The organism is Saccharibacillus qingshengii (assembly GCF_013185195.1).
Taxonomy (GTDB): domain Bacteria; phylum Bacillota; class Bacilli; order Paenibacillales; family Paenibacillaceae; genus Saccharibacillus; species Saccharibacillus qingshengii.
On record NZ_JAAZWC010000005.1, the window covers coordinates 1 to 115,343 of the forward strand.

A 115,343-nucleotide genomic window follows, 5' to 3' on the forward strand; every position below is an offset into this window, starting at 1 on the left:
AGTGGAGAATGAATTTCTAAAAAAGCTCGAATGGCTCGAAAGGCAGGCGAAGAAACCCAAATCCAAGTAAGTACAAGACAGAAGTTCAAATGGATTCAGCAGATCACGAATGGCCCCAAGTTCAAACGTAAGGTACGGTGGCTGTGTCACCTCGCCGGGGTCTCTCGTTCGGGTTATTATGCGTACCTGAGCGAGAAAGCTGTTTTCAACAGGCAGAAGCAGCAGGAACAAGACGAACAAGCCTACCAGATCCTGCTGAGCGCCTATCGGTACAAGCGTATAAAGAAAGGCGCTCGTCAGATTCACATGACGCTGCAGCTCCACTTCGGCCTCACTTACAACCTCAAACGAATTCGTCGACTCATGAAAAAATTCGAACTCGTATGCCCCATAAGACGGGCAAATCCCATGCGCCGAATGGCCAAAGCGACGCAGGAACACCGTACATGTCCAAATACGTTACAACGGAAATTCAAGCCTGGAGTAGCTGGCCAAATCCTCCTGACGGACATCACTTATTTACGGTATGGAGCCACTCGACGGGCGTATTTGTCGACGATTAAAGATGCCCAAACTCACGAAATTCTCGCCTACCAGGTCTCCGATTCGCTGGGATTGGATCTGGCGCTAGACACGTTAAAGCAATTGAAGAAACATGCTCATCTCACGCCGAAAGCGTTCATTCATTCGGACCAAGGATTCCATTACACACACCCGAAGTTCCAAAAGCTCGTGAAGCAGATGAAGCTCGGACAATCCATGTCGCGAAGAGGAAACTGCTGGGACAATGCACCGCAAGAATCCTTCTTTGGTCATTTGAAAGACGAAATTGATTTAAAAGCTTGCCAAACGCTCCAGCAAGTGAAGCAAGAGGTCAAGCGTTATATGACCTATTACAATCTCGAACGTGGGCAGTGGAACTTAAAGAAGCTGCCGCCTGCAACATACAGGCAGCAGCTTCTTCACGTGTCCTAACCTTTTTTTCAATGTGTCCTTTACAAGGGGTACAGTTTAATTTCCGCTCTCTCTTTTTCATGTCTTTTTTTGCGAAAAACTCTTTATTCCGGCTTAATTCGCCCAGTACTGCTGCAGGGTGCTTTTTACTTTGGAAGACAGGATGTTCTGGGCACGGAAGAAAATGTTGCCGTCCACGTTGCTGCGTCCAATCGTATAAGCCAAATGGTCGGTCAGTTCCGAAGCGCTGCTCCAGCCGGCTTCGGACGTCCCTACTTTATAAGCGGCTTCTCCGATATACAGGTCGACATCGGTTCCTTCTACCGTATCGGCCCACCAGTCTACAAGCGTCTTGTAATTGGCGGCCGTGTTCGCGCTGCTCCAGTAGATTTGCGGTACCACGTAATCGATCCATTCGTTCTTGATCCAGGTCCGGGCATCCGCATACGTCGAATCGTAAGCCGTTACGCCGGCGCGTGTCGAAGATCCGAGCGAATCGCTTGAACCGTTGCGCCATACGCCGAACGGACTGACTCCGTAACGAACATCCGGTTTGACGGAATGAATCGAACTGCCCAGCGTCTGCACGAAACTGTTGATGTTCGCGCGGCGCCAGTCGCCTTTGTTTGGGTAAGCGGCAGTGTTGTACAGGCTGTAAGTACCGTCATCGCCGAATTTTTTCGAAGCTGATTCTCCGTACGGATAGAAGTAATCGTCCAGATGCACGCCATCGATATCATAGTTGTTCACGACTTCCATCACATTGTCGATCACGGACTGACGGGCGGCCGGAATCCCCGGATTGATATACAGTTTGCCGTCGAAGTTCACCATCCAGTCGGGATGGGCTTTGGCGACATGGCCGGAAACCAGATTCGCCGTCGAGCTGCCCGTGCTGGCACGGAACGGATTGAACCAGGCATGGAATTCCATACCGCGCTTATGGGCTTCTTCGATCATAAAAGCAAGCGGGTCGTAACCGGGGTCTTTGCCCTGCGTTCCGGTCAGCACGTTCGACCACGGGACAAGCGACGATTTGTACAGCGCATCCGCGCTTGGACGCACCTGCACGAATACGGCGTTGACGCCGGTTTCCTGGAGCTGGTCCAGCATGGTGGAGAACTGGGCCTGCTGCGTCGAAGCGCTTTTGGAGGCCGGCCAGTCGAGACTCGATACGGTCGCAATCCATACGCCGCGAAGTGCAGTCAGTTTCCCTTCGTTATCCGGCACACCCGGAACGGGAACCCCGATCGAACCGTCCGGCGTAGTCAGCGTAATCGTCTGCGTCGCTTGATTCCAATTGACGCTCAATCCCAACCCTTGTCCCACAAAACGCAGCGGAACCATGATCCGGCCGTTCAGACTGGTAACCGGCGCTTCCAGGTCTACGGAGTTTCCATTGACAAAAGCGGTTTTCGAACCCAGAGGGATAGACAGCAGTGTACCGCCCTGATTGATCTTGACCACCTTTTCGCTCTGGGACCATTGGATCTGCGCGCCGAGATTTTCGCTGACGAGCCGCATAGGCACAAGCGTCGTGTTGGACACGATATAAGGATCGACGTCTCCTTGAATCCGTTGTCCGTCGAGAACGATCGAGATCACGGAAGCCGCATTTGCCCGGGCTCCTGCAAGTCCGCTCCACGCGGGGAGCAGCAGCATTACTGCCAGCAGTACCATTAATCCTTGACGCCATTTCATGTTTACGTGTTCCCTCATTTCCCGTTTGATTTCATCCGGCTGCGCCGATCGCGAACCGGATTTTGCGTTGCTCCTTTTTGACGGGCAAACCGCCGATTTTGTTACACACCTCCCGCCTTCTAACAGTTATACGCTTCCCGGGGTGCAATTGTAGCGCTGGATCGGCAAACAAAAAGGCATCTGTGCCCCGGGGCCACAGACGCCTTTCCTAAAATTCGCTTATTCCTTCGTCCTGGACGATTTTGAGTTCTTCCAGACGTTTCGGATCGCGGCCGAAGTATTCGACGAGCGACTCGATCCGCGTAATCGAATCCCAGCTCAGATGATGCTCGATGCCTTCTACATCCTGATAAATAAGGCTTTCTTCCACACCGATCAACCGCAAAAATTCTTCAAGAAGCTGATGGCGGTCCACCAAACGCTTGCCGATTTTTTTGCCTTTGCTGGTAAGGATCAGACCCCGATATTTTTCGTAAACCAAATATTCGTCCTTATCGAGCTTTTGGATCATTTTGGTTACGGAAGAAGGATGAACTTCAAGCCCTTCGGCGATATCCGATACCCGGGCATAGCCTTTTTCATCGATCAACTGGTAGATGCGCTCCAAATAATCTTCCATACTGGGCGTTGGCATCCGCTTTTCCCTCTTTTCCTTGACTTAGAAAAACCGTACCGTCGGTTCTTCTCGTGAATGGCGCCGATGAACGGGCATCCCGCCTGCCGACGAAAGCCCGATTATGTATAGGCCCGTCAAAAAACAGCTCTTACTATGATACCTTTATTCGTCGTCTATTGGCAAGTTTGCGACGCAAAAAAGAGGATATCCGTTAAACGGTATATCCTCTGCGCGCAACCAATGTCAACAGCAGCATCAGAATAAGCAGCAGCACGATCGTGGCTCCAGGCGCGAAGTTCCAGATCCCTGCAACGACCAACCCGGCGATCACGGCAATCTCCGCTACGGCAACCGACAGCAGAATGGACATGCGGAAACTTTTGGCCAAGAACAGGCTGCAGGCGACCGGTATGGTCAGCAGCGCCGATACGAGCAGTGCGCCGACAATCTTGATTGCCGTACTGATGACGAGTGCCGCCAGAACGGTAATCAGCATATTGAGCATCTTGACCGGAAGTCCGCTGACCGCTGCCGCATCTTCTTCAAAAGTAAGCAGGAACAGCTCTTTGTAGAAAAGGATGACCACAGCCACGACCACAACCGTCACTCCGCCAACCAGATACAGATCGGTACGGCCGAGGGTATAGATACTGCCGAACAAATAGCTGGTCACATCGGTATTGTAGCCCTGTCCAAGCGTGAACAAGAAGGAGGCCATGGCTACCCCGCCCGACATGATCACCGCTATCGACAACTCGGCGTAGCCTTTGTACGCTCTGCGCAGCTTCTCGATCCCGAACGATGACACGACGGCAAAAATAAGCCCGACCACAAGCGGATAGACATTGATCAGAAAACCGAGTGCCACGCCCGCGATCGTCACATGCGCCAGGGTATCGCCGATCATGGACAGCCGCCGCAGTACGAGGAAGATGCCGATCAGCGGTGCCGTTAATCCGATCAGAAGTCCGCCAAGCAGTGCGCGCTGAAAAAAGTCACTGAATAAAATTTCCAAGTTACCGTCTCCTTACGTTCATTCCGCCGAATGGACAAGCGGCATCGAATGCTGCAGGTCCGTTTCCACGCAGTTCAAATCGTCATGCGAATGGCGCACGAAAAATTTGATCTTGCCGTTCTGCTGCCGCGGTTCTTTGCCCAGATAGTCTTCCAGACGATCGATATCATGCGAGACCATCAGGAAAGTGATATTGTGGTGCCGATGCATATGACGGATCAATTCGAAGAACCCGTCCTGCGTCTCCGCATCGATTCCGACTGTCGGCTCGTCGAGCACCAGCAGATCCGGACGGTTGATCATGGCACGCGCCAGAAATACACGCTGCTGCTGACCGCCCGACAATCGGCCGATCCGTTTGTCGGCGATATCTTCGATCCGCATCACCTGCAGCGCATCGTCCAGTTTGGCTTTGGCTTCCCGGTTTAACCGACGGAACAGATTCTTGTTCGTAAACAGTCCCGATGTGACCACTTCGCGCACCGTCGCCGGAAACAGCATGTTCAGCGCATTTTTTTGCGGGACGTATCCGATACGCTCCCAGTCGCGGAAACGGCGGATCGGCTCTCCGAACATCCGGATCTCTCCGCTTGTCGGCGGCATCAATCCTACCAGCATTTTGAGCAGCGTCGTTTTGCCGGCACCGTTGGAACCGACAATCCCGACGAAATCCCGCTCCTTCACGCTAAAGTTCAACTCTTTCAGCACATGCTGATCTTTGTAGGAAAAAGAAACATCCTTCAATTCGATCATCGGCTGGTGGCAGTCTACGGTTGGGATAGCAGACATGGCGATCCCTCCTTTTTTGATAAGCGGTTCGTTTCTCTTCTTATTGTAAGGCGAGCAGCAGATTTTGCAAATTCTTTTGCATCAAACTGAAATAATCGTCGCCTTTTTCCGCCTGTTCTTTCGTTAATCCTTCGACCGGGTTCAGGACCAGCGTCTCCACGCCGGCTTCGCCCGCCAATGTTTTGGCCAGCTTGTCGGATACCAGTTCTTCGAAGAAAATGTAGCGAATGTTTTCTTCTTTGACCAGTTTGGCAAGATTCAGCATATCCTGGGCACGGGGTTCCGCATCCGGGGACAGTCCCATGATCGCATGCTGGTCCAACCCGTAGTCGCGGGCCAGATAGCCGAACGCTTGGTGCGAGACGACGATTTCCTTGTTCGGCACGGCCGACAATTTCGCGGTGAAGTCTTCATCGAGCTGCTTCAGTTTGCCGATCAGCGCCTCATAACGTTCTTCGTAACCCGCTTTGTGTGCCGGATCGGCTTCGATCAGACTGTCGCGAATATTGCCCGCCATGATCAGAGCCGATTTCGGACTGACCCACGTGTGCGGATCGATATGTTTGGCGTCCGCCGCTTCTTCGGCATGTTCTTCTTCCGCGTGTTCTTCGCCTTCATGGCTATGCTCGTCTTCCGCGGCGCCTCCGTGATCGTGTCCGTCATCTTCGGCCGTGGTAATCAAATCGACGCCTTTGCTGATCTCGACCGCTTTGACTTTCGTCTCCGAATCGAGGCCTTTGAGGAAATCCGGTACCCAGCCTTCCAGACCCGCACCGTTATAGAAAAAAAGCTGGGCTTTTGACGTATTCACGATATCCTGGCCGCGAGGCGTCCAGTCATGCGGTTCTACGCCGGTCGGAAGAAGATTGATGACATTCGCATCTTCCCCGCCGATCTCGGACGTAAATTCGTAAATCGGATAAAAAGTCGTGACAACATTCACTTTATCTTCGACAATTGTGCCTGTCGTACTGCGCCCGCAGGCGGACAGAACGAGCATTGCACCCAAAGCCAGTACGAACATCAGTCGTCCGGCGTATTTGTTGGGACTTCGCATAGGGATCCACTCCGTTTCCTATTAAAAATATCGGCTTCTCAAATCGTAACCTTACCGATTATAGGAGTCCGCCTGCATATTGTCAACCTTTTTCGGCACATTTACGATTAAAGACACACAGACCAAAAACGGGATTCCCGAAGGAATCCCGCTGCGGTTTGAACCCTTGCCGGGAAGACGGCAAGACATGATGGATTACTTGACGAGCGCGCCGTTTGGCATGGAATCCGGCACGGTCGCAAGCGTAAGCTGATCGCCGTGCGAAGCGGCCAGGATCATTCCGCGCGACTCTTCGCCGCGCAGCTTAACCGGCTTCAGATTGGTTACGCAGATCACTTTGCGTCCGATCAGTTCTTCCGGCGTATAGAACTTGGCAATACCCGAGACGACCTGCCGCTGCTCGAAGCCCAGATCCAGCTGAAGTTTCAGCAGCTTGTCGGCTTTCTTGACCGGTTCGCAGGCAATAACCTGGGCAACGCGAAGTTCGACTTTGCCGAAGTCTTCAATTCCGATTTCTTCTTTGGCTTCGGGAGCTTCAACCGGTTCGGAAGCGGGCTTGGCTTGTTCCGCCGCTGCCGCCGCCGGCGTACCGCCGCTCATTGCTTCGACGATATTTGCCACTTCGACCTCCGGATCGAGGCGCGGGAAGATCGGATCGCCTTTTTGCAGCTTGGTTCCGGCTGCGATCACGCCGAACGTCCGGAGCGAATCCCAGGTTCTCCACTCGGCCGCTTCGTCTCCGGTAATCCCCAGCTGCGTCCAGATAAGCTTGGGTGCCCGGGTCAGGAACGGCTGGAGCAGAAGCGAAGCGATCCGCAGGCTTTCGATCAGGTGCAGCATCACCGATTCCAGTTCGTTTTTGCGGCTCTCGTCTTTGGCGATCACCCATGGCTGCGTCTCGTCGATATATTTGTTGGTCCGGCTGACGAATTGGCTGATCGCGGTCAGCGCTACGGAGAATTCCATACCGTCCATCGCTTTCTCTACCTTGTCCACGGCTGCAGCAGCCGCTTCTTGCAGCGTCGCGTCAAACGGTGTGACTTGGCCGCGATAAGCGGGAACTTCGCCGCCGACATATTTGTCGACCATGGCAACAGTCCGGTTGAGCAGATTGCCCAGATCGTTCGCAAGATCCGAATTGATCCGTTCGACAAAGCTTTCCGGCGTGAATTGTCCGTCCGAACCGAACGGCACTTCGCGCAGCACGTAATAACGCAGCGCGTCCAGGCCGTAGCGGTCGATCAGTTTTACCGGATCGATCACGTTGCCTTTGGACTTGGACATTTTGCCTTCGCGGGTCAGGAACCAGCCGTGGCCGAATACTTTTTTGGGCAGCGGCAGATCGAGCGCCATCAGCATGATCGGCCAGTAGATCGTATGGAAGCGCAGAATGTCTTTACCGACCAGATGCACATCAGCCGGCCAGAATTTCTCGAACAGCGCCGGATCTTTCGAACCGTAGCCGAGAGCCGTAATATAGTTCGACAGTGCATCGATCCAAACATAAACGACATGCTTCGGATCGCTTTTGACCGGAACTCCCCATTTGAATGTGGTCCGCGATACGGCGAGGTCTTCAAGCCCTGGCTTGATGAAGTTGTTGACCATTTCGTTCTTGCGGGATTCCGGCTGGATAAACTCCGGATTCGCTTCGTAATAGCTCAGCAGCCGATCGGCGTATTTGCTCATTTTGAAGAAATAACATTCTTCTTTGACCAATTCGACCGGGTGACCGCTTTCCGGACTTTTGCCGCCGATCACTTTATTCTGGTCATCGCGCACGACGTCGGCCAACTGCGACTCCGTATAATACGTCTCGTCCGGAATGCTGTACCAACCTTCGTATTCGCCTTTGTAGATATCGCCCTGTTTCAGCAGACGCTCAAAAATCTCCTGAACGACGTCAATATGACGTCGTTCCGTCGTACGAATAAAATCGTCATACGAAATATCGAGCTTGTCCCACAAACTGCGGATGCCTTCAACGATTCCGTCGATAAATTGAATCGGCGTCTGCCCGGCTTCCGCCGCTTTCTGCTCGATTTTCTGACCGTGCTCATCCGTTCCTGTCAGAAAACGCACGTCGTACCCGCGAAGCCGCTTATAGCGGGACATCGCGTCGGCCGCCACCGTCGTATACGTATGTCCGATATGCAGCTTGCCGCTCGGATAATAAATCGGCGTCGTGATGTAGAACGTTTTTTTCTCTGTCATGTGCTCTTCTCTCCTTATAAAAAAATACTGCCGCAGCTTGCCGCATACGGCGCAGCGGAGCGGAAGACAACAAAAAGACCCCCGCCCCATCAATGGGACGAGAGCCGGAAGCTCGCGCGGTACCACCCACATTCCCTTCGTTCTCACGAATCGAAGGCTCTGCCGGTCCTATTCGACCGTCCATTAACGCTGGAACACGCTCTGCACTCACCCATCCACGATCCGGCATCTTCCGATCATCCGCGCACCCTGGGGTACCCCTCGTATCGGACCGGCCGCGCTGCGGCTTGCACAAAGTTCCTCCCGGACCATCTTCGAAGGGGTCTCCAGACCGGTTTGCAGCGTCTTACCCGGTTCTCTGCTGCTGGTTCTTCCTTCTACTCATCCGTTCCTCGGATTTTCATTTGAATCGTGCATCAAACCATCAATCGATTGATACACCAAAATATACCGAAAAAAAGCCCGCAGTGTCAAGCCTCAGGCCTGCGTGCTGCGGACTTCTTCTTGTTCTTGGCTGTCTATTTCCGCGGTTTGACGGCCTCGCTGCAGACGCGGAGGAACGGGATCGTAACCTCCCGCATGCAGCGGATGGCATTTGGCGATCCTTTTGGCGGCCAGCCAGCTGCCTTTGGCCGCTCCGTGCACCTCGATCGCTTCCAAAGCGTAAGCCGAACAGGTCGGTACGAATCGGCAGCTTGGAGGCGTCAGCGGAGAAATGAATTTGCGGTAAAAGCGGATCGGTCCCTGAACCGTCCGCCGGGCTATTTTCATCGCGCCTCACGCTTTCCCGCCGCTGCTTTGACCGGTTCCTGCGCGGCTTCTTCCTGACAGTTTTTGCAGTAGCCGAACACTTCGAATTTATGCTTGACGACCTGGAAATCGTCCGGCGATTCCGTCAACTGCATCGGACAAAACGTAATCGGATACGTTTTCTCGCACTGCAGGCAGATCATATGATGGTGATGATGATTCTCGCTGCAGTGCAGCTTGAACTTGACGCCTTCTTCGAACACGATTTGCTCCAGCACGCCCAGTTCCTGCATGACGCGCAGATTGCGATAAACGGTATCGAAGCTGAGTCCTTTGTATTTTTGTCCCATATAGTCATAAACGTCTTTGGCGGACAGATAGCCCGGCGCTTCGGCGAACAATTTCGCCAGCGTCTTGCGCTGATCCGTGATTCGAAGTCCCTGCTCCGCCATAATCTCGATAATGCGTTCCATAGAAAGCATCGGCAACCCTCGCCTCCTGCCGTTCCCGGCTTATTCCTTGCGGTTATTCGTAATGCCCTTCATTAATAATGCCCCAAAACGGACACGGAGTCAATGAAGCGAACCTGCGGTTCAACGGCAGAAAGCCCGATCCCCTTTTGGAGGAATCGGGCTTTCTTGGTTACTTTTCAGCCGCTAGGCCGATCCGTTTACTGCTTAAGTTCCGGCATCTGCGTAAAGATCAGGTTGACGGACAAGTTGCTGCCCGGAGCCGGTGTGAATTCAAGATCCACACTTTCCGACGAACTGCCGGTCCGGTATACGACGCCCGCTTCGCTGGACGTGTTCAGCGCGGAACCGACAAGACCCATACTTTGTGCGGACAATTCGACCAACTGTCCGTTCACGAGGATCCAGCCGGCATACTTGCCGCCGCGTCCGTTGAACGTAATCAGCGTATTCGGCGCTACCTTGTCCAGATGGATTTTGTACAGAACGCCGAAGTTGCCTGCGTTCGATTCCACTTTGTTGTTTGGCGTATCCATACCGGTGAGGTTCGGATCATCGTTGTTGTCGCCAATAATCAGTTTGCTTGGCGTAGGACCGCCGACCGGTTCAAACACGTCGACGATTTTGGTCGCCAGCGGATAAGTTCCCCGGTTGTGCACGCCATCGCGCGGAGCGGAGGTCAGAGTCTTCGTTTCTTGAAGCGGATCCAGACCCGGATCGATCATCAGCGTGCTGTAAGTGATCGGTTGGGAAGACTCAACATCCGCGATCAGGGAAATAACCGACTTGTTCGGCATCGGAATCGCGTTCAGTTCCGTCAGAATCACTTTGCTCTCGCCCGGCTGCAGAATCACGTCCGCTCTCTTGGTTCCGTCGATCACGGATTGGTGGTAACGCTGTACGGACACTTTACCTGCCGCAGTTGCAAACGGGCTTGGTCCTCCAAAGCCGCTGTCCAGCGTCTTGATTGTCGTCGGCGTCGCATTGTTGTTCGTAGCCACCACATACATCGTTACTTTTTTACCGGTATAGTTGGCATGATGGACCATGAAACGAACTTTGCCCGACAGCGTGTCTTCGTACATTTTGCCTGTACTGAACACCGATTCGGGACTGTTGCTGCGGTAAAGCGTAACGTCTTCGGACGTATTGAAACGTTCGACTTTTCGCATCGAAGGCACGCTGCCCCCGTCAAACAGGAACTTGCTTCCGATCGGTACGAACAAAGCGTTATACTCGTCCTGCGTGTACAGCACTTCGTCCGTAACGGTAATCGTTTTGGTAAACGTATTGGTTGCGCCATCTTCATCCGTTACGGTCAATGTGATCGTTTGTGGTCCCGGTGTGAAGTACGCTCCTTTTTGATTTTCCCATACCCGGCTGTTGGCTTCCGGCAGTGTGCCGTCCGGATCATAACTCTGATCGGTGTAAACGACCGGCTCACCCATACGGTAAGTCTCTTTTTCGGTCGTGAACTGTGCAACAGGAGCTACGTTCGGTGCTTCGACCGTAATGGTCTGGCTGAATGGATCGCTCCATTGTCCCGTAGAATCCTGGACGGAATACGTGATGGTATACGTGCCCGGATCCGTAAAGATATCCTGGCGTCCTTCCCAACGCTCATCCACGATCTGGTAGCCGCTTGGCGATTCCGACTTGGTCGTATACACGACATTCGTCTCGCCCGCCACGATTTCTTTCGGTTCGATCGTAAACGAAGCCGTCGGTTTCGAAGAAATGTTCAGCGTAATCGTTTTGGCTTTATAGTCGATTTTGTAAGGAATCCCGAGCGCCTGCGTGATCGAAGTCAGCGGCACCATGAAGGTGTTCTTTTGCTGGAACGAAGTTCCCTTCATTTTGGTCGGAACGCCATTGACCGTATACACGTCTTTATCCAGCTTGAAGCGCAGTTCGTCGGCTCCTTTGGTAATCACGGTCTCTTTCGTTTTCGCATCGTATGTAACTTTCAGTCCTACACGATTGACGAACGAACGCACCGCAATATACGAGACGCCGTTCTTGGCGGTCATCGGCTGCGCGGCCGTATAGGCCTGGCCGTTCTGATACATCTGATTTCCATTGATTACAAGAATCAGTTTGTCCGTTCCCAGCGTGGAAGCGGGATCGATGCTCACTACGGGTGTAGTCGGCGCAGTTGGCTTGGTTGGCGTAACCGGCTTGGGCGGCACCGGAGTGGTACTCGGACTCACCGAAGGTGTCACATTGCCCGGCTCGACCGTTCCTTCTGCAGGCACTTCTTCGTCGGTCGGCACTTCGTCGGTCGGAGGCGTCGTTGTCGGAACGCCGTTCTCCTCACCTTCCAGAAGGGTTGGATCTGCCGGCTGATTGGCTGCAGGTTGGATAGGTACAGGCTGCGCGTTCGGCGTCGGTACCGAATTGGCAGGATTTACGGTTTCGGCCTGGGCTGCTGCATTTTGCGTTGGAGCGGCAAGCTTCTTCGTATATTCTTTCGCCGCGCCTTCTTGCTGCATGACTTCACCTTGCACAACGATCGGCGTTTCGCTTGGCGATCCCGTTTGTGCCGATGCTGTAGGCAGTACGGCTGCCGTCTGCATGACAACAAGCAAAGCGATGATCGTAATTTTCTTCAGATTCATTCTACGACTCCCTTTATAACTGAATTTGGTCCTTCTCTCACTAAGCACATAGTATTAGACGCAAACACTCCTTAAAAGTTTCTGTAACTTATTAAAAAAGCGGCCTTCCTAATATAAGGAAGCACCGCTTTGTTTACAATATGATAACATTTACATCGTCTTCATTTTAAATTAAGGCATTCGTAATTTGATGCATTTGATCCGAAAAAAAGTCAAATCGTCTGCATACTGCGACCTTCTTCAATCAGCTTATAGGCCCGCTGAACTTGTTCGTCGGTCGGTGAAGGCACGCCTTCGAGTGGGTACTCTCTGCCGAGTTCTTTCCATTTATAAATACCCATTTGATGGTAAGGAAGGATTTCGAATTTCTCGACACCTTGCAGGGTACCGATAAAGCTTCCCAGATCGCGCAGATTATTCTCGTCTTCATGGATGCCCGGTACGAACACGTGCCGAATCCACATTTTCTTGCCGTGCTCCGACAGCCACTGGGCCGTACGCAGCGTTTGCTCGTTGCTCACTCCGGTCAGCACTTTATGTTTGTCGTTATCGATATGTTTGATATCAAGCAGAACGAGATCGGTCACATCCATCAAGTATTGAATTTTCTCAGGATTATTGAAACCGTTGCTGTCGAGTGTCGTGTGCAGTCCCCAGCGTTCTTTGACCGCCCGGAAGATTTCGGCTACAAAAGCAGCCTGCAGCGTCGGTTCTCCACCGGAAATAGTCAATCCTCCGCCCGAAGAACGATAGTAATTCAGGTAAGGCTCGATTTCGCTCAGCACTTCTTCAACGGTCATTTCTTTGCCGCCGTCGAAATTCCAGGTATCCGGATTATGACAATATTGGCATTTCATAAGACATCCTTGCAAAAATAATACAAAGCGAATTCCCGGGCCGTCTACCGTCCCGAATGTTTCCAGTGAGTGTATGCGTCCTTTGTGACTCATTCGTTTTCACCCTTTCAATAATAACGGCGCTCACGTTCTGCGAGCGCCGCATGTTTGATTATGAATGAACAGGTATCCGGTCCGAAGAACCGCTAGGTGCTTCGGTCTTGCTTGTTTACATGTTCGAGTGGAACGTCCGGTTGATTACGTCCATTTGTTGTTCGCGAGTCAATTTGATGAAGTTAACCGCATAACCCGATACGCGGATTGTCAGCTGCGGATAGTTCTCCGGATGTTCCATGGCGTCCATCAGCTGTTCGCGATCGAATACGTTCACGTTCAGGTGATGGGCATTGCTGCCGAAATATCCGTCCAGCATAGCAACCAGGTTGGATTTGCGTGTTTCTTCTTCTTTGCCAAGGGCTTTCGGCACGATGGAGAAAGTGTTCGAGATTCCGTCCAGACTTTCTTCATATGGAAGTTTGGCAACAGAACTCAGCGAAGCCAAAGCACCTTTTTTGTCGCGTCCGTGCATAGGGTTTGCACCCGGTGCGAATGGTTCGCCCGCTTTGCGTCCATCCGGAGTCGTACCGGTTTTCTTGCCGTATACCACGTTCGAAGTGATCGTCAATACCGATTGGGTCGGCATCGAATCGCGGTACGTTTTGTGTTTGCGGATCATACCCATGAATTTCTCGACGAGCTGTACAGCAATTTGGTCGACACGATCGTCGTTGTTGCCGTAGCAAGGATATTCGCCTTCGATTTCGAAATCAATCGCGATACCTTGTTCGTTGCGGATCGGTTTAACTTTGGCATATTTGATTGCGCTCAGGGAGTCGGCTGTTACCGACAGACCGGCGATGCCGCAGGCCATCGTACGCAGAATGTCGCGGTCGTGCAGCGCCATCTCGATCCGTTCGTAGCTGTATTTGTCATGCATGTAGTGAATGATGTTCAGGGCGTTCAGGTATACTTTGGACAGCCATTCCATCATCGGCGTGTAGCGTTTCATCACTTCGTCGTAATCGAGATATTCGGAAGTGATCGCCGGATATTCAGGTCCGATCTGTTCGCCGGATTTTTCGTCTTTACCGCCGTTGATTGCATACAGCAGTGTTTTGGCGAGGTTGGCACGAGCGCCGAAGAACTGCATTTGTTTGCCGATACGCATAGCGGATACGCAGCATGCGATACCGTAGTCGTCGCCGTAAATCGGACGCATCAGGTCATCGTTCTCGTACTGGATAGAGCTGCTTTCGATCGAAACTTTGGCACAATATTTTTTGAAAGCTTCTGGAAGCTGTTCGGACCACAGAACGGTGAGGTTCGGTTCCGGTGCAGGTCCCAGATTGTACAGGGTATGCAGGAAACGGAAACTGCTCTTGGTTACTCGGGTTGTTCCGTCTACCGACATCCCGCCGATCGATTCGGTTACCCAGGTAGGGTCGCCGCTGAACAGTTCATTGTAATCCGGGGTCCGCAGGAATTTCACGATGCGAAGCTTCATGACAAAGTGATCGACCAGTTCTTGTGCCGTTTGTTCGGTCAATGTGCCTTCTGCCAGATCGCGCTGCACATAAATGTCCAGGAACGAAGATACGCGTCCGAGCGACATCGCGGCGCCGTTTTGTTCTTTGACTGCTGCCAGATAACCGAAGTACAGCCATTGGAAAGCTTCTTTGGCGTTAGCTGCCGGTTTGGAAATATCCATGCCGTGCATTTTCGCCATTTCTTTCAGCTCTCCGAGAGCACGATACTGTTCGGAGATTTCTTCCCGCAGACGAATCGTATTCTCATCCATGCCGTCCCCGACTGTTTCATTGTGTTCCCGTTGTTTTTGCTTCATCAGGAAGTCTACGCCGTACAGAGCGACGCGGCGATAATCGCCGATGATGCGTCCGCGGCCGTAAGCATCCGGCAGACCGGTTACGATACCCGATTTGCGCGCTGCGCGAATTTCCGGTGTGTAAGCGTCAAACACGCCTTGGTTATGCGTTTTGCGAACATTGGTGAATGTATCTACAATCGCATCCGGCACTTCGAAGCCGTAAGCTTTACAAGCATCGATGACCATCCGGATCCCGCCGTAAGGTTGGATCGCACGTTTGAAAGGAGCATCCGTCTGTACGCCGACGATTTGTTCTTTTGCTTTATCGAGATAACCTGCGCCGTGGGAAGTGATCGATCCCGGGGTGTTGACGTCTACGTCCCACACTCCGCCTCTTTCTCTTTCTTCTTTCGACAGCTGGGATACAATCTTCCAGAGATCAGTCGTATTTTGTGTAGGTCCTTCCAGGAATTCTTCACTGCCTGTATAAGGCGTGATGTTCTCATCAATGAAGTTCTTGGTGTCCACATGATTCGTCCATTTACCCGCTTTAAAACCTCTCCATGCTTCCGAGTTTGCGCCTGTGATTTCTTTTTCGATAACCGACATGTGATTACCTCCATTTTTGTATGTGTTTGACGGAGAATACGGTGGAAAGAGGCGTCCGCATCTCACTGCAAGATCCCTGGATGCCGGCAGCCGTGCCGACAAGGTGAAAAATATCACATTCACCGAAAAAGTAGAGGATTGCCATCTTCGGATTAGCCTCTCGATGTCTTGGGGATCTTCATGTCCTTATTATGCGCCTATCCTCCGCTAGTTACTGTGACATATATCACTCAAACCCACTTTTTTATGATGTTTATCACTTTTAAGCCCGCTTTCTGAATAACACATCATTTTATGACTGTTTTTCAAACCTTGCAACCAAGCATCTTTTCTTGATTTAGCTGACTGTCTATAAAAAAACGGCGCCTCCACCAAGTGGAAACGCCGTTCAAATCAAGCAGGAGAATCACATTCGATCTTGCGGGCGACTCTTCGATCCGATTCTTATTCTTCGAATCTGCCGTAGAACGCGTCGCGGTAAACATCAGCCAGTTCGGTAACCAGCGGCAGCTTAGGGTTAGCCGTTGTACATTGGTCTTCGAATGCGCGGTCGGCCAGGTAGTCGACACGGCTTTCGAACTGTTTGGCATCGAAACCGAGTTCTTGGAACGTTTCCGGAACGCCCAGTTTGCGGTTCAAGTCGCGGATAGCATTGATCAGGCTCTTCACGCCTTCTTCCGTTGTTCTGGCAGGCATTCCCAGGATGCGAGCGATTTCGGCATACCGTTCGTCAGCGATAAAGTGCGAATATTTAGGGAACGAAGCGAACTTCGTCGGTTTTTTCGCATTGTAGCGGATGACGTGCGGCATCAGGATTGCATTGGTACGACCGTGAGCGGTGTGGTATTCTCCGCCCCACTTGTGCGCCAAGCTGTGGTTGATGCCCAGGAAAGCATTTGCGAAAGCCATACCGGCAAGCGTAGAAGCGTTATGCATTTTTTCGCGGGCCAATTTGTCCCCGGTCAAAGCCGATTTTTCCAGGTTTGCGAATACGAGTTGGATCGCTTTGATGGCCAGGCCATCGGTATAGTCGCTTGCCATAACCGAAACATAAGCTTCGATAGCGTGAGTCAGAACGTCCATACCCGTATCGGCTACGGCCACTTTTGGCAGCGAGTATACGAATACCGGATCGACGATCGCGACGTCAGGAGTCAGCTCGTAATCGGCCAGCGGATATTTGGTGTTGCCGTTTTCCTTGTCGGTAATAACTGCGAACGAAGTAACTTCCGAACCTGTACCCGAAGTGGTTGGGATCGCAACGAATTTCGCTTTTTTGCCCAGACGTGGGTATTTGTAGATCCGTTTGCGGATATCCATGAATTTTTGCTTCAAGTTGTTGAAGTCGGTATCCGGATATTCGTAGAACAACCACATGCCTTTCGCGGCATCCATCGGCGAACCGCCGCCCAGAGCAATGATGCAGTCAGGTTGGAAGCGTTCCATCATGGCGCGGCCGCGTTCAACGGTCGTTGTCGAAGGATCCGGCTCCACTTCGGAGAAGACTTCGATAGCAACCGGCGTTTGACGCTGACGCAGGTAATGCTGAACTCTTTCCACGTAGCCGAGCTGTACCATCATCGGATCGGTAATGATTGCGACACGAGTGATATCCGGCATTTTTGTCAGATACTGCGTGGAGTTTTTCTCGAAATAGATCTTGTCCGGCACTTTAAACCACTGCATATTCACGGTACGACGCGCCACCCTTTTCACGTTGATCAGGTTTACTGCGGTTACGTTCGAAGAAGTCGAGTTGCGGCCGTAAGATCCGCAGCCCAGTGTCAGCGAAGGCAGGTTCGTATTGTAGATATCGCCGATTGCGCCGTGCGTCGACGGGGAGTTTACAATGATACGGCCGGTTTGCAGACGGTTTGCAAAGCGTTGGATGACGGCATCATCGTTGGAGTGGATCGCCGACGAGTGACCCATGCCGCCGAATTCGACGATCTCTGCAGCGCGTGCAATACCTTCGTCCGCGGTTTTGACTTTGTAGCAGGCCAGAACCGGGCTGAGCTTTTCGGCCGACAGCGGGAACTTCGGACCGACGCCTTCGATTTCGGCAACCAGAATTTTGGTCGCTGCCGGAACGGCAATACCGGCCATTTCCGCAATTTTGAAAGCCGACTGTCCGACGATTGCCGGGTTGACCGCGCATTTTTCGACGTTCATTGCGCTTGGAGTCAGCTTGGCGATTTCATCTTTGTTCAGGAAGTAACAGCCGTTTGCAATCATTTTCTTTTTGACGCGGTCGAAGATCGGTTCTTCAATAATAACCGCCTGCTCGGATGCGCAGATCATGCCGTTATCGAACGATTTCGACAAAATCAGGTCGGTTACGGCTTGATCGATGTCGGCTGTTTTCTCGATAAAGGCCGGTACGTTACCCGGGCCTACGCCGAGAGCCGGTTTGCCGCAGCTGTAAGCTGCGCGAACCATTGCGCCGCCGCCTGTTGCAAGAATCAGGGCAACGTCAGGGTGGTTCATCAGGATGTTCGTCTTATCCATCGAAGGCTTGTCGATCCATTGGATACAGCCTTCCGGGGCACCGGCTTTAACCGCTGCTTCCTGCAGGATTCTTGCGGCTTCGGAACTGCAGTACTGCGCAGAAGGGTGGAAACCGAATATAATAGGGTTACGTGTCTTAATCGAAATCAGCGCTTTGAACATGGTTGTGGAGGTCGGGTTCGTTACAGGCGTGATCCCCATTACGATGCCGACAGGCTCAGCAATCTTTTGGAAGCTATCATACTCATTGTCTTCAATAACGCCTACCGTTTTATCATTCTTGATGCTGTGATAAATGTACTCCGTAGCGAAGAGGTTTTTCGTGATCTTGTCTTCGTATACGCCGCGTTTGGTTTCTTCAATCGCGATCTTTGCGAGATACATGTGCTTGTCCAGGCCGGCCAGGGCCATCGCTTGCACGACGGTATCGATTTGTTGTTGATCCATTTGCATGAAAGCTTCCTGCGCTTTTTTCGCGTTGTCAATCAGCTTTTGAATGTCCTGCTCAGCGGTTGGTTCAACAGTACGGGCGGCTTCATTTTTCACTGCCATTTCCCTCATCCTCCTCAAGATGTTTGCGTTGTTTTCTCTACGTGAATGATCATAGCATACACTTTTCATTTTGGGAAGTGAAAACTTTCATAAAATAATTCCCTCCTTTTCCCTTTCGTTTTCGAGCGCTTTTCCTTCATTAATGGCACATCCTCGACTTCCCAAAAAACTTTTGCTTTTCTCCGGCCCGGCTGGATTCTCTTTCCTCAAGCACTTCTCTTTTGCTTACCCTACCTTGTTTCATCAGGTTTCACCGAAGCCCCTCTGCCTAAATTAAGCTAAAAATTTATACAAAAATTTTCGTAATAAGAATTGACAAAGTTCTCGGTTTCCTTCATGATAAAGAAGTAAAGTGAAAAAAGTCACAAAGTTCAAGCTTTCGCCACCTTTTTCTTTTACACAAGCTCCAATAACTTGAAATTTCGGTTATAATTAATTTAAAATTTGCTTAACTCAAATACGCTGATTCTGATTCACCCAAGAAAGAAGCGAAACGCACCTTGGCCGCAGCTCTCTGCGAAAAGGGAGCCTCGCAAAACGAGTATCTATTCGAAGTGTGCGCTTGCGCAAAGGAGATGTTAATGATGAGTGTATACCACCATGCCACCAATCATCGAGGCAATACGGGTTGTTTCTCGGACCAAAACATGAAGCGTCTGGAAGTCGTCATGAAAGACCGTCATATTCCCGAAGGCTCTCACCTGTTCTGGGAAGGGGATCTCGCCGACAAGCTCTATTATATCAAACGGGGCCGGGTCAAACTGACCAAATCGACCGATGAAGGCAAGGAACTCATCCTTTACATGTACCAATCCGACGACATGGTTGGACAAGCGGATCCTTTTTTCAGCACCAAACACAGTTTTACCGCAGAAGTGATCGAAGATACGGAAGTCGGGGTTATCGAACATAAGGATCTCGAGGTTCTGATCTGCCAGCACTGCGATTTCGCGATCGATTTCATGAAATGGATGGGGATTCATCACCGTCTGACGCAGACCAAATTCCGCGACCTGATGATGTACGGCAAACCCGGCGCTCTCTGCTCGACCCTGATTCGTCTGGGCAACACCTACGGCGAGAAACACGGGGAAAATACGCTCATCAACAAAAAGATTACGCATACCGACTTGTCGAACATGATCGGAGCCACGCGCGAAAGTGTCAACCGCATGTTGAGCGATCTGCGTAAAAAAGGCGCGGTCGAATACGAAAACGGCATGATCGTGATTACCAATCTCTCCATGCTGCAGGAAATTTGCCACTGCGAACTTTGTCCAAATGAAATATGCCGGATCTAAGGATCCGGCCTTTTTGTCGTTCTTTTGTTCTTCCGGGGCTGCGACTTCCGCGTTAGGCCTTCTCCAACGTCAGTTCCACGTAATCGCCCGGCTGCAGCTGCATATCGAATCCCCGATCATTGAGTTCTTTTCCGTTCACTTTCAATACCCAGCGTTCGCTCGGTTTCGTCATGTACCCTTCCTGGCTATCGGGACTTGCCTGAACGAAACGAATTGTCCGGCCGTTCTCCGACAGGGTGACGAGTCCGCTGGCTTTGAGAACATCCCGGACCATAGTCCCTTCCTTGTAGGGGTGCGCATAAGAGCCGCCCAGAGACGAATTCACTTCGCCGCCGCTGATCAGAAGCGTATTGACCGGCCTGCCGTCGTTACCGGGCGCTTCTATATACAGCATGATTTCGTCTCCCGGCTGGATCCGTGTCACAAACCCGCTTTCGGGGATCTCTTTGCCATTTTGCTTCACCGCCCAGTTCAGCTCCGAATGAAGCTCCGTGTCGTCGACCGAAGCAATCCGTCCTTCATTGTCGAAACGAACGATACTGCTGCGTTCCAGCGCGTCACGGATAGTGTCTTCTTTCCGGTACGTACTGACAAGCGAACGATTCTCGTTCGGCATGTAGATGCCCCCATCCACCACCAATTTGAAATTTTCGCTGCCAACCTCTTCCGCCGCCGTATCTGCCGAAGGCGAGCGCAGCAGAACAGCCATCGCAGCTACCGCGGTAATGAGCAGGATGGCAAGCACAAACAGCAAAACACGCTGATCGGGAAGTTTGATTTTTGTCCGCATGGGCTTCCGTTCCCTTCATTGAGCGTAATCACTCTTATTATACCAAAACGGGGAAGCCTTTCTCAAATCGCCGAGGCGTTCGGAAAATAAAAAAAGAACCCCTCTGCCGGCAAAGGGGTTCTCGGCGGATCACCGGTCAATCGACCCAGCATTCCGCCCACATTTGAATTTGCTGCATCACCGGCTGAAGTGCCAGGCCCTTCTCGGTCAGTTCGTATTCGATACGCACCGGGGTTTCCGGATAAACATGACGTACCAAGATGCCTTCGCTTTCCAGATCCTTCATCCGCTCCGACAACATCTTGTCGCTCATCATCGGGATCTGGTTGGAAATATCTTTGAACCGCTTGGCGCCGCTCATCAATGTCTGAATGATCAGGCCGTTCCAGCGCTTGCCCAAAAACGAAAAAGCACTTTCGAATCGGGGACAAAGCTGCATGGGAATTTCATTTTTTTGCTCTATCATAGATGATCACCTCTTAGAAGATTCCCTCTGAAGAGAAACTTACGATTTGTTAGCTTATTTCATATTAACACATTTCCCAGAAAAAGAAAATGCTTTTACGAATTATTTTTTGCCGCCAAAAAATGTTTGAGCGCCTGTAAATCCCGCTCGATCACCTCTTGGAGCGAACGGTTATAGATGACGGCGGCCGGATGGTACAAAGGAAAAATCGAATAGGAACGCTCTCCGAAAATGTAGCGGGACTGGGGATCTTCGGGGTCCTCCAAACGCTGAATCGGACCTTCGATCGCTCTGCCGTGCAGGGAAGAGATCGTCTCGTGACTGCCGATCAACCGATGAAGACCGATATTGCCCATAGGGACGATGACCTCGGGCTGGACGTATTCGATCTCCGCATCCAAGATGGCGGCATGGGCGAGCACCTCGTTCTTGGTAGGCGTCCGGTTGGAACGGCTGATTCGCGGGATTGCCCCGACTGCTGCGCCTGCGACGACTTTGTCTTTGAAAGGACGGCTGCGAACGGCACTCGAGATATAAATGTCCTGCCGCGTCAACCCCAGCTTTTCCAGATACTCTTCCAATACTTTGCCCGCCTGTCCCGTAAACGGCCTCCCCTCCACAATTTCCGTGGCACCGGGAGCTTCGCCGACAAACATGATTCGGGCCGGGATGGCACCCTGCCCCAGCAAAAATCCTTCCAGATCGTACCCTTCGGATCTGTGCAGACATTCCTTGATGACTTCTTCCGCCACCGGTGCGCTGCCGAACTCCACTTTCATCGCCATCCCCCTTTCTTGAAACCCTGCCTTGGATAAGGGTTAACGGGTATTTCTATTATTTTACCCCAAAATCGATAGTCCGCCAACCATTCAGAAGGCCGTTTCCGTATTTTGTGAACGCTTTCTTCATTATATAAAGAAAAACCGCTTTTTCGCATAAAGCGAAAAGCGGCTTTTCGAAAGCGGTCTATCCGACGGCTTCCATCAACGTTCCCGAATTCGTGTGAACTTTGCAGAGATAACTTGGACTTATACCAATTCGCGGGCATGCAGCGAACGAATCGGCTGTGCATTGCCGTATACCGGTTTGGCTGCTGCGGCCGGATAAGCCCACCGAATAGAATTGGAGATGACACGGATAATATCCGGGTTGTAGTAAGTTGGATAAGTCTCGTGCCCCGGACGGAAGTAGAAGATCTTGCCGGATCCGCGGCGGAACGTGCAGCCGCTGCGGAACACTTCGCCGCCCGAGAAGTTGCTGATGAAGACGATCTCGTCGGGAGTCGGAATATCGAAGAACTCCCCGTACATTTCTTCGTGTTCGAGAACGATGTTCTCGCCTATGCCTTCCGCAATCGGGTGCGAAGGATTTACGGCCCACAGAATTTCCTGCTCGCCGGCTTCGCGCCATTTCAGATCGCAGCCCGTTCCCATCAGATTCTTGAACGGTTTGGAGAAGTGACCCGAATGCAGCACGATCAGGCCCATGCCTTCGCGTACACGCTGCGCAACCGCTTCGGCGATCGAATCGTCGACAAGCTCGTGCGCCATATGGCCCCACCAGATCATGACATCCGTCGAATCCAATACTTCTCTTGTCAAACCATGGTCGTCTTCTTCGAGCGTGCAGGTGCGAATAGCAAATCCTTCAGGCGTCAATGCGCGCTCCAACTGCTTGTGAATACCGTCCGGGTAAACGGCTTTTACATCTTCATCTCTGCGTTCATGTACGAATTCGTTCCAGATGGTTACGTTGATCATCGTCGGCATCCCCTTAGTTGTTCCTGTATTGTTTTATGCGATACGCTCGCTTATTTTAAACCCACCACATCTCTCCTGCAGGCTCTTCGATAAGGATCTGCTGAAGATTGCGAACGGCTTTTCCGAATCCTTCATCGACGGACATCAGACCGTCTTCATGTTCGATACTGACGACGTAGTCGTAGTTCTGCAGGCGAAGTTCGCTGATCATATCGGACCAGATCTTCAGCTCGTGACCGTAGCCTACGCTGCGGAAGTTCCAGGCCCGTTCCTGCATAAGCGTGTAGGACTGCATGTCGGTCAAACCGTGCATATTGACATTGCTTTGGTCGATCGTGATGTCTTTGGCATGGAAATGGTGAATGGCTCCGGCGCGTCCGAGAATACGGACGGCCTGGATCGGATCGATACCCTGCCACCACATGTGGCTGGGATCCAGATTGGCTCCGACGGCTTCGCAGGTTGCTTCGCGCAGACGCAGCAGAGTGGCCGGCGTGTGGACCGAGAATCCGCCGTGCAGTTCGATCCCGACTTTGACGCCGTGATCTTCCGCGAATTTACCGGCTTCTTTCCAGTAAGGAATGACTTTCTCTTCCCACTGCCATTTCAGAATCTCCTGATAATCGTTCGGCCACGGAGCTACCGGCCAGTTCGGATATTTGGCATCCTCGTGGTCGCCCGGGCAGCCGGAGAAGGTATTGACAACCGGAATCCCCAACCGCTGCGCCAGTTCTACGCTTTGCAAAAATACGTCGTGATCGGCTTTTGCGAGCGCTTTTTGCGGATGGAGCGGATTGCCGTGACAGCTCAGCGCACTGATCGTCAAACCGCGAGAGTCTACCGCTTTTCGGAAAGCTTCCAGTTTCGACTTGTCGGCCAACAGCTCTTCCGGGTTGCAGTACTCGTTACCCGGATACCCTCCTGTACCGATCTCTACCGCCTTAAGCCCTTTTTCCACCACGTAATCGAGAGATTCCTCGAATCCCCGTCCATTGAACAGGACCATGAATACTCCAAGCTTCACTGAATCGAACCTCCTCGATATATCTATTATATCCGTATTTTTAGCTTGATCTGAATAGGAAAGAGGTGCGAAAAAACCTTATTTTTCGACTTTTCCGACAACCGGAGAATGGTACCACTTTCCGGCTGCCGGCTTCTTTCGGCTGTTTTTCGTTAGTCGAAGTACACCGCTTTGCCCGTTTTCGCGGATTCGTAGATCGCTTCGAGAATCTGCGTCACGACAAGAGCCTGCTCCGGTTTTACGATCGGCTCTTTGTCTTCGAGAATGGCTTCAAGCCATTGACGCGCTTCGCGGTCTTCCGCGTTCTCCGATCCGCCGTCGTAGAACGCTACGCCGCCCGAACCGAAATCGACTTTGGTTTCCGTCAAGCGGCTGCGGTTCTCGCCGTTGATATGCAGCCCGTCGGCCATATCCGCACCGCCTTCGGTTCCGCAGAGCAGCGTCTGCGCTTCGCCGAATTTGCGGACGTTAAGCGCCCAGCTGGATTCGAGTACGATCGTGGCTCCGTTCTGCATCTTGATGAAACCGAATGCGGAATCTTCGACCTTGAATTGTTCCGGATCCCAAGGACCGAACGCGTTGGCCGCATTTTCACGGCTTCCCAGCTTGTGGAAAGTCGAACCCATAACGCTTTGCGGTTTATAATTATCCATCAGCCAGAGAGTCAGGTCAAGCGCGTGCGTACCGATATCGATCAGAGGGCCTCCGCCCTGCTTTTCTTCATCCAGGAAAACGCCCCAGGTTGGCACGGCGCGGCGGCGCAGTGCAATCGCTTTGCCGTAATAGAGATCGCCGAGTTCGCCTTTTTCGCACATATCTTTCAGGTGCAGACTGTCGTCGCGGAAACGGTTCTGGTACGCGATCGACAGTTTTTTGCCTGTACGCTCCGCCGCTTCGATCATGCTGCGCGCTTCCTCGGTCGTTTTGGCCATCGGTTTCTCGCACAGGACATGCTTGCCCGCTTCGAGCGCCGCAATCGTGATTTCCGCATGGGAATCGTTCGGGGTACACACGTGAATGACTTCGATACTCGGGTCTTTGAGCAGTTCGGTATAATCCGTATAAACCTTCGCGCCTTCGGCGCCGTATTGGGAAGCCGCTTCCTCGGCACGGGATTCAACCAGGTCGCAGAAAGCGACGAGTACGGCTTTGTCTTGTTTGGAGAGCGCGGGAAGATGTTTGCCGTTGGCAATGCCTCCGCATCCGATTACGGCAACGTTCAGTGTCTTAGACATTCAGTTTGGCTCCTTCAGCTGCATATTTTTTGACCCATTCCATGCTTGTGGCGATACTTTCGAGCGGCTTGCCGCCCGCGCAGTAATCCTGCTCGACGACAATCCATTCCACGCCGGCTTCGATCGCGGCGTCCGCAATCGCTTTGAGGTTCACTTCGCCCACGCCAAGCTCCGCCGTAATGGCTTTGCCGTCCGCGTCGCGCGTCATGTCTTTGAGGTGGATAATCGGCAGACGCCCTTGGTAACGGCCGATGTATTCCACCGGATCGTAGCCGCCGTAGTGTACCCAGCAGGTATCCATCTCGACCTGGAGGTCTTCGGCGGAAACCGCTTCGTACATGGCGTCGAATACCGGCTTGCCGTTCACTTCTTCCGTCATCTCGAAATCGTGGTTGTGGTAAGCGAGTACCGCTCCCTGTTCGCGCGCCCGGCTGCCGAGCTTGGCAAGATTCGCGAAGACTTCGTTCCAGACCCGGTCTTCTTCCTGCAGATAAGGCACGATCAGCGTGTCGTTCCCGATTTGTTTGTTGTATGCGATCTCGCTGTCGAGATGCTCCAGCAGTTGGGCATAAGAAGTATGTGTCCCGAGCGCTTCAAGGCCAAGTTCGTCGAGAATCGACTTGACTTCTTCCGCACTGCGGCCGAAAAACGTATGGAATTCCACGCCTTTATAACCGAGTGCCGCCACTTTTTCGAGCGTACCGCGGAAATCCTGTTCCATTTCTTCACGTACGGTGTACAACTGCAGTCCTACTTGGGTCATTTTCGTTCCACCTTTTTATCAAATTATAATTTGAGCGAATCTCTTCTTGCGGCAGGAACTTTGTACGAACTTTCCAAGGTGATATGCCGGCTTTCGGCCGATGAGCGCATGAAGGCATGCATCGTTTCGAGCACATGATAAGCCAGATCGCCGCTGGCCCGGTGACGCCGTTCTTCCCGGATCGATTTGATCATGTCGTCCACGCCGATCCCGCGCTCGTTGCGCTCCGTTTCGAATACCGGCTTGAGCGTCTCCCAATTATCCGAACCGGCGCGCCGCAGACGTACGTCTCCGCCGAAGAAATTGGGATCCGGCAGGGACAGGGTACCCGATGTGCCGTAAATCTCCATTCTCGGAAGTTCGGTGGCTCCGCGAACGTCGAAGCTCATGATCATGGTCACGATCGTTCCGCCCGCAAAATCGAGCGTCCCGGCCAGATGGGTCGGAGTCTGGACGGAAATCGGGGTGCCCGCTTTGGGTCCCGATCCGATTACCCGGTCGGGAATCTGAATGCCTGTCGAAGAGCTGACCCGCTGAATGGGACCCAGCAGATTCACAAGCGCCGACAGGTAATACGGTCCCATGTCGAACATCGGCCCGCCGCCGTAGGCGTAGAAAAATTCCGGATCGGTGTGCCAGTCTTCGGGGCCTCCCCCCAGCATGAACGCCGTGCCGGCGACCGGCCGGCCGATGAGTCCGTCTTCGATGGCGCGGCGGGCGGTGCTGACGCCCGCTCCCAAAAAGGTATCCGGGGCACAACCGACGCTTACACTGCGTTTCTTGGCTTCTTCCAGAACAAGGCGGCCGTCTTCGAGAGAAACCGCAAGCGGTTTTTCTCCGTACACATGCTTGCCGGCTCGGACGGCGGCCAGATTGATCGAGGCGTGGCTGGCGGGAATCGTCAGGTTGATGACAAGTTCGATCAACTCGTCGGCCAGCAGCTCCTCGACGGTGCAAGCGGTTGCAATGCCGAATTCGGCAGCCCGCTCCTGCGCCTTCTCGGGTATGCGATCGGCGACCGCGACCACTTCGGCCCATTCGCTGGTCCCCAAGTTCTGCAAATAGATAGCGCTGATGTTGCCGCAGCCTATAATTCCGATCTTCATGCGTTTCAAGGAACACCACTCCTTACCGTTAAGTTGTCGTTCTTCGATTTTAGTTCGATTTCTTTTTCGGTTCCGGTTGTGTGGTTGGTTCGAGTTCATGGTATTGCAAATCGATTTGTATTAAAATGAAGAATATAATCGAAACATGAACAATCTGGTCATTATTTTATTTTCTTTCTCAAGGAGCAGCCATTATGCAGACGACCGACCTCTCCTGCCAGGTTTTTACCGCAGGATTTTCCTTCCATCGAACACCGTTCCATGTCCACCGTACCGAAGGGTTGGGCAGCTATCTGCTCCGACTCCAGACGGACGGCAATTCCGAAGCGCTGATTGACGGCAAAATGCAGCTGATCGAAGCCGGGGATTTGCTGCTGTACGGCCCGAACGACACGTATGAGCTGAAAATATTCCCGCCCGACGCTTCGGACAGCTCCGAACGTCCTATGGAAAGCGGCGATTACCATATTTTTTTCGGCGGCGACTGGATCGACCACTGGTGGAACCAGCGCAGGCGTCCGACCCGAATCCGGATTCCGCTCAGCGAAGGACTTCTCGGCCTGTTTCGCCAGATCGTGATCGAACAGCGCCGGATCTCCAACCCGGACCCCCGCATTTCCGATTACTATCTGCGGATTCTGTGTCTGGAGACCGACCGCCTGCTGAGCGAGCAGCCGATTTCCTCGGGCAAGTCTTTTCTCGCTCACCGGATCAAACAGTACATCGAAGAAAATGCGTCCTCCCTGTTCAAACTCGAAGACGTGGCCGCTTACGTCGATACCAGCGTCTCCCGCTGCGTCCATCTGTTCAAAGAGACGTTCGATATGAGCATCATGCAGTATGCGCTTGAAGTGCGTCTGGATATGGCCAAAGAACGGATCGTATTCAGCCCCATGCCGCTCGAACAGGTGGCCGAGACATCGGGCTTCGCCAACTATACGTATTTCCATCGGGTATTCCGCAGCAAGTTCGGGATGTCTCCCAAAGCTTTCCGGCATACGCGTCAGGAAAAAATGTAAGAACCGCAAGCCGCCAAACCGAAAATCCCGCAGACGCTTCAAAGCGTCCTGCGGGATTTTCGGTTTTTTTTGCAAACGTCCGTCATTGCTTTACGCAGGCAAGTTCCGGATCAGCCTTTCCTGCCGCGCTTCTTCTCTTCGATCACTTCCGATACCACCATGCCCAGATCCGCGTTGCCGAACATCGACAGGACGCCGAGCAGCGTCTCGTCCGTGACATCGCCGGCTTCCTCTTTGGTCACGGTCAGCTTCAGCACGCGTTCCAAGCGTTCATTGGCCAGCTGCTCCGGATAAGCCTTGGCATACAGCTCAACCGGATCGAGATCGTTGTTGATACACCACTGCGCATAGACGAGAATCATCATGTCCTCTTCCTGACGGTAGGTTTCCACGATCTTCTCCTGCGTTTTCTTCTCCCACTCCCGCCGTCCTTCGGCACTCTCGTAACGTTCGTAATCGTCGTCTCCGTAATCGCTCATCTTTTTGTCTCCTTCCTTTCGCGTCGGTTACAACAGACCTGCGGCGCGCTCCGCCAGTTCATGCGAGCCCAGCACGAGGTCCGCGCGGATCCGGCATTCCCCGGGCGTATGCAGCGTATCGAGGAAATGCTGCACGACATCTTCGAAGCCGCGGCGCTTCAGCACCGTGTCCCAACTTCCGAAACCTTGCTCCTGCGGACTGCCGCCCGCTTCGGTAAAGACCGCCCGCTCGAGATCTTCCACGACCGCCGTGCGCCCGTTTCCGTGCAGTTCCAGACGCTCGAGATCGCGGCCGGCGGAACGAACCATACCGTAGCTGCCGATACCTTTGCCCAGACGCATCGAACCGAAAGCCTGCAGCATCCGCCCTTGCGTATCCGTATCCAGACTGCCGGACAAGCTGCCGCTTTCTGCGCCGCCCAACCAGAGCAGCAGATCGAGCATATGAATCAGATCGTCATATACCGTTTCGCGGGCGGATCGGTTCTGCAGCGAAGTCCGGTGTTTGGCCGCATGAACCTGGGCGAATCCTCCGGATGCCTCGATCCACGCTCGCGCCTGCGTATACAGCGGCGCATAGCGGCGGTTGAATCCCACGCCGAGCAGAATGCCCTGCTGTTCCGCTTTGGCGGCCATGGCCCGGCACTCGGCCGGATCGGTCGAAAGCGGCTTGTCGACATAGACCGGCAGGCCCGCCTCCAGACACTTCATCACGATTGCATAATGCGAGTCGGTAGAGGTGTGCACAAACACCGCGTCGGGCTGCCAGCGCAGCAGATCGTCGAGATCGGTCGAAGCCTGCTCGATCCGATACCGCAAAGAAGCTTCGCGCACACGCTCCTCTGTCCGGCTGACCAGACCGACGACTTCCGCTTCCGGGTGCCCGGCCAGCAGAGGAAGGTACACCTTTTCCGCAATGCCTCCGATTCCTACCAGCGCAATGCGTGTTCTCCGCTTCGCTTTTTTGGCTGCTGCCGGATGGGCGGTATTCTTCATTTCGGATTCCCCACTTTCTTCAAGTGCCGCTTGCGGCCACATCCTCTGCGGGACGTATCGCTTCCTTTTCGAGTATACCCTCACGGCCGAAGCTTGGCAAAAAAGAACGTCCGTCTCCAGAAGACTTCTTCGCCCTCTCTCCTGATTCGCGGACTGACGGAACGTTTACTAGCTTTAGTAGGACGCAAAGTACCGGAAGCTGCGTGCAAAGAAAGGCTCGGACTTGGCGAACTTGGCGAAATCGTTTATAATTTAAAATATAGTTCCATTTAATTGCCCGTCAGATAATCGTTTAAAATAAAAATTGCGGAGGGATTAACCATGGCCGATTATTCATCTTCCATGATCGAAAAGGCAACATTTGCGGGAGGCTGCTTCTGGTGTATGGTTACGCCGTTCGAAGACCTGCCCGGCATTGTCAAAGTCCGCTCGGGATATACAGGCGGACATACCGAAAACCCGACTTACAAAGAAGTGTGTTCCGAAACGACCGGACACGTCGAAGCTGTTCAGATCACGTTTAACCCGGACATTTTCCCTTATGAGAAACTGCTCGAACTGTTCTGGCAGCAGATCGATCCGACAGACGGCGGCGGACAATTCCACGACCGCGGTTCTTCTTACGGCACCGCGATCTTCTACCATACGGAGGAACAGCGGATCAAAGCCGAAGCTTCCAAAAAAGCACTGGGCGAAAGCGGCCGCTTCGACAAACCGATCGTCACGCCAATCCGTCCGGCCGAAACGTTCTATGAAGCCGAAGATTACCATCAAGAGTACCACAAAAAAAATCCGGCCCATTACAACCGCTACAAAAAAGCGTCCGGACGCGAAGCTTTTATCGAAGATCATTGGAAAAAAACAATCGACAAAAGCGATCTGAAACAAAAGCTGACCGATATCCAATACAATGTCACCCAGAAAAACGGAACGGAACCCGCTTTCCGCAACGAATTCTGGGATCATCACGGCGAAGGCATCTATGTCGACATCGTCTCGGGCGAGCCGCTGTTCAGTTCCCTCGACAAATACGATTCCGGCTGCGGCTGGCCGAGCTTCACCCGACCGATCCGCGATTACCACGTGAAGGAAAAAGTCGACCTGACCCACTTCATGATCCGGACCGAAGTCCGCAGCAAAGAAGCCGATTCCCATCTGGGCCACGTATTCGACGACGGTCCGGGCCCGGACGGCCTGCGCTACTGTATCAACTCCGCGGCTCTGCGTTTCGTACCGGCGGATAAACTCGAAGCAGAAGGCTACGGCGAGTACCGCGCAATGTTTGCCCAATCGTAAATTGCAAAAACCCCCGGATACCGCTGCAGCGGCGTTCGGGGGTTTTCTATTAAACCTTCTAGGCTCTGGGAACCCTCGGCAGCAAGCAGCGAAGGATTTTTCCGAAAGTCTTAAACGTACATCCGGCGGATCAGATGAACGAAGGTATCGACCGCTTTGCGGATCCGCAGTTCGGTTGCCGAATCGGCCGGATCGCCGTTTTCGTCGAATTTGCGCTGGTCGCTGCCGATCGAGATCCATTCCGGGCAGTTCAGGCCGTGCAGATTGCGAACGATGCCTTGAAGAGTGCCCAGCGAAGAGACGCCTACGATTCCGCCCGCCGAACTTGCCGACAGCACGGGTTTGCCTTCGAAATATTCGCTGTTCAGGAAATCAAGCGCATTTTTGAGTGCGCCCGAGATTGAAGAATGATATTCCGGCGTAGCCAAGACAACGGCCTGCGCCGACTTGACAGCCTGGGACAATTGGAGCACTTCTTCATGTCCGTAGGCTTCTCCGGGGCCGTACAGCGGCAGTTGGTGTTCGTACAAACTGAATACTTCCGCTTCGAATCCTTGTTCTTCCAACAATTTCGCGATATAGAAGGTCAACTGCGTGCTGCTGGCCTGCTCCCGGTTGCTTCCTGCAATCAAAGTCACTTTCATGGTCAAACCCCTTCCATCCCTGTCAAATTTCCTGTTTTTTTGGAACCCGTTTTTTATCATAACAGGAAGTTTTAATTTTGAACATTTTTTGTCCGCCTGCCGTCATTCTTCTGTGATTAATCTCTTTTCACTCCGGGTAGGTAATAAACAGAGCTTCATGGTATTCATTTTATCCGAAAAGGAGGAACCGGTATGCCTTGGAACAAAAAGGATTACCCGCAGTCGATGAAAAACCTGGACGAACGCGTGCGCGACAAAGCGATCGAAATCGCCAATGCGCTGCTTGATGAAGGGTACGAAGAAGGACGCGCGATCGCAATCGCTACGGCAAAAGCGGAAGAATGGGACGAAAATCATCCGCAGCACGGAAGTTCGAAATCGTCGGATTAACAGCTGTACAGACAGCGCATAAAAAAACCGTTTCGGCTTTCTCCAACACGGAGAAAATCGGAACGGTTTTTTATGGACGGGGAAGTTGGCGGCTCCGGGCCTTCCCCTTGGGCCCTGTATCTTACACTCTATTCAAACCTTTGACTTCCGGTGCGACATGTCCATGACGTTTCGAAGGTATCAGGATACGCGTGATCGATACCAGACCGTGGCGCAGAATCTGTGGTTCCACCATCCAGGTAATCACTTTGCCTCCGATACATACGGCAGCTACGGTGTACAGCGTCTCAGCCAGCGGCAGATAAAACAGCGATACCAGCAGGACGGAAGCATCCATCAAAATAAAGACGGTTCCGATCTTGAGGCCGGTCTTCTCATGCAGCCAGATAGCGGCACAGTCGTCTCCGCCCGTCGCTCCGCCGCAGCGCAGTACCAGTCCTCCGCCGATTCCCGTCAGAATTCCCGACAGCAGAGCGGCCAGCCAGAGCTGTCCGTGCAGATCGAAATTCAGGGTCGAGAAATGCTCGATGCCGGCGTAGAAAACCGTGAACGATCCCGCCGCAAGAACGGCAGGTCCCATGTTCTTCCACCCTTTTTTGAGGGCGAACAGCAGCATGAACGGAATGTCGAGAAGCAGAATGGTCAGCGCAGGCGAAAGCCCGAACGCATACTCGCCGAGCAGCGAAATGCCGACAAAACCGCCTTCCGAAAGATGGTTTTGAAAATTAATGTGATAAAACGCGAATGCCATAACGAACGTGCCTGTTAAGATCGCGGCCGCCTGCGCGGACCGCTTCATCCTTTTCCCTTTTGCCTTCATACGATGATCTCCTCATTTTCGCAGTATTTGTCTCAAATCGACAAAATGCTGCGGCTAAGAGGGGAAAACCGCGAGGCCTTCGTCCTTCGCATGGGTGTTCCCTTCCTTTCGCAGCGTTTGTCAATAACGGTCGTCCGACAAACTATCTACGAAAGGCGCTAAGTATAGGAGAGATCGTAACGTTTCCAGATTGTCCTTTGGGGAATACTCCTTCGGGGACTCATGGTATCCTGATCCTTTCTGTAATTGGATGGTGAAGTCTGAGGATTACTTACCCAGCGCAGTCACCTTTTTAAACTATTTTACCACAAAATTGCCGCCGAAGCGACAAAATGATGGTGTTTTTTGTTATTTTCATGTAAAATATATGTTTTTTTTCGTAAAAAAGTTACTTGGCCGCACGCAGCAGACGATTGACGGTTTCCCGACGCAGTCCAATCAGTTGGCCGATTTCTTCCTGGGTCAGCAGATCGGTAAGCGGCTGCCCGTATGTATAGGTTCCCATCCAATGCTGCAGCAGGCTCAATCTCTCCGCCGGCGTTCCGGCCGTCAGATGATCGATCCGCTGCTGCATAAATCGGACTTTCTCCTGCAGCAGCAGAGCGATCTCGAGGGCTTTCTTCGGATCTTCCGCCAGGCTCTTATACCAGTCGGCCGCCAGAATCGGTTCCACTTCGCTGCGAACCATCGCCGTCGCGGTTCCGTGCGTTTCTTTGGGACTGATAAGCGAATGATGGGGAACGACTTCCCCGGCATAAAACACGTTGAACAAAATGATGTTTCCGTTCTCGTGCAGCCGCGTGACTTTGAAGAGCCCGCTGTGTACCCGATACAAATATTTCCCGTCGTCGCCCTGCCGGAACAATATTTCTCCTTTGTGCAAAATCATGCTTGTCCCCTCTTTTCCGTTGTCGTATCGCTGCCGGGCGGTTCGACCGGCAGCGGCCGGTACAGCTCCGTAATACGCTTCGCCTCCGCCGCCACCCGCTCCGCCAGCTCCCGGGGTTCAAGAACCCTCACCGCCGTTCCCAAACCGAGTACAAAGCGCAGAGCGAAATCCGCAGTGGCCAGATCCGCTTGAACCGCGTACCCGCCGTCTTCCAAAAGTTCCGTATGCCGCACCCGTACGTAACGCTCGGAGCGAAAGGCTTCCAGAGCTTCCGCCTCGACGCGAAGTCCCGCTTCGTAGCGGGGAAGCGTGTCCGGAAAAGTCCGCAGCGATTCCTGCCAGTAATCGGCCAGATCGAACGTGCCCGGATAATCGAACGTCCGCTCCAGACATTGGGCCTCCGTGATCTTGGAGACGCGGAACGTCTTGACCGCCGTCCCCTCCCGGGCTACCAGGTACCACACGCTTCGCTTGACCGCCAAACCCAGCGGATCCACGATCCGGCCGACAGAAGGTGCGGCCGGTTCTTCTGCCGATTTGACATAAACAAAACGCAGCTGCCGTTGTTCCAGAACCGCTTCCTGGCAGACAGGCAGGGATTCGGGAACGCCGGCTGCGCGAGCGTGCCAACCCGATTCGTCGATCAGCAGGCGCCGGCTTAGAAAGTCCGCGCTTTGGGGACGGGGCTCGGGATAAACGGCTCTCAATTTATGCAGCGCCCGTTCATAAGGTTCTTCCAAACCCAAATCCTGCAGCGGCCCCGAAGAAGCGCGCAGCAGCAGGGCCGCCGTCTCGTCCGGGGTCATGCCGGTCAGACCGCTGCGGTAGCCTTCCATCAGACTCCAGCCGCCGAAACGCCCGCGATAGGCGACAATGGGAATACCCGACTGTCCCAACGCCTCCAGATCGCGGCTTACGGTTCTCGGCGTCACTTCCAGCTCTTCCGCAAGCTCGCGTGTCGACATGCGGTTTCGGCTCTGGAGCAGCAGCACAATCTTGAGCAGTCGATCCCCTCTCATGCGTCAAGCTCCCTTTTTCCGTATTTTTTTAATCTTTTGATATAAGACAAAGGTTGTCATCTATTATGGCTTATATTCAAGAAGCGGGCAAGGGTGCGATCTTCACGGTCGGCCCTATCCGACACGGCACACACGGAAAGAGGGGCTGGCATGTCTATGAACACTAAGCCGCTGAGCGGCAAAACGGCACTGGTCGCAGGAGCAACCCGGGGAGCCGGGCGCGGAATCGCCCGCGAGCTGGGCGCTCTGGGAGCGCATGTGTATGTAACCGGACGCACCACAAGAGCGGATCAGTCCGATATGCGCCGGAGCGAAACGATCGAAGAAACGGCCGAGATGATACAGGCTGCCGGGGGCACGGCTTCGGCGGTCCGGGTCGACCATTCCGAACCGCGGCAGGTAGAACGACTGGCCGAGCGGATCTTGGCCGAAGCGGGCGGGTTGGATATCCTCGTCAACGATATCTGGGGCGGAGACGGACTGACACGCTGGGACCAGAAACTGTGGGAGCATTCTCTCGAGGACGGTCTGCTCATCCAGCGCCGCTCGGTGCATACGCATCTGATCACCTCCCGGTACATGCTTCCGCTGATGCTGAATCGTCCCGGCGGCGTTGTCATGGAGATCACGGACGGTACGGACTATCGTTTCCGCGGCAACGTTTACTACAGCCTGGCCAAAGTATCGGGCATCCATCTGGCCGCGGCCATGGCCGAAGAACTGCGGCCGCACGGAATTGCCGCCGTCGCGCTGACGCCGGGATTCCTCCGATCCGAAGCGATGCTGGACCATTTTGGCGTAAGTGAAACCCATTGGCGCGAAGCGACGAAACAGGAACCGCATTTTATAGCGTCGGAAACTCCCGCTTATGTCGGACAGGCCGCAGCCAGGCTCGCCGCCGATCCCGAGCTGATGACCTTCACGGGCCGGGCACTGAGTTCCTGGGAACTTTCGGACCGGTACGGCTTCGTCGACGCGGACGGAACCCGTCCGCATTGGGGACGTTATGCCGCCGAGAACGGACTGGGCTGAGTCCAACGGGATGCAGACTGCGGAAAAGAGGTATTCGGGCAGGTCCGCTTCCTTCTACAGCCGGAATTTTCGATACAACAAAAGCCGCCGGGCTTGCAGCCGGCGGCTTTTGTTTTTGGTTTTTATCGGACTTGCGGATTCTGCCGACTTATTCCGCGAACGCCAGCTTTCGGATTGCGGCGGTCATGGCGTTGGTATCGAGACCGCCGTGGTTGCCGAGGAGCACGACAAGGGTGCCGTCGCCGAGGCCGCGCCGAATCCCGGTCGTATAGCCGCTTCCGCCGCCGCTGTGGAACACCTCTTTGTTTTCGCCTTCCCCTTCGGTCATCCAGCCGTACCCGTAGTTCTTGTAGGCAGTCGGCGTGTACATGGCTTCCATCGTGGGTTCGGAGAGCACGTTGCCCGCGCTCAGCGAATCCGCCCAGATCTGCAGATCGTCAAGGGTCGAATACAAGCTGCCGGTGCCGGAAGGCGAAAAGTAATACTCGTCGACGCTTTTCCAGACCCGGTGCGACTTGTCGTATTCGTATCCGGTAGGAATCCGAATGTCGCGCGACGCGGTCCCGCTGTCGTTCATGCCAAGCGGCTCGAAGAACTGAGACTGCACGAAGTCCGCATAACTCATGCCGGATACCTGCTCAATGATAAAAGCCAGCAGCACATAACCGCTGTTGCTGTACATATAATCGGTACCCGGCGCGAATTTCAGCGAACTGCCTTTGATCTCTTCGACGGTCTGGAGCAGCGGCGTGCCTTCTTTGCGGGCAAAATTGAGCGCGATACCCGATGTATGCGAGAGCAGCATGGACAGCGTGATCTCGTCGCCGCGCGGATAATCGGGAATATACGAAGACAGCGTGTCTTCGACGTTCAGCCTGCCTTCTTCCTGGAGTTTCATAATGGAGGCCGCCGTGAATGTTTTGGTCAGCGAACCGAGCCTCATCTTGTCGGTCGGACGAACTCGCGTTCCCGCGGAAGCCAGCCCGTAAGCTTTGCGCATCTGCACTTCGCCGTTCCGGGCCACCAGGACGCTGCCCGAGAAGCCTTGACGCTTCAAATACTCGTCAACGGCTGCAAGACCCGGATCGATCTTCGTCTGCGTATCTGTCGTCAGCGACAAATTCAGACTGCCCGGATTCGTCGACGGCCGGATTCCCGCTTGAAGCGGTTCGGTCAGGCCGCGAAGAGGCACGGTCAGAATGCCGTTCACATACCGGGTCGTTCCCGGCATATGCAGTTCGAAGCCGTTGACGGACACGTAGTCGGAACCCGGGCGGTACAGAAGTTCATCCCCGCTGTAAGTGACGATCGCGGCCCGGCGCGTCTTGTCCCACTTGACCTGCGCACCAAGCGATACCGCGCCTTCGCGGACCGGAACATAGGTCAGCGAATGATACAGATAGGCTTGATTGCCCCACGGTGCGGGCTGCCCGTCGATTTCGGCCGAAATGGCGACCGCCGCCGCGGTCCCGCTTGGCTGCACGGCTGCGACTGCGGCCTCGGCCGGATCGGCCGCGTAGGCGGAAGCCGTTCCCGCAGCAAGTGCCAGTGCTAGCGCCGCTCCCCATACTCTTTTGATGCCGACGGAACTTTTTTTGAACCTGAATCCCATGTGTGTACATCCCCCTGTTATCGCCTTCGATGCTGTATCTGTTGTATTATACCGGTTCGCAGGACAATAGTTGTGTCTGACTTCAAAAGGGATATTCGAAACCGCGCTCTTTGTCTGCCGCCTGGAACTTGGGCAAAGGGAGCTGTAGGACTCGTTTTTAACTTTATAAAGTATAGCAGGTTATTTTTTGACGTTTATTTACGAATTTGATATAATAAACTGGACAAACGAATGGTTCCGGCGAAGCCGAAAACCGGATGACCCTATCGGTGATCCCCTATTCGGAAGCCCGTACATTCGTTTCGACCGTGCTTCACCTATTTACGATTCAGGTTCCGCGCATCTTCGAAGATCGCGCGTTGAAAGGGGAAACTCCTATGCTTAAGCTCGGCATTCTCGATCAATCCACCATTACCGAAGGCTCCGGCCCCGTCGAAGCGCTGCAGGCCACGACAAACCTTGCTATCGAAGCCGACAAACTCGGTTTCAGCCGCTTCTGGGTCTCGGAACACCATAGTTCCAAAGCTCTTGCCCACTCCAGCCCGGAGGTCCTGATCGCCCATCTGGCCGCGAATACTTCGCGGATCCGGCTCGGTTCCGGCGGAATCATGCTCCCGCATTACAGCGCTTATAAAGTGGCGGAGAACTTCCGCCTGCTCGAAGCGCTTTATCCGGGACGGATCGATCTCGGCGTAGGCCGCGCACCGGGCGGCCGCCCGCTGTCCACCCGCGCCCTGCAGGAAGGCCAGTACCATAGCGCCGATCCTTATCCGCAGCAGATTGTCGATCTGATCGCCTATCTGAATGACGCCGTGCCGGCCGACCACCGGTTTGCCGGACTGAGCGTGTCGCCGTCGGTTGCGACCAAACCCGAATTGTGGCTGCTCGGCTCAAGCGGAGGCACCGCGCGCCTGGCCGCTCAGACCGGAGCCTCTTATGCGTTTGCGCAGTTCTTCGGTACACCGGGCGGCCGCGAAGCGACCGAATTCTATCGGGACAACTTCGAACCGTCGCTGATGTCGCCTACGCCGAAATCGATGGCGGCCATTACGGCTGTCTGCGCCGACACGCAGGAAGAAGCCGAACGGCTTGCTTCGAGTTCCGATCTGTTCTTCCTCGCGATGTACAAAGGGATGGAACTTCCTTATCTGCCGTCCGCGCAGACCGCGGCGGATTATCCCTACACGCCGTACGAACGCGAGCAGATTGCCGCAACCCGCGCTTACCGCGTTGTCGGTACCCCGGATAAAGTCAAAGCCCGGCTGCTGGAACTGGCCGAAGAATACCAGACCGACGAATTGATGATCGTCGCGTCGATCCACGATTTCGAAGCCCGCTTGAAATCGGTTCGTCTGGTCGCCGAAGCTTTCGCGCTCGGCAGCGGCATCCAAGCCGCCACAAGCGAAGTTCGCTCCTAAGCGTCTTCGCTTCGAGAGCGGATGCCGATGCGCTCCGCTTTTTGTGCTCCTACCCCAAGCATGACTTCAAGCCGTATGCGCCCGCATACGGCTTTTTGTTCTGCAGGAAGCGTTCGGCTTCCGCACCGGTTCCGCGCCAAAAAAGCCGTCCACGAAATCCCCGAAAGGCTCTCGAAAACGGCCGTATGGCATAGAGCGAGGCCGCGTGCCGCATATCTGCCTGCGAAGCCTACTCGCGGGTCAGCTGCGACGAACCGGCGATGCCGGGCTTGGTCATCTCGAACGGATTCAAGATGATGTCCAGTTCCTCTTCGCTGAGTACATTGTGCATCAGGCACAAATCACGTACGGAACGTCCGGTCGTCATCGCCTCGCGGGCGATCCGGGCGCAAATTTCGTAGCCGAGATAAGGACTGAGCGCCGTGATGACGCCGACGCTGCGTTCGACGTATTCCGCACAGTTCGCTTCGTTGGCTTCGATCCCGTCGATGCAGTGCGTACGGAAAACGGTCAGTGCCTGATTCATGATACTGATCGACTGCAGCAGATTGAATACCAGCACCGGTTCCATGACGTTCAGCTCCAGCTGCCCGGCTTCGGACGCGAGCGAAATCGTATGGTCGTTGCCGATGACCTGGAAAGCCGTCTGATTGACCACTTCGCACATCACCGGATTGACTTTGCCCGGCATGATCGAAGAACCCGGCTGACGCTCCGGCAGTTTGAGTTCGGCCAATCCGGCGCGAGGACCGGAAGCCAGCAGGCGGATATCGTTGGCGATCTTCGACAAGTTGATCATGCAGATCTTGAGCGCGCCGGACAATTCCGTGTAGGCGTCCGTGTTCTGCGTCGCGTCGACCAGATCTTCGGCGTGGCGCAGCGGCATGCCGCTGATCTCCGCCAGCTTGACGACGACCGTCTCCATATAGGTGACATCGGCGTTCAAACCGGTACCGATAGCCGTCGCGCCCATATTCACCTCGTGCAGCAGTTCTTTGGAACGGCGCACCCGGTGCAGATCGCGGCCGAGTACGCGCGCATACGCGGCGAATTCCTGGCCGAGCCGGATCGGTACGGCATCCTGCAGATGCGTGCGTCCCATTTTGATCACGTGATCGAATTCGCGCGCTTTGTTCTCGAACGAACGCTGAAGACGCTCCATCGTGTCTTCCAGGTTCTCGACAAGCGACAGCGCGGCAATATGGATAGCAGTCGGAAACACGTCGTTGGTGGACTGCGCCATATTGACATGCACATTCGGATTCAGATGGAAATAATCGCCTTTGGGTTTGCCCATCAGTTCAAGCGCACGGTTCGCGATCACTTCGTTGGCATTCATATTGATCGATGTTCCCGCGCCGCCCTGAATCGGATCGACGATAAATTGGCCGTTCCATGCTCCGTCCATCACTTCGCCCGCCGCTTCGACGATCGAAGCGCCCAGAGGTCCTTTCAAGCGTCCCACTTCCATATTGGCGAGTGCGGCCGCTTTTTTGACGATGCCCAGTGCGCGAATCATCGATTCATGAATCCGGTAGCCCGTGATCGGGAAATTCTCGATCGCTCTCATCGTCTGAACGCCGTAATAGGCGTCGGCGGGAACCTGCTTTTCTCCCAGGAAGTCTTTTTCGATCCGAAACTGCGGTTGCATGATTGTATGTCCTCCCGAAGCCGTCTGTATGAATCTGTCGGCGTGAATTGACTTTCTATGCGAATATATCGGATAGTTCAAACGTAAGGATTAGCTGGCGAAGGCGCGCAAAAAAGAACCAGAAAGACCGCCGCGTCCTTGACGGTCTTTCCCGCCTTTCCACATCCACTGTTCCTTGGCCTGCAAAAGTTTAATGCGTTCTCTGCGCAAAAGTCACCGTCGGTTCCGCCGATACCTCGACATTGCCTTCGAGCGCCCGCGTGATCATGCACGAACTTTCGGCTTTGTACGCCAAGCGTTCGGCCTGGGCCAGCACTTCTTCCTTCTGGCTGCCGGCGAGCACGAGCAGCGGACGGTGCGTAATCGATTTGTAGGTAAACACATTATTCGTAACGTCCACGATGCCTTCCGAATCCAGCGTCAGGCTCTCGACCTCGATCGAGGCGCGTTCCAGCATGGCCGCAAGCGTGATGATATAACAGGTTGAAGCGGCTCCAAGCAGCATTTCGTCCGGATTGGTGCCGACTCCCGGTCCATCCATCGGTTCGGGAATCGAGATTTCGGTCTTCAGCTGTCCGCTTTCGATACGTCCGGTACCGCCCCGTCCTCCGTTCCAGTCCGCTTTGAGCCGGAAAATATGATTCATGCGAGACTCTCTCCCTTTTCGCTTAGAATGGCTTCTACTTCAGTATACGCCAAACCGTGCGCTTCCGCGACCGCGCGGTAGGTGACGCAGCCCTCGCAGGTATTGATGCCTTTGGCGATGGCCGGGTTGTCTATTGCCGCCTGCCGGAAGCCTTTGCGGGCAATCTGCAGACCGTAGGGCGTCGTAACCATCGTCAAAGCAAACGTCGACGTACGGGCCACCGCCCCCGGCATATTCGCAACCGCATAATGCAGAACGCCGTGTTTTTCGTAAACGGGATCGTCGTGGGTCGTGATCCGGTCGATGGTTCCGATCGAACCGCCCTGATCGATTGCCACATCCACGATGACCGAGCCCGCATCCATCTTCCGCACCATCTCTTCGGTGACCAGCTTCGGCGCTCTGGCACCCGGAATCAGCACCGCGCCCACCAGCAGATCGGCGCGTTCCACGGCCGTCTCGAGGTTGTGCGGATCGGACATCAGCGTCTTGAGACGTCCGCCGAACTGATCGTCCAGCTGGCGAAGCCGGTCGGCATTGATATCGAGAATGGTGACCTCCGCGCCGAGCCCGATCGCCATCTTGGCCGCGTTTACGCCTACGGTGCCTCCGCCCACGATCGTTACCCTGCCGGGCTCGACACCCGGCACGCCTCCGAGCAGCACGCCTTTGCCGCCAAACGGCTTCTCCAGGAAATGGGCGCCGATCTGGACAGACATCCGGCCGGCCACTTCGCTCATCGGTGTCAGCAGCGGCAGGCTTCCACTCTGCAGTTGGATCGTTTCGTAAGCGATACCCGTTACGCCCTGGTCCTTCAGAGCCAAGGTCAGTTCGGATTCGGCCGCAAGATGCAGATACGTATAGAGGATAAGCCCGCTGCGGAAATATCCGTATTCGGCCGCAAGCGGCTCCTTGATCTTGACTACCATGTCGGCCGCCCAGGCTTCCCCGGCATTCGGTACGACCGACGCGCCCACTGCCGTATAATCTTCATCCGCAAATCCGATTCCGCAGCCCGCTCCGCTCTCGATCCGGACTTCGTGCCCTTCGGCGATATAGGCTTTGGCGGAAGCCGGCGTCATCCCGACCCGGTATTCGTTGTTCTTGATTTCTTTGGGCACTCCGATAATCATGCTCGTTCCCCCCGAATGATAGGTTGGATAACCGGTAAGAGAGGCGACTTCAACCGTTTGAACAGGTGGTTAAAGTTCCCAATTCCATTTTAACATGCCGGGGAATAAAAGAAATCCGATTTTTGAAAGCGTTTTTTTGACCGAAAAATCTATCACGTCTTGCTATGTATACGCTAACCGGATTAGAATGTGTAGAAATACGCTTTTTAATCCTGCTTCGGAATAACGCGGCGAAGCGGGAAAACAGCGCAAAGGAGACTATGCAGACATGAATGAAACATTGGAACAGCTGCGGGCCAGCGTCGACGGAATCGATTCACAGCTTCTGGACCTGCTCAGCAAACGCGCCGAATTGGTACATCAGATCGGACAAGTCAAAGAAACCCAGGGTGTGCCGAAGTTCGAACCGGAACGCGAAAAAGAAATCCTGGATCGCGTCACCGGCCTGAACAAAGGACCGTTCTCGGACAGTACGCTGAAGCATCTGTTCAAAGAAATCTTCAAAGCCTCGCTGAACATTCAGCAGGAAGAACATAAGCGCCAACTGCTTGTCAGCCGCAAAAAACGTCCGGAAGATACGATCGTCAAGTTCAAAGGCGTCGAGGTCGGCGGTCCGAGCCCGATTCTCGTAGCCGGTCCCTGCTCGATCGAATCGCGCGAACAGCTGCGTACGGTTGCCAAGGCGCTCAAAGAATCCGGCGTTACGGTTATGCGCGGTGGTGCATTCAAGCCGAGAACCTCGCCTTACGATTTCCAGGGTCTGGGCCTCGACGGTCTGAAACTGCTGAAAGAAGTCGCGGACGAGTTCGGTCTGGCTACCATCAGCGAAATCGTACACCCGTCGCATATCGAAATCGCAGCCGATTACATCGACGTTATCCAAATCGGCGCCCGCAACATGCACAACTTCGAACTGCTCAAAGAATTGGGCGGCGCCAAAATCCCGGTTCTGCTCAAACGCGGCCTTTCCGCGACACTGGACGAGTTCATCCATGCGGCCGAGTACATCATGGTCAGCGGCAACGAGCAGATCATGCTGATCGAACGCGGGATCCGCACCTACGAGACGGCGACGCGCAATACGCTCGACATCTCGGCGGTTCCGCTGCTCAAGCAAGAAACGCATCTTCCGGTTATGGTCGATGTCACGCATTCCACGGGACGTAAAGACATCATGCTTCCATGTGCCAAGGCGGCTCTCGCCGCAGGCGCGGACGGCATCATGATCGAAGTTCACCCCGACCCGCAAACGGCGCTGTCGGATGCCGGGCAGCAGCTCGATATTCCTCAGTTCGGCGTGTTCTGGGACGGCTTGAAAAACTCCGGTCTGTTCGGTCCACGCTCTTAATATCCGATCCGGCAGACGCTGCAGTCTCTACCGATGCTGCTTTGCTTCTAATCAGCTCTTTAACGAAACAGCCCTGCGGGTTAACCCGCAGGGCTGTTTGGTTCTTCGCTGTCAATCCTTCAACGGATCTCCCACTTCGCCCATGAAGACGATCAGGCCGGTGGTCTTATCGGTAATCGCGAAAAAGAACGGACGGTTCAGCTTCAAGTCGAACGGGACGCTCGGAGGCGGAGCGGACGTAGTCTCGGCCCCGATCACCGTGACGGCAGCCGCTTCCGTCCCTTCCTCGTTCACCTCGACAAAGCTGTCCTGCGTTACGAAGCTGACGTAAAGTTCGCCGGGACCCGCGCCTGAAGCGGCCAGTCCGCCAAACTCGGCTTGGTTCGGGTCAAAAGCGGCCGGCATCCCGAGCTCGGACAGCACGTTGTTGAGCCGCAGTTTGTCTTTGAGCTTGAACCGCGGCAGCTCAATGCTTCCTTCATTTTGGGACAAATCCTGACTCCATTGTTCGAACTTGGGCAGCTCCTGCCGTTTGAATTCGCTAAGCGACCGATCCTCGTCCGGCAGCGCCAGTACCATGCCGAAGTTCTCCGACTCCCCGTACGGCAGACGGACCGCCTGGAAACCTTCGCCGTCCAGATACGCATATTTGCCGCTTTGGCGCATCGTTGGGACGTCTACAGATTTCCCGCCCGCTGTGCGGAACGGAAGATCTTCCGTCTGCGATTTCTCGAACGGTTCGGTCCAATCGCCTTTGAAATACATGGCGTTCATGAGCAGCAGGACCAGATCGCCGCTGAGCGGCGGTTCAAGCACTTTCGGAATTTTGCCGGCTGTGTTGTCGGACGCCCATTGGTTCATGATGTCGACAGATTTTGGAGAAGAGAAATCAAGCGCCTGAATTTGCGCGGCATAATTGTTCTCCATCTGCGAGACATACTCCGGATTCAGCGCAAACCCCTCCCGGCTCCACAACGAATTAGCGATAGCCATCTGCACCGACGGATCGGATCCTCTCAGCAGATCCCGCAGCACTTTCTGCCCTTCCGCCAAGACTTCCGCAGACATGCCGTTCAGCCGCAGCGCCTTGTCCATCTGCTGCTCCGTTTTCCCTTCCGCGCCGGCTTTGAGCATCGACAGAGCAATCGACAGCCCCGCCGGCGAGACCATCCGGTTTGGCCCGACTTCGTCTTCGCCCGGATGCTTTTCCAGCATAGCGTAGAAATCCAGGGCGAACGCGTTCATCGATGCCGCGAGCTTGGGATCGGCGTCTTCCGCTTTGTAGACCGATTTGTACGCCAGCGGCTCGGCCTGGTTCGAGCCGAGGCTTCCCTGCGAACAGCCGGCGACCGCAGCCAGCAGAGCGGCGGCGGCCAGCTTCCTCCCTGTGCGGCGAAACGGTTTGTTTGTATTCCCGATGATTTCCCCCTCCTTGTATTCGCGCAGCCGGAACCCGGCCGGCTTCGAATCGCTTCTTCCTCTATCAACGAAACCGAAGAATGAAATGTTGCTTAAAATGGAAAATTAAAGGCAAAAATTCATAAAAAAAGCCCGGCTCCGATCCGAAGATCGGGCAGGGCGCTGATCGAAAAAAATCCAATTCGCTTATTCGGTTTCGCGGGGCTTCATGCCGGGAGACCGGCGCAGCCGCATGCGGGCCTGATTCAATACGCGTTCGACTTCGCCCGCAGAGACGGGCTTACCGATAAAATCGTCCATTCCGCCTTGAAGACAGCGGTCGATCTCTTCTTGGCGTACAAAAGAACTGACCCCGACAATCAGCGGATGATGCCCCGGAAGAAGATGGGTCCGGATCTGGCTGACCGCTTCGATCCCGTCCATACCGGGCAGCTGCACATCCATAAAGATCAGATCGTAATCCTCGGCGAGCGCCTGACGGACCGCGCTTTCGCCGTCTTCGGCCAGATCGGCGCGGCAGCCGAAGCGGGACAGCATCGCTTCGAGCACCTTAAGATTCATCGGGTGATCTTCGACCGCCAGAATACGCAGTTCGCGCTCCTCGTCGTCTTTGCAGGCAGTGAAATCGGGCTGCTCCCCCGCAGCTTCGGAGACGGTTCCGTTCGCTCCGCCGCCCGTGAGGAACAGCCGGCCTTCTTCTTCCGGAAGCAGGAACCGCAGCAGGAAACGGAAGGTCGCGCCTTCGCCTTCTGCGCTGTCTACGGAAATCGTGCCGTCCATCAGCTCGACCAGTTTGCGGCTGATCGACAATCCGAGCCCGGTGCCGCCGTATTTGCGGTTCAGGATCGGATGCAGCTGGGAGAACGGCTGGAACAAACGGTGCTGTTTCTCTCCCGCAATCCCGATCCCCGTGTCTTGCACCGAAAATTCAATCCAGATTTCGTTCGGAGCGCGGAATGCCTTGGGCGCAGCGCAGAGGATCACGCTGCCGCTGTCGGTAAACTTGATCGCGTTGCCCACCAGATTGATCAGAACCTGGCGAAGCCGCTCGCTGTCGGCCAGAACGACCGAAGGAAGCCGGTGCATGCTTTCGTCCGTCACGAATTCGAGCGCAAGCTTCTTCTCCGAGGCACGAGGCATAAACAGCTGGACCACATTGCCCAGCACTTCGCGCAGTTCGATCGGCTGGGGTTCGATTTCCATCCGGCCCGATTCGATCTTGCTGATATCCAGAATTTCATTCAGAATCTTCAGCAGCGCATAGCTGCTCTCGTGAATAATCTCGACATACTGCCGCTGCTCGCCCTGCAGCTCGCTCTCGCGCAGCAGATCGGCCATGCCGATAATGCCGTTCATCGGAGTCCGCAGTTCGTGGCTGACAATCGACAGAAATTCCGACTTGGCCTGATCGGCCCGTTCCGCGGATTCTTTCGCCCGAATAATCTCTTTCTCCCCCGTTTTGTCCCGGAAGACGAGTACGGCTCCTTTGTTTTCTCCGCGGTCCAGAATCGGCGTCACCTGATAAGAAGCAAGGAAACTTCCTCCGTCTTTGCGCCAAAAAATAGCCTCCGGCTGCGCATGAGCCACACCGGAATCCAGCGCATCCAGCAGCGCCGTAATGCCCGATTGATAGGCGCTCTCCTGGGTCTTGGCCTGACGCAGCATCTCAGCGTAGGAACGTCCGATCGCTTCCCCGCCTTCGTAGCCGAGCATGGCTGCCGCCGCCGGATTGGTGAACATGATCCGGCCGGCCGGATCGAAGCCGACGATGCCTTCGGATACCGTATTGAGCAGCAGCGAATGCTGATAGCTTAACGCTTCGATCTGCGCCGTATACTGCTTGCGCTCCGTAATATCGGTAATAATCGCATAAATACCGCTTTGGTCTTTTTTGGAACCAATCGGGACGTAAGCTACGCTGATCTGGCGCAGTCCGCCGTCACGCCGGTGAAACGAAGTCTCGAATACGCGCGATTCCCCGTTTTTGGCCGCCCGGAAATGATCCTTCGACGTTCCGGCGTATTCTTTGGGCTGAAGCACGCCGATACGCAGACGGGTGATCTGCTCGCGCGTATAGCCGCTCATCGCTTCCATGGCCGGATTGACGGAGAGGATGCGTCCTTTCATATCCATGGAAATGATGCCCGAATTGTGATTGAGGAACAAGGAGCGGTAGCGGCTCTCGCTGCTTCGCAGCTTCTCTTCGATCCGAACGCGTTCGGTCACGTCCTGCACGATGCCGATAATCTGAAGAGGTTCTCCCGTCATACTGTCTTTGGACACTTCCCAGACTCCGTAAATCGTTTTTTCCCTGCCGCCCGGCAGTACGATTCGGTAAGTAAGTTCCCCGTCGCGTCCGCCGCTCAGCGCCGATCCGATCCGGTCCGCCGCTTGCTCGCGGTCCTGCGTATGAATAGCGGCCAAGAACGAGTTGGCGTTCTTCTCGACCGGCTGAATCGAATAATCGAAAATCTCCCGCATTTCGCGCGAAAAGAACAGTTTACCCTGCTGAATATCCCAATGCCAGGAACCGATATTTGCCAGCTGCTGGGCCTTTGCCAAAATGGTATCGTTCATTTTCCGTTCGGTGATGTCTCTCGCGATTACGAGCACCCGGCTGACCTCGCCTTTGGAACTGCGAATCAGACGAAAAGACGTATCGACCCAGCGGACGCTTCCGTTTTTGTGGAGTACACGGCGCTCGAAATTCCGATTTTCAGCAAAAAGGGTTCCTTCCAGCTTCATCTTGGTTGCGTCTCCGGAATGGTAAAAAGCTGTCCGGTTGCGTCCGAGCATTTCTTCCATCGTATAGCCCAGCGTATGTTCCACGGAAGGCGAGACGTACAGGAGCGTTCCGTCCGGTTTGCTAAAAGAGATCATATCCGGCGTATTTTGCGTAATCAGCTTGTACATCTCTCTTGTCCGGTCTTCCGCTTCGTCCACGAGATTCGAAATGTCGTCCAGATACACAAGAATCAACGGGTCGTCGCCTTCTTCCGGCAGTTCGCATTCCACCTTGATCCAGGCGGTTTCGCCGCTGCGGCGGACGAGCCGGATCTCGATCGGTCCAAAAGCCCGGGGCGCATGCAGCCATTCCGCCAGCGACTCCAGCAGATCGGCTTCCGTATCGGGATCGGCGCGCAGAACGGTACTGTAGCCTTTTCCCAGCAGTTCGGCCGTGTTCCAACCGAAAATCCGGCTCATGGCCGGGTTTGCACCGACGCAGCCGCCCGAAAGGTCCAGGATCAGCACGCCGGTTGTCATTTTGTTATACATACGTGAATAAACGGATAGGTTTGGATGATAAGGCGAAGTCAAGGTCATTCTCCTTTGATAAAAAAGCTCATTCTGTCGCTGCTTGCACGTTCCTAATGGTTTACCCATAATCGGCCGCTTTCTAATCGAAGACGATCCGGATCGGGCAAATTCGCCGACCAAAAGTCGAATCCGGTCGGCCGCTTGGCATCGGTTTCGATTATAGCATAGAATCTTATTCCATTTTATTCATAGGACTCGTCATTTTTTTCTGTTTTTTTGTAGAATAATGTCGTGAATTTTGATTATTTCTCTGTAAAGCGTGTGCAAAGTCCGCTATATTAAAAAGAATAGAAATCTACGGTGAGCGTAAATCCCCAGCGGGAACCGCCGTCCATCCACAAGGAGGAGCCCATGAAACGAATCAAACCTTCCCTGTCAGCCAAGTCCACGAAGGCGCCTCCGCCCGCAGCAGACAGCGCCCCAAACACCCGGGAACCCGGCGAAGAGCAAATCTCCCTTCTACCGCTCCAATTTGTGCTGCCGCTTCTGCGGGAAATGGACGAAGCGGCGAAGCGAAAGATGGCGAACGCCCTCGAATTCCCTTTTGCCAAAAGGAATACACGCAAATGGCCGGACGCGCTGTTCGCCAAGTCAATGCTCGATCTGACCGCCCAGGCCCGGAACAGCCGCGAACTGCGCGCCCAACTGGCCGCCGCGCTGCTGGCCGAGCTTCGACCGCTGCTTCAAGCGGAAGAACCGGACTTAACGCCGGAACATTTCGACGAAGATCCGAACAGCCGGATCGCCAAGTACGGCAAATGGCACAGCTATTGGGCTTTGTATTTCCAGACCGGCGCAGAAAGTGAAAGCGTCGATCGGCAGAGGCTCGAACGATTGGCCGCGAGCGATGCCGGAAGCTCTCCCGCCCCTATAGGCAGCGCGCACGAAGCGAAGACAAATTCGGCGGCAGCCGCAAGCGAAACCTCGGAGCAGCGCCGGATCGAGAAGCTTAACCGGCGGATCGAAATGCTGGAGCAGCGCTGCCGCGCAGAAGAAGAGCATGCGCGCCGCGCCGACAAGGAAGCGCTGGATTCCCGGCGCGACGCAAACAGACTCCGGGAGCAGACCGAAAGTCTGATGCGGGAACTCGAAGCCGAGAAACGCCAGAACCGCCGGCTGGCCGAAGAACGCGAAGAAACCGCCGGACGGCTCACGGAGCTGAAACGGAACTACAAGCAGGAGCGCAGCCGGACCGAAGAAGAGCTGGCCGATCTGCGCAGAAAGACGCAGGAAGCCGAACATGCCCTGCAGGTCCGGACATCCCGCAGAGAATCGGAAGAAGAATTCCCGGATCGTCCGGCTTACGGACACGAAGAATCATCCGTCCGTACCTCGCCGCAGTCCGCTTCTTCGAATACGGCCGCAGAGGCAGGTTCGGACGAAGCGGAAGAACTGTTCAGCCGCTTCGGCGCGCTGCTGCGTCAGGATCTGCGCTTCGCTTCCGCCGGTATGCCCGGCGGAAGCGAAGCGGGCGACCTGGAAGCGCGGACGCTGCTGCGCCGTGCGCTCGATCTGCTCGACGCCGTCGACGCGTATGCCGCAGGCCGGCGTCTGATGGGCGGTATTCCGGCGGCTCTGCCGGAAGCCGGAGCCGGCATTTTCCCGCACGGGGTCGAAACGCCGCAGCCTCAGCCTCAGCCGGGCCCGAACGCGGAAACTTCTTCCTCCGAGGAAGAATCCCGCCGTGAAACCTTTTCCATGGAAGAAGCGCTGGAACAGGTCGGTTCCGAAGCCGCTCCGGGACTCGGCGGAACGTTCCATCGGCGGGATCACGGCGGATATATCGTGCTGGAGACCGGAGAAACATTTAATATTACCGAGTCGATGGTGTACAAGCACCGGCTTCAGCACGAAGCCGAAGTCTGGTGCACCCCGCGCGAGGACGGCCATGGAGGGACGCAGTACGAAATCGAGCTGCTGTTCCAAGGGGACGATGCGTATTCCCCCGTACGCCAATACAACGGGTATGTGGAACTGGGCGAGCACGAAGTGTGGTATGCGGTCGATATGAACGATGCCGACCGCCGTTATCCGATCCATGCCAAAGACCTGGATATCCAGCGCCCCGCAGACGGGGCTCCGTGTATCTTCAATGTCGGCGAAGAAGAAACGGTGGCCCGCCTGGCAAGGGTCTACCGCGATTTCTCCGATCCGGAAGCCGTACCCCGCCGGGATCCGGCCGCTGCGCGGCAGAGCGTCCCGTCTTCGTCCAAGCCGAAAAAGGAAGGCCGCAAAAGCAGACCCGAGCCGTTCCTCGAAGGATGCACGATCGTCGTATTGGGCGGCCAGCGCAAATGGTTCGAAGATGTGGTAGTCGAGAGCGGTGCAACTTATGTCCACGAGAACGGAGAACGTCCCGATCTCGTCGCGTCCGATCTGCGGCGTGCGCAGGCCTTGTTCCTGCTGATTACATCGACCTCGCACCGTGCTTCGTGGGAAGGCGTCGAACTGGCCAAAACCTCCGGCGTCCCTTACTTTATTATTCAGGGTTCCAAATCCAATCTGCGCAGTATGCTCTGGGAGAACCGCGAAGAGATTCGCCAGGCCAACCGCGCAGACGAGAAGAATCCCGAATAACCAGGCACGGGGGCATCCCGAATCGAAAAAGCTCCGCCCGGCGCGTATCGACGAATCGATGCCGCGCAGGGCGGAGCTTTTTTTGTCATCAGGCTTGGGATTGCATCCGGACTTCGGTAGGGGTCGGCGCGTACTCTTCATACGATAAAGAGACATGTGCGGCGTGCAGCGGCTGTCGATCGATAATGGCTTTGCGCTTGGCCTTCAGCACGATCTGCTCGATATCCGCAAAGCTGCAGCCGCCGAGCAGCCGGCAGGCTTCGGCTTCCGCTCCGTTTTGGCAGCCGAATTCCCCGATCAGCAGCCGGATATAATGCCGCCGGTCCTGCTCGTTCGGCAGCTGATAGGTCATCCGCGTATCGAATCTACGCCAGATGGCGGGATCAAGCTCGGTTTCCAAATTGGTCGCCGCCATAAAAATACTGACATCGCCGAATTCGTCCAGACACTGCAGCAGCGTATTGACGGCCCGCGCCATTTCTTTGACCTCGTCGCCGCTCTCGCGGGTACGGGCCACGGCATCGAATTCGTCGAGGAACAGTACACAGGGCACCGCGCGCGCATAATCGAATATTTTGCGGATATTGCTGCCGGTCTCCCCCAGATGACTGTGAATCAGCGCATCCAGGCGAACCAAAATCAGAGGCAGTCCCAGAGACGCCGCCACGTGAAAAGCGGTCAGCGTCTTGCCTGTTCCCGGAGGTCCGTACATGACGACTTTATTCGGAATCGGCACATCATGCTGCTCGAATTCTTCTCTCATCTCCAGAATCTGCATGAATTCCTGGACGATGCGCTGGTTGCGCTCCGGCAGAACCAGATGCTTCACTTTGCGCGTACAATCTCTGGCTTCGTAAACGGTCGCCATCTCGGTCCCTTTGGACTTCGGCAGCCGTGCGGTCATTGCGGATTTCCCCACTGCGGACAAGCTCCTCTCGCTGCACTGCTATGGATGCGCCCTGCAGGCGTTTTATTAATAGTAATAATTACTATTTAACTACGGATCGGGCTTGGTGTCAACGCACGGCGCAAAAAGACGCTTTCCCGCTGCACCGGTTCCGGGGTGCGGGGAAGCGTCTTTGTTTTTGGACAGGAAAAAAAGGAGGGCGCCGGCCGCAGACAATCTTACCCTTCCCGAATCAAGCCCGGTAAGCGACTTTGCCGTTCACGACGGTCATAAGCGTCCTGGCTTCGGTAAGCGCTTGTTCGCCTGCGGCAATATCGCGGTCCAGCACGGTAAAATCGGCGGCGAAGCCGACTTGAATCCGTCCGCGTTCGCCGGCTTCGGCCGCCGCAAGCGCACTGCCTTCCGTAAACAGCCACAGCGCCTGCTGCAGACTAAGCCGCTCCTGCGGCAGATAGCCTTCCGCCGGTTCGGCACGGTCGGGACGGCGCCGGGCAACCGCCGCGTGCAGCCCGAGCAGCGGATTCAGCGGCTCGATCGGCGCGTCGCTGCCTCCGGCGCAGACGATACCCGCGTCGATCATCTTTTTCCACGCGTACAGATAATCGGTCCGCTCCGGCCCGACCCGATCCAGTACCCACGGAAAATCGCTGACGACGAAGCGCGGCTGGATATCGGCAATCAGCTGCAGCTTCGTCATGCGTTCCAGCAGCGCCGCATCCAATACCTGCGCGTGGATGAAACGGTCCGGCAGCGCCGTAATGCCCGCAAGCGGATAAGCTTCCATCGCGCCTAGCGTCAAATCCGCCGCGCCGTCGCCGATCGCATGCACGGCAATCGGGAATCCGAGCGACCGAGCGCGGGCCGTGATCGCGTGCAGCCGCTCCCGGGCATGGATCGCCATTCCGCTCGTGGTCGGCGCATCGTGGTAAGGCGCGTTAAGAAGCGCCGTCCGGCCTCCGATCGCTCCGTCGGAGAAAATCTTCACCGCGCCGATCCGCAGCCATTCGTCGCCGTCGCCCGCTGTCAGCCCAAGCGCTTCCGCTTCGTCCAGGTAATCGTGGAAGATAAGGTGATGCGAGCGAAAGTGCAGTCCTTCTTCCCGCAGCTCGCGGTGAATACGCCGCATCACGTCGATTCCGCCGAGATAGCGCAGATCTTCCGTATGCGCCGCGGTCAGACCCAGGCTGAGCGCATATTCGCAGGCGCGGCGGATCGCCGCTTTTTTGTCTGCGTAATCCGGCTTCGGCTGCACGGCTGTCAGCAGCTTGGACGCTTCTTCGTAGATCCAGCCGTTCAGTTCTCCGGACTCGCCCCGTCCCAGCGCGCCGGAAAGCGGATCGGGCGTGTCTGCGGTAACGCCCGCACGGCGGAACGCTTCGCGGTTGGCGAGAAAAGCATGGAAGCAGGTGCGCGTCAAATACAGCGGGCGGCTGCCGGCCGCTTCGTCCAATTCGTCAATCGTCGGGGCTTCGGCCGGCGTGAAGGCGTTCTCGTTCCAGTTCAGCCCGAAGATCCATTCGCCTTCCGGCGTCTTCGCCGCACGTTCGCGAATCTGCCACAGCATCTGCTCTTTGGACGCCGTCTCCGAAAAATCCAGAGCCGCAAGCTTCACGCCCTGCATCGACAAATGCATATGCGAGTCGGTTAAGCCGGGCAGTACGTTTGCCCCTGCCCAATCGACGACTTCGTAAGATCGGCCCGACAATTGAAGCTCAAGGTCGGCCGAGGTCCCGATCGCCCGGATCCTGCCGTTCTCCGTATAAATGGCGTCCGGACTTCCTTCCGAAGCTCCGAGGCCGATCCGGCCGTTTTTGAACAAGGTTCCCTGCGTTTGCTGCTGTGTCATATCCTTCTTCCTTTCTGCATGCGTTTTGCGTTCGGCATACCCGATGTCCGATTCGCTTCCCGTCCAAGTTTATCATATGCGGATCAACCCAGCACCGGCGCGGATAGACGTTTACAAAAAGCGGCTTTGTTTTTGACACCCGGCATACACTGTCTCTTTACAATGGCAGAAGCCTGCCGGCTTTTTGGCCGGTATTCGCGTAACTTTTTACATAGGAAGCCCGGAACCCAAATCGATCGATCCGGCACCCACAAAGGAGAATTTACATGAATACGAATCGCCGCAAACAAACCCTGTCCGGAAAAATCCGCCGCATCCTGCTGGGAGTCGGCACGCTTACGCTCGCTTCGGGCGTACTGACGCTGAACACGCCTCCCCTGCACGCCGCTTCGAACGAAGTGCAGCTGCGCACCGCCGTTCAGAACATGCTGGGCAAAGCCACATGGAATTCGGCGGCGGGCAGCGTGGAAGTCCGGGCCGAGGGAATCACCGCCATGTTCAAGCTCGGCGGTTCCTCCATGACGCTGAACGGCAAAACCATTAAGCTCGATAAAGCCCCTTACGCCGATAAAGGCCGGGTGTATATCCCGCAGTCGGCGCTCGACGCTCTGCTGGGTGCGGCGGCGTCCGCGCAGAACCGGACAGGCTTCGCCCTGACTGCTTCGTTCGCTATGCCTTCCGGCAAAGCCGAGATCGCTTCGTCCACGCCTGACGGACAACGCTTGATCGTGACGGAAGCCGACAAAGGCAGTATCGGCGTGCTGGACATCTCCGATGCCGCCCGGACCTCGCTGCTGAAAACGGTCAGCTTCAAGTCGCTGTCCGAAGCGGCGGAAGTGACAAGCGTCGCGGTCATGCCGGACGGCAAGTACGCGCTCGCCGCCGTCCGCGGCGGCGACACGATGCAGCTGGCCAACCCCGGATTTCTGGCCGTCGTCGATCTGGAGACCTACAAAATCGCCAAAACCTACAAGCTGGGTATCGGGCCGGATTCGATCGCGATTTCGCCGGACGGCAAATACGCCGTGATCGCGATCGAGGACGAAGAACTCGATCCGAAGACGCAGGAATTCGATTATCCGAACGCCAAGCGTCCGGGCAGTATCGCCGTGATGGAGTTTGCCGGCAGCGACGCGCTAAGCGGCACGCTGACCGATCTTCCGGTCGATCTGAGTACCGTAAAAGGCGCCGTTTATCCCCACGAGCCGCAGCCGGAGTATGTCGCGATCAATAAAGACGGAACGATGGCGGCCGTTACGCTGCAGGAGAACAACGCGATCGCTCTCGTCGACCTCGCTTCCAAAAAAGTGACGAAGGTATTCGCTCTCGGCACGACCAAGCATGACGCCGACCTCAAAGACGACGGCGTCATCTCGTTCTCCGACACGATGACCGGACGTTTCGAGCCCGACGGGATCGCTTTCTCGCCGGACGGTCGGCATCTGATCACCGCAAACGAAGGCGATCTCGGCGGCAACGAGTTCAAAGACGGCGTCAGCGCCGGCGGACGGGGCATCGCCGTATGGAGTCTGGACGGCAAACTCGTCTACGACAGCATGAGTCTGATCGACGAAGCCACGGCCAACGCCGGTCTGTATCCGGACGATCGCAGCAGCAAAAAAGGCAGCGAGGTCGAAAACCTGACAACGTCCACCGTGAATGGACGTTCCCTGCTGGCCGTTGCGGCCGAACGCGCGGATGCCATCTTGTTCTTCGATATCGAAGACGCCGCGAATCCCAAGTATCTGGGATTGATCAAGACGGCCGGCGAATCGCCGGAAGGCATTCACCGGGTCAACGGACGCGATCTGTTTATCAGTGCGGACGAAAGTACGGGCACGATCAGCTTCTACGCGCCCGTCGCCCAATAAACGGAGCGCTCGGAACGAATCTATGTTTCCGAACGGCCGCTTGAACAGCCGAATAGTACCTTGTCAACACTAAAGGTAAGGTTACGCTCCCCTGAAACGCACCTAAGGCGTGTGCGTTTCAGGAAAACGTAAACCTCGGATTAAGAGTTGAAAGGGTACTAGTACCTTGACCGGATTAAATCCAAGGTTTGCGTTCATCGGAAACACGCATGGTTCAAGCGGGTTTTCGAGGGGCGTAACCTAACATCTTTATCGGTCAAGGTACTAGGCCATAAGCCGAATCCATACCAAAAAGCCGGAGTCCCGTTTATGGGACCCCGGCTTTTTGGCGCTCTGCCGGAATTACAGATCCATCAGCCCGTAGACCTGTTTCTCCAGCTTTTTCTTGCTTTGTTCCAGCGCCTTGCGTGCCTGTTCGGAGCGGCGCAGCTCTTCGCGATATTCGGTCTGGAGCTTCTCGAGCCGATCGATTTCCGCTTCGAGGAAACCGATCCGTTCTTGCTCCGCCGCCACGACGTAACGCTCGCCCTGCCCCCATTCCCCGTCGGTACGCAGCGCTTCTTCGGCCATTTGACCCAGCAAACGATCCTGCTTGCGCTTCAGATCGATCAAGCTGACGCTCGATGCCGCATAATTCAGCGTGTATTTGATCAGCGCCGAGAAACCCTGACCGCGTTCCCGTCGGGAACTTTCCGCTTCTTCGATCCGGTGCCGGTTATCGGCATACTCTTTCAGCAGGTGATCGAACGATTCGGAAATCGGCGGAAGCTGCATGCTGCTCACGCGCAGCTTGCTCACAAGCGATTCCCGGATATCCGTAATCCGCTTCTTGGAAGCCGCGCGCTCGGTACGCGCCGCTTCCAGCTGCTCCGCGCAGCTGGCCGATTCGCGCTTATAATATTCGATGCGCGAATCTTCTTCCGCCAGCTCGCTCTTGAATGCGCCGTGCTGCTCCGCGCGGGAGCGCCACAAAGCCAGCAGCGAACCGTAATCCGCTTCGGTCTCATCTTCGGAGACCAGCTCCGGCAGAAACAGCTGTACGAGCAGCAGGGGCAGCCGGCGGCGCTGCGGATTCAGACTGCGATAAATCGCTTTGGGCGCGTTCTTCGCTCCGCCTCCGGGCAGCACATTCAAGAAAGCGGGACTCGCCGATACGACCCGGAAACTGAGCCTGCGTCCGTACAATTCCGGCATCTCGCCGATCCCGAACAGCCCTTCCGCCGAAGCAAGCAGCGACATGACGGCTTCATAATGCGCGCAGCCTCTCTGATGCTCCAGCGCGGCAAGCAGCAGCTTGACGCCGCTCGGCCGCAGCGGAGCAGCCGGCTCCGACGCCGCTTCGGGTTCTTCGAAGTCCTGCTCGGAACCCAGCAAAGATTCGTATTCGGCATCCGTCAATCCGGCACTTCCGAACGGTTCTTCGGCGGCTTCTTCGGTCTTGTTGAGGCGTACCGGCGCTGCGGCCGGCTCCGAACCGGCGATCTGACTGTCTTCCCGGATGACATGTTCTTCTTCCACCGCTTCGTTTTGCGCAGCGGCGGCCGCCGGCGATTCGGCAATGCCCGGCAGATCCAGTATCGGGTCCGTCTGTTCGCTGCCTCCGTACTCTTCCGCAGATCCGGTATCGCTTCGCGAGTAATCGAAGTCCGATCCGGCCGTATCCGAGACATAGGAAGCTTCCGGCAGATCGGTCAGGTCTTCCGGAAGGAACGGTTCGATCCGCCGGATATACGCCTCCCATTCGGACTGAGGAGCCGCGTCCAGCAGACGTCCGAGCCCCTGGATCAGCTGTTCGTTCTGATAATCGATCAGCGCTTCCAGAGCGCTCGCTTCGGGATGTTCTTCCCGGTAAACGAAATACGCCCGGTCTTCTTCGGCTGCCCCGAGCTCGATATGTTCCACGATTCCTCCGGCAAATTCCTCCAGCTCGGCCGCCGTTGTCAGCGGCGCTCCGTGCAGACGCGAACGTTTGGCAAGTTCCAGCAGAATCGCAAGCCGCAGTTCGTCGTCGTTCCATTCCCGGTAGGCAAGCGCCTTCTCCTGCAGCTGAGCGGCGAACCGCTGGGGTTCGCGTTTGATCCAACCCCGAATCTTGGAAACGAGCAGTTCCTGAACCGCCGTGTCGCAGCACAGCACATAGACCAATCGAAGTTCGTCGCCGCCCAACTTGCACAATGCCTGGGCAAAAGTATGTCCGTACATGACCCGCCCTCCTTTTATCCGTATCTGTTGTATACCTCCATCATAACCGCTGACAGGGGGTTCGTTCAAACTGCCGCGTCGCTTTCTTCTTTTTTCCCTTGACCTTTGCCGAACGGACGCCTATAATTCAGAATCAACGAAACATTCGGCTTTGACCGGAGTCAATATTCCCCGTGCGCACCGTCCAGAGAGAGAAGCGATTGCTGTGAGCTTCTTCGGTAAGCGGCCCGGAATTACCTCTCCGCAGCCGCGGAAGCGAACGCCGCGCCCGATGCCCGTCCTGAGTGGATGCGCACGGCGGCCGGTAGCCTCCGCCGACCGATCCCCGTTAACGGATCCCAAGTAAGGGTCACGGCTGTTTGCCCGGGAGCGTAAGCTTCCGGAGCCGGGATCGAATGAGGGTGGAACCACGAGCCGAGCGCACTCGTCCCTTTCCGGGGAGAGTGCGTTTTTGCGTTCTCCGGAAGATCGTCTGCGCTCGCCATCCCACTATACTTGGAGGAATGCAGCATGTCCGAACAATTCCCATCCCTATCCGTGTCCCAAGATCCATCCGCCTCGTCCTTGGTCGAAATCACATTTCCGAACGGCGATATCCGCCGGGTAGAAGCCGGTACATCCGTGCTCGAAATCGCCCGCTCCGCCGGCACTTCGCTCGGCAAGAATGCGATCGCCGCCCGGCTGAACGGCATCCTCGTCGATCTGGGCGAAAAGGTGCGCGAATCTTCTGCGCTCGAGATTCTGCTTCCCGGCGACGAAGACAGTCTGCCGATCTACCGGCTCAGCGCCGCTCATCTGCTGGCCCAGGCGGTCAAACGGCGGTATGGCGATTCGGCGGTCAAGCTTGGCATCGGCCTGCCGACCAAAGACGGTTTTTATTACGACTTCGAACTGCCTGCCGCTTTGTCCGCCGACGATCTGCCTGCGATCGAACGCGAGATGCGGAAGATCGCCGAAGAAAATCTGCCTATCCGCCGGCGGGCCGTCGAACGCGAAGAAGCTCTGGCCTTTTTCCGGGAGCGCGGCGAATCGTTCAAGCTCGAAATGATCGAAGATGCGCCGGAAGACGAGAGGTTCTCGCTGTATGAGCAGGGCGAATTCACGGATCTGGACCGCGGTCCGCATCTTCCGTCGACAGGGCGGCTCAAAGCGTTCAAACTGCTTGGCGTCGCCGGCGCCTACTGGCGCGGCGACTCGGACCGTCCGGTGCTGCAGCGGATTTACGGAGCCTCTTTCCCCCGCAAAGAACAGCTCGACGACCATCTGCGCCTGCTGGAAGAAGCGAAGAAGCGCGATCACCGCAAGCTCGGGCGCGAACTGAAGCTGTTCATGTTCTCCGACGAAGCGCCGGGCATGCCTTTCTATCTGCCGAACGGGATGCTGCTGCGGACCGAACTCGAAAACTTCTCGCGAGGCATGCAGCTTCGCAGCGGCTACGACGAAGTGCGCTCGCCGTTCATGATGAACCGCCGCCTGTGGGAAGAATCCGGGCACTGGGACCATTACAAAGACAATATGTATTTTTCCGAAGTCGACGACGAAGCGTTCGCGCTCAAACCGATGAACTGCCCGGGCCATATGCTGATGTACAAAAACGAGCTGCGCTCCTACCGCGATCTGCCGATCCGGATGATGGAGTTCGGCCAGGTGCACCGCCACGAATATTCGGGTGCGCTCAGCGGCCTCATGCGGGTGCGGACATTCTGCCAAGACGACGCGCATTTGTTTGTCCGGCCGAACCAGATCGAAGAAGAAATCGGCAAAGTGATGGATCTGATCGACGGCATGTACCGCGTATTCGGCTTCGATTACCGGATCGAATTGTCGACGCGTCCCGACGATTCCATGGGTTCGCAGGAGCTGTGGGACGAAGCGGAGAACGCACTGCGCCATGTGCTGGATGACCGCGGGGCCGAGTATCGGCTGAACGAAGGCGACGGCGCTTTCTACGGACCGAAGATCGATTACCATGTGCTCGATGCGCTTGGCCGGAGCTGGCAGTGCGGCACGATCCAGCTCGATTTCCAGATGCCGGAGAAATTCGATCTGTCGTATATCGGCGAAGACGGTTCAAAACACCGGCCGGTCGTGATCCATCGGGCCATCTACGGTTCGATCGACCGCTTTATCGGCATTCTGATCGAGCATTATGCCGGTGCGTTCCCGCTGTGGCTGTCGCCGGTTCAGGTGCGGGTGCTGCCGGTATCGGCCCATTACGACGACTACGCGTTCGAAGTTCGCAAGATGCTGCGGGATGCGGATCTTCGGGCCGAAGCCGATGTCGGCAGCAGCAAGCTCGGTTACAAGATGCGTTCGGCCCAGCAGGATAAGGTGCCGTACATTTTCGTAGTCGGGGAAAAAGAACGGGAATCCGGCAGCGTCAACGTACGGCGCTACGACAACGACGCGCAGATCCTGATGCCGTTTGGCGAGATCGCCGCGCAGCTGTCGGAAGAAATCCGGACTCGGCAGTAGGATGCCTGCTTTTCTGCCTGCGGCAGGGTCCGCCGAAACCACGAAGGAAGCGGCTGTCCGCCGGCTTTATCGATGAAACTGCATCACGGACAACGAAAACGGCAAAACCGATCCGAAGCTTCCTCCTTTAAAACGCCAAAAAGCTCTCCCGCCTAAACATGCGGGAGAGCTTTTTCAATTATTGGTAAAGTGCCTGGACTTAAGAATTCCGGCTGTTCTTGAACTCCGTTACCGCCGCGGCAAGCTTCGTACGCGCTTCCTTGAGCGGTTCGATCGTTTTCGATGTCTTGAGCGAACGTTCCGCTTTGCCGATCGCGCGTTTGAGCGTGCCGATCTTCGACGCGCCGTACTGCCCTTTTTCTTTGCCTGCGGGAGAATCGAGCAGCGGCCGCGCCTGAACGATTTCTTCCGCCAGCGTCAGTCCTTCGTTCAGGGCATCGTAAGTGACTTTTACACTTGCCTGAGCGGCATCGAGTGCATTTTTGCCGGAAGAACGTTCCAGCGCCGAGGCCAACGACTTCGCGGATACGTCATATGCTTTCTTCAGCTTGTCCGCCGCTTTGGCATAAGAGCCGGCCGCTTCCGTACGCGCTTTGATGTTCGCTTCGTACTGCTTCAGCACGGTGCTGTAATCCGCCGGATTAAACGATTGGATATCGTTCGCTTCGGCAGAACGCAGCAGGAAATATTTATAGGCCGACAAAGCGCCCGCTTCCGTAGAATTGGCGTTCAGGCGAGCTTGGGCTTCTCTCAGTCCTTGCAGCGCCAGCTTGCCGGATGCGTCCAGGTCGCTCTCGCTGCGTCCGTTTAGAATTTGGGTCTGGGCTTTGGCCAGTGCGCTCGCAATCGTGTTGGCTCCGCCAAGCGCTTCGTCGTTGTAACGGTCGATCGCTTCTTCGAGCTTACGCGAAGACGAGAAGACCCGGTCCGCCGGTGCATTCGGATCGGAGAAGACTTCGGTCGCCCGGTTGCGCGCTTCGATCAGTTTGATCGACTGCTTCTCGGCCGCGCCGAAAGCGAGGTATTGTTCGGTTTTGAGACTCATGATCTGCAGCTGGAGCAGTGCGCTGCGCGAAGCGGATGCCGATGCCTTCTTCGGATCAACCGAGATGATCGGCAGAACCACTTCGGCGTTACCTGCTGTCGAGCCGGAAGACGTACGGATTTGGGTCGGCTGAAGGTTCGGCGATACGGAAGACGTGTTCGTTAAAGACGTATTTACGGCTGCCGAAGACGGCTGCACCTTCTGCGCCGTATAGGCGGAAGACGTTTGCGTCTGCGCCGATTCCGTACGGGAACCGGCTGATTCGTCGGCGAATACCTGCGGCAGAGCGTACACGCCTCCTGCCGCTACGACCGTTGCCAATACGGCAAACGGCCACTTTTTCGCTTTTCCGGGCTGCTTGTTGTCCATCTTGATGCCTCCCTTATGTACAACTTCTGTACAGTAGTATGGTTCTACCTCCTTTAAACCAATAAAGTGGCCGCGAACCGAAAAAAGCCCCTTCTTTTCAGAAAAGGTTTGAAAAATTTCTTCAATAAAGTAACGTAGGACAGCCGGGTAGTCGAATCTGCAACCTTAAAGGAGGCGCCAACGTCAGAAAAATAACCGTAAAGGAGCTGATATTCGTATGAGAAGATCGCGTGCCCTCGTAGGCCTGTCTATGCTGATCGGGCTGGCCGTTTCCGGCCTGTCGGGATGCACGGAAGACAAGCTGCCCGTTGTACAGCCGCAGGTAACGCAGGAATCTGCCCAGCAGATCCCGGAGCAAACGGACGAGATGAAGATGCGCCAAATCGCTTGGAACGGTATCCATGAGAACTCCAAGGATACGCTGACGATCGATTGGCGGGAAGCGGAAGTGTCCGTTATCGACGGGACCGACGTTCCGTATCCTCTGATGAGATCCACCCTGAAGCAGGAGAACATCCCGTCCCGCGTGGTACAGGTGATTTTCCCGACAACGCAGGATGCGGTACTCGGGAAGATCATCGTGTATATCGATCCGTCCACCCAAGACACCATCGGGCTGGCGCCGCGCAAGTAATGGCTGGCAAAAACCCATGCGCGAGCGTCACTGCGACGGTCTGCATGGGCCTTTTTTTGGGGAAAATCAGTTGTGCGATCTGCCGGAATCCGAATCGGAAGCGTGATCGTCGGCATGCGTCTCGGCCTGGGACAGCACCGAACCCGCCAGCGATTTGGCCTTTTTCTCGGACGTTTTGTCGTGAAGCACTTTGGCCGCCAATGCGGACATCTTCTTCGAAGAATGCTTGCCGTCATGGTTGTTGGACATCCGTATCACCTCCCTATGCTAAGCAATAACCGGATTGGGTTGAGGGAAAACATGGAAGAGGGATTCTGGGATCGGAATTTTCCTTAAAATAATTCCATCTGTTTGGGTTTGCCTAAATAGGCCATCGATTCCGGTTCCAGATCTCGAAAATAAGCCTGATTCATACTCTGGTGCGCATCTACAATCTGTTTGCCTGAATCCCCTGCCACGTTTCTCAGCCTGCAGCTGTATAGAACTGGAAAGTAATCACGTAAGAATTTGCCTTCTGCATGCGCGGTCAGGGCAATCATCTGAAACCCTAATTGCTCGGCGATATAGAAAACAGGACTCAGTACGTGTTCGCTGGAAGCTTTGCCGAACGGATTGTCGAGGATCACGGATCGATGCCTTGCCATCTTGCTCTGAATCGGCTGCCGCTTTTCGGCTACGTAATTGAGCAAACCCAGGAAAAGCGCCATATTCTTGCTCCAGCGTTCGCCTCCGGACCAGGAGTTCGACGTTTCCCAGCTGTATGCGGCAGACGTTACCCGATTGTCATTGCTCACTTTGCGGCATTGAATACGGATCGCATTGTCGCCCAGTACTTTGAGCAGCAGCTGCCTCGAATCAAGCCACTTTTCAAGTTCCTTACGCACAAGTGCATCTTGAGGCTCCCCGTGCTCATCTACATATTTTGATCCTTCCAATTGTCGGCTGATCCACTCGATATGATCCTGGATTTTCTCACGGGCAATTTTCTCTTCCCACTGCGGAATTCGGAACGAATAAATTTCTTTGGTTCCTTCGCTTGTTTTGACTCTCGTCTTTTTCGGAATTTCGCCAAGCTCTTGGGCAAGCTGCTTTAAATGATCATGAATGTGAGTGATATAATGCTGCAGCTTTTTATCTTCGGCCTGCTTCTCAATTTCGGCAATCTGGCTGGCTCGCAGCAAGTTTCGCTTGAGAGATTGTTCGAATTCCTGCAGCTCAGTGTATTCTTGTTTATCGGCGACTCCGTTTTTGGCCATCTGACTTTGCTTGAGATCCGCAACCTGTTTGTCGCAAAAATCGATAAACCGCTTTTTGCTTGCTTCGGCTCTGCGCTTTTCTTCGTCGACTTTGCGCTTTTGTTCTTCAAGCCCATTTACAGCAGCTTTGCTGCGTTCAAACATATCGTACAACCAGTCGTTTTGTTCGGACAAAGACAGTTCGGCAGACTCCGTTTTTAGTGCCGGGTTTTCGATGTCATGCACCCGAAGCTGCGGCAGCCATACTTCGCGGGCTTTGGAAATACCGGCATGCTGTTTTCGGGCTGCTGCCATGAGCTCGTTCAGACGATCTTCCTCTCGCTCCAAATGCCGCTTTTCCTCGACTGTCCGTTCTTCCACGCGGCTTAACGGTTCTAGGAAACCCATCGGCTCTTGGCCGTCGAACTGCTCTTTATATCGTTGTTGCTCCGATTTCAAAATTCCGGACTGCTGTTGATAATCCTCGTTTCTCCGTTCTTTTTCCGATAAGAGTAAGGCTCGTTTTTCTGTGCTGATTTGAAGCTTGTTCGACAATTCTTCAAGATACTCCTCCGCGTACAAAGGAAGTTCAAGAGCCCGATCCAGATAAGGATATTTCTGAAGATTGCGCTTCATCGCTTTGTTCGCTTGCTCCTCCTCTATACGATAGCGCTCAATCTCCCGTTCTTGGTTAACTCGATCGGTCGCAACTTTGTCGCGCCGCCGCTCCAAACTCCGTCGGACTTCTTGAAGTACAGGCAAAGTAAATTCGTTTTCCAACGGAAATTCTGCTGCGACCGCTGTATAAAGCTCTTGCTGCCGCCAATATTTAAGCTCTACAGACAATTCTTTCAGATGCCCTTCCTTCTTTTTTTGCTCTTCTATACGTTCAGATACGATATTCTGCGCATCCTGCAAAACCTGTTCCTGCTGCTTGAGCTTGACGAATAAGTCTCGGCGGTTTCGCTCCAATTCGGCTGTTTTTCGTTCAAGTGTGAGGTAGCGATTTCCCTGATCCATCTTCCTTTCAAGAGCCATAACCTGCTGTCTGGCAATCTCCTGTTTTTGCTGAAGCTCTTTCTGCTCCTGTTCAGTGCGAATTTCGTCCGCCGCTTGAGCATCAAGACGTTTTTGCAGAGCATTTTCTCGGGCTGCACATTCGTTTCGACGCAGCTCTGACGCATGGCGCTCTTCGTTCGGGTAACGTTTCAGCAGCTCGGCAAGCCGACGCTCTCCGTCTCTCCACTCCTGAAGTTCCCTTTCTTTGGCTGTTCTCGCACGTTCTGCATGTCCCGCACGTTCTGCTGCCCCGCTTTTCCAAGCTTCGAATGAAGTCGGATTCTCAACCGAACGCCACAACAAGGGTTCGATCCAGTTTCCATCATCCGCATTAGAAGTTCCGCTTCGAATACCTCTGGCTTCGTCCACGCTGAGCACTCGAACAGGAAACTGAAGACGATCCGCGACCTCAAAGATTTTGTTCTTCAGCTTCTCCGTTTCATGAGTCGTCGTAATCAAGGTTAGCGCCCAGAGTTCCCCAACATCAGGTTCTTTGTGCTGCTGGGCATATTCGACCCCGGACTGCAGCAGCGAAAACTGACCGCTCCATCTGTGCAGCAGTTCGGAGGCATAAGGATCGGCGAAAAAAGATTCCTGCTCGCCGTAATCGTCCACATGACGCCGAGCCAACCGTTCCTGACGATACAAATCGTCTTTTTGCGCCGTTTTGGATTCAATCTCTCGCATCATCCGCTGACGAATCGATTCCTCTTTTTCCGGAATCGAGGTCAATCTGGCCCATTCGGGACGAAGTGAAGCCAGTACGTTCCGCACTTCTTCGTGATCTTCGGCGTAACGACGATACTCAGCTTTCAGCCGGCTCAGTTCCTGCTGAATCCCGCTTAACTCAGCCCGACCATCAGCCAGCATTACGCGAAGCCGTTCCCTCTTTTGTTCAAGTTCGCTCTGCTTGGCATGACCGGACAATAACTCCTGTTCCAAACAATTGTATGCTTCATTCCAAATCGGCAGTTGATGTTGGACCGATTCGGTCAGCGGATCATCCAGTATATCTTGGGCCAGCTCTTGAAGTTTCTGACGATCCTTTTTGATCTCTGCTTCGGCTTGTGTATTTTCGCTTCTCAACCGGTGCAAAATCCGGCTCTTTTCAGCGGCGTCTTTATTGAGTTCAAGAAGCTGCCGGTTGATTTGTTCCAATTGAAGTTGTTCTTGCAGCTCCTGCTCCAACAACTTTTGTTCATGCTTCGCGAATATCGCTTTCAACTGACGGGCGTTTTCCCGCCAGGCATTTTCGAGCTCCGCTTCGTCTTCCGAGATCTCCATCTGCGCCAAGCGGTACTCGGCATAACGCAAATTCTGTGCCGCTTCTCGCCTTTTCTCTCTTTCCTGCGCATATTCGATCGAGGCACACTCGCGCTCCAAATCTGCCAAGCGTTCGTTTTCCTGCTCCAACTCTTCTGCGGCTTCATACAGAAGGGTTTGAAGACTTTCTTCCTTTTCTTGCGCTTTGGCAATTCGAAGAGACATCCGTTTTTGTTCCAAGACTTCCCTGTCTTCTGTAAGCTTGGCCATATGACGATCCAGTTCATTTATACGCTCCTGCTGCCGAGCTTCCGACTGCTTGACATAATTCCATGTGTAAAAAGCGGACCGCCGCAGCTTTAGATACTCTTTTTGCTGTTCATCGTAAAAGGCGTATCCTTGTACATACCGCTCCAATTGCTCAATAATCCGCTGGTTGGTTTCAATCTTCAGCTTCAGCTCTCGATACTGCTTGAAGCCGTCACGCTGTGCTTGAAACAAATTTGCAAAGCTTTTCTGATCGTAGCCCTGCATCGAATTTTCGATGGTCGGAATAAGCAGTCGGTCGACCAGATTAGACGTCGTTTTACACTCTTCGAAAAAAGCTTCCACGCCGCCTTCGTTCGAATTGATCTTGACGACCGCTTCCCATTCCGTCGCCACGATCTGCAGTTCGTTTTCCAGATGATTCCGGTATTCGCCGATTTTATCGAACTGTCGTGCCTGAAGTCTGAACCGCTGAACCATCGAGTGATAATAGTCCTGCATTTCTCCTTTGTCGCTCGCCCGGGTTCCGCTGTCGCTTTTCCGGGTAAAAGGCAGATTCGTAATCCCGTGCTCGTCCTGATCGCCGTATTCATAGACATAACGATAAGAGTCCAGACTTCCCGAATTCATAAAAAGAGTCACGCAGGTGACGGCATAACGGCGGCGGGGCTTATCGGCCAGCAGCCATTCGACCGCGATATGCGCCGGCCCGTTTTCGAGCTGCAGCGTTTCGCGCATCCTACGCCCGGCCAGATCGGTATGCGGAATCACCGCCTGCAGCGCCGCCTGAATAAAGACCGTTTTGCCGCCTCCGTTCTCCAACACGATCGCGCTGTTGTGTCCGTCGAAGAAAAAGGTGGAGTCGTTATAACGCTTGGCTCCCGCCTCGTAAACCACATTGGTAAAACGAATTTTAGAAATCGCCGGCATGGCTCTGCTCCTCCTCTTCAGCCCGATCGGCATATCCGTATAAGAACTCGAGGATGCCCCGGTTATATTCCGTTTCCATGAAGTAACGCTGAACCACGATTTTCGTTTTTTCGTTCAGCCCCAGCTCGTTCACTCCGACTTCAAGCGCCAGCTCCTGGTGCAGCAAAAAGCGGCGAACGCTGTCCAGAAAGCTTAAACGGCTGTTCGTCTGTCCGCTCTGCCGCTTGGCGCCTTCCCTGATATCGTCGATGGCATCCCAGCGCTTGACGATCTCGCTCCAGCGATAGCCGTAATCTATACTGTCCTGCTCCAGCTGTTCCTCGCCGCGCTCCTTGATTCCTTCCATTTTGTCGCGCATCAGGTTCAGCCATTCATCTACGCTAAGAAAACTTCGTATCGGCTCGGCCGTCTGGTAGCTGTCGTAAAACGCTCCGATCCAGACGATCACCGCCACGTACAGCAGATAAAGATCGGCGTTGAGCGCACCGGCTTTCAAATAATTTCTCTTCAACGTGTCGTTGTTCATATGAAAAGGCGAAAGTCTAGCCAGAGGGATCAGCATGAGCTGTTCGCCCGCCGCAATGACCGCGCAGTCCGATTCCTCTGCGAAACGATCCACCAATCCTCGAATCCGGTCGTCATTTTCATACAGCTTAGTTTGTTCGGCTTCCGCACGCCCGGACTTGGCCAGTTCCACATAAATGCGGAACGCCTTCATAATCTCCTGCTCGTCAAATTGCATGATTCCCCTCCGTTCGCTCGATGATCATATCCTGAATCTCGTATCGCTGTGTCACGCGCAGTACTTCGCCACTTTCCGTGACATTTAAGGTCTTTCCCTGCAGTTCTTCGCCGATATCTTCCTGCAGTCCGCTGCTCCCTCTGGCCTCGCCGCCCGAGTCCGTCCATCCTCTATCCGAGATCGGGCTGCGCTGATGCAGGATCAGCCAGCAGTCGTAGAAACCGCGGCTGCTTAGCAGCTCTTCTTCTCCCTGTTCGCGCAGCCATTCGATAAATTGATTCAAATAAACGATTTCGCGATTTTTTTCGTCGAAAAAGGCCATTAGTAACCGAACGATTCGAACGATGCCGATCCTGCGCTGCTCCGCAAATGCATCTTCTTCCGCCTCGTCCATCTCCATAAAAGCGGCTTGTCCGCCGGATTCTTCGCCGCGTCCGGCCAACTGCTGCTGGGCAAACACGGTCAGCGGCGACCACAGCTCTGCCCGCTCCAACCCGATGAAAGGCGCAATCACTCCCTGCATGCTCTCGGGCGAAAGCAGCTTGCCGAAAATAAACGCGCCGACCTCCTGCTCGAAACTGAACGCGTTCATTCCGGTATAATACATCGACTCTTTGGCCGCCCGCAGCGCCTGATTGCTCAATTCGTAGCTCTTCTGCAGCAGGCGGGTATGCTCGTTATGGACGCCTTCCAGCTCTGTCCCGATCCGCAGAATCAGTTCGTAAGCTTTCTGATTACGCGGCAGTTCGCGGTCGGCGTAGATCCGCTCACGCGTTTCCCGCACGAATTCCAGCAGCTCCTTGAACTCCTCGCTTTCCCGGTTCAGACGAAGGTCGATATCTTCCAGCAGATTTTTGTAGCGTTGAAACGTATCTTCGGACACGATGCTTCGCTTGATCTCGCTCTCGATACGGGAAATGCGCTCACGCAGCGTCTCCACGTCGATATGCATCTCGTCGATCTGACGCAGTGCCCCCTGGAATTCGCCTTTCTCCAGCTGCTTGCGCAGCAGAAGCTGGTGGATCGAAAGCTGAAATTCCAGATAGAATTCCTTGGTCGCAAACACAAGCTCCAGCCCGTCTTCGTCCAGCGTGTAATACTGGGTAACCGTCTGGGAGTCGTGGCCGTCCGCTTTGAGGATCGAAGTTCGCGCCGTGCGTTCTTTCCCGGTGTTCAAATCGAAAAAAGTGAATTGGTGCCCCAAACCGTCCGCCGGGCGAAATACGCGGATGATGCGGCTGACGATGTCTTTGATATCGCCAGCCTCCAGCCGGTACAGCCCTTGAGTGGCTTCCGTCAGAAACTCTTCATGTTCTCTGGCGCTCGTCTTGCGGCTGCGAAGCAGCTTCTTCTCGAAAAAGAACAGCAGCGTCAGCATGCCGAGTTCCATCATGGCGATCGGCTTGCCGTCGAGATCGTTTTTTCGTTGACGGCCCAGCTCGAACAGCGGGTCGAATAACGCCAGCTTGTCCATACGCGAGGGGAAGTCCGCAAGAACCGCGTTCACATCGACGTCTGCCGCTATTCGTTCGCGCCGCGAATTCTGTTCCTGTTCTAGGTTTTGTTCCATACCGACATCCTTCCTATACGGTGCAGTTCTTCCGCGGACAACACTTCCTGCGGGATATAACGCCCTTCATTCAGCAGCTCGGTCAGCCGCTGGGCTGACTCGTCAGGCAGATGCTGCGAAAATGCGCTCAGTGCAGCGTGATCTCGTCGCTGATTAGACTTGCCGGGCACTGCCTCATGCTGCAGCGCCGCTATGTAAAACGGTGCAGCCAGCCGGATATGATCGTACCGCCGATTCAGACTGTGCCAGATCCGGATGCCTTCCCAGTCGAGATCGCCGAAATAATAAAAGGCATGATGAACATGCGGCAGCGGCACTTGCTTGGCAAACATCTGCAGGTTACCGACAATCTTGTTGCCCGAACCGTAGATCACGGTGGCAAAAGGAAGATCGTTCAACTTGCCGAGCAGTGCATGGAAGGTCGCTTTATTTTCTACAATGAGATGGGAAGCACTCGAGCCCGAAGTTGGAACGCTGCTGAATAGTTTCGGGTGGATCGCCAACATTAGAGGGTCGCTTGCCGGAAGAATGCGCATAGATGCCCATAATCCAATTTTCTCAAGCAGCTCTCGGCCGCCCTGTTCGTCAATCCACTTCTCGTCTCCGGTCAGCGCGAAGCTGCGTTCCGGAGCGGTGATCTCGTTTTCCGGCAGTCCGTACTGCGCCAGGTATTGATGAATTTGCCGGATGTGAGGCAGGTCGGTCTCCCATTCTTCGGATGTTCGTCTGTAGTAAGTGTCCAATTTGATCGCCGGGTGAAGCTGCTGCGCAGCCGTCTGGATGATCGACACCTGATCACGACGCAGCTTCTGCCGATGAATTCTATAGCGGTAGGCCAGCGAAGGAGTTCGTCCATTCCGGCCGTGCGATTTGACAGGAATAAGCAGCCCATCCTGTTCCAATTGGAGTAGGGCTTCGGCAAAGGCCGGATAGTCGACGGCTTGACCTGCCAAAGCGGATTGCAGTTCGGTAAGATCGATATTAGATTTCCGGTAGGATTCAATGAAGGAGAGCATGAATGTGACAATATCGGTTTGTGGCATGAGACCTCCCAAAATAAATTGGAGCGTATGTTCGTAATCTTACTGCTATCTAACTAAAGATATTATATAATAAATCCAGTTAAGGAAATGTCGGGAGGAGGGAATTTTTGTGGAGAAACCGCGATTGTTTATCGGTTCGGCGCGTGAATCGATGAACTATGTAACAGCGATGCAGGAACAGCTCAGTTATGACTTTGAAGTAACGCCTTGGACAGCCGGTGCTTTCGGAGCAATGGAGTATACGATGGAATCTCTTCAGCGACAATTGGACGAGCATGATTACGGGGCTTTCGTCTTTTCGCCAGACGATCTTGTCCAGCATCGCGGCCAGTTAGTGTTGGCAGCTCGGGATAATACGTTGTTCGAACTCGGTTTATTTTGGGGGAAGCTGGGGAGAGAACGCGTTTTTTGTTTAATTCCTGATTCTGTTCCTCAGCAGATCGAAGGACGGGAAATAGACGGCTTTCACTTGCCTTCGGATATGGAAGGACTCAATGTTCTTCGTTACGAAGTCCGACCGGATCGAAGAAACGATCAGGCTACAGTAAACGTGGCATGCGGAAAAATCACAGCCATCGGAAAAGAGCTAGGAAAAGTTCAACGTGTCGAGCAGCAGTTGGAAGAAGTCGTAGCACTCAGCGAAGTCAAAGACCAACTCATCTCCTTTTTGACCGATCTGATGGGTCCTGAGATTCTGCATAATCGTTATGAATCTCTTTACCTAGCGATCCGCAATGCTTATAGGCTCGATGTGCTGCCGGGATTTTCAATCTCTCAAGGCGCGATCTGGAAAGTAAAAGACAATGAGATTTTTCAGGTGGCGGGAGATGCAAGCAAGGGAAGAACTTATTCGCTTCAATATAACGAGGGTAAAGATGAGCAAGAATGGGCGCGTGTGGTAGAATGTCACCATACAAAAGCTGTTCAGTTTAATTATCATGCACGAATCGCGTTGAAAAACGTCTATCTTCTATGTTACCCTGTATCTAACAGGATGGTCATTTCCTTGCATCTACGCGGCCGGGAAGACGTATCTCAAGCTGATTTCGCGCGTCTCACAGAACTGAACGAGGAGCTAATGGGTACCGTCGATTATTTATATGGAGGGGATGAAGCATGAGACAAAAATCGAATAATCATAACCTCACTAGATCGGGCAGTTGGTCTCCCACAAAAGCGAGAAAGGTTCATGTACATGCGCGTTTGGGAAAAGTGAAATTCTCGCAGCCGGTCCAGCATAAATCCAAGTTGCTGTATCAGCAGCCGGCGGAGTATAAGGTGCCTGGGTTTTTGAAGGATTTACTGGAAGCCAAGTAAATGGTATGTATAAAAGCGTCTAATCAGCTGATTGAGCTGTTAGACGCTTTTTTACTCAATAACTTGTACCCTTTTAGAATACTTTTTCAATTTCTTCAAAGTACTTTGAGGAAAGTAAGGGGTTACTTGATCAAGTTGCTTTTTGTAATAATTTCTTGGAGCGATTTTTCTTAATCTAGCCAGATATCGATTATAAGAACAAACACCAAGACGTTTGCCGCACCCACAAGGACAAAGCATTTTATTTGCTTCTCTTTTATGAGATTTCATTGCGTTCAGAACCATCCATACTTGCTCAGGAGATTGCAATCCCCATAGCTGCTTATAATCGTCGAGTATTCCTTTAGGGCCGTGAGCGAGTTCACCAAAAAGGAACTTCCCACCATTTTTCAATTTATGCGACACACAGTATAAATAAGGAATCAAGCAGCTTTCTGCAAATTGAAGGAGATCAGGTTTTGCAGAAAGCTTTCCCAATAAATTTATAGGTGACTCTAAACATAAAGTGCCATCGGGATTCACATGATAGTCTCCATTATTAGGAATTTTTTATCTATTTCTTTTACTTCTGGTAGAACATATGGAAAGCCGCGAGACACCACAATACTCAACATGTATTCGTCATGAATTTGAGGCCCTCCAACTGCTTCAGATAAGGGCGGCCGTTGGTGGCAAACAGAAACGGAACGAAGTAATCGCCCCAAGGCTCCATAACCTGCTCGTCTCCATGCCGAACGACAAGCCTGGCATACTGCTTTGCCTGCTCGATATCCGACGGAATATCTTTGCTCATCTTTTTCGCTTCGACTAATCCGACCAGTTTCAGCCCTATAAACAAGGCATAATCGGCATAACCCTTTTTCAGCGGCCACTCGGCAATCGCGCGGTTTTTCCCTTTTTCCGGTCTGGCTCCATACGCATAACGCAGCTGCTCCGTATCCGCTTCCCATCCGGCGTCCCGAAGCTGCTCATCAATGAGCACGCGGGTTTCCCGTTCGGTCAGCTGCAGGTTGCTGCCGGTTCGCTGACCGACACGGCGGCGACGGTCTTTATCCGTGCTGCTGATTTCGACCTGTGCCGCACGAACAATTTCCAATTCACGTTCCATCTGCGAAAGCTTGTCTTCGTAACTTTGCGTGATTTGTTCTAGTTCGGTTTCGGTAATTACGGTGTCTTGTGCCGGTTCCGTATAGGTCGGGGCTTTGAAGCTGTAGTCTCCGTAAACCTCCATGAACCATACCGCAATCCGGAAAGACATCTGCAGCAGTGTCAGCGCTTCTCTTTCGGTCCCGTAATCCGGATTATGTGCAGCACTATTGCCTTTGGATCTTATGGTATGAAACAGATTGATCATCTCGAAAGGGACAATCTGTTCGTTTTTCAATTTTCTAAGCCGCTCGTTTTGATTGACAACACCGACTTCTTGGATTTGTTCAAAAGCCGTGATGTACTTGGCGATCGTTTCAGCAAAGGTTCGTATTTTCATAATTGCTGTATTCGGATCTTGATAGACGTTGCGTTCCGCCGCTTCGGCGACTTTATCGAGCACTTCCCATTTTTCCGCAAGAAAATTAAAGTTCTGAGACGCCATTTTGCATCCGCTCCTATTTTGGGTGAGTTCTGCCAATCGTCCAGATTTAGTGTATCAATGCTCGTAAAATAATGTCCAGCTTCTATGAAGATTGAAAGAATAAAAATAGGCCGCAACAGGCGGCCATACTTATTTCTATACTTAAATTTTCAAGTCAATCGAGAAGACATCACTACGAATCGATCCAATATCGCTCTCCATCGAACTCACATTGGAGTCAATCGTGCTTACATTTGAGTCGATTGTACTTACATTAGAATCGATTGTGCCTATGTCCAGCTTTATCGAATGCAAGGCTAAGTCAATTGAAGATACATCAGTGCTCATACCTGACAATTCCATTTCCACATTAGATACTCTTGCGTTCAGTTCGCGAAGTTCCGACAGAATTTCCGATAGCAGACTTACCATTTCATCTATACCGCTCACCTCCCTCCATCACGATAGCTCTATCTCAAATCCCCAAATAAATCTCCCGCTTCGTCTCTTCCTCCAAATACAACTTCAATCGCTCCACCTCATGCCGCCGGTTCTTGAACCACTCCTGCGACCAGATCCGGTAGATCTTCCAGCCCAGCCCTTCGAGTACCTGCTGCCGCAGCCGATCCCGGTCTCTTGCAACCTTGGAGCTATGATAATTGGCCCCGTCGCATTCGATGCCAATCAGATATTTGGTCTTATCGTCCGGATCAACGATTCCCAGATCGATCCGATAACCCGAGCAGCCGACCTGCGTATCGACGGTATATCCCATATCGGTGAGTACCCGATACACGTCTTCTTCGAACGGAGAATCGAATTTGGGAATCCCGCCTTCTCCTCGAATCATCGGCTGATAACCGTACATCACGTTCTGCATGTACTGCTTCAGGTGTTTCAAGCCCGAGTTGGCCTCCACCTTGGCTTCCGGCAGATCGTCCGGCGTGATGGAACTGACCAGCTTCATATGGTACTTCGCCCGGGTTACGGCTACGTTGAGTCTGCGCTCGCCTTTGGCTTTGGACAGCGGTCCGAAGTTGTAGTAGATCGATCCGTCCGCGGCCCGGCCGTATCCGACGCTTAAGAAGATGACATCGCGTTCGTCGCCCTGTACATTCTCCAGACTTTTCACGAAGAACTCCTCGCGCGACCCTTCCTGGAAGTACTGCTCGAATTCCGGCTGCTGACGGCGCATGATCTGCAGTTCTTCTTCGATTGCCGCGGCCTGCTTCTGGCTGAACGCGATAACGCCCAGCGATTGATGGCCATGATCCCGATAATGTTCGAACACCAGCTCGGCAACTCTGCGCGCTTCTGGCCGGTTAGTGCTGCTGCTTCCGCGGTCGTAGATGCCGTCTTGGACATGCACAAAGTCGGTACCCAGGTAGCTCCCGTTATCCGCGCTGGGGAAGGTGATCAGATTGTTATAGTAGAAAGCTTCGTTCGAGAATGTGATCAGCGACTCGTGCTTGCTCCGATAATGCCAGCGCAGATCCAGCGGAGGCAGGATGTTCGCGCATTCGTCGAGAATGCTCTCGTAATTCACTTCCTCTTCCTGCTCTTCGTCCGTATCGTAATCTTCTTCGATCCCGCTGCTCTGGAAAAAGTTTGTCGGCGGCAGCTGCTTGGTATCCCCGACGATAATGACCTGCTTGCCCCGAATCATCGCTCCGATCGCGTCTTCCGAGAAAATCTGGGAAGCTTCGTCGAAAATGACCAGATCGAATTTGATTTTGTGCGCATCGATATATTGGCTGACCGACAGCGGACTCATCAGGAAGCAGGGCTTGAGAGACTGAACGAAATCCGCCGCTCCCTGCATCAATTGGCGAATCGGAATATGCCGCTTTTTCTTGCCGATCTCGTGCAGCACCAGCTGCTTTTCTCGCAGGAACGCGGGAGCCGACAGCGCATGTTCCCTCTCGCTCTCCAGCTTCTCTTTGATTCGAATCACGTTCAGGTTCTGGCTGCCGCTGTCCAGCTTGCGGAACTGCTTCAGATCTTCGCCCGCTTGATGCGCGTCGAACTCCGCCAACAGGTCTTCCTGCTCGTACACGCGATCGAGCCACTGTTTGAACAGCCTTTTCTGGAACAGATCTTTCAACGAATATTCGCCGCTCTCGCTCATGGCCTGATCGACGAAATCTCCCAGCCCGCTCTCATACGCCTGCTTCTGCAGGTTCCGGTAGCGAATCCAGCTCTCCATTCGGTCCAAATGTGGCAGTCTGGAGTTCGCATAGCCATTTAGCATTTCCCAGGTGAGTTCAGCTTCGGACCGACCGGCGAAAGCAGCGGACAGGTCGAACTGTACGCTGAAACGGCTCGTCATATCCGTTAAAGCCATCTTCGATTGTTGAGCATTTTCGATCAGCCCTTGCAGAAGCGGTTTATTTTCTGTCCCTTCTGCGCAGACAAGCTGAAGCAGTGGATTCAAGGCAGCGTCTTCGCCCAGCAGCCCTTTCCATTCTTCCGTCCATGCAAGCGCATCGAAGATCAACGGCCAGTCCGTCGAAAAACCCTGAATGCGCGAACCGAACATCTGCTGCAAACGCTCCATTTGATGTTCCAGCGCCGATTCCCGTTGTTGAGCCTGCGAAGCCAGTTCCAGCTTAGCCCGCAGCTCGGCAAAGTCGGCAAAAGGCCGCTTGGCCGTCGATCGGATCGACAAGTACGCGGTGCGCCAACGCTGCATGCCGCCTACAAATTCGTTTAGATGTTCGCTTATCCACGTCAGCGATCGATCGTTTGCGTGGATTCCTTCTTCGTCCTGAATGACGGTCGGAATCTCGGCATCCAGCGTTTGAATAGAACGTTCCAGAGTATGAACATGCTGTTCAAGAGACTTTTGTCGATCGCGATAATCGTCGGTATTATCAATGGCAAACTGCGCGATTTGGGTCGGAATCGTGATGTTCTCCGCATGAAGGCGTCCGATTTCTTCCAGCGCCTCCTGCAGATCTTCCCAAGGCGTATCTTCTCCCTGAAATGCTTTGCCGAACGTATGGCGATAGTACGCTTCTTTGTCCTTCAGCGAATTTTGCAGTTCCCGCAAAGACTGCAGTCTGAACAGATCTTCCATCAGTTCGCGATATCGAGGCTCCCCATAACCGATACGGAAATCGACAATTGGCTTTATTCGCGAAACCAAAGATTGAATTTTGCCGCTGTCTTCCAACAAACGCGAGATCATCTGATCCAGGTTCCAGCTCTCCAATTCCGGAGCGAGCGAAGCATTCCAAATCTGCGGAAAAGCCGTTTTCAAACCCAACAGGCAGCGAATCAACGCTTCCGAGTTTCGTTTAAGCTGCCGATGGCGGCTTAACAGTTCTTCCGTTCTTCCCGAAGGTGCCACGAGAAGCTCCTGTAGAGCCGAGGATACCGGTTTGCCCTGATGCCAATCCACGATTTTTTCGGTCGTCGCGATCGAATCTTCGATGGCGCTCCAATCCGAGCGAAGTCCCAGATAATGACGTCCCATCAAGGCAGCCCAATGCGATTCCTGTTTTTTTAACTCCGAACGGTAATTCAATGTCCGCCTAATGGCGCGAATGTCTTTTAAGAAAGCCTGAAAATCCACTTTCCCCGCTTCTTTACGCTGCGCGGAGAGCCAACGCACATCTTTGCGATATCCTCCGCCCAACGCTCGTTTGACCGGCGATTGATATTCGTTCAGACAGCGGTTGTGCACCTGCTCGATCCGTTCTTCGAGACCCGGCTCGTCCAACAATTCATCCACATAGACAACCTGCAGCTTCTTCCGATCCTTTTCGAACTTCCCGAGCAGCTCTTTGGCGTTCTCCAGTTCCTGGCGTACTTTACGGCTGTGCGAAGAATCGAACCATCCGCGTTCCGGCTGCGGATTCACGGCTACAAGCTCCATGATTCGGCTTAATCGTTGGACGTCGGACGTCTGCGTCAGTTCAAGCTGGAACAATTCTTCGAACTCGATCTTAATCTCGCCCCACTGCTTGTACCATCCGAATAACTCTTCCAATGCCGTCAGAATTTGAGTCGAGTTATCGTACAGCGTTTCTTGAAGCAGGGAGTGGTCCGGGCTTGCAAAAATTTGAACGCCTGTGGTACTCTCGTTAATCTGCTTGATGAGCGTTCCCGCGTCTTGCCCGATAAAAGAAGTTTCGTACGCCGCGAGCAGCTGCTGCCGCATCTCCGACATCCGCTCATGATCGCTTTTCGCCAAATGTGCCTGTTGGATTGCGGTCTTCCAACTGCTTCTGACAAACCACGCGAATGACGGCTGTACTTTTAGATTAAAAAGCTTCATATAACGCGACAACCGACGGTAATCGTTTAAGCTCGATACCTGCTGCCCGGTCGCTTTGACCGTCTCGTCAAACAGTCGAAGCTGCTCCCTTACGCGCCCGAAGTCTTCCGCCGCCTGTTGAATCTTTTCGCCCTGATCGTCCAGAACCTTTAAACGTTCCTTTTCCGGAACCTGATCGAGGAAGTCCGAATCGCCGAATAGGGTCTCTTGCAGGTCCTGTACGGGAAGCTCCAGAATCTGTTCGTCGAAGCTTTGAAGCAGTTCGCCGCGCCGCGCAAAAAATTCTCCGACTTGTTCTTGATGCTCCCGCGCTTCACGGATAAGTTCTGAAACGTCCAGCGAAGTCAGCCATGCTTGCGGAGGACGAGGCGACACGGCCGCCAATTCCAGAACGGAAACAATCCGATCCAATTCCTCCGTGCGAGAAACTTGAAGTTCCGTCTCCGCAGAAAGGGTTTCCGCAAGAGCAAGAGCGTTTCGGGTGACATCGGCCGTATGCTGAAGCAGTTTTTGAACGTTGGCCTGCAGCTCGAACGAGAATCGGCCTGCCGACAAAGCTTCCCAAGGTTGCGAGTCTGCCTGTGAAGTTTGATTCCGGTAACGATCCAGGTCGGCCAGCAGGCGATAAATTTCTTCTAGGTTTTGATCCGCGGAAAGATGGACGGCCGACAAAATTTCAGGAATATCTTTTAATGGGTTAAGCAACCCTTGCACTTCGTAGACGCTTTTTCCGTAAGGTTGACGTACCTCGTGCAATTTTTCCGAATACGTATTCAGACGGTCGCGCAAATAATTCATCTGCTGGTAGATTTCTTCCGGAACCTTTTTGGCTGCAGCCGGCTTATTAATCGTATCCGCAAGCGAATCCAGCACCTGACGTTTGCCGGCTTTATGACTGTGCATTTCCAGACAGAATTCGCTTAATCCCCGTTCTTCGAGGCGGTCTTTAACGACGTTTAAAGCCGCCATTTTTTCGCTGACGAACAGAACTTTTTTACCTGCCGCCAGGCATTCCGCCACAATGTTCGTGATCGTCTGACTTTTTCCCGTTCCCGGCGGCCCTTGCAGAACGAAGCTCATCCCCTTCTTGGCTGCGATGATCGCGCGCTGCTGGCTCGAATCGGCATCGACCACATTGAAATTTTGTTCGGCCGGAACTTCTTTGTCCATGCGGCTTTCAGAAGGAATCAACCCTGCATCGAAATTCTGTCTGATCGTGTCTTCTCCGGCGGTACCGACAATTTCGCGGATCAGAGGATGGCTCTCGAGCAGATCCCGATATTGTTCAAGGTCTTTATACATGACCAACTTGTTGAAAGAAAATAACGACAAATAACAGTCTTCCTCAACGGTCCAGTCTTGAAGATTTTCGATTTTGTCATACACTTGCTCAAAAATATCCGTGAAATCCGGATTATCCGCTTCGAATGTCAGATCGCTCAATGTCAATCCAAACTGTTCTTCCAGCACATGGTTAATAAACGGATTCACAATGATTTCCTGCTCGTAAATATTTAGGGTAAAAGGAGAGTTAGCGGAGGTTTTCTTGATCATTACCGGAAGCAGGAGCAGAGGTGCACTGCTGGTTTGAGTAGAGTTGGTCCCTGTGCCGGGTTTCCATTTCAACAGGCCGAAGGTAAGGTAGGCGATGTTGATGCCCTGCTCGTTCATTGCGGTACGCGCACTGTTGCGGAGTTTGGTCAAAGCTTTCTTCAATTCGTTATGTTGTTCATTGATCCGCCCCTGGATGTTTCTCTCCCAATCTTCCTGGTGCTTTCTTCTTTGGGCAGGGTTCATCTTATCGCTTTCAGCCGAAGTGATCTCGTAAGACTTGCTTTGCAGCCGCCGAACCTCTTCAAGAAAAGGCGTTTCCAATTCTTCGAGATTCAAATACTGCTCGTCAAGAAGCTGCTCGGCCAGCCATGAAAGATTTTCCGACAATCTTAGGCTGTTTGTTTTTTTCGGTTTAAAATTGAGCAAAGGATTTCTTCCGCTGATATCGATTAAATCCGATTTCCATTTCTCGATTTTCTTATCCATTTTCTGTTTGCCTTCTGCTGTATTCATCTGCACAACACCTTCCATTAGACCCTGATAATTGCCATTATACCCCTCCTTTAGTCATTGGTCACTTGGTATTTTAGAACCTGTTATTTCTCCATATCTTCCCGGCTTACCACATACAAATTCCCCGTCAAGCGTTCACCCCGGTACTTCTTCCCAAGATCCAGATCCTTCTCCCGCACAAGCAGAACCACTTCCCGCCGCAGCTCTTTGTCTTCTTTTTCCGCTTCCGTACTGTGCTCCGAGATCGTTCCCTTGAATACCTGGAATCCCGACACGAAGAACAGCGGACAGGTCGCGATCGTATCGGTCTTCACAAATACGGCAATAATGAAGACAATCATCAGCAGCGATACGGCAAAATGGGTGATCGACGAATAATCGAGGGCCAGTCTCGGCAGCAGCAGCGTCATCAGGAAAAAGGTATAGTCGCTCGCCGGAAGCTTCTCGAAGCGGCGAATCGCATATCTCCGTCCGCCGCGGTTCGCACGCACTCTTTGGGCGGGTTTGCCCAGCAGCCAGACGATGACCAGACGATAGAGCAGCAGCGAACCGCCCAGAACCGCCAGCAGAAACAGCGCCTCCGCCATCCAGATCTGTCCGCCCAGCCGTTTCGACCATTCTTCCTCGCTCAACCCTTGCGGCAGCAGGCCGTTCCGGTACAGAAATCCGCCGATCATCAATGCAATCAGCGGCGCATAAGCAGTCGTCCAGAGGATGATCGGTTCTTTTTTGCTCCACATGATCCGGCTCCTTCCTCTAGGCGTGATCGCTTTCTTGTTCTTGCGTGTGATCGATAGAGTCGGTCAGTCCGAACTCTTTGGTCAGGAACGACTGTACAATCTTGTCCGCGAAAAAATGCAGCAGAACGGTAGGCCGCCGCCCTTCCGGATACACGACCCGCTCCCGCTCCAGATCGAGAAAATCGTACAATTCCCACAGCGGCGCATACATACGGCGGTATTCCTCCGCCCGTTCGGGATGCGTCGGCACACGTTTGCGGATCATCCTGAGTTCGCCGCAGCGTTCGCCGAAGCTTCGCTCGATCGCTTCCAGCTGCTTGCTTCCCATCTGTGCGAGGGTCCTTGTATAGAAAAAAGCGCCGCAGTCCCGTTTGAACCGGTCTTTGTCCGCTTTTTCCATCTCGAAAAAAGGCAGCGACGTAATCGCCTCCAGATTGTGTTCTTTGGCTTTGAGCACATGATCGCGGTAATCGAACACATTCTCGAACGTATCGAGTCTCGAAATATATAATTCGTTGTCCCACAATATGAATTCGATATTCCCGCCCAACTCGACCAGTTCTTCTTTGGCAAAGTCCAGTTCGCCGGAACGGCCGAAAGCGAGTCTTTTGCGGGATGCGCTCTGTTTGGGTTTGCGGTAAAAAAAGAAATGCAGCCGTTTCCCGTCAAGTTCCGTCTGCACGATCTGAAACTCGGTCTTGGCCGGATCGAGCAGCGGATCGGGGTTCGCCAGCGCGCGCAGCAGAGCCGTCTTGCGCTCGTACGGCAGTCCGATTTCCTTCTCCAGCTTCAGCCTGGCCAGCCGGTCGCGCTTTTTCACTTCCAGATGGTATTCGCCGATCTCGAAACGCCGCGAACCGTCTTCTTCCTTGATTTGCAGACGCCGTACTTCCTGCACGATCTGTCTTTTGAGCCATTCGCCCACTTCTTCCGACAGCGCAAATTCTTTGGCCCGGTAATAGCGATCCGACTCTTTCTGCTTGCGCAGCAGGAAGAATGCCAGATCGATGCCGCGCAGTTCTTCCGAGGCGGACAGGCAGCTGAGCCGGGTCAGCGGATGGTTGCGGTCATTGATCCCAAGATTCATGGACAGCCTCCTTTGCGATTTTTCCAACTTACCGTCAGGCTCCTGCTTCTACGCTCAAATCCGTTTCCCGTAATACCCCCACAGCGAGAAAAATACAATTAACATAAACAGCAGAGTACTCAGCAGGGTGATAAACGCCGTGGTATCGAGGAAACCTGCGATGACCGTAGCGACGGCGATGCCTACAAAAGCGATCGACGTGCCAAGCGCTGCGGCGCTGCGGATAATCGCGCCTTCCCGCTCGTCGTTTTCTTTAATATACATCTTTTTGAGCGCTTCCTCACTTTTGGAGCTTCGGATGTACTGCACCAAGAAACCGATAATAATCAGCTCCAGACCGAAGAAAATCCCTTGGTGAAACCCTTTTGTAAAACTGTTCAAGACGGGCAGCTCGAACCGATAAAACATAAATCCCGCGTAGATCAGAGCGATGCCTGCGGCCAGCACCCACAAGACGCGAATCCGAATTCGTACTTTCTTCTTGAATGTCTCCATGTTCTATTCCTCCACTTCGCTAAAATCAAACACTTCTTCGATCGTCAATCCGAAATAACGGGCGATTTTGTAAGCGAGGACCAGGGAAGCCGTGTACTTGCCCACTTCGAGCGACGTAATGGTCTGGCGGGTTACGCCGACGGCCATGCCCAGTTCCTCCTGGGAAAGCTTGCGCTGCTTGCGCAGTTCGGGAATTCGGGTTTTCAATAGGCGCCTCCTTACGAATTGCAATGTTGGCTTTGCACGTTAAGCATAGTATACTTTGCAAATAATGTACAGTTAACTTTGCAAAAATTCAAAAAAGAACTGCCGGAATGAGATCCGCAGCTCTTTTTGGGTTTGGGTTTGGGTTTTGTGGATTTAGGATCTTTTGAGGATCTAGGGTCTTTTCCCGAATTCATATCACAGCCCGGCTCAACACCGCTCCGATCCCCATAAAAACAACCCCGATGCCTATCGGAACGATCGCCAGCATCACATTCGCGATCGTCTTCAGTTTGAAACCCTGCGGTTCGTCCCGCAGATAATAGACGTTCACCTGCCTGCCGATCTGCCCTGTTCTCCAGGATGCACCGACTTTGCAGCGGCGCTCCAGCAGACCTTCCGATGTAGCGAAACGCACGATCGGATAATAGACGGTGGATCCGTCCGAGCCTCCGCTGTGTTCTTCCGCATATCCCGTAATCTCGCCCTGCGTCACTTCGGCGCGCCGCATAAATCCCAGATGGCGCAGCAGCACCCACACGCCGAGACCGGCCGCAAGAACTCCGACAGTCAGAAACAGCGGTCCAATCCATGAAATCACGCAAATTCCTCCTTATTTTTCGATTCTGACCCTGAACTGGGCCGAAGATCATCCGCCGCTACAGCTGGATCAACCCGTTCACCAGCAGCACCAAGCCAAACAGCGCGCACAGTACGCCGCCGAACGTTTTTACTCCGCTGCGGTGCCGGTCGTATTTCTTCGGCCAGATCACATAAATGCCGAAAGCGAGCAGCAGAATGCCCATACCGAGACTGAAAAAGTGCAGCGTTCCGGCCAAAGCTTCCGCTCCCTGCCGAACCGCTTCGTCACGTGGAGACGATTCCATGTGTAGGTCCTCCTTGGTCTTGGTTTTCTTTGTAATCGCTTGGGCTGCAGCCCGTATACTCCTTGAACACTTTGGAAAAATAATGCGGATCGCCGAATCCCAGCGCTTCGGCTACGTGCTTCACTTTCACTTCCGGGCCCGAGACAAGCAGGCGGCGCGCTTCGTCGATCTTCAGCTCCATATAGCGGTGGACAAAAGTACTGCCGGTATACCGTTTAACAAGGCGGCTGATGTACGAAGGACTGACATGAAACTGCTGCGCCGCTTCCGTGATCGACAGCTGCGCATACAGATTCTGCCGCAGATAGCGGTCGAGCTGCCCGAACAGCTCTTCCCCGCCGCGTCTGCTCGGCTCCTGCAGCTGATCGAAACGGCGTGCGCACCAAGCCTGCAGCGCCTCGGCAAAAGCTTCGCGGGTGCCTGCCGCAAACAACCCCCGGATCTCTTCGTCCCCGCATCCGGCTTCTCCCGGTTCTGCATCCGTACGGCCCGCTTCTGCGAACCCGTCCGCCAGCAGGCGCACGAACCGCTCAAGCCCGGCAAGCCGGGAAGAATCGCTTGTCCAGGAAGGCAGACTTTGGCGGAGCAGCAGCAGGAAGCGCTCTTTGCTGCGCTGCGCGATCAGTTCTGCCAGCTGCGCCTGCACCGCAAGTCTGGAAGCTTCGCCGCCCGGCGGGAGATCGCTGTCCGGATCGCCCGTTCCCGGCGTTACCAGCTGCCCGCTCAGCGTCAGCCGTTCGCGAAGCATGCGATTCAGGCTGCCGTACACGGCCGAGAGCGTCCGCAGTCCCACCGGCTCGAAAGCCTCCAGCACCGCGGCCGGAAGCCCGGCCGCTTGCAGCGCCTCCCGGACACGTTCCGCCAACAGTTCTTCCGGAACTTTCGCAGATCCCGGCACTTCCGGCTGTTCGGATTCAAGTTCCCGCTCCGGCCGGATCATATCCGCCAGCACCAGAAATTGTCCTTCGCGAAGCGCTGGAAGTACGATCGTCCGCTTCGCACCGCTCAATCCGAGCAGCGCTTCGGCGGCTCCTTCCACGCTCCATCGGTGTGTGAAGCCTCCCGCAAACGGTCTGCGCTGCACCAGCAGCAGTTGGTGTTCGCCGGCGATCCTGCCGGCATCCGGAGGCATATCCGCCAAAAATTCCGGCGATACCGCTCCTTCGAGCAGTTTGCGGTCGCTGCGCCGCTGCTCTTCGAGCTGCAGCAGCACACGCCGCAGCACATCCGTCACCTGCTGCTGATCCACCGGTTTAAGCAGATAATCGAACGCCTGCAGATTCAGTGCGCGCCGCGCATATTCGAAGTCGCTGTACCCGCTGATGAGCACCGTCTGCAGCCGCGGATTGAGCCGTTTGGCCTGTTCGATCAGACCGAGACCGTCAAGCTTCGGCATCCGGATATCCGTCAGCAGAATATCCGCGTGGCTCTGTTGAAGCTGCCGCAGCGCATCCAGGCCGTTCGAAGCCGTAGCCGTCACTTCGATCGGCAGACCGGCGGCCTGAACCAGCATCCGGATATTGCGCAGAATCGGCTTGCTGTCTTCCGCAATCAGGGCCTTATACATGCCGTCTCCTCCTTGCCGCTAATAAAAGTCTTCCGTCAGCGAAGCAATGATCTGTATCGCCGCTCCCCCTCCGTCGTCCGAATGGTTGTACATATTGAAGAACAGCCGGTTTTTGTACATCAGCTGCATCCGGCGTACCGTGTTCACGATGCCCATGCCGCCGATCCCCGTCTCCCCGTAAGCGGATTCCGAATTGCCGGGTCCGGCACCGGCCTGCTTGGGCAGTCCGTTTTCTTGATTTCCCCAATTTTCCGTCTCCCGGATCTTCCCGAGCACCTGCCGGATCGTCTCGTCGTCGAATCCGTCGCCGTTGTCTCGGATCTCCAGCGCCCACAGCCCGTTGTACAGCTTGACCCGGATCCTGATCCGCCAAGGCGTATCCGCTTCCTTGAACGCATGTTCGATACAATTCTCCACAAAAGGCTGGATCACGAGACGCGGCAGACGGATATCGTCGAACGCTTTGTCCCCGTCAAGGCTCCATTCCAGATCGTCTTCGTAATTGTGGCGCAGCAGCGCCAGATAGTGACCCGCATGCTCCAGTTCCTGGGTCAAGCTGACATGCTGATACGGCGAAGACACGATGTAGCGCAGACTGTCCGACAGATGCTTGCACATGTCCGAGACGACTTCGTTCTTGCCCTCCTGCGCGGCGATACTGATCAGATACAGCGTATTATGAATAAAATGTGGCGCAATCTGGGCCTGGAGCGCCGAGTTGCGTGCTGCCGCTTCCTCGTGTACGGCCAGCTTTTCCCGCTCGATCGAGATCTGCAGCCGGTTCAACAGACCCTGGAACGATTCGCTCAGCATCAGCAGTTCGTTGTTCGAAGACGGCGTCACCACCCGCGTATCCATATTGCTGTAATTGATCCGCAGGATCTGATTGCGCAATTTACGGATCGGCAGCAGAAAGTTCCGGGCAGAGAAATACATGTATGCGGCCGAAAAAAGAAACAGCGACGCGATCAGCAGCATCGAGATCGTGGTCACGGAATTGACCGGCCCCAGCACCACCCGCTTCGGCGTTACGGTGTAGGTGGTCCAGCCGGTCTCGCCCGACTGCGAGAACGCGATATAATCGCCGTTCGTATCCAGGTAGACTCCGCTGGATTCCCCGCCCGGCGGGATCAGCGCGGACAGATCTTCCCCGGCCTGCTCGTCGGATGTGTAGATCCGTTTCCGGTCGGCATCCAGCACGATCACATCGCTGCCCGAAGTGCCGGCCGCCGCCGAACGGCGCAGCATTTCCTGCCGAAGCTGAATCGCCATGTATCCGAAGACTTTGCCGTTCTGGTTCAGAATCGCCCGGACAAAAAAGACGCGGGTCGGACTCTGGCGATACAGCGCGTAACCGTTTTCATCCCAGCTCGCGTAGCGGCCGCTTTCTTCGAGAAAAGGCAGCAGCGACGAAGGATTGCCCGGCGCGCCGATAAAAGTGGTCAGCAGGCTGCCGCGCAGATCGTACAGCGCCACGTCTTCGATATTCATACTCGGGCCGATCGCCTGAAACATGATCTCCCTCAATTTGCGGCTGCGCGCCAATCCTTCCACCGTCAGACGCGAATCGCTGCCCGAAGGCATGAGCGTAAAGATCTCCTGGCTGGACAGGATCCGCTGCGACAGCTGGTTCTGCCCGTCCACATACAGATTCAGCTGATCGCCGATCTTGGCGGCATTCAAGCTCATCTCTTTCTCTGTCGTTGCCCGCAGCGGGCGGACCACAACCTGGTTGACATATACGCCGAAGCTGCCCATCACGATCATCAGGAGCACGGCGAAAGCCAGCAGAAACTTGGTCTGGAGACTGGCCTGTCCGCCGCCGATTTTGATTTTTTGCAAAAGCACCGCGGAACCTCCCATGCCGTGTTGATGATCATACTGTACAATACAAACCCGGAAATGGACAAGGAGGTTGAGGCGCGGGACGCGCCGTTTTCTCGGGCGAAGTCCCGCTGCGGCGTAATAACGGCGTGACGGCCTTTATTTGGACACGTGGGCAGTGTACGGCGAAAATAACTGTATGAGAACAGTTAAATGCGCCCAAAGAGCATGAAATGAGCGTTTTTCGGCAAAATAAGAGTCGGGGTGCCGTTATTCGTCGGATGACGGGTAAAAGGCGGGCATTAACGGTCCGGAGGCCGTTATTGAGTGAGGGATGAGTGAGGAACAACACGGGTAAAGAGCTTGGGGGAGTTTGGAGGGCTTGGGGGAAATTGAAAGGTTTGAAAGGATTAAGAGCTTGAAGGGCTTAAAAAGATTAAGAGCACGAAGAGCAAGCTTTCCAGGTTCAAAAGGTCGAGGAGGACTCCTCTTGCACCTTTTGCACTTCGCTTGCTCTTCGTTGGGCGCTGGAAAGACTGGGCGCCCGAAAGACTGAAGAACGGATGGTCCATCCGCTTCTTGGTCTTTCGGGCTGGGTTCAGGATATTACACCCAAAGAGTAAAGCCCAGCCATGTACCGCGTCCCTCCCGCCCTCTATAATTCATATTTGTAAGCGGATTCAGTGGTGGATCGCAAAGTCTCACTCGGCGGCAGGAAGAAGATCGATCATTCACAAGGGGGCGATAACATGAATCAAAAAACAAAAAAAATCGCGGCGGGACTGCTCGGAGGACTGATGGCGGTATCGCTGGCGGCATGCGGCGGAGGCAACGCTTCAACGGGCGGTTCGACGGCGGCCGGAGGCAGCGGAAGCTCAAGCAGCAGCGGCGGAAGCGGCACCACGATCGAGCTGGCTATTTCCAAAAGCTCGCAGGATTCGGCGTTCGTGCAGCAGGATCTGCTTGATGCTTTTGAGAAAGAAACGGGCATCAAAGTCAATCTCCAGCTGCTGCCGGCCGAGCAGACGGCGACGGTCCTTCAGACGAAACTCGCGGTCGACGAGACGCCGGATATCGTGCAGTATAACCTGGCCAGTGCGACCACCGATCTGAATCTGGAGCGCAATTTCGAGATTCTGGACGATCAACCCTGGGTCAGCCGCCTGGAGAACAAGGAAGTGCTGTCCGCCTACGGGCATGTCTACAGCTTCCATGTCAGCCAGGACACGGGCATGCAGGGCGTCGTATACAACAAAGAAATTTTCGAAGAACTGGGCTTGAGCGTGCCGACGAACTTCGAAGAGTTCCTCGCCGTCTGCGAGAAGATCAAAGCCGCGGGCATCACGCCGGTCTTCATGCCGTACAAAGACAACTGGGCCGCCAACGTCTGGCCGGCTGCCGCTTTTGCCGACTATGCGGACAAAAATGACCCGACCCTGTTCGAAGAAATCAACTCGGGCAAGAAAAAATGGGCCGATGTCCCGGCGTTCGCGGATATTTTGCAGCAGCAGTACGAAGTGTACGAAAAAGGCTATACCAACGGCGATGTACTGAGCGACAGCTACGATATGGCCGTAGGCAAATTCCTGGGCAAAGAAGTGGCCCTGATGTTCATGGGCGACTGGCTGATCCAGAATGTCGCCGAGAATGATCCGGAGATGAAGCTCGGTTTGTTCCCGATTCCCTACACGGCGGACGCCAAGCTCGGAGCGAGTCCGCTGGGCGGTCAGCTGTTTATTCCGAAAAAAGCCAAACACCTGAATGAAGCGAAGAAGTTCCTCGACTACGTAGTCCGCAAAGACGTGGCGCAGGCAATCGTCGACAAACAAAAATACGTCTCGATCTTCAGCGATGTGACGACTCCGGAACTGCCGGAATATAAACAGGAGATCGTCGACAATTATATTACGCCGAAGAAAACGATCCTGACCGTAGACGCCCACATGCTGGTCGACCGCAGCGAGCTCTACCGGCTGCTTCAGGATCAATTCGCCGGCGCCATCGACGCCCAGGGCGTATTGACCGCCTGGGACGAGAAGTTCGCCCAGCTGATGAAAGACAAAGAAATCGCAGGATTCTGATCCGGAGTGTGACACGATGAAAATATCCAGAAAACTGTATTCGTATTATCTGATTCTGCCCGCCCTGCTGATCTACTGCGTCTTCTTCGTCGTTCCCGCGCTGACGGGTCTGTACTATTCGTTTACGGATTGGCGCCTCGACCGGGTCGGCATCAAGTTTATCGGCTGGGCCAATTTCGAGCGGATCTTCACCGACAAGACGCTGCTGCTCGCGATCAAGAACACACTGATCTTCGCAGTCGCGACCGTGATCGGCAAGAATCTGATCGGTCTGGCGCTTGCGATCGCGTTGAACATGCGGCTCAAGACGCGCAATATTCTGCGGGCGGTCTTCTATTCCCCGTCTATTTTGAGCGTTCTGGTCATCAGTATCGTCTTCACGCCCATGCTGCGTTCGGAAGGGACGATCAACCGGATCTTCGAATCGGTCGGTCTCGGCTTTCTGAGTCAGAGCTGGCTGACCGATCCGCAGATTGTGATCTGGACGGTCGCCGCCGTATCAGTCTGGCAGCACGCAGGATTCCAGATGGCGATCTACCTGGCCGGCCTGCAGTCGATTCCCAAAGACTACTACGAAGCCGCGACGATCGACGGCGCCGGCGCATGGAGAAGCTTCCGCAGTATTACGCTGCCGCTGCTCCTCCCCGCCCTCAATATCAACTTGATGCTGACGCTGATCGGCGGCCTGAAAGTCTTCTCCGAAGTGTTCGTTCTGACCGGCGGCGGTCCGGGCAACGCTTCGCAGGTTGTCGGCACCATCATCCTGCGTTCGTTCGGCGAAGGCAGCTGGGGACTCGGTACCGCGGTCAATACGCTGCTGTTTGCGGCCGTGACGATTATCGCTATTCCGCTGCTGATCTTCATGCGCCGCAAGGAGGTATCCGAATAATGAATTACACCCGCAAAATGGCCTGGCGCAATGTTCTCGTCGAAGGTTTCCTGATCCTGGCTTCGCTGATCGTCATCCTGCCGATGCTCGTTATGATCTTCGGCAGCTTCATGAACAATATCGAAGTCATGAAGTTCACACTGCGCCTGCCGAGCGAATGGCATTTCTCCAATTATGTCACCGTGTTCCAAGAAGGCGGTCTGGCGAGAGCGTTCTGGAACGGCCTGCTGATCACCGGCGTCTCCTGCGCGGCCAATATCGTGACTTCTTCGGCCGCCGCCTTTATCCTGACGCGCCGCGATACGAAATTGTCGAACTTCCTGTACATGTTTTTCTTTATGGGACTGATTGCGCCGATGTCCGTCATCACCACGATTCGCGTCGTGCAGGCTTTCGGATTCTACGGCAGCATCACAAGCGTTATTTTCATTTACGCTTCGCTCAACACCGCTTTTAGCGTCTTTTTATACAGTGGTTTTATCCGTTCGATCCCCAAAGCGCTCGATGAAGTGGCTTTCCTGGAAGGGGCGGGTACGCTGAGCGTCTTTTTCAAAATTATCACTCCGCTGATCCTGCCGGTCAACGCGACGGTCGCGATCATGGTGTTCATGTCCGTCTGGAACGATATCACGATTCCGCTGTATTTCCTGACCGACAGCTCCGACTGGACGATGCCGCTCTCGGTCTACAATTTCTACGGAAAGTTCAGCCGCGACTGGAACCTGATCTTCGCCGATCTGGTGCTGACTTCCCTGCCCGTGCTCATTCTGTATCTGTTCTGCCAAAAGTATATCGTGAGCGGTCTCACGGCCGGCGCGGTCAAAGGCTGATCGAGCCTATTGACGAACGAAAAAAGGACTCCGATTGGATCATCGGAGTCCTCAGGCTGTCGAGAAAGTCCCATCCGTGTGAAAAGCTTGTCGGCTGCGGGAGAAATTCGTTTCGGTCGCGTGTTGAAATCGGGAAAAACGATCAAATTTCAATGGAATTTTCCCGATTTCAAAGGCGAACACTATCGTTCCTTCACTGAATTTCTCCCTCCGCCTCCTCGCTTCTCTCGGAATCAGACTTTCTCGACACGTTGAGGACTCCGATTGGATCATCGGAGTCCTTTTGATTTCTTCGAATCCGTGAAGGGAGCCGTCCTAATCCGCTGGGGATCTAGGATTTGACGCTGGCTTTGAATTCCTCTGCCGTGCGGTTGAGCTGGTAACCCGCTTCCATCATTTCGTCCGCCGTCTTATCGTTATCCAGCACACGCTGCGCATTATTGAGTGCCCGTTTTAACTTGCCGAACGCGGAAGCCGGATACTGTCCGGGCTGCGTGCCGCGCGGCGAATCGAGCAGCGGCTTCGCTTGGTCGATTCGTTCGGCCAGATTAGCCGAACGAATAAGCAGTTCACGGTAATTGAGCACATCGTTCACCGCGATTTCGTAGACGCCTGTCTCGTAGGTTCCGCTTAGCAGCGTCTGCAGGAAAGCGGCCGACCGGTCGAAATCCGCTTTGTTTGCTTGGTAGTCTGCGCCCAAACGCTCAAGCGTCTCAACCGCACTGACGGCCCGCGCCTGATACTCGGCCAATTTGGCACGATAATCCGCCAAATCTGGCGTTCTCAGATATTCCAACTTGGCAACCTCTACTTTGAAATACTGATAAGCATCCAGCGAGGAGCTGTTGGTGTCTTTCGTTTTTGCCATCATTGCGAAGGTTTGATCGACCACGTCGAGCACGGCAAGTTGGTAGGGAGTCAGATTCTGCCCTTCCGGCGGTTCTCCTCCCGTAATCGAAGCGTATGTTCTGGCCAGGTGATAACCTACGCTGGAATGGCTGCTGATATGCCGGTCGTCGTAGACTCGGGTCGCTTTCTCCAATTGGCGGGAGGTCGACTGCAGTTGGGAAGCCGAAGCGTTCGGATCGGCGATCAGTTTCAGCGCTTTATTCTGAAGTTCTACGAACACCCAGCCTTCTTCATGATCCGGCAGATTGGGATGAGTCTCCCAGGAAGTGAGCGCCGCCTGCGTAATGATGATCAGTTCGGCTTTGGCCGGAGCGGTCAGATCCAGCGCGGAAGCTGCCGGAGCGGACGACACCGTTTCGGCGGACGCCGAAGAGAGAGGCGTGAGAGCGGATGCTCCGGCTCCAAATACGAATGCGGATGTCAAAAGGACGGCGGGCACTTTTTTTAACAATTTGTGTGTAGAAATCTTCAAAGGGTTTCCTCCTTATGTATGTGAAAACAGGGATGGCGATTCTTTCCTTATTAAACGGAAAAATAAGGGAATAAACCGACTTCGAATAATAAAAACCCCCCCAAAAAGTCGCACTCTTCGTAAAGAAGAAGATGCCGACTTTGGGAGAGGCAGAAAGGAGAAAAAAGATCGACCGTGCCTGTTATTCCGCCCGATACCGCAGCGACAGCGCACTTTTGCGTTCCAATACGAAATTCAGCGCAAGATCTTCCGGGTCCGCGTTATCAAGTTCCGGCAGCGACAGAGTAATCCGCCGCGTCGTCTCCGCGTCATTGAACAGAACGATGGCGATCGAGCCGTCCGTATTCTCGAACGCTGCCGAGCGGACATCCGGCTCCGCGCAGGATGATCCGATTCGCACCGCGCCGGGACGAATAATGCGGCTGAAATGGGCCAGCGCATAGTAGTCGAGCGTATACGTCAGCTCGCCGGTCGACTGGTTCACCTGCACGATGCCGCGGCAGGTGCTCTGTCCGAAGCCCGGCACGGTCGGGCCGTTATGTTCGTCGAGTGCCATATTCCACAAGACGAACGATTGGCTGTTATGGCGCAGGATCTCGATCCCGGTGCGCAGCACGTTCGAGAAAGCCTCTTCGAACGGAGGAATCCACTCGCCGCCGGATCCTTCCGTGAAATGTACTTCTTTGCCGGGCACGGCCCGCAAGACCTCGGACTGGGCCGAAGCGTCGCCGCCGTACCAATGCCAGGCGACGCCGTCCACCCAATCTCCCGCGCCCGCCAGCACTTCCAATGGATAATCCGGCCGATCCCAGTTGTGGTCGTAGCACAGAATTTTCGATTGGATTCCTGCACGCTCAAAAGAAGGCTTGAGATAATCGCGGATAAAGACGGTCTGCGCATCGGCCGGCATCCGCATGCTCGGATAATGCAGCGGCTCATACAGCGCTTCGTTCTGCGGTGTCACCGCGTAGATCGGCAGCCCGTGCTCCGCATAGGCCTGAATATAACGAACGAAATAATCCGCGAACACTTGATAGCAGTCCGGCTTGAGACGCCCGCCCAACATGGAACCGCTTGTCTTCATCCAGCCCGGCGCACTCCACGGAGACGCCATCAGCTTGATATCGGGATTCAATTCCAGCGCCCGCTTGAGCAGCGGGACGATATCGGCTTCGTCGTGCGCGACCGAGAACTTCGCAAGTTCATGGTCGCTCTCGCCTTCCGGCAGATCATCGTAACTGTAGATGCTGCGGGCATAATCCGACGCGCCCATCGGATTGCGGAGAACCGACAATCCGATGCCCGCATGCGCGTCGAACAGTTTGATCATCAGTTCTTCGCGCTGCGCTTCGCCGAGCACCCCGTGGATCAGATAGGCGGACGAATCGGTAAACGAAGCCCCGAATCCGTCCATCCGCTGACCCCGTTCCCGAATATCCAGAGCGACGTGCACAGCCCGATCCGCTGATTCTGCGCTTCTCTCCGCTGTGTCCATAGGCGGTTCGTTTGTCAGCTGATCAAGACTCAGCTCCCGGAACAGGTCGTGTTCGTCCCGCGAACGGTAGATCGTCCATTTCGTCATCTTCGTTCCTCCATTCTGGGGCTGCGGCCCGCAATCGTTATTTGAGACCCAACTTTTCTTTGTTCGCCGCCATTTTCTCGCTGCGGATCTTCACGATATCGGCCCAGCCGTTCTGCTCCTGGAACGCTTTGTATTCGTTTAATACCGCATCAAAAGCCGCTTCGTCTTTGGCGCGGATCAGACTGACCAGCGTCGTGTTCCATTTAGTGTTGATCGCCGTCAGACCGCGGGCCTGCGGCGTACCTTGATCCGGGTTGATATTTTCCAGAATAAAGTGCGGCACCAGTTTCCCTTCGCCCCACTCCTGCATCTTTTTGACCGATTCAGGGAAGGCATCGTCGCTCAGCGCTTTGTGTTTGTCGTGGCCGAAGAACATGAATTCGCCCATGCGGTAGTCTTTTTTGTAGCGGTCCGCGTCGTCCGTCTGCAGCTTTTTGATCTCCGGCAGCAGTTCGACTTTTCCGTCCGCTGTTTTCTTGTACGTCTCGCCTTCGATCCCGTAGTTCATCAGCATCTGGCCTTCTTCGCTCAGCAAATACGTGTAGATCTGGATCGCTTTGGCCGGATCTTTCGCTTTCTTGGTCACGTAGGTCACCATCCAGCCGGTAATACCGGACTGATTGAGCGTCGGCTCGTGGCCCTGCGTGCTCTGCGGTCCGTCGATCGCCATATAGGCTTTGTCGGGGTTGGCAGTCATGAAGATCTGGAGGTTCCCGCTCTGCTGCGGTGTTCCGTCAAGCAGCATCGCCGCATATTTGCCGACCTTCACTTTCTCTTCGAAGCCCGTGCCATCGTCGGCAAAACTGTCGTCGCTCAAGCCCCCGGCGCGGTAGGCTTCGTTCAGCGTTTTGACCCAGGAGAGATAATCTTCGTCCAGATTGCGGTCGTAGAACCGGCCGTCTTCCGTCTGGAGCGGAACGCCGAGGAAGTCCTGGAGCGTATCGCCCAGCGATCCGGTGCCTTCGCCGATCGAATTGAACCCGAACGGGATCAATTCCGGGAACTTCTGCTTAATCTCGCCCATCACCTTCACAAACTGTTCGGGGGTGCCGATCTCCGGACTGCCGAGTGCTTCATAGACGTCTTTGCGAATGACAAACGCCGTCTTGGCCGGAATCTCGCCGCTGTCGTAATCCGCCTGCGTGTTGGAATAGTTCGGATAGCCGTAGGTCTTGCCGTCTTTGAGCTGGAACCAGTTCAGGGTATCTTGGGCCGCGACTTTGTTAAAATACGGATCGTACTGCTCGGCCAGATCGTTCAGCGGCAGCGCCCAGGTCGCGGCTTTCTGTGCGACGGCGGAGTTGGAATCGAACACGGTGATCAGATCGGGCATGTCTCCGCCGGCGAAAAAGGTATTCAGCTTCGTATCGTCGCCGGTAATAAATTTGATATCGACGTTAAGATCTTCTTTGATTTTTTTGGTCACAAGGTCTTTGCCGAAATCTGTGTTCCACCAATCCGCGTTCACGTACCAGGTAAGGGCAGTCGATTCGGCTTTTTTGTCCGCTTTCCAGGCCGGAGTCTCTGGATCCAGCGCGTAGCGGCCTTCGAGCGAGACCGGCTTCGCTTCTTTGCTATCCGACCCGCCGCCGCAGCCGCTCAGCATCAGCGCTGCTGTCAGCATTCCCGCACCCAATTTCCAGCCTGTTTTTCTTAAAACGTTTTTATTTTGTCGCATCTTTTTTGCCTCCGCTTCGAAAAGGTTGGGTGTTGCACATTTGGCTACTCTTTGACCGCGCCCAGCATCATGCCGGAGATGAAGTACCGCTGAAGCAGCGGGTAAATCGCCAGAATCGGCAGTGTGGTAATGACGATTGTCGCCAGCTGCACGCCTTTGGTCGTCGTCTCGATCACCACCGAACCGCCGATATTCTGCATGGCCTGCGTTTGCGATTGGACAATGATCTCGTACAGCATCATCTGAAGCGGATACAGCGCCTGATCGGTAATATACAGCTTGGTGGTCATGAAATCGTTCCACTGGCCTACCCCGTTGAACAAGGCGATCGTAGCCATGGCCGGCATCGACAGCGGAATAAAGAGGCTGAGGAAAACCCGCCAGTCGCCCGCTCCGTCGATCTTGGCCGATTCTTCCAGCGCATCCGGCACATTGCGGAAAAAGTTCATCAGAATCACGACATCGTAGTAGCTGAACAGCGCCGGAATAATGTAGACCCAGAAGCTGTTGAGCAGGCCAAGCGACTTGATCAGCAGATACGTCGGGATCATCCCGCCGGAGAAGAACATCGTAATGACGCCCATCGCCACATACAATCTGCGTCCTCTCAGGTACTTTTTGCTCAGGCCGTAAGCGACCATGGCGCAGAAGAATACGTGCGTCGAGACGCCGACGATCGTTTTGGCGACCGAGATGAAGAACGCCTGCCAGATATTCGCATCGCGGAACACCGCCCGGTAATTCTCCAGCGAGAATTCCGACGGCCAGAAGACGAACCCGCCTTTGGCGAGCGATTGCCCGGAGCTGAACGAAGAGACGATAACGTTCCAGAGCGGAACGACGATCGCTACCGTGAACAGCAGCAGCAGCGTGATGTTGACCGTATCGAATACCCGGCTGTCCAGGCCGCCTTTGATTTTGGTTGACTTTGTCAGTATGGCCATGTCCGTTTGTTTCCCTCCCTACAGCACGGATTGATTGTCGTTCAGCTTGCTTGTGATCTTGTTGGCGGTAAGCAGCAAAATCACCGAGACGATCGAGACGCCGAGTCCCACCGCCGTCGCGTACGAGAAATCGCCTTGGGCAAGGCCCATGCGGTAGACGTACGAGTTGATGACTTCCGCTTTCTCCCGGTTCTGCGAGTTCATCAGCACCAGCGTCTGGTCGAGGTTCGATCCGAACAAGCCGCTGATCGTCAGAATCAAATTCAGGCTGATAATCATCTTCATATTGGGCAGCGTGATATTCCAGATCTGGCGCAGGCGGCCCGCCCCGTCGATCTTCGCCGCTTCATAGTACGTCGGATCGATCTTGGCCATGATAGCGAGATACAAAATCGTGCCCCAGCCGGATTCTTTCCAAATATCGGACAGCGTCGCGATCCACCAGTATTTGTTCGCGTCGAGCAGAATATTCTGCGCGTTCGAGATCAGGCCGAGGTCCAGCAGCAGCTGATTGAACAGCCCGGTCGTCGAGAACCACGTAATCATCATGCCCCCGAGTACGATCCAGGACAGAAAGTGCGGCAGGTACGAGACCGTCTGCACGAACTTCTTGAGGCGGCTGTGCCGGACTTCGTAGATCATGACCGCCAGCACAATCGGCAGAACGAATCCGATCGCAAGCTTCAGGAAACTGATCGCGAGCGTGTTGACGACGGAATCCCAGAAATACCGGTCGGACAAAATGATCTTGAAGTTCTCCAGTCCTACCCACGGCGCGCTGCTCAGCGTATCGATGACGGTATAACTTTTGAACGCGATGGTCAGGCCGTAGATCGGGACGAAGCAGAATACGATCATGAACAGGATACCGGGAATGACCATCGTCTGAAGTTCCCATTGGCGGACATAGTCGATCGCGAAGCTCTTGATTCGCTGCCGCATCGAAGGTTTGCCGCTCGACGGATGATCGGACGATGCCAGCGCGGATTTGGCCATTGGAAAAGCTCCTTTCGGATTGTAATTAAAACGTTTTTATTTTTTCTTAAAAAATTTTCGTTCTTCTTGCCTATAATGCGAGCGGTTACATTTCTCTTCAAAAAAAGAACCGGCGGGTCTGCGGCGTGTACGTCCGCGGTCTTTCCTGTACACGCCCGGCCGGAATGCCGGCCTACTCCGCGCGGTCGACCGGCACATGGCTGGAGCCGCGGACGATCAGCTCGCCGGTCAGCGTATGGCTCTGCCCTTCGTCTTTGCCCTGAATCAGGCGAACCAGATGATCGACGGTCAGGATCGCTTGGCGGGCGATCGGATTGCGGACCGTCGTCAAAGGCGGCGAGAAATACCGGGCGATGTCCACATCGTCGAAGCCGACTACGCTGACGTCGCCGGGCACTTCGTAACCGTGCGCCTGAAGCGCCTGGATACAGCCCATCGCACTGAGGTCGTTGCCGGCCAAAAAAGCACTCGGCAGCTTGTTTCCGTGCATCCGGATAAAAGCTTTGATCGCATTGAACGTGCTGTCTTCCTCGAAGTATCCCTGAATGATATAATCTTCGTCGAATGCCAGACCGTACTCGCGCAGCGCGGCCCGATACCCTTCCCGGCGCTGCACGCTGTCGAACATGGTGTCCACACCGGATATGTAGGCGATACGTTTGTGTCCCAGTCCGATCAGATATTTGGCCGCTTCATAGCCCGCCGCATAGGAATCGAACGTTACGCTGCCCATCGTCTCGTTGCCGAATTCGCGGTCCAGGAAGACGGCTTTGATCCGGTCTTTTTGCATGACCTCGATGTCCTGTTCGTCGATCTTCAGCTCTTCGTAGATGATCACCCCGTCCACGCGCCGGCCGAGGATATTGCTCATGATGATCGACTTGTCCTTCGTGACAAAGACGTTCAATCCGTAGCCGTGGCGTTCGCACTGCCTCGACATGGTCTCGATCAGCTTATAGAAATAAGGACCGGATACGCTTGTCGTAAAAAAACCCAGCATCATCGTCTTGCCCGACTTCAGCATCTTCCCGTTCAGGTTCGGTACGTAATTGAGACGCTCCGCGACCTGAAGCACATGCTGCTTCGTCGCCGGATTGAGGACATCCACGTCGTTGAGCGCGTTCGACACCGTGGAAATCGACACTCCGGCTTCCCTTGCAACATCCCGAATCGTAATTTTGGCCATGGTTTTGTTTCCTTTTATAAAAACGTTTTTATGTTTTTAAAAATAGCACAGGTTGATTGGAGAGGCAAGCTTAATTTGGAAAAGACAGCAAAAAAGGCTCCGCGCTGATCCACGAAGCCTTTCCTGACGCGACCTTTCGATCGGCTACCTTTTTGAGATTGCGGGGAAATTAGCCGTTCTTGAACAGCACTTCCGCTACCAGATGCGCAGCTTTGTCCGTACTCAGCTCGCCCATGCCGATCATCTGTTTGAGCTGGCCGGCGAGGCTGACCCCCCGATTGGACAAGATCACGAATCCGGACTGCAGGTCCCGGTTGAACGCGGCAAAGCTGCTCGCACCGTAGGTTCCCCCGTTATGCCAATGTGTGACGGTACCGTCTTTGCGCATGGAACGCATCCAAGCATACCCGATCCCGACGCCTTTGGAAGGCGCGACGGAAGCCTGTTCGTTCTGGCAGGCCAGCAGCGCCGGCTCGAACGCGGCCGCCGCCGGATGCTGCCCCAGCTGCGCTTCCAGATACGTTAGCATATCGGGAACCGTCGAACGCACGGCGCCCGCGCCGGCCATCGCGGAAGTAAAATCCCAATGCGGCACCGGACGTCCGCCGGGGGCGAAGCCGGGAACCAATACGGTAGACGCGGATGCAGCAGGTTTCTTGCCGCCCGGCGCTTTCTTCCGCGCTCCGGCTTCGGCCGAGACGGCACCCGCCGCGACAGACGCGGCTTCGGACTCCGATTCGGAGCCGGCCGTGTCCAATACCGGCATGACGGTCCCGCTCATGCCGAGCGGATCGAACAATTCCCGCCGCAGCGCTTCATGCAGCGGTACGCCGGAGATCCGGCCCAGTGCCCATCCGAGCAGACCGTAGCCATAATTCGAATATTCGTGCTTGGCCCCGCTGCGGAATTTCTCTTCCAGCACGGCCTCGAGCAGATGTTCTTCGGTATAGGCGGCGTACGGGTTGCTTTTGTCTTTTTTCATCGACATCAGCACCTGGTTCTTCGCCAGACGGGTCAAGCCCGACGTATGCGTCGCCAGCTGACGCAGCGTGGCCCGACGGGCAAAATCGCTGCTTTCCAGTTCCGGAATCAGCTTGGCCAACGTGTCTGCAGGTTCCCACAGTCCCTCCTGCTCTCCCTGTGCCAGACGAAAAGCGGTCATCGTCTTGGTGATCGAACCAATCTCGTACTGCGGCTTGCCTGCACCGGTATTCACGCCCGGCGTCCAATAAAACTTCTCTCCGCGCACGATCCAGCCAATAGCCGGAGCATGTTCGGGCAGAGCGGCCCAACGGGCGATTTTCTTATGGTTATCCAGCATATCCTTCACGGCATTCATATCGAAAGCCCTCCTGTTCTCTATAGACTGCGCATGCAGAGGGCAAAAGCTGCACGGAGTCCTGTACCATCCTGCGGCTGCTTCGCCGATTTAATCTTGGTTAGCTCGTTCTTTGTCTTTGCGCTTTTGCAGAGCTGTACCGAATATAAGCCCAAGCACCATTCCGAGCGGCATTCCAATCGCCAGATTATGAAGCATCAGCCCCAGCAGCATGCCAAACGACGTTCCGATCGCAAGCCCAAAACCGATCCATTTCTTGTCGTTTGTGTTCACCGCTTCGCCCTGCTTGTCGGATTGACGTTCTTCCCGATCATTTTGATTCATGTTTATTCTCCTTCCATGGATAAGCGAAAGGCTGGTACCTTGTCAACACTAAAGGTAAGGTTACGCTCCCCTGAGATTTCGTACCTGAAGCGTGTACGAAGTCTCCGACGGAATCGCACCTAAAGCGTGTGCGTTTCAGGAAAACATAAACCTCGGATTAAGAGTTGAAAGGGTACTAATACCTTGACCGATAAAGAGGTTAGTTTACGCCCCTCGAAAACCCACTTGAACCGTGCGTGTTTCCGATGAACGCAAACCTCAGATTTGATTCGGTCAAGGTACTAGGTCTGTACGTAAGCCTCTTCGCTCCCGCCAATCAAGAGCCGTCAATAGGCTGATCCGTGCTGTCCCACTGCTGTTTCAACTTTCCGTAAAAGAGTGCGGGCGGCGTGTCGTCCGGCAGTCCGGCCACCTGGCCGTCGCCAAGTTCCAGAACGATCCACGGCCCTTTTTTCGTTTTGGCAAAATCTATCGTGAAAAATCGGCTCTCCACCGACCGGATAATCTCCTCGAATTCGCCCAATCTCTCATTAAAGGCTGCGTCTTCGCCCGCTTCCCAATAGGTCGAGACGAATACCGGCTCGCCGTCAAGCACGAATACCCGGATCTCGCGCGACAGCGGCATGCCGCTCTGCGGGTGCAGGGACAATGCCTCCAGTTCTTCAAAAGCCCGGAACACCAAGCCTTCGCTGAACTCCGCGCCCTGAAGTTCCAGCAGCCGCCGCACCGTCTGCCGTACCCGGCCTTGGTCCGAAGCATCCGGGATATAACAGGCTTCTGTCCATTCATGCTTGCGCGATTTCACGTAATCCTTGACGATGATCGGCCGGTCTCCGAACCGCCGCACGGCTTCGACGGCCCGCGATCCGGCTTCTTCGACGGCGGTTCGATCTCTCACAGGGAACCAGACCGATTCCGGCGTGACCCCTTCGATCTTCGGATACGACTCCGGCAGGTAATGCGTATGCATATAATGCTGCGGCGAATTGATCAACCGCAGATTGCGGGTGAGCAGCGCCTCGTACAGCCGCGTGTAATCGCCCGGGCGCAGCATCCAGCCGCGGTACAGCGCAGGTCCCGGTTCGCAGCTGTCAGGCCGGCTCAGCCGTTTCACCGCCTGCTGCGGACTTGCGCCGAGCAGCAGCGGGTCAAGGTCGATCAGACCGACGAATAGACCGGCCGCCTGCGCACAGCGATACTCGTCCGCGTAACTGTCGTCCACCTCTTTGAGGTTAAGCGGCGAGGCCGCAAACAGGACCGTCAGGGTCATGATGGAGGTTCCTTTCGGGGGCTTCATTCCGGGCCGAACCGGCACCGCCGGTTTGCCTTCTATCTTTCATGGTAAAGTAACGCGGAGCGGTTTGCAATTTTGGGACAGGACAGACTGTTTGTCCAGAGGCTTGAGCGGCCGTTTTCTTCTATAAAGTACAGACAAACATAGAGCAAAAGTGCGAACCTCAAGCTCCCATGAAATCTCCGGGAGGTTCGCACCCCGCACCAATTAAGGGATAGAACGATTTGGCTTGTATTTTTGTCACTTTTTCGCTAGTCTGGTTTTGAGGTTCGCACTTTTGGAGTTCCGAAGCCTTGCCGGGCTTGGGCGGATAAGGCGAACAGTCGCACCCCGTGCGGGTGCGTGGATTGAAACTCCGCTTGCTCTCCGATTTATTGTGAACTTTTCAGGGTCGCACCCCGTGCGGGTGCGTGGATTGAAACATCTTGGCTCGTATCTGGTCGATCAGGTACATGTGTCGCACCCCGTGCGGGTGCGTGGATTGAAACCCGTTAATCGACCGGATCGTGAAGGATTACTTTGGTCGCACCCCGTGCGGGTGCGTGGATTGAAACAGGTCGCAGGCGACACGCGATCCAAGAGCGAATGGTCGCACCCCGTGCGGGTGCGTGGATTGAAACGCCCGACCCGTCGCAGGGATTGGATGCAACGAGGTGGTCGCACCCCGTGCGGGTGCGTGGATTGAAACATACTTTTCCCCATGAGAAAAGCCACCAGCATTTGTCGCACCCCGTGCGGGTGCGTGGATTGAAACACCCATGTCACCTTATTACCCGGGGTCGTTCTGCGTCGCACCCCGTGCGGGTGCGTGGATTGAAACCTGTTCTACGATACAGCTACAAGCTTCATAAAGGTGTCGCACCCCGTGCGGGTGCGTGGATTGAAACCCGTACTTATTAAAGATGGAGTCTGCGTCATACTTGTCGCACCCCGTGCGGGTGCGTGGATTGAAACGTCGAATCCTTCCTTTATCCACTTTGAAAAAGAGTCGCACCCCGTGCGGGTGCGTGGATTGAAACTCGATCAAATCGTCCAGTCGATGAACAATGAGTAGTCGCACCCCGTGCGGGTGCGTGGATTGAAACTGCAGCGTGCCGTCTTCGTTGAGCTGGCTGATTAGTCGCACCCCGTGCGGGTGCGTGGATTGAAACTCAAAGGCACGAAAAAAACCCGAATCCGGGCGCGTCGCACCCCGTGCGGGTGCGTGGATTGAAACGACTGGGAAACTTCCGCAAGCACAGATACCAAAGTGTCGCACCCCGTGCGGGTGCGTGGATTGAAACGGATCGTGAAGAATCATTTCGTCCAGGATCTCCGTCGCACCCCGTGCGGGTGCGTGGATTGAAACACGTAATCAACCCCTGGAGCGTGCTGCATCATCGTCGCACCCCGTGCGGGTGCGTGGATTGAAACCCGGCATATGAAGCAACCGGCGTGCAAGCGCGACAGTCGCACCCCGTGCGGGTGCGTGGATTGAAACTGTTCGACACGACCATATACAGCGCCGGAAAGCAGGTCGCACCCCGTGCGGGTGCGTGGATTGAAACATGCAGAAAAAGAAGACCGACAAGAGCCTGGCTCTCGTCGCACCCCGTGCGGGTGCGTGGATTGAAACCTTTTCTTCGATTCGCGACTCTACAAGCTCATCGCGTCGCACCCCGTGCGGGTGCGTGGATTGAAACCACGAACTGGGCCATGTTGCTAAGCACGTCGGCGTCGCACCCCGTGCGGGTGCGTGGATTGAAACCCGTAGCAAACCCGGTAGCCGCGGTCGGTGTCTTCGTCGCACCCCGTGCGGGTGCGTGGATTGAAACCTGTTCGATCGCCCGCGCCAGCGGCAGGATCGTTGTCGCACCCCGTGCGGGTGCGTGGATTGAAACATGGCATCCGCGATCATCGAGAGTCGAGCGGCGAAGTCGCACCCCGTGCGGGTGCGTGGATTGAAACAGTTCAGAGGGAATATTTCGGAAATTCCCGGAAGTCGCACCCCGTGCGGGTGCGTGGATTGAAACGCCTCCAATCCTTTCAGTAGCCGCGCATAGCGCTCGTCGCACCCCGTGCGGGTGCGTGGATTGAAACTCTCCGATCCGGTCCAGCGCCACTCCTGCAGCCGTCGCACCCCGTGCGGGTGCGTGGATTGAAACTTGGATTTGTGAATGTAGAATTCGAACCATTCATGTCGCACCCCGTGCGGGTGCGTGGATTGAAACTAGTTATCCCGTCCGTTATCCACATACTCACGACGTGTCGCACCCCGTGCGGGTGCGTGGATTGAAACCTCATCGACGATATGGGCCGGCCGCGGACAATGAGGTCGCACCCCGTGCGGGTGCGTGGATTGAAACGGATGGGCATATCACAGTCGGTAAAACGTCGAAGTCGCACCCCGTGCGGGTGCGTGGATTGAAACACTTCCGGGATTCCGTCCGACGACCGGATGCGTTGTCGCACCCCGTGCGGGTGCGTGGATTGAAACGTCCCAATCGTTTTCGGACATTCGCACGGCTTCATGTCGCACCCCGTGCGGGTGCGTGGATTGAAACGCCTTCTCGCGTATTTTTCGAGTATGGTGGATTGTCGCACCCCGTGCGGGTGCGTGGATTGAAACTGATAGAAATCGCAGATGAACCCGGCAGCATCCAAGTCGCACCCCGTGCGGGTGCGTGGATTGAAACCTCTTTTTTAAAATGTGGCAAAATTAGGGGCAAAAGTCGCACCCCGTGCGGGTGCGTGGATTGAAACCCGTTGGCGGCGAATGCACCGTGCAAGCTCAAACGTCGCACCCCGTGCGGGTGCGTGGATTGAAACGCTACTACCCCGCTAACATTAGCGAAGGGATTGAGTCGCACCCCGTGCGGGTGCGTGGATTGAAACTTGTGCTGTCCATTGTATCTGCTGATCGCAGATGTCGCACCCCGTGCGGGTGCGTGGATTGAAACACCCCCTCTCGTAACGAGCCAGATCCCCAAGCGGGTCGCACCCCGTGCGGGTGCGTGGATTGAAACCCTGCACAGTCCGCGCCTTATGTGGCCGCGACCTAGTCGCACCCCGTTCAGGTGCGTGAATTGAAACAGTCCAGTGATCTCCTTCAACTTGATAAACTCTATGATTTTCTGAAATTTTATCATTAATAGAGGTGGACACCCCTTCAAACGGGCACCCACCTCTATAGATTGTCCCTATCTCATACCTCTATAAATCACAGCCTACTTTACTCGCTTACAGCCCTTCCAGTACTTCAACCTTCAAGCCTTCCAGTTCGCCCAGCTCTACGGTATAATCCGCAAACGATCTGGGCTCGTCTGTGTGCGTGGTGAGTTGCAGGAGGCGATGTACTTTGGCGGAGGAATACTGGCCGAGCTTGGAAGTATGCTCCCACCAGTAGACGTGATTCACTTCCATACTGCCGTCCGGTCTGGCGGAAGAGACGTCATTGGCAAAAAGAGTCCGAAGCGACTCCTTGATCTTCTCGGCGTCTTCGAGCGTAAAGCCGGTTTTCTCAGCCAACTGTGTGTTGATACTGCCGTAACAGACATACACCCCAAAGTCGACCCGGTGCTTCATGCCCATCGTGTCCGATCCCCGGTCGCTGCCAGGTTCGGAGTTGACGCTTTTGGTAATCTGGGTGCTTGTAATATCGATCGGACTGACACTCGTTGCCGGATGCAGGGAGACCGGACCCCGAACGCCGACTGATACGCCTTCGCCTTTGGTGCCTGCCTTGAACGCAAATACCTGGCCGAAGCTACGGACATCCATCCATTCCCGACAAGCTGCCGCTGCAAACTCGTCCCCTGAACTGCCTTTTGTTTTCATCAATTTGTTCAATTCGGCATTCCCGTCAGCGCGTTCTCTCAAGCTGCCATACGTATCATTTTTGCGATCGTTCGATTGGACAAAGACAGATTCGCCGAGATCCTGAAGCCGGTTGCGGATTTTACGCTTAAGCGAAACGTCAGACATTTCTCCAAAACCGTCGTAATTTTGGCGTGGACGATTACCATTGAGCGGATCGCCATTCGGATTGGCTTTAGTGACCGAGAGTACGACGGCAAAGTCGATTTTATGATCCAATGTTGTCATTCGTGGTTTTCTCCTTCGTGTACCGAATTTGAGTGAAGCTCTGAATCAGCAAGGTTTTGTGTACCTGACTTGTCCCGCTTCTGGTACAAGTCATGACGTTGGCTGTAGAAACCAAGTAAGTATTTGCCGGTCAGCGGCTTGTTATTGAACTGTTCGATCGGAATGCGGGATGCCACTTCGTCAATCTGTATGGAGTAGTACAGCGCCTCCTTGCCAAGCCGGGCTTGATGGGGCTGAAGTGCTGCCTGGATCGTCTGCCATGTCCGTTCCGGATGACGGGAGAAGGCATTCATGTAGCGAATGGCATTAGTGGATCTTTTCTCTTCTTTGCCCAGTGCGTTGCGTTCCAGTACATCCGCGAGCGCCAGCAGACGTCCAAACAGATAGCTACGATCCTCGTTCTCTTTGTCCAAACCCAATGCGTAACCCTCCCTTTGATTAATCAGTGCGCAGGCAATACTCAGTGTCTTGTCCCATTCCCAACGATCCATAGAGACCGGATTGGACGCCCGATTCATGACGCTGCGCACAATGTCTTGAGGGACTTTGCCGCCATCGACGATACAAGGCAGCATCCGCTCCATTACTCCTTTGATCACCTTGTCTCCCGCCTTGGAGCCGTAAGCAGCCAGCGCAATATCCCGCGGGGCTGGCGCCCCATAAAAAACAACGCGCTCGCCTTGATCGTTCTTGCGATACTGATGCAGCCAAGCGCAGCTCGTATGCCACTCCAGCAGCCGGTCAAAATATTGCTCTTTGTTCATGCTTCGATAATACAAGACCGCCATGCGTCCGGTCGTTGCGGAATCCAGAATCAGAATATGAATCTGATCTTCGGACCAGTCCAGATCGCCCCGATACCCGGCAATTCTTTTATAGACTTCGCGTGCCAGATCTCCGCCGGTGTCTCCGGTTCTCTCCAGTTCTGCTGTGGGTGTCGCTTCCGATTCCACATGATCGTCCGCATCATGATCCTCTGCGTCCGATGAATAGCCCAATTGGGAAAGGGAGTATCCGTCATCCATAGGATCGGGAACACTGAGATCCTGGTAAGTCCAGACGAGAAAGACCCGGTTATCGATGATCTTGCTCTGCCGATTAATGAGCCATTTCAGCGCGTTATGTGCTTTTTGCGAAACATCGTATCCGATCGAAGCCGCGTCGCCGCTCTGTACAAATCGCCCACGAAACGTAAATCCACTCGTATCGTTAGAGGAAATCAGCTTGGCCTTATCGCCAGAGTTGCGAATTTTGTTCGCGTGACGCTCCGTAGCCGGAAGCTTGCGTCCTGTGACGTAACAATAGTCCTCCTCACCCAACTGCCGACTATAGTAGCGGATAAAGGAGTCGTACATCTCTTTGTCCCGCCACACTTTTTCTAATAAGCCATGCGGAGAATAAATGTTAAAACGCACTAATGCGCTCTCCTGCTCACCCGCCAGAACAGAAAATATACGGGGTTTTTCGCCATGCAACGCTTCGTACTTTTTATCCCATTTTCCGATCAGCTGCTGGTTTTCGTCGAGAAAAAGAACCTTTGCTTTCACTAAATCTTCGATAAGCCGACGCTGCCTCAGATAGGTATAGATACTTTTGACCTTGGCATGAGCATCCGGTGAGTCGGCCCACTTGCCTAGATCACGAATATAGGCGGCAAACGGCTCTTCCTTTTTGATCTGGCCGCCATAAGCGACAAAATCGCCCGCGACATAGCTAAGTTTATCGTGGAGTGGATACGGCGCTATTTTGGACCCTGCGCGGCTGGATGATTCTTCTGTACACGGAATGAGCGTATCGGCATGCTCTTTTTCCACCACTTCCGCACTGTGAAAAGTCCCGTCTGGTGTCAGCGTCACTTCGATATGGGCATTTTGCGTCGTATGGGCAATCGGCAGCAGTGTATACTCACGACCGTTGTTCTTGGTCATCATCTGTCCGACCTGTTGATCATTGGCTTCATAAGTCTTGTACAAATTCAGCAGCAAGCTCATAGCCGATCCTCCGCTTCCATCTGCGCAAGCAGTTCGTCCACCGTCTGGAACGTTTCATCCGAAAAGGACTTGGGCGTCATCTCGGCAATATCTCGAACTTGTTCACACTGCTCCGGACGAATAAAACGAATGACCCCGTTACGCATGACCGGTTCCCAGAGCCGAACTTCCAGTCGATTGCGACCGGTCTCGTCCGGATAGTTGAGTCCGTGTACCATCGTCCCGAGCGGAATCTCGTCGATCTCCTCGTAAAATCCACGCCCCTCGTGAAAAGCACAAGGTTCAACGTATGCCTGACACTCACGCGCACCGAGGAAAATATCCCGGCGACCGCCCGCATTAACGGAACGTTTCAGAATATTATGATGCTTGTGCTCGTTGCGGTCATATGCAAACTCAGGTCGATTCATATTAAACTCGAAGTGAGCAAGCACATGGTAACAAGGGTCTTTGAGGTAGGTGTAGTTCGCCAGCGTATTGCCTCCTCCATATTCCATAGGTCGGATGCCTTTGGACTCCATGCGAATCGGATTCATAATACGCACTTCGTCGATGTAATAGGTGATCGTCGGCTTCCAGTAAACACTTTCGCAAATTCCTTTGAGCGCTTGATACGTGGGGACATTATACGTCAGCTTTTCTCCTCCGATCTTCGTCAGCGGGTCCGTAAACAAGGCGTACTTTCCATACACTTTAAACTCAATGCTGTTACGCATACCCTCTCATTCCTCCTCTCGGTTCCTTCGATTGATCCTCCTCAAAGATTGTTTCCAATGAGAGAATCTACCAGTAGTCTAAACGATGTCAGATGGTTGGTCAATCATTTTTATGTATTATAGAATACTTGAACGTTGATATTGATTTTGCATTGGACTTTCTCTGTGGTAAAATTTCTGTGATTCGCTTCCATGTCGCTGCAAAGCGCGGATTGAAAAAAGTAGTCTATCATACGGGAACCCACCTATTCGTACACAGGCGGGTTCTTTGTCATGGATCGTTTTTTAGTTGTTGCCCAGATCAAGCCCGTAATCTTCCCGATATCCTTCTATGGCCAATACCTGTACGCGCTCATCCAAATAGGTCTTCAACCACCCGCGCTGTTCCAGATTCGCTCGCTCATACTCCCGGATGTTAACCGCGTACGCCTGAGCTTCGCACATCAACTTCGTCAGATCGGACAACATATAGCGAGCTGTCGCACTGGACTCCAACTGCTGAATCAGATTTTCCCCGTCTCCATAAGGTACAATTACGGAAGCCGTTTTTCCATCAATGGCTTCAAAATGTTGAGCGGCCGTTCCATAGCTGTTCAGCAAAAACAAAGGCGGTTTAGATTGACTTCCATGTTTCAGGCGATACGTCGGTACATAACTACAACCTTTCTGACCTGCTGACAACAAATCGGTCATATTGCGGTCAAGGGTCGGCACCGGATAATCAAGCACCGATTCAAACTCCTTATAAAATTGTCTGAAATACCGCTCCATCGCAGATGATGACAATAGATCCCCTCCGTAAAGGGCCGGATCCGATCGCAGATCTCGCAACATTTTCCCAGTAATCGTCCGGCCTGCCCGAACTTCTGGCAAGTAGCCCAGATTCTCTTCTGCATGTTCGACGAGATATACCGGACGGCTGGCGACTTCACCGTGTCGGTTACAACGTCCCGCCGCCTGAGCGATCGAGTCCAGACCTGCCAGTGAGCGAATGACGCAGTGGAAGCTAATATCGACACCTGCCTCGATCAGCGCCGTACTTACGCAAATGACCGGTAGCTGCTGCTCCAGACGTTTTTTTACGATTGCGAGAATGTCTTGGCGATGTGCCGGGCACATATGTGTGCTCAGATGATACACTTCGTCTTCCGCCCTTGTTTCGCGCAGCTTGCGGTACAGCTTTTTGACGACCGAACGGGTATTCAAAATGACCAATACGCTATGGACTTCTTCGGCGCACTCCAGGGCAAATTCGGCCAGCGTCTCGGTTTCCATCGCCCCTTCCCCGGTTTGATCCACAATCTCCACACGCCGAAAAGCTTCGGATACGGCGCTCAAGTCCGCTACAATCTCGGCATCTGGTTCAAGTTCCAGCCGATTGCGGACAAAGCCAAGCTCCGGTTGCGTAGCCGTACACAACAAAATACTGGAACCCGCCCGATGCTTCAAAAAATTGAGCGCATCATTAAATAAAGAAACACAGTTGGTCGGCACCTTCTGCACTTCATCGAAAACAAGGACCGCTTCTCCCAAATGATGCAGACGGCGAATACTTCGGGTTCCTCCCGCATAAAAAGTATTCAGAAACTGCACCATCGTTGTAAAAATGACCGGCGAGTCCCAGTTATCTTGAGTCAACCGCAATTTTTGCCGAATCGCATGGCCCGCTTCGTCCCACTCGTCTTCGGCTTCTTTTGCAGGTTCGGATACATTAGAATGATGCTCCAAAATATTCGCCGGGTCTTGTAAAATCGCACGTACTTCTGCTGCATTTTGTTCGATAATGGTCGTGTACGGCACAATATAGATAATGCGCTGCTTGCCAAACTTTGCAGCATGCTTCAACGCATAACGCAAACTAGCCAACGTCTTGCCGCCCCCTGTCGGCATAGACAACGTATAGATTCCCGAGGGACGGGCTGCAAAACTTTCACATTGCTTGGACATCTCCTGCCGCAGCGCATAAATCGGCAAACGGCTGCCCGAAGCTACCGGAAAAGCTTCGATCCGCTCCATCAACCGTGCATGATAACGTTCAAACAGCGCGGTGCGGTCCGAAGATATTTCCCTCTTATTTTCTTCAAACAAGCGGGAATTGGTGCGATCGGCGTCGATCAACACGCTGAAGAGAAACTTGCCCAACATCATAAGATTATGCTCGGGAGTCGAACGACTCCGCACCTTCAGGTAGACATCCAGTTCCTGCGCGGCTTGATCCACGTATCGGCGAAATTCCGCTTCTTGCATCACTTCCGCAAAAAAACGTTCCGGCATTTGCTCGTATTCGGAAATTTCCTTGTCTCTAACACGCCGCAAATAGGCCGATTCCCCGCTCGGGCCAAGAAAGTCGTGCAAATAGGCATGATGGGAAATAATCGTGTTCCCCACAACTTCAGCCAGAAGGCCAAGAATCGGCTTTTGGGCGGGGGCGGGGGCGGGGGCGGGGGCGGGGGCGGGGGCTGGATCGTGAAACAGATGAAACAGCCACTTCCCGCCCGCTGTGGAATGATCCACACTGCCTCTTTTCGGAGCGGTACTAGGCGCAAAAACAGCTTCGCGAATATACGTCTGGAACGCATCTGTATATTTTCCCAGGTCATGCAGCATCCCCGCCAGGCCTGCAAGATGCGCAGCGCCTATCGGTTTGCCAAATGTCTCTGCCAATTCCCGTACCTGGATCAAATGAGTGGCAAGCGCCTGTTCTTCTTTGTCTGATTGACGGATGTGCGCAATATAGTTCATATTCAATCTCCTTTTTAGTCATCATGATTTTATTTACGATGGGAAGGAACGCTCAACGAAATGTCGAATAGAAAAGATGAATCTATCCAATCAGTCGGATCAAGGAGGACTACATATGGCCCTTAGCAAAAAAGTCAAAACATTCAAAGCTTTGTTAAGTGACTGGAATGGAACGGTGCGCGGCCGACCTTATCGAAAGATTGCCATTCAACAAAATGCGACTCTCTCTGATCTTGCTGAAGCTATTTTGACCTCTTTTGATTTTGATATGGATCATATGTATGGATTTTATGATAACATCAAAAATTGGACACGCGCTTCAGAAGGTTATGAATTGTTTGCAGATATGGGTCAAGAGGACTTGTTTCCGGGTGTAAGAAAAAAGAAGATCACTCAAGTGTTCCGTGAACCCAAACAAAAGTTTCTGCTGTTGTTTGATTACGGGGACGAATGGCGCTTTATAGTAGAATTTCTAGGTGATGAAGAACCCGCTCCGGGTATGGAGATTCCGTATATTTTCCAAAGCGTTGGTGAAGCGCCTGATCAGTATGAAGAGGATAACGAGGATGAGCTCTGGGATGAAGAAGAAGATTTGGACGATCTGGACGACGAGCTGCAAGATGATCCGGTAGCAGAATCGCCCTTAGATGCCAAACGAGAAAAACGTATCCATTCGGAAATTATAGTCGATGCTTACGATCCGGAAGAACGAGCCATTAGCTGGTACACCTATTTACAAGACACGATGAATTTTCCATTTAACGCTCTCTGCACACATCCCGACGCGCAGTCCCCTCTGCTGATCCATGAAAAGGTTCGTGTCCTTGGATTGGCGGATGCCGAAGATTGCACAGAACGAATCCGCGTGCGCATTGAATGGGAGAAACGAGAGTTTACGGTTCCGTTGGAGCAGTTAAATCCAGTCCGCACCAACAAGCCGACCCGCCAAGCTATTGAAGATTGGGTGTATTGGCAGCAACAGAAGTACATATTTTAAAACACCCAAACAGATTTCTTTGTCTTTGTTGATCACAGTTGAATGTTAATGGAAAGACAAACATCAAAAAGAGCCTTTGCCTATAGGAATCCAGACAAAGACTCTTTTCTTATTTCCAGCATCCTCCGATTTCTTCAGCACCATCCCCTACAGCAGCAGCAACCCTTCCGGATCGTAACTCTCCTTGGCACCCACATGTTCCACTTTTCGCTTCCAATTCGCTCCAAGCATGTAATACCGTAAACTATCCGTCTGCGGATTCATTACGTCTTCAAGCTGCGTTCTGAGCTGCTTGAACTGCACCGGATCGACCAGACATTCAAATACCGAATTCTGCACCCGCTGGCCGTAATTCTGGCAGATCTTCGAAATAGAACGCAGCCGTTTTGCTCCTTCCGGAGAAGTCGTCTGTACATCGTACGTAATCAGCACCAGCATATCGCGCCTCCTTTCTCTATACCCACAGCCTTCCTTTCTCTTATAGGCGAAATGGGCGGCATGATGTAACCCTTCTCACTTCCACAGAAACGGAGGATAATCCGGTAGATCCCCGCGGATATGCCGGGCCAGCAGCAGCGCCTGGGCGTACGGCAGCAGTCCAAGCGGAATCTTTTCACCCAGAAAAGGGTGCGTGATCTCCTCCTGCTTACGCTTTTGCCAAGCTGCCAGTACTTCTTTGCGCGCATCGTCTTTGAGCAGCACCGCTCCATTTTCCTTGACGATAAAAGATTTTGCGGAGAGTTGGCGGCGGTTGATCAGCGACAGCACAAGCCGGTCCGCCAGGTACGGACGCAGCTCCTCCATCAGGTCAAGCGCAAGGCTCGCCCGGCCGGGGCGGTCCCGATGCAGGAATCCGACAGCCGGATCGAGTCCGACCGTTTCCAATGCGGACTGCACATCGACGCGCAGCAGGGTGTATAAGAAGGATAGCATGGCATTCAGCGGATCGAGAGGCGGTCTGCGATTGCGCGTATGCATATGGAAAAGATCTCGGTCCGCCAGGATCAGCTCGTTCATAACGCCGAAGTAAATCCGGGCCGCTTCGCCTTCTGCGCCCCGGATCGTATCGCCGCTTGGCATCTTGACGACCGACAGCGATAGACGTTTGAGCGCCCGAGCAGCTTCCGTTACTTTTGCCGCATCAATCTCGGAGGCATGATCCCGCACGGCCCGGCGCAGCACGCTGCGGGAATTAATGATCTTCGCCTGAATCAAACGCCCGGCTATATCGACTGCTTCCGGACCGTCCGCTATCCGATATTGACGCCGACGAAGCAGTACATTGCCGTTTACTTTGCCTTGAATACGTGCCTGAAATCCTCCATATTGATTCAGGAACGTCAGTCCGACACCGCGCTCCGCGCACAAGTGAAACAATGCCGGACTCGCGCCCGCGTATCCGAACGTGACGATCTGCTCCAGATTATGCACGGGAACGCGGAACTTTTCCTGCTGTTCTTTTTCGCCCATCAGCACCAGCACATTTTCTCCGTCCCGAGCCAGGTAGCTATCCGCCGCCGTAACATACAGCGTATTTAACAGCTTTCGCAAGACACCCTCCTCCTCCTATCTCCAAGTAACGGCTTCAATCGTCTGAATCTTCGTTCAGGTAAGACTCCATGTAGCGATCCACGCTCCCGGTCTTCATTTTCGGCAAACAGATATCCATGAGCGAGCATGATTTGCAGCCGGGTCGATAGCGCGCGGGCGGTGTCTCTCCCCGTTCGTACAGCTCCCGCATGCCGTACAGATACCCTTCTACGCGTGCCCGCAGACTTTCAGTGAACACCACTTCGACCCGACGCTCCCGTTCTCCGTAAAATAACGCGCCTTCCGCTACCGTCACACCGAGCATTTCTTCCAAACAAATTGCCTGCGCGCAGAGCTGCACCTCGTCCCAGTCGTCCGGCTTGGGCTTGCCGCGCTTGTACTCGACGGGAAAAGGAATCCATCTGCCGCGCCGCCCGACCAATACGGCGCTGTGCCCCGGAGGCGTCTCTTCGTCGGCGGCATGAAATTCGACCACGTCCGCTTTGCCGCTTAGACCCAGACGTCTCGAAACCAAAGGCATCGCTCGGGAGATAAGAAGCGGCCCGCGCTTTTCCGTCAAAGCCGGATTGTCCGCACGTTCATGCAGCAGTTGGCCTTCGTACGTCTTGATATTTTCTTCCCACTGCTGCTCGATATGGATCAGTGCCCATTGGCGCGTACAGAATGAATAGTGCTGAAGACCGGACAGCATCAGCAGTTCGTCGTCGCCGTAAGCCTGCTGCCCGATCATCGCTCGCTAACCGTTACGCCTTCGGGCAGATCGTCGGCATTGACGGAAATTTCGTAATCGGTGTACGCTCGGGCTGGAGCCTCGACGACTTTGCGCGCTGCAATCCGTTCGAACAAGCGGTGCGCCGGTGCGCTGCCAAGCTTGGACGCATGTTCGAACACGATCAGTTTGCGAAGAGCCATTTGTCCGCGGGAAGCGGAACGGTCATGCTCGAACATATTCACCAGCGACTCCCACAGCAGCTCCAGATCTTCCGGACCAAAATGGGTTTTCTCCGCCAGATGCCCCGAGACATAACCGTCCATCCGATACAGCGCGTAAGGCACGATATGTTTGCGGCCCATCTCCCGGTCTTTCTCCGCGCCTTCCTGGGTAACGGCCTGCCGGGTGATGGTCGTCTCCTGGGAAAAGATCGGGTCGATACTGCGCGCAAAGGTGAACTGGATCGGCCCACGTACCTGACCGCAGTTGACCTTGGTGGTCATGACGGCTCCAAACGCCCGGACATCGTAAAAGTTATCGCACATCCAATGGGTGAGCAGTGCCGATTCCGCACGGTCTTTGGGTTTAAGTTCTTTTAATTTGTCGACGTCTTCCTCCCGCACACTGCGATACGCTTTGCGATGCTGTTCATTCAGGACTGCACCTTCCGTCACGTAGATCCGATGACCTTCTCCTTGCTCGCGCGTGATCTCGATATAGTTCCGTACTTTGCGCTTCAGACAGACATCCGTTACAATACCATGTCCCGTCTCCGGATCGATCCGCGGCATATTGCCCATATCCGGATCGCCGTTGGGATTGCCGTTCGTTACATCGAAAAAGATCGTAAACTCGTGTCGGTTGATCGTTGGTACTGCGCCGCCTGCTGTCTGCTGTTCCTGGGCTTCGATTTGAATATCCGTCATTTCGTAACCTCCGTTTCGATTGTTGCTTCCCTTGCATGTTCAACCGTCTGCTCGGATACCTCGCCGCTTTTGGAAGGAGCGCGGTAAGCCGTCTGGTGATAGTAACCCAACATGAAGAGCCCTTGCTGCTTCAGATCCAGATGATTCGGGAACGCGTCCACCCCCTGCAGAATTCCGGCAATATCCCGATCACGGAAACGTCCGTATTCGGCTTTGGCCATATGATGCTGGGCAAGCCGGAGCAGAATCGGGAATACGGCAGCAGGCGTTGCGGAAGCCGATCCGAAATAACGGTCTTTGATCGTGGCGTTCAAACGTCCAGGGCCGCCTGCCGCATCCATCTGCGCCCGTTCCAATACCGAGAACAATCGTCCGAGTCGATAAGCCACTGATTGAGCTTCTTCATTTAACATAGGCGTTAATGCCTCCTTTGATTCGTGCTGCTGATGAATGCGTGCATGACGAGTCAGATAAGCCTTAATCACGGAAGCCCGAATCCATGCGCTCCGGCCATGCTCGCCGTAAGGCGACATCTGCCCGTCGACACGGGTCCGATTGACAACGGCCGAGAACACCGAGTAAGGCAGTGCCCCTCCGCTCAACATGGCCCGGAACCATTCGCTTTCCATGGCACCCGAAATACTTTGACGCATTTTGGATAGATCGCCTGTCTGCCGCACCGTCTGGAGCATAATATTAAACAGCGTTGGCAGATCGACCCGCTGATTGCCCGGACGCTCTACGGCCATATCCGATGCGTACAGACTTAATTTGCCGAACAATTCTTCGAAAGAGCTGCGCCAGAAAAAGCGTACGGCCAGCCGCGCATTGTTGCCGGACATCCCCAGCACATAGAAAGAAGCGTCTTTGGCCGGCAG

General features: G+C 54.3%; 87 protein-coding genes and 1 CRISPR repeat array (1 of these 88 running past the window's edge). Of the genes, 17 read left to right on the forward strand and 70 right to left on the reverse strand.

Features of this window, described 5'->3' with window-relative positions; all coding sequences use genetic code 11:
• The first annotated feature begins 30 nt into the window (after positions 1 to 30).
• Positions 31 to 975 (forward strand): IS3 family transposase, encoded by a 945-nt coding sequence (locus tag HRQ60_RS05990; RefSeq protein WP_172194744.1) that lies wholly within the window; start codon positions 31 to 33, stop codon positions 973 to 975.
• A 93-nt stretch (positions 976 to 1,068) separates the two neighbouring features.
• On the opposite strand, the gene HRQ60_RS05995 is transcribed toward HRQ60_RS05990, so the two are convergent.
• The 12 genes from HRQ60_RS05995 to adhE all read right to left on the reverse strand — a co-directional run bounded on the left by HRQ60_RS05995 (position 1,069) and on the right by adhE (position 18,574).
• Positions 1,069 to 2,655: a family 10 glycosylhydrolase gene (locus tag HRQ60_RS05995; protein WP_172194745.1), complete on the reverse strand. Its 1,587-nt coding sequence runs from the start codon at positions 2,653 to 2,655 to the stop codon at positions 1,069 to 1,071.
• A gap of 208 nt (positions 2,656 to 2,863) precedes the next feature.
• Positions 2,864 to 3,289, reverse strand: coding sequence for a transcriptional regulator MntR (mntR, locus tag HRQ60_RS06000; protein WP_172194746.1), 426 nt, complete (start codon positions 3,287 to 3,289; stop codon positions 2,864 to 2,866).
• A gap of 193 nt (positions 3,290 to 3,482) precedes the next feature.
• A complete protein-coding gene (locus HRQ60_RS06005) occupies positions 3,483 to 4,286 on the reverse strand; it encodes a metal ABC transporter permease (protein ID WP_172194747.1) in 804 nt (267 codons plus the stop codon).
• A gap of 18 nt (positions 4,287 to 4,304) precedes the next feature.
• Positions 4,305 to 5,075: a metal ABC transporter ATP-binding protein gene (locus HRQ60_RS06010; RefSeq protein ID WP_172194748.1), complete on the reverse strand. Its 771-nt coding sequence runs from the start codon at positions 5,073 to 5,075 to the stop codon at positions 4,305 to 4,307.
• A 40-nt stretch (positions 5,076 to 5,115) separates the two neighbouring features.
• The gene (locus HRQ60_RS06015; protein ID WP_172194749.1) at positions 5,116 to 6,132 is read right to left on the reverse strand and encodes a metal ABC transporter substrate-binding protein; all 1,017 of its coding nucleotides are present in this window, start codon (positions 6,130 to 6,132) and stop codon (positions 5,116 to 5,118) included.
• Positions 6,133 to 6,327: 195 nt separating this feature from the next.
• The gene (gene metG, locus HRQ60_RS06020) at positions 6,328 to 8,478 is read right to left on the reverse strand and encodes a methionine--tRNA ligase (protein WP_343044629.1); all 2,151 of its coding nucleotides are present in this window, start codon (positions 8,476 to 8,478) and stop codon (positions 6,328 to 6,330) included.
• A 345-nt stretch (positions 8,479 to 8,823) separates the two neighbouring features.
• Positions 8,824 to 9,117 (reverse strand): membrane protein insertion efficiency factor YidD, encoded by a 294-nt coding sequence (gene yidD / locus HRQ60_RS06025; protein WP_172194751.1) that lies wholly within the window; start codon positions 9,115 to 9,117, stop codon positions 8,824 to 8,826.
• The gene (locus tag HRQ60_RS06030; RefSeq protein ID WP_172194907.1) at positions 9,114 to 9,578 is read right to left on the reverse strand and encodes a Fur family transcriptional regulator; all 465 of its coding nucleotides are present in this window, start codon (positions 9,576 to 9,578) and stop codon (positions 9,114 to 9,116) included. Before HRQ60_RS06030 ends, yidD begins: the two co-directional genes overlap by 4 nt.
• Positions 9,579 to 9,766: 188 nt before the next feature.
• On the reverse strand, positions 9,767 to 12,184 hold the full coding sequence (locus tag HRQ60_RS06035) for a copper amine oxidase N-terminal domain-containing protein (RefSeq protein ID WP_172194752.1): 2,418 nt from the start codon (positions 12,182 to 12,184) through the stop codon (positions 9,767 to 9,769).
• A gap of 212 nt (positions 12,185 to 12,396) precedes the next feature.
• The gene (gene pflA, locus HRQ60_RS06040) at positions 12,397 to 13,134 is read right to left on the reverse strand and encodes a pyruvate formate-lyase-activating protein (RefSeq protein WP_172194753.1); all 738 of its coding nucleotides are present in this window, start codon (positions 13,132 to 13,134) and stop codon (positions 12,397 to 12,399) included.
• Positions 13,135 to 13,249: 115 nt separating this feature from the next.
• Entirely contained in the window at positions 13,250 to 15,514 is a 2,265-nt protein-coding gene (gene pflB / locus HRQ60_RS06045) for a formate C-acetyltransferase (RefSeq protein ID WP_172194754.1), read from the reverse strand.
• A 444-nt stretch (positions 15,515 to 15,958) separates the two neighbouring features.
• The gene (adhE, locus tag HRQ60_RS06050; protein WP_172194755.1) at positions 15,959 to 18,574 is read right to left on the reverse strand and encodes a bifunctional acetaldehyde-CoA/alcohol dehydrogenase; all 2,616 of its coding nucleotides are present in this window, start codon (positions 18,572 to 18,574) and stop codon (positions 15,959 to 15,961) included.
• Between the two features lie 584 nt (positions 18,575 to 19,158).
• Here adhE and HRQ60_RS06055 point away from each other — a divergent pair.
• Complete coding sequence (locus HRQ60_RS06055; RefSeq protein WP_172194908.1) at positions 19,159 to 19,875, forward strand: Crp/Fnr family transcriptional regulator; 717 nt, start codon at positions 19,159 to 19,161, stop codon at positions 19,873 to 19,875.
• Between the two features lie 52 nt (positions 19,876 to 19,927).
• On the opposite strand, the gene HRQ60_RS06060 is transcribed toward HRQ60_RS06055, so the two are convergent.
• The 8 genes from HRQ60_RS06060 to HRQ60_RS06095 all read right to left on the reverse strand — a co-directional run bounded on the left by HRQ60_RS06060 (position 19,928) and on the right by HRQ60_RS06095 (position 27,028).
• On the reverse strand, positions 19,928 to 20,665 hold the full coding sequence (locus tag HRQ60_RS06060) for a hypothetical protein (RefSeq protein WP_172194756.1): 738 nt from the start codon (positions 20,663 to 20,665) through the stop codon (positions 19,928 to 19,930).
• A gap of 136 nt (positions 20,666 to 20,801) precedes the next feature.
• On the reverse strand, positions 20,802 to 21,131 hold the full coding sequence (locus HRQ60_RS06065; RefSeq protein WP_216671496.1) for a winged helix-turn-helix transcriptional regulator: 330 nt from the start codon (positions 21,129 to 21,131) through the stop codon (positions 20,802 to 20,804).
• 95 nt (positions 21,132 to 21,226) lie between these two features.
• The gene (locus HRQ60_RS06070) at positions 21,227 to 21,910 is read right to left on the reverse strand and encodes a uracil-DNA glycosylase (protein WP_172194757.1); all 684 of its coding nucleotides are present in this window, start codon (positions 21,908 to 21,910) and stop codon (positions 21,227 to 21,229) included.
• Positions 21,911 to 22,159: 249 nt separating this feature from the next.
• Positions 22,160 to 22,891, reverse strand: coding sequence for a ThuA domain-containing protein (locus tag HRQ60_RS06075; protein ID WP_172194758.1), 732 nt, complete (start codon positions 22,889 to 22,891; stop codon positions 22,160 to 22,162).
• A gap of 55 nt (positions 22,892 to 22,946) precedes the next feature.
• Positions 22,947 to 23,915 carry a TIM barrel protein gene (locus HRQ60_RS06080; protein ID WP_172194759.1) on the reverse strand — a complete coding sequence of 323 codons (969 nt, stop codon included), beginning with the start codon at positions 23,913 to 23,915 and terminating at the stop codon, positions 22,947 to 22,949.
• 152 nt (positions 23,916 to 24,067) lie between these two features.
• Complete coding sequence (locus HRQ60_RS06085; protein ID WP_172194760.1) at positions 24,068 to 25,150, reverse strand: Gfo/Idh/MocA family protein; 1,083 nt, start codon at positions 25,148 to 25,150, stop codon at positions 24,068 to 24,070.
• On the reverse strand, positions 25,143 to 25,913 hold the full coding sequence (locus HRQ60_RS06090; RefSeq protein ID WP_172194761.1) for a sugar phosphate isomerase/epimerase family protein: 771 nt from the start codon (positions 25,911 to 25,913) through the stop codon (positions 25,143 to 25,145). The genes HRQ60_RS06085 and HRQ60_RS06090 overlap by 8 nt, the downstream gene beginning before the upstream one ends.
• A 23-nt stretch (positions 25,914 to 25,936) precedes the next feature.
• Entirely contained in the window at positions 25,937 to 27,028 is a 1,092-nt protein-coding gene (locus tag HRQ60_RS06095; RefSeq protein WP_172194762.1) for a Gfo/Idh/MocA family protein, read from the reverse strand.
• 185 nt (positions 27,029 to 27,213) lie between these two features.
• On the opposite strand from HRQ60_RS06095, the gene HRQ60_RS06100 reads away from it, so the two are divergent.
• A complete protein-coding gene (locus tag HRQ60_RS06100) occupies positions 27,214 to 28,038 on the forward strand; it encodes an AraC family transcriptional regulator (RefSeq protein WP_172194763.1) in 825 nt (274 codons plus the stop codon).
• Between the two features lie 110 nt (positions 28,039 to 28,148).
• Here HRQ60_RS06100 and HRQ60_RS06105 read toward each other — a convergent pair whose 3' ends face one another.
• Both HRQ60_RS06105 and HRQ60_RS06110 read right to left on the reverse strand, forming a co-directional pair.
• Positions 28,149 to 28,517 (reverse strand): hypothetical protein, encoded by a 369-nt coding sequence (locus HRQ60_RS06105; RefSeq protein WP_216671497.1) that lies wholly within the window; start codon positions 28,515 to 28,517, stop codon positions 28,149 to 28,151.
• 27 nt (positions 28,518 to 28,544) lie between these two features.
• On the reverse strand, positions 28,545 to 29,513 hold the full coding sequence (locus HRQ60_RS06110; RefSeq protein WP_172194764.1) for a Gfo/Idh/MocA family protein: 969 nt from the start codon (positions 29,511 to 29,513) through the stop codon (positions 28,545 to 28,547).
• 321 nt (positions 29,514 to 29,834) lie between these two features.
• Between HRQ60_RS06110 and msrA the strand changes: the two genes are divergently transcribed.
• Positions 29,835 to 30,809 carry a peptide-methionine (S)-S-oxide reductase MsrA gene (gene msrA / locus HRQ60_RS06115; RefSeq protein ID WP_172194765.1) on the forward strand — a complete coding sequence of 325 codons (975 nt, stop codon included), beginning with the start codon at positions 29,835 to 29,837 and terminating at the stop codon, positions 30,807 to 30,809.
• A gap of 110 nt (positions 30,810 to 30,919) precedes the next feature.
• On the opposite strand, the gene HRQ60_RS06120 is transcribed toward msrA, so the two are convergent.
• A complete protein-coding gene (locus HRQ60_RS06120; RefSeq protein WP_172194766.1) occupies positions 30,920 to 31,453 on the reverse strand; it encodes an NADPH-dependent FMN reductase in 534 nt (177 codons plus the stop codon).
• A gap of 192 nt (positions 31,454 to 31,645) precedes the next feature.
• On the opposite strand from HRQ60_RS06120, the gene HRQ60_RS06125 reads away from it, so the two are divergent.
• Positions 31,646 to 31,843: a DUF2188 domain-containing protein gene (locus HRQ60_RS06125; protein ID WP_172194767.1), complete on the forward strand. Its 198-nt coding sequence runs from the start codon at positions 31,646 to 31,648 to the stop codon at positions 31,841 to 31,843.
• A 121-nt stretch (positions 31,844 to 31,964) separates the two neighbouring features.
• On the opposite strand, the gene HRQ60_RS06130 is transcribed toward HRQ60_RS06125, so the two are convergent.
• The 3 genes from HRQ60_RS06130 to HRQ60_RS06140 form a co-directional block, all read right to left on the reverse strand.
• A complete protein-coding gene (locus HRQ60_RS06130; protein WP_172194768.1) occupies positions 31,965 to 32,663 on the reverse strand; it encodes a YitT family protein in 699 nt (232 codons plus the stop codon).
• Between the two features lie 388 nt (positions 32,664 to 33,051).
• Positions 33,052 to 33,552, reverse strand: a complete 501-nt coding sequence (locus tag HRQ60_RS06135; RefSeq protein WP_172194769.1) for a Crp/Fnr family transcriptional regulator — start codon at positions 33,550 to 33,552, stop codon at positions 33,052 to 33,054.
• Positions 33,549 to 34,571, reverse strand: coding sequence for a helix-turn-helix transcriptional regulator (locus HRQ60_RS06140; protein ID WP_172194770.1), 1,023 nt, complete (start codon positions 34,569 to 34,571; stop codon positions 33,549 to 33,551). The genes HRQ60_RS06135 and HRQ60_RS06140 overlap by 4 nt, the downstream gene beginning before the upstream one ends.
• 156 nt (positions 34,572 to 34,727) lie before the next feature.
• On the opposite strand from HRQ60_RS06140, the gene HRQ60_RS06145 reads away from it, so the two are divergent.
• The gene (locus tag HRQ60_RS06145; protein WP_172194911.1) at positions 34,728 to 35,603 is read left to right on the forward strand and encodes an SDR family oxidoreductase; all 876 of its coding nucleotides are present in this window, start codon (positions 34,728 to 34,730) and stop codon (positions 35,601 to 35,603) included.
• A gap of 148 nt (positions 35,604 to 35,751) precedes the next feature.
• Here the strand turns inward: HRQ60_RS06145 and HRQ60_RS06150 are convergent, their stop codons facing one another.
• Positions 35,752 to 37,215 (reverse strand): serine hydrolase domain-containing protein, encoded by a 1,464-nt coding sequence (locus tag HRQ60_RS06150; protein WP_172194771.1) that lies wholly within the window; start codon positions 37,213 to 37,215, stop codon positions 35,752 to 35,754.
• Between the two features lie 377 nt (positions 37,216 to 37,592).
• Between HRQ60_RS06150 and HRQ60_RS06155 the strand changes: the two genes are divergently transcribed.
• Entirely contained in the window at positions 37,593 to 38,633 is a 1,041-nt protein-coding gene (locus tag HRQ60_RS06155; protein ID WP_172194912.1) for an LLM class flavin-dependent oxidoreductase, read from the forward strand.
• A 229-nt stretch (positions 38,634 to 38,862) separates the two neighbouring features.
• Here the strand turns inward: HRQ60_RS06155 and aspA are convergent, their stop codons facing one another.
• The 3 genes from aspA to ald all read right to left on the reverse strand — a co-directional run bounded on the left by aspA (position 38,863) and on the right by ald (position 42,063).
• Positions 38,863 to 40,284 (reverse strand): aspartate ammonia-lyase, encoded by a 1,422-nt coding sequence (aspA, locus tag HRQ60_RS06160; protein ID WP_172194772.1) that lies wholly within the window; start codon positions 40,282 to 40,284, stop codon positions 38,863 to 38,865.
• Positions 40,285 to 40,474: 190 nt separating this feature from the next.
• Positions 40,475 to 40,930 carry an OsmC family protein gene (locus tag HRQ60_RS06165; RefSeq protein WP_172194773.1) on the reverse strand — a complete coding sequence of 152 codons (456 nt, stop codon included), beginning with the start codon at positions 40,928 to 40,930 and terminating at the stop codon, positions 40,475 to 40,477.
• Positions 40,927 to 42,063, reverse strand: coding sequence for an alanine dehydrogenase (ald, locus tag HRQ60_RS06170; protein WP_172194774.1), 1,137 nt, complete (start codon positions 42,061 to 42,063; stop codon positions 40,927 to 40,929). Before ald ends, HRQ60_RS06165 begins: the two co-directional genes overlap by 4 nt.
• Positions 42,064 to 42,331: 268 nt before the next feature.
• Here ald and HRQ60_RS06175 point away from each other — a divergent pair, with 268 nt between their 5' ends.
• The gene (locus HRQ60_RS06175; protein ID WP_172194775.1) at positions 42,332 to 43,411 is read left to right on the forward strand and encodes a bifunctional 3-deoxy-7-phosphoheptulonate synthase/chorismate mutase; all 1,080 of its coding nucleotides are present in this window, start codon (positions 42,332 to 42,334) and stop codon (positions 43,409 to 43,411) included.
• A gap of 111 nt (positions 43,412 to 43,522) precedes the next feature.
• Here HRQ60_RS06175 and HRQ60_RS06180 read toward each other — a convergent pair whose 3' ends face one another.
• Together HRQ60_RS06180 and HRQ60_RS06185 are read right to left on the reverse strand one after the other, a co-directional pair.
• A complete protein-coding gene (locus tag HRQ60_RS06180) occupies positions 43,523 to 44,656 on the reverse strand; it encodes a serpin family protein (RefSeq protein WP_281358060.1) in 1,134 nt (377 codons plus the stop codon).
• A 360-nt stretch (positions 44,657 to 45,016) separates the two neighbouring features.
• The gene (locus HRQ60_RS06185) at positions 45,017 to 48,148 is read right to left on the reverse strand and encodes a PAS domain-containing hybrid sensor histidine kinase/response regulator (protein ID WP_172194777.1); all 3,132 of its coding nucleotides are present in this window, start codon (positions 48,146 to 48,148) and stop codon (positions 45,017 to 45,019) included.
• 351 nt (positions 48,149 to 48,499) lie between these two features.
• Here HRQ60_RS06185 and HRQ60_RS06190 point away from each other — a divergent pair, with 351 nt between their 5' ends.
• A complete protein-coding gene (locus HRQ60_RS06190) occupies positions 48,500 to 50,725 on the forward strand; it encodes a hypothetical protein (protein WP_172194778.1) in 2,226 nt (741 codons plus the stop codon).
• A gap of 88 nt (positions 50,726 to 50,813) precedes the next feature.
• Here the strand turns inward: HRQ60_RS06190 and HRQ60_RS06195 are convergent, their stop codons facing one another.
• Together HRQ60_RS06195 and HRQ60_RS06200 are read right to left on the reverse strand one after the other, a co-directional pair.
• Positions 50,814 to 51,644, reverse strand: coding sequence for an AAA family ATPase (locus HRQ60_RS06195; protein ID WP_425501627.1), 831 nt, complete (start codon positions 51,642 to 51,644; stop codon positions 50,814 to 50,816).
• A 220-nt stretch (positions 51,645 to 51,864) separates the two neighbouring features.
• The gene (locus HRQ60_RS06200) at positions 51,865 to 53,478 is read right to left on the reverse strand and encodes an amidohydrolase (protein ID WP_172194779.1); all 1,614 of its coding nucleotides are present in this window, start codon (positions 53,476 to 53,478) and stop codon (positions 51,865 to 51,867) included.
• Between the two features lie 266 nt (positions 53,479 to 53,744).
• On the opposite strand from HRQ60_RS06200, the gene HRQ60_RS06205 reads away from it, so the two are divergent.
• On the forward strand, positions 53,745 to 55,349 hold the full coding sequence (locus HRQ60_RS06205; protein ID WP_172194780.1) for a choice-of-anchor I domain-containing protein: 1,605 nt from the start codon (positions 53,745 to 53,747) through the stop codon (positions 55,347 to 55,349).
• 342 nt (positions 55,350 to 55,691) lie between these two features.
• On the opposite strand, the gene HRQ60_RS06210 is transcribed toward HRQ60_RS06205, so the two are convergent.
• On the reverse strand, positions 55,692 to 57,551 hold the full coding sequence (locus tag HRQ60_RS06210; RefSeq protein WP_172194781.1) for a hypothetical protein: 1,860 nt from the start codon (positions 57,549 to 57,551) through the stop codon (positions 55,692 to 55,694).
• 510 nt (positions 57,552 to 58,061) lie between these two features.
• On the opposite strand from HRQ60_RS06210, the gene thrS reads away from it, so the two are divergent.
• Positions 58,062 to 60,026, forward strand: a complete 1,965-nt coding sequence (thrS, locus tag HRQ60_RS06215) for a threonine--tRNA ligase (RefSeq protein ID WP_172194782.1) — start codon at positions 58,062 to 58,064, stop codon at positions 60,024 to 60,026.
• A gap of 199 nt (positions 60,027 to 60,225) precedes the next feature.
• Here the strand turns inward: thrS and HRQ60_RS06220 are convergent, their stop codons facing one another.
• Positions 60,226 to 61,440, reverse strand: a complete 1,215-nt coding sequence (locus tag HRQ60_RS06220) for a hypothetical protein (RefSeq protein ID WP_172194783.1) — start codon at positions 61,438 to 61,440, stop codon at positions 60,226 to 60,228.
• 217 nt (positions 61,441 to 61,657) lie between these two features.
• Between HRQ60_RS06220 and HRQ60_RS06225 the strand changes: the two genes are divergently transcribed.
• A complete protein-coding gene (locus HRQ60_RS06225) occupies positions 61,658 to 62,074 on the forward strand; it encodes a hypothetical protein (RefSeq protein ID WP_172194784.1) in 417 nt (138 codons plus the stop codon).
• 66 nt (positions 62,075 to 62,140) lie between these two features.
• On the opposite strand, the gene HRQ60_RS06230 is transcribed toward HRQ60_RS06225, so the two are convergent.
• From HRQ60_RS06230 to HRQ60_RS06250, 5 genes are all read right to left on the reverse strand, one after another.
• Complete coding sequence (locus HRQ60_RS06230) at positions 62,141 to 62,323, reverse strand: hypothetical protein (RefSeq protein WP_172194785.1); 183 nt, start codon at positions 62,321 to 62,323, stop codon at positions 62,141 to 62,143.
• A gap of 83 nt (positions 62,324 to 62,406) precedes the next feature.
• Positions 62,407 to 66,861, reverse strand: a complete 4,455-nt coding sequence (locus HRQ60_RS06235; RefSeq protein ID WP_172194786.1) for a coiled-coil domain-containing protein — start codon at positions 66,859 to 66,861, stop codon at positions 62,407 to 62,409.
• Complete coding sequence (locus HRQ60_RS06240; RefSeq protein ID WP_246281163.1) at positions 66,812 to 67,570, reverse strand: DUF6063 family protein; 759 nt, start codon at positions 67,568 to 67,570, stop codon at positions 66,812 to 66,814. Before HRQ60_RS06240 ends, HRQ60_RS06235 begins: the two co-directional genes overlap by 50 nt.
• On the reverse strand, positions 67,560 to 69,140 hold the full coding sequence (locus tag HRQ60_RS06245; RefSeq protein WP_246281165.1) for a replicative DNA helicase: 1,581 nt from the start codon (positions 69,138 to 69,140) through the stop codon (positions 67,560 to 67,562). Before HRQ60_RS06245 ends, HRQ60_RS06240 begins: the two co-directional genes overlap by 11 nt.
• A complete protein-coding gene (locus HRQ60_RS06250) occupies positions 69,125 to 70,183 on the reverse strand; it encodes a Wadjet anti-phage system protein JetD domain-containing protein (RefSeq protein ID WP_172194787.1) in 1,059 nt (352 codons plus the stop codon). Before HRQ60_RS06250 ends, HRQ60_RS06245 begins: the two co-directional genes overlap by 16 nt.
• A gap of 109 nt (positions 70,184 to 70,292) precedes the next feature.
• On the opposite strand from HRQ60_RS06250, the gene HRQ60_RS06255 reads away from it, so the two are divergent.
• The gene (locus HRQ60_RS06255; protein ID WP_172194788.1) at positions 70,293 to 71,303 is read left to right on the forward strand and encodes a TIR domain-containing protein; all 1,011 of its coding nucleotides are present in this window, start codon (positions 70,293 to 70,295) and stop codon (positions 71,301 to 71,303) included.
• 248 nt (positions 71,304 to 71,551) lie between these two features.
• Here HRQ60_RS06255 and HRQ60_RS06260 read toward each other — a convergent pair whose 3' ends face one another.
• From HRQ60_RS06260 to HRQ60_RS06310, 11 genes are all read right to left on the reverse strand, one after another.
• Positions 71,552 to 72,022, reverse strand: a complete 471-nt coding sequence (locus tag HRQ60_RS06260) for a hypothetical protein (protein ID WP_172194789.1) — start codon at positions 72,020 to 72,022, stop codon at positions 71,552 to 71,554.
• 85 nt (positions 72,023 to 72,107) lie between these two features.
• Positions 72,108 to 73,091, reverse strand: coding sequence for a DUF4145 domain-containing protein (locus HRQ60_RS06265; RefSeq protein WP_172194790.1), 984 nt, complete (start codon positions 73,089 to 73,091; stop codon positions 72,108 to 72,110).
• Between the two features lie 454 nt (positions 73,092 to 73,545).
• Positions 73,546 to 79,419, reverse strand: a complete 5,874-nt coding sequence (locus HRQ60_RS06270; protein ID WP_172194791.1) for a DUF4011 domain-containing protein — start codon at positions 79,417 to 79,419, stop codon at positions 73,546 to 73,548.
• Between the two features lie 83 nt (positions 79,420 to 79,502).
• Positions 79,503 to 80,159, reverse strand: coding sequence for a hypothetical protein (locus tag HRQ60_RS06275; protein ID WP_172194792.1), 657 nt, complete (start codon positions 80,157 to 80,159; stop codon positions 79,503 to 79,505).
• 16 nt (positions 80,160 to 80,175) lie between these two features.
• The gene (locus tag HRQ60_RS06280) at positions 80,176 to 81,246 is read right to left on the reverse strand and encodes a Kiwa anti-phage protein KwaB-like domain-containing protein (protein ID WP_172194793.1); all 1,071 of its coding nucleotides are present in this window, start codon (positions 81,244 to 81,246) and stop codon (positions 80,176 to 80,178) included.
• A gap of 54 nt (positions 81,247 to 81,300) precedes the next feature.
• Entirely contained in the window at positions 81,301 to 81,741 is a 441-nt protein-coding gene (locus tag HRQ60_RS06285; protein WP_172194794.1) for a hypothetical protein, read from the reverse strand.
• 3 nt (positions 81,742 to 81,744) lie between these two features.
• Positions 81,745 to 81,948, reverse strand: a complete 204-nt coding sequence (locus tag HRQ60_RS06290) for a helix-turn-helix transcriptional regulator (RefSeq protein ID WP_172194795.1) — start codon at positions 81,946 to 81,948, stop codon at positions 81,745 to 81,747.
• Positions 81,949 to 82,138: 190 nt separating this feature from the next.
• Entirely contained in the window at positions 82,139 to 82,546 is a 408-nt protein-coding gene (locus tag HRQ60_RS06295; RefSeq protein ID WP_172194796.1) for a DUF3592 domain-containing protein, read from the reverse strand.
• 58 nt (positions 82,547 to 82,604) lie between these two features.
• Positions 82,605 to 82,832, reverse strand: coding sequence for a hypothetical protein (locus HRQ60_RS06300; RefSeq protein ID WP_172194797.1), 228 nt, complete (start codon positions 82,830 to 82,832; stop codon positions 82,605 to 82,607).
• Entirely contained in the window at positions 82,813 to 84,399 is a 1,587-nt protein-coding gene (locus HRQ60_RS06305) for a response regulator transcription factor (RefSeq protein WP_172194798.1), read from the reverse strand. The genes HRQ60_RS06300 and HRQ60_RS06305 overlap by 20 nt, the downstream gene beginning before the upstream one ends.
• An 18-nt stretch (positions 84,400 to 84,417) precedes the next feature.
• Entirely contained in the window at positions 84,418 to 86,247 is a 1,830-nt protein-coding gene (locus HRQ60_RS06310; RefSeq protein WP_343044625.1) for a cache domain-containing sensor histidine kinase, read from the reverse strand.
• A gap of 725 nt (positions 86,248 to 86,972) precedes the next feature.
• Here HRQ60_RS06310 and HRQ60_RS06315 point away from each other — a divergent pair.
• From HRQ60_RS06315 to HRQ60_RS06325, 3 genes are read left to right on the forward strand one after another with little or no spacing between them, the layout of a single operon-like run.
• Positions 86,973 to 88,304: an ABC transporter substrate-binding protein gene (locus tag HRQ60_RS06315; RefSeq protein ID WP_172194800.1), complete on the forward strand. Its 1,332-nt coding sequence runs from the start codon at positions 86,973 to 86,975 to the stop codon at positions 88,302 to 88,304.
• A 16-nt stretch (positions 88,305 to 88,320) separates the two neighbouring features.
• Positions 88,321 to 89,193, forward strand: coding sequence for a carbohydrate ABC transporter permease (locus HRQ60_RS06320; RefSeq protein WP_172194801.1), 873 nt, complete (start codon positions 88,321 to 88,323; stop codon positions 89,191 to 89,193).
• The gene (locus HRQ60_RS06325) at positions 89,193 to 90,023 is read left to right on the forward strand and encodes a carbohydrate ABC transporter permease (RefSeq protein ID WP_172194802.1); all 831 of its coding nucleotides are present in this window, start codon (positions 89,193 to 89,195) and stop codon (positions 90,021 to 90,023) included. Before HRQ60_RS06320 ends, HRQ60_RS06325 begins: the two co-directional genes overlap by 1 nt.
• Positions 90,024 to 90,354: 331 nt before the next feature.
• On the opposite strand, the gene HRQ60_RS06330 is transcribed toward HRQ60_RS06325, so the two are convergent.
• The 13 genes from HRQ60_RS06330 to cas3 all read right to left on the reverse strand — a co-directional run bounded on the left by HRQ60_RS06330 (position 90,355) and on the right by cas3 (position 110,279).
• The gene (locus tag HRQ60_RS06330; protein WP_172194803.1) at positions 90,355 to 91,404 is read right to left on the reverse strand and encodes a hypothetical protein; all 1,050 of its coding nucleotides are present in this window, start codon (positions 91,402 to 91,404) and stop codon (positions 90,355 to 90,357) included.
• A 181-nt stretch (positions 91,405 to 91,585) separates the two neighbouring features.
• Positions 91,586 to 92,986 carry a glycoside hydrolase family 30 protein gene (locus tag HRQ60_RS06335; RefSeq protein WP_172194804.1) on the reverse strand — a complete coding sequence of 467 codons (1,401 nt, stop codon included), beginning with the start codon at positions 92,984 to 92,986 and terminating at the stop codon, positions 91,586 to 91,588.
• Positions 92,987 to 93,023: 37 nt separating this feature from the next.
• A complete protein-coding gene (locus HRQ60_RS06340) occupies positions 93,024 to 94,664 on the reverse strand; it encodes a type 2 periplasmic-binding domain-containing protein (RefSeq protein ID WP_172194805.1) in 1,641 nt (546 codons plus the stop codon).
• A gap of 44 nt (positions 94,665 to 94,708) precedes the next feature.
• Entirely contained in the window at positions 94,709 to 95,608 is a 900-nt protein-coding gene (locus HRQ60_RS06345) for a carbohydrate ABC transporter permease (protein ID WP_172194806.1), read from the reverse strand.
• Between the two features lie 18 nt (positions 95,609 to 95,626).
• Positions 95,627 to 96,604, reverse strand: coding sequence for an ABC transporter permease (locus tag HRQ60_RS06350; protein WP_172194807.1), 978 nt, complete (start codon positions 96,602 to 96,604; stop codon positions 95,627 to 95,629).
• A gap of 172 nt (positions 96,605 to 96,776) precedes the next feature.
• Entirely contained in the window at positions 96,777 to 97,790 is a 1,014-nt protein-coding gene (locus HRQ60_RS06355; protein ID WP_172194808.1) for a LacI family DNA-binding transcriptional regulator, read from the reverse strand.
• A gap of 169 nt (positions 97,791 to 97,959) precedes the next feature.
• A complete protein-coding gene (locus tag HRQ60_RS06360) occupies positions 97,960 to 99,129 on the reverse strand; it encodes a serine hydrolase domain-containing protein (RefSeq protein WP_172194809.1) in 1,170 nt (389 codons plus the stop codon).
• A gap of 90 nt (positions 99,130 to 99,219) precedes the next feature.
• Positions 99,220 to 99,453, reverse strand: coding sequence for a glycine zipper domain-containing protein (locus HRQ60_RS06365; protein ID WP_216671498.1), 234 nt, complete (start codon positions 99,451 to 99,453; stop codon positions 99,220 to 99,222).
• A 316-nt stretch (positions 99,454 to 99,769) separates the two neighbouring features.
• Positions 99,770 to 100,723: an ATP-grasp domain-containing protein gene (locus HRQ60_RS06370; protein WP_172194810.1), complete on the reverse strand. Its 954-nt coding sequence runs from the start codon at positions 100,721 to 100,723 to the stop codon at positions 99,770 to 99,772.
• A 346-nt stretch (positions 100,724 to 101,069) separates the two neighbouring features.
• A CRISPR array of direct repeats spans positions 101,070 to 103,819; the repeat unit is 32 nt; unit sequence GTCGCACCCCGTGCGGGTGCGTGGATTGAAAC.
• A gap of 147 nt (positions 103,820 to 103,966) precedes the next feature.
• Positions 103,967 to 104,830, reverse strand: a complete 864-nt coding sequence (gene cas7c / locus HRQ60_RS06375) for a type I-C CRISPR-associated protein Cas7/Csd2 (RefSeq protein ID WP_172194811.1) — start codon at positions 104,828 to 104,830, stop codon at positions 103,967 to 103,969.
• A complete protein-coding gene (cas8c, locus tag HRQ60_RS06380; protein ID WP_172194812.1) occupies positions 104,827 to 106,821 on the reverse strand; it encodes a type I-C CRISPR-associated protein Cas8c/Csd1 in 1,995 nt (664 codons plus the stop codon). The genes cas7c (HRQ60_RS06375) and cas8c (HRQ60_RS06380) overlap by 4 nt, the downstream gene beginning before the upstream one ends.
• Positions 106,818 to 107,537, reverse strand: coding sequence for a type I-C CRISPR-associated protein Cas5c (gene cas5c / locus HRQ60_RS06385; protein ID WP_172194813.1), 720 nt, complete (start codon positions 107,535 to 107,537; stop codon positions 106,818 to 106,820). The genes cas8c (HRQ60_RS06380) and cas5c overlap by 4 nt, the downstream gene beginning before the upstream one ends.
• Before the next feature lie 285 nt (positions 107,538 to 107,822).
• Entirely contained in the window at positions 107,823 to 110,279 is a 2,457-nt protein-coding gene (gene cas3 / locus HRQ60_RS06390) for a CRISPR-associated helicase Cas3' (protein ID WP_172194814.1), read from the reverse strand.
• Between the two features lie 115 nt (positions 110,280 to 110,394).
• On the opposite strand from cas3, the gene HRQ60_RS06395 reads away from it, so the two are divergent.
• Positions 110,395 to 111,276, forward strand: a complete 882-nt coding sequence (locus HRQ60_RS06395; RefSeq protein WP_172194815.1) for a calcium-binding protein — start codon at positions 110,395 to 110,397, stop codon at positions 111,274 to 111,276.
• Between the two features lie 147 nt (positions 111,277 to 111,423).
• Here HRQ60_RS06395 and cas2 read toward each other — a convergent pair whose 3' ends face one another.
• The 5 genes from cas2 to cas8c (HRQ60_RS06420) all read right to left on the reverse strand — a co-directional run.
• Entirely contained in the window at positions 111,424 to 111,714 is a 291-nt protein-coding gene (gene cas2 / locus HRQ60_RS06400; RefSeq protein WP_172194816.1) for a CRISPR-associated endonuclease Cas2, read from the reverse strand.
• Positions 111,715 to 111,789: 75 nt separating this feature from the next.
• On the reverse strand, positions 111,790 to 112,827 hold the full coding sequence (gene cas1c / locus HRQ60_RS06405) for a type I-C CRISPR-associated endonuclease Cas1c (RefSeq protein WP_172194817.1): 1,038 nt from the start codon (positions 112,825 to 112,827) through the stop codon (positions 111,790 to 111,792).
• 34 nt (positions 112,828 to 112,861) lie between these two features.
• A complete protein-coding gene (gene cas4, locus HRQ60_RS06410; RefSeq protein ID WP_172194818.1) occupies positions 112,862 to 113,557 on the reverse strand; it encodes a CRISPR-associated protein Cas4 in 696 nt (231 codons plus the stop codon).
• A complete protein-coding gene (gene cas7c / locus HRQ60_RS06415) occupies positions 113,554 to 114,465 on the reverse strand; it encodes a type I-C CRISPR-associated protein Cas7/Csd2 (RefSeq protein WP_172194819.1) in 912 nt (303 codons plus the stop codon). Before cas7c (HRQ60_RS06415) ends, cas4 begins: the two co-directional genes overlap by 4 nt.
• On the reverse strand, positions 114,462 to 115,343 hold the 3' portion of the coding sequence (cas8c, locus tag HRQ60_RS06420) for a type I-C CRISPR-associated protein Cas8c/Csd1 (protein WP_172194820.1). It continues 1,119 nt past the right edge of the window; only the last 882 of its 2,001 coding nucleotides appear in the window; its start codon lies beyond the right edge, outside the window; its stop codon occupies positions 114,462 to 114,464. The genes cas7c (HRQ60_RS06415) and cas8c (HRQ60_RS06420) overlap by 4 nt, the downstream gene beginning before the upstream one ends.

Bases quoted from the DNA above. Each gene is read 5' to 3' on its own strand.
- thrS (WP_172194782.1), top strand. From the start codon at position 58,062: ATGTCCGAACAATTCCCATCCCTATCCGTGTCCCAAGATCCATCCGCC.
- HRQ60_RS06270 (WP_172194791.1), bottom strand. From the start codon at position 79,419: ATGAATACAGCAGAAGGCAAACAGAAAATGGATAAGAAAATCGAGAAA.
- HRQ60_RS06370 (WP_172194810.1), bottom strand. From the start codon at position 100,723: ATGACCCTGACGGTCCTGTTTGCGGCCTCGCCGCTTAACCTCAAAGAG.
- HRQ60_RS06075 (WP_172194758.1), bottom strand. From the start codon at position 22,891: ATGATCAACGTAACCATCTGGAACGAATTCGTACATGAACGCAGAGAT.
- HRQ60_RS06345 (WP_172194806.1), bottom strand. From the start codon at position 95,608: ATGGCCATACTGACAAAGTCAACCAAAATCAAAGGCGGCCTGGACAGC.
- HRQ60_RS06105 (WP_216671497.1), bottom strand. From the start codon at position 28,517: ATGAGCGATTACGGAGACGACGATTACGAACGTTACGAGAGTGCCGAA.
- mntR (WP_172194746.1), bottom strand. From the start codon at position 3,289: ATGCCAACGCCCAGTATGGAAGATTATTTGGAGCGCATCTACCAGTTG.
- msrA (WP_172194765.1), top strand. From the start codon at position 29,835: ATGGCCGATTATTCATCTTCCATGATCGAAAAGGCAACATTTGCGGGA.
- HRQ60_RS06315 (WP_172194800.1), top strand. From the start codon at position 86,973: ATGAATCAAAAAACAAAAAAAATCGCGGCGGGACTGCTCGGAGGACTG.
- HRQ60_RS06250 (WP_172194787.1), bottom strand. From the start codon at position 70,183: ATGCCACAAACCGATATTGTCACATTCATGCTCTCCTTCATTGAATCC.
- HRQ60_RS06350 (WP_172194807.1), bottom strand. From the start codon at position 96,604: ATGGCCAAATCCGCGCTGGCATCGTCCGATCATCCGTCGAGCGGCAAA.
- HRQ60_RS06135 (WP_172194769.1), bottom strand. From the start codon at position 33,552: ATGATTTTGCACAAAGGAGAAATATTGTTCCGGCAGGGCGACGACGGG.
- HRQ60_RS06275 (WP_172194792.1), bottom strand. From the start codon at position 80,159: ATGTGGAGCAAAAAAGAACCGATCATCCTCTGGACGACTGCTTATGCG.
- HRQ60_RS06060 (WP_172194756.1), bottom strand. From the start codon at position 20,665: ATGCGGACAAAAATCAAACTTCCCGATCAGCGTGTTTTGCTGTTTGTG.
- HRQ60_RS06365 (WP_216671498.1), bottom strand. From the start codon at position 99,453: ATGAATCAAAATGATCGGGAAGAACGTCAATCCGACAAGCAGGGCGAA.
- HRQ60_RS06140 (WP_172194770.1), bottom strand. From the start codon at position 34,571: ATGAGAGGGGATCGACTGCTCAAGATTGTGCTGCTGCTCCAGAGCCGA.
- HRQ60_RS06125 (WP_172194767.1), top strand. From the start codon at position 31,646: ATGCCTTGGAACAAAAAGGATTACCCGCAGTCGATGAAAAACCTGGAC.
- HRQ60_RS06395 (WP_172194815.1), top strand. From the start codon at position 110,395: ATGGCCCTTAGCAAAAAAGTCAAAACATTCAAAGCTTTGTTAAGTGAC.
- HRQ60_RS06110 (WP_172194764.1), bottom strand. From the start codon at position 29,513: ATGAAGAATACCGCCCATCCGGCAGCAGCCAAAAAAGCGAAGCGGAGA.
- HRQ60_RS06120 (WP_172194766.1), bottom strand. From the start codon at position 31,453: ATGAAAGTGACTTTGATTGCAGGAAGCAACCGGGAGCAGGCCAGCAGC.
- HRQ60_RS06355 (WP_172194808.1), bottom strand. From the start codon at position 97,790: ATGGCCAAAATTACGATTCGGGATGTTGCAAGGGAAGCCGGAGTGTCG.
- cas2 (WP_172194816.1), bottom strand. From the start codon at position 111,714: ATGCTGGTGCTGATTACGTACGATGTACAGACGACTTCTCCGGAAGGA.
- HRQ60_RS06130 (WP_172194768.1), bottom strand. From the start codon at position 32,663: ATGAAGGCAAAAGGGAAAAGGATGAAGCGGTCCGCGCAGGCGGCCGCG.
- HRQ60_RS06100 (WP_172194763.1), top strand. From the start codon at position 27,214: ATGCAGACGACCGACCTCTCCTGCCAGGTTTTTACCGCAGGATTTTCC.
- HRQ60_RS06265 (WP_172194790.1), bottom strand. From the start codon at position 73,091: ATGGCGTCTCAGAACTTTAATTTTCTTGCGGAAAAATGGGAAGTGCTC.
- HRQ60_RS06145 (WP_172194911.1), top strand. From the start codon at position 34,728: ATGAACACTAAGCCGCTGAGCGGCAAAACGGCACTGGTCGCAGGAGCA.
- HRQ60_RS06165 (WP_172194773.1), bottom strand. From the start codon at position 40,930: ATGAATCATATTTTCCGGCTCAAAGCGGACTGGAACGGAGGACGGGGC.
- HRQ60_RS06220 (WP_172194783.1), bottom strand. From the start codon at position 61,440: ATGGACAACAAGCAGCCCGGAAAAGCGAAAAAGTGGCCGTTTGCCGTA.
- HRQ60_RS06070 (WP_172194757.1), bottom strand. From the start codon at position 21,910: ATGAAAGTGGAGTTCGGCAGCGCACCGGTGGCGGAAGAAGTCATCAAG.
- HRQ60_RS06360 (WP_172194809.1), bottom strand. From the start codon at position 99,129: ATGAATGCCGTGAAGGATATGCTGGATAACCATAAGAAAATCGCCCGT.
- HRQ60_RS06325 (WP_172194802.1), top strand. From the start codon at position 89,193: ATGAATTACACCCGCAAAATGGCCTGGCGCAATGTTCTCGTCGAAGGT.
- HRQ60_RS06035 (WP_172194752.1), bottom strand. From the start codon at position 12,184: ATGAATCTGAAGAAAATTACGATCATCGCTTTGCTTGTTGTCATGCAG.
- aspA (WP_172194772.1), bottom strand. From the start codon at position 40,284: ATGCAACCGCAGTTTCGGATCGAAAAAGACTTCCTGGGAGAAAAGCAG.
- HRQ60_RS06235 (WP_172194786.1), bottom strand. From the start codon at position 66,861: ATGCCGATCGGGCTGAAGAGGAGGAGCAGAGCCATGCCGGCGATTTCT.
- cas7c (WP_172194811.1), bottom strand. From the start codon at position 104,830: ATGACAACATTGGATCATAAAATCGACTTTGCCGTCGTACTCTCGGTC.
- HRQ60_RS06150 (WP_172194771.1), bottom strand. From the start codon at position 37,215: ATGGGATTCAGGTTCAAAAAAAGTTCCGTCGGCATCAAAAGAGTATGG.
- HRQ60_RS06245 (WP_246281165.1), bottom strand. From the start codon at position 69,140: ATGGAACAAAACCTAGAACAGGAACAGAATTCGCGGCGCGAACGAATA.
- HRQ60_RS06225 (WP_172194784.1), top strand. From the start codon at position 61,658: ATGAGAAGATCGCGTGCCCTCGTAGGCCTGTCTATGCTGATCGGGCTG.
- HRQ60_RS06015 (WP_172194749.1), bottom strand. From the start codon at position 6,132: ATGCGAAGTCCCAACAAATACGCCGGACGACTGATGTTCGTACTGGCT.
- cas8c (WP_172194812.1), bottom strand. From the start codon at position 106,821: ATGAGCTTGCTGCTGAATTTGTACAAGACTTATGAAGCCAATGATCAA.
- HRQ60_RS06085 (WP_172194760.1), bottom strand. From the start codon at position 25,150: ATGTCTAAGACACTGAACGTTGCCGTAATCGGATGCGGAGGCATTGCC.
- cas3 (WP_172194814.1), bottom strand. From the start codon at position 110,279: ATGAACTATATTGCGCACATCCGTCAATCAGACAAAGAAGAACAGGCG.
- HRQ60_RS06155 (WP_172194912.1), top strand. From the start codon at position 37,593: ATGCTTAAGCTCGGCATTCTCGATCAATCCACCATTACCGAAGGCTCC.
- HRQ60_RS06280 (WP_172194793.1), bottom strand. From the start codon at position 81,246: ATGAATCTTGGGATCAATGACCGCAACCATCCGCTGACCCGGCTCAGC.
- HRQ60_RS06285 (WP_172194794.1), bottom strand. From the start codon at position 81,741: ATGGAGACATTCAAGAAGAAAGTACGAATTCGGATTCGCGTCTTGTGG.
- HRQ60_RS06065 (WP_216671496.1), bottom strand. From the start codon at position 21,131: ATGATAGAGCAAAAAAATGAAATTCCCATGCAGCTTTGTCCCCGATTC.
- ald (WP_172194774.1), bottom strand. From the start codon at position 42,063: ATGATTATCGGAGTGCCCAAAGAAATCAAGAACAACGAATACCGGGTC.
- HRQ60_RS05990 (WP_172194744.1), top strand. From the start codon at position 31: ATGGCTCGAAAGGCAGGCGAAGAAACCCAAATCCAAGTAAGTACAAGA.
- HRQ60_RS06200 (WP_172194779.1), bottom strand. From the start codon at position 53,478: ATGACACAGCAGCAAACGCAGGGAACCTTGTTCAAAAACGGCCGGATC.
- HRQ60_RS06230 (WP_172194785.1), bottom strand. From the start codon at position 62,323: ATGTCCAACAACCATGACGGCAAGCATTCTTCGAAGAAGATGTCCGCA.
- HRQ60_RS06335 (WP_172194804.1), bottom strand. From the start codon at position 92,986: ATGACGAAATGGACGATCTACCGTTCGCGGGACGAACACGACCTGTTC.
- yidD (WP_172194751.1), bottom strand. From the start codon at position 9,117: ATGAAAATAGCCCGGCGGACGGTTCAGGGACCGATCCGCTTTTACCGC.
- cas5c (WP_172194813.1), bottom strand. From the start codon at position 107,537: ATGCGTAACAGCATTGAGTTTAAAGTGTATGGAAAGTACGCCTTGTTT.
- cas4 (WP_172194818.1), bottom strand. From the start codon at position 113,557: ATGATCGGGCAGCAGGCTTACGGCGACGACGAACTGCTGATGCTGTCC.
- HRQ60_RS06240 (WP_246281163.1), bottom strand. From the start codon at position 67,570: ATGCAATTTGACGAGCAGGAGATTATGAAGGCGTTCCGCATTTATGTG.
- HRQ60_RS06320 (WP_172194801.1), top strand. From the start codon at position 88,321: ATGAAAATATCCAGAAAACTGTATTCGTATTATCTGATTCTGCCCGCC.
- HRQ60_RS06030 (WP_172194907.1), bottom strand. From the start codon at position 9,578: ATGCTTTCTATGGAACGCATTATCGAGATTATGGCGGAGCAGGGACTT.
- metG (WP_343044629.1), bottom strand. From the start codon at position 8,478: ATGTGGGTGGTACCGCGCGAGCTTCCGGCTCTCGTCCCATTGATGGGG.
- adhE (WP_172194755.1), bottom strand. From the start codon at position 18,574: ATGGCAGTGAAAAATGAAGCCGCCCGTACTGTTGAACCAACCGCTGAG.
- HRQ60_RS06205 (WP_172194780.1), top strand. From the start codon at position 53,745: ATGAATACGAATCGCCGCAAACAAACCCTGTCCGGAAAAATCCGCCGC.
- HRQ60_RS06090 (WP_172194761.1), bottom strand. From the start codon at position 25,913: ATGACCCAAGTAGGACTGCAGTTGTACACCGTACGTGAAGAAATGGAA.
- HRQ60_RS05995 (WP_172194745.1), bottom strand. From the start codon at position 2,655: ATGAAATGGCGTCAAGGATTAATGGTACTGCTGGCAGTAATGCTGCTG.
- HRQ60_RS06305 (WP_172194798.1), bottom strand. From the start codon at position 84,399: ATGTATAAGGCCCTGATTGCGGAAGACAGCAAGCCGATTCTGCGCAAT.
- HRQ60_RS06175 (WP_172194775.1), top strand. From the start codon at position 42,332: ATGAATGAAACATTGGAACAGCTGCGGGCCAGCGTCGACGGAATCGAT.
- HRQ60_RS06055 (WP_172194908.1), top strand. From the start codon at position 19,159: ATGAGTGTATACCACCATGCCACCAATCATCGAGGCAATACGGGTTGT.
- HRQ60_RS06300 (WP_172194797.1), bottom strand. From the start codon at position 82,832: ATGGAATCGTCTCCACGTGACGAAGCGGTTCGGCAGGGAGCGGAAGCT.
- HRQ60_RS06340 (WP_172194805.1), bottom strand. From the start codon at position 94,664: ATGCGACAAAATAAAAACGTTTTAAGAAAAACAGGCTGGAAATTGGGT.
- HRQ60_RS06010 (WP_172194748.1), bottom strand. From the start codon at position 5,075: ATGTCTGCTATCCCAACCGTAGACTGCCACCAGCCGATGATCGAATTG.
- HRQ60_RS06190 (WP_172194778.1), top strand. From the start codon at position 48,500: ATGAAACGAATCAAACCTTCCCTGTCAGCCAAGTCCACGAAGGCGCCT.
- pflA (WP_172194753.1), bottom strand. From the start codon at position 13,134: ATGAGTCACAAAGGACGCATACACTCACTGGAAACATTCGGGACGGTA.
- pflB (WP_172194754.1), bottom strand. From the start codon at position 15,514: ATGTCGGTTATCGAAAAAGAAATCACAGGCGCAAACTCGGAAGCATGG.
- HRQ60_RS06210 (WP_172194781.1), bottom strand. From the start codon at position 57,551: ATGTACGGACATACTTTTGCCCAGGCATTGTGCAAGTTGGGCGGCGAC.
- cas7c (WP_172194819.1), bottom strand. From the start codon at position 114,465: ATGACGGATATTCAAATCGAAGCCCAGGAACAGCAGACAGCAGGCGGC.
- HRQ60_RS06180 (WP_281358060.1), bottom strand. From the start codon at position 44,656: ATGAACGCGTTCGCCCTGGATTTCTACGCTATGCTGGAAAAGCATCCG.